The 115343-nt window shown below is 38.7% G+C and carries 92 protein-coding genes (2 of these 92 only partly in view); 62 read left to right on the forward strand and 30 right to left on the reverse strand.

The features are described from left to right. Positions 1 to 426: the 3' portion of a hypothetical protein gene (locus ACLCDV_RS05860; protein WP_411973120.1), read on the forward strand. The gene continues 129 nt to the left of window position 1, outside the view; 426 of the gene's 555 nt are visible here — the last part of the coding sequence; its start codon lies off the left edge, out of view; it ends in the stop codon at positions 424 to 426. A gap of 367 nt (positions 427 to 793) precedes the next feature. Continuing rightward, a complete protein-coding gene (locus tag ACLCDV_RS05865) occupies positions 794 to 1684 on the forward strand; it encodes a DUF6694 family lipoprotein (RefSeq protein WP_411973121.1) in 891 nt (296 codons plus the stop codon). Positions 1685 to 2040: 356 nt separating this feature from the next. On the opposite strand, the gene ACLCDV_RS05870 is transcribed toward ACLCDV_RS05865, so the two are convergent. The 4 genes from ACLCDV_RS05870 to ACLCDV_RS05885 are packed head-to-tail and all read right to left on the reverse strand — an operon-like array spanning position 2041 to position 8531. Then, a complete protein-coding gene (locus ACLCDV_RS05870) occupies positions 2041 to 3540 on the reverse strand; it encodes a SusD/RagB family nutrient-binding outer membrane lipoprotein (RefSeq protein ID WP_317668097.1) in 1500 nt (499 codons plus the stop codon). A 10-nt stretch (positions 3541 to 3550) separates the two neighbouring features. Next, positions 3551 to 6907 (reverse strand): SusC/RagA family TonB-linked outer membrane protein, encoded by a 3357-nt coding sequence (locus ACLCDV_RS05875; protein ID WP_411973122.1) that lies wholly within the window; start codon positions 6905 to 6907, stop codon positions 3551 to 3553. Positions 6908 to 6932: 25 nt separating this feature from the next. Then, positions 6933 to 7958 carry a FecR family protein gene (locus tag ACLCDV_RS05880; protein WP_411973123.1) on the reverse strand — a complete coding sequence of 342 codons (1026 nt, stop codon included), beginning with the start codon at positions 7956 to 7958 and terminating at the stop codon, positions 6933 to 6935. A 42-nt stretch (positions 7959 to 8000) separates the two neighbouring features. Continuing rightward, on the reverse strand, positions 8001 to 8531 hold the full coding sequence (locus ACLCDV_RS05885; protein WP_317668094.1) for a sigma-70 family RNA polymerase sigma factor: 531 nt from the start codon (positions 8529 to 8531) through the stop codon (positions 8001 to 8003). A gap of 303 nt (positions 8532 to 8834) precedes the next feature. On the opposite strand from ACLCDV_RS05885, the gene ACLCDV_RS05890 reads away from it, so the two are divergent. Further along, entirely contained in the window at positions 8835 to 9230 is a 396-nt protein-coding gene (locus tag ACLCDV_RS05890) for a hypothetical protein (RefSeq protein ID WP_317668092.1), read from the forward strand. Between the two features lie 128 nt (positions 9231 to 9358). Continuing rightward, positions 9359 to 9544 (forward strand): CsbD family protein, encoded by a 186-nt coding sequence (locus ACLCDV_RS05895; protein ID WP_046672091.1) that lies wholly within the window; start codon positions 9359 to 9361, stop codon positions 9542 to 9544. A gap of 172 nt (positions 9545 to 9716) precedes the next feature. Here the strand turns inward: ACLCDV_RS05895 and ACLCDV_RS05900 are convergent, their stop codons facing one another. Genes ACLCDV_RS05900 through ACLCDV_RS05915 form a run of 4 tightly spaced genes read right to left on the reverse strand, consistent with a single transcriptional unit; the run spans position 9717 to position 12528 of the window. Continuing rightward, positions 9717 to 10658 (reverse strand): DUF5777 family beta-barrel protein, encoded by a 942-nt coding sequence (locus tag ACLCDV_RS05900; RefSeq protein WP_411973124.1) that lies wholly within the window; start codon positions 10656 to 10658, stop codon positions 9717 to 9719. Positions 10659 to 10677: 19 nt separating this feature from the next. Then, complete coding sequence (locus ACLCDV_RS05905; protein ID WP_411973125.1) at positions 10678 to 11229, reverse strand: YceI family protein; 552 nt, start codon at positions 11227 to 11229, stop codon at positions 10678 to 10680. Between the two features lie 10 nt (positions 11230 to 11239). After that, the gene (locus ACLCDV_RS05910; protein ID WP_411973126.1) at positions 11240 to 11647 is read right to left on the reverse strand and encodes a c-type cytochrome; all 408 of its coding nucleotides are present in this window, start codon (positions 11645 to 11647) and stop codon (positions 11240 to 11242) included. A 23-nt stretch (positions 11648 to 11670) separates the two neighbouring features. Then, positions 11671 to 12528: a hypothetical protein gene (locus ACLCDV_RS05915; RefSeq protein ID WP_411973127.1), complete on the reverse strand. Its 858-nt coding sequence runs from the start codon at positions 12526 to 12528 to the stop codon at positions 11671 to 11673. A gap of 163 nt (positions 12529 to 12691) precedes the next feature. Between ACLCDV_RS05915 and ACLCDV_RS05920 the strand changes: the two genes are divergently transcribed. The 4 genes from ACLCDV_RS05920 (at position 12692) to ACLCDV_RS05935 (ending at position 16116) form a co-directional block, all read left to right on the forward strand. Beyond that, positions 12692 to 13270, forward strand: a complete 579-nt coding sequence (locus ACLCDV_RS05920) for an RNA polymerase sigma factor (RefSeq protein WP_120335478.1) — start codon at positions 12692 to 12694, stop codon at positions 13268 to 13270. After that, complete coding sequence (locus ACLCDV_RS05925) at positions 13267 to 14481, forward strand: hypothetical protein (RefSeq protein ID WP_411973128.1); 1215 nt, start codon at positions 13267 to 13269, stop codon at positions 14479 to 14481. The genes ACLCDV_RS05920 and ACLCDV_RS05925 overlap by 4 nt, the downstream gene beginning before the upstream one ends. Positions 14482 to 15022: 541 nt before the next feature. Further along, positions 15023 to 15469, forward strand: a complete 447-nt coding sequence (locus ACLCDV_RS05930) for a nuclear transport factor 2 family protein (RefSeq protein ID WP_411973129.1) — start codon at positions 15023 to 15025, stop codon at positions 15467 to 15469. A 236-nt stretch (positions 15470 to 15705) separates the two neighbouring features. Next, complete coding sequence (locus ACLCDV_RS05935) at positions 15706 to 16116, forward strand: nuclear transport factor 2 family protein (RefSeq protein ID WP_411973130.1); 411 nt, start codon at positions 15706 to 15708, stop codon at positions 16114 to 16116. 332 nt (positions 16117 to 16448) lie between these two features. Here ACLCDV_RS05935 and ACLCDV_RS05940 read toward each other — a convergent pair whose 3' ends face one another. Then, positions 16449 to 16805, reverse strand: coding sequence for an ABC transporter permease (locus tag ACLCDV_RS05940; protein WP_411973131.1), 357 nt, complete (start codon positions 16803 to 16805; stop codon positions 16449 to 16451). 591 nt (positions 16806 to 17396) lie between these two features. Between ACLCDV_RS05940 and ACLCDV_RS05945 the strand changes: the two genes are divergently transcribed. From ACLCDV_RS05945 to ACLCDV_RS06010, 14 genes are all read left to right on the forward strand, one after another. Then, positions 17397 to 17843 carry a nuclear transport factor 2 family protein gene (locus ACLCDV_RS05945; protein WP_333626736.1) on the forward strand — a complete coding sequence of 149 codons (447 nt, stop codon included), beginning with the start codon at positions 17397 to 17399 and terminating at the stop codon, positions 17841 to 17843. Positions 17844 to 18381: 538 nt separating this feature from the next. Continuing rightward, positions 18382 to 18816, forward strand: coding sequence for a nuclear transport factor 2 family protein (locus tag ACLCDV_RS05950; protein ID WP_411973132.1), 435 nt, complete (start codon positions 18382 to 18384; stop codon positions 18814 to 18816). A gap of 229 nt (positions 18817 to 19045) precedes the next feature. Beyond that, the gene (locus ACLCDV_RS05955; protein ID WP_411973133.1) at positions 19046 to 21598 is read left to right on the forward strand and encodes a tetratricopeptide repeat protein; all 2553 of its coding nucleotides are present in this window, start codon (positions 19046 to 19048) and stop codon (positions 21596 to 21598) included. Positions 21599 to 21800: 202 nt separating this feature from the next. Further along, entirely contained in the window at positions 21801 to 22805 is a 1005-nt protein-coding gene (locus tag ACLCDV_RS05960) for a S41 family peptidase (RefSeq protein ID WP_317668083.1), read from the forward strand. 786 nt (positions 22806 to 23591) lie between these two features. Next, on the forward strand, positions 23592 to 24980 hold the full coding sequence (locus tag ACLCDV_RS05965; protein ID WP_411973134.1) for a DUF4832 domain-containing protein: 1389 nt from the start codon (positions 23592 to 23594) through the stop codon (positions 24978 to 24980). A 28-nt stretch (positions 24981 to 25008) separates the two neighbouring features. Then, positions 25009 to 26796, forward strand: a complete 1788-nt coding sequence (locus tag ACLCDV_RS05970; protein ID WP_248933179.1) for a glycoside hydrolase family 2 protein — start codon at positions 25009 to 25011, stop codon at positions 26794 to 26796. A gap of 86 nt (positions 26797 to 26882) precedes the next feature. Then, positions 26883 to 29648: a sugar-binding domain-containing protein gene (locus tag ACLCDV_RS05975; protein ID WP_411973135.1), complete on the forward strand. Its 2766-nt coding sequence runs from the start codon at positions 26883 to 26885 to the stop codon at positions 29646 to 29648. Positions 29649 to 29686: 38 nt separating this feature from the next. After that, a complete protein-coding gene (locus ACLCDV_RS05980; RefSeq protein WP_248933182.1) occupies positions 29687 to 30433 on the forward strand; it encodes a hypothetical protein in 747 nt (248 codons plus the stop codon). Between the two features lie 290 nt (positions 30434 to 30723). Beyond that, positions 30724 to 34698 carry a response regulator gene (locus ACLCDV_RS05985; RefSeq protein ID WP_411973136.1) on the forward strand — a complete coding sequence of 1325 codons (3975 nt, stop codon included), beginning with the start codon at positions 30724 to 30726 and terminating at the stop codon, positions 34696 to 34698. 138 nt (positions 34699 to 34836) lie between these two features. Beyond that, a complete protein-coding gene (locus tag ACLCDV_RS05990) occupies positions 34837 to 36006 on the forward strand; it encodes a glycosyl hydrolase family 28 protein (protein ID WP_411973137.1) in 1170 nt (389 codons plus the stop codon). 434 nt (positions 36007 to 36440) lie between these two features. Further along, complete coding sequence (locus ACLCDV_RS05995) at positions 36441 to 39437, forward strand: SusC/RagA family TonB-linked outer membrane protein (RefSeq protein ID WP_411973138.1); 2997 nt, start codon at positions 36441 to 36443, stop codon at positions 39435 to 39437. 16 nt (positions 39438 to 39453) lie between these two features. Beyond that, a complete protein-coding gene (locus ACLCDV_RS06000) occupies positions 39454 to 41094 on the forward strand; it encodes a RagB/SusD family nutrient uptake outer membrane protein (protein ID WP_411973139.1) in 1641 nt (546 codons plus the stop codon). A 121-nt stretch (positions 41095 to 41215) separates the two neighbouring features. Beyond that, positions 41216 to 42430 carry a SusE domain-containing protein gene (locus ACLCDV_RS06005; RefSeq protein ID WP_411973140.1) on the forward strand — a complete coding sequence of 405 codons (1215 nt, stop codon included), beginning with the start codon at positions 41216 to 41218 and terminating at the stop codon, positions 42428 to 42430. A gap of 44 nt (positions 42431 to 42474) precedes the next feature. Continuing rightward, a complete protein-coding gene (locus ACLCDV_RS06010; RefSeq protein ID WP_317668073.1) occupies positions 42475 to 44040 on the forward strand; it encodes a DUF4832 domain-containing protein in 1566 nt (521 codons plus the stop codon). A gap of 215 nt (positions 44041 to 44255) precedes the next feature. Here ACLCDV_RS06010 and ACLCDV_RS06015 read toward each other — a convergent pair whose 3' ends face one another. Together ACLCDV_RS06015 and ACLCDV_RS06020 are read right to left on the reverse strand one after the other, a co-directional pair. Then, positions 44256 to 45074 carry a hypothetical protein gene (locus ACLCDV_RS06015; protein WP_112373557.1) on the reverse strand — a complete coding sequence of 273 codons (819 nt, stop codon included), beginning with the start codon at positions 45072 to 45074 and terminating at the stop codon, positions 44256 to 44258. A gap of 539 nt (positions 45075 to 45613) precedes the next feature. Next, on the reverse strand, positions 45614 to 45955 hold the full coding sequence (locus ACLCDV_RS06020; protein ID WP_333576463.1) for a hypothetical protein: 342 nt from the start codon (positions 45953 to 45955) through the stop codon (positions 45614 to 45616). A gap of 546 nt (positions 45956 to 46501) precedes the next feature. On the opposite strand from ACLCDV_RS06020, the gene ACLCDV_RS06025 reads away from it, so the two are divergent. Further along, a complete protein-coding gene (locus ACLCDV_RS06025) occupies positions 46502 to 50554 on the forward strand; it encodes a two-component regulator propeller domain-containing protein (protein ID WP_411973141.1) in 4053 nt (1350 codons plus the stop codon). A 95-nt stretch (positions 50555 to 50649) separates the two neighbouring features. Here the strand turns inward: ACLCDV_RS06025 and ACLCDV_RS06030 are convergent, their stop codons facing one another. From ACLCDV_RS06030 to ACLCDV_RS06055, 6 genes are all read right to left on the reverse strand, one after another. Further along, the gene (locus tag ACLCDV_RS06030; protein WP_411973142.1) at positions 50650 to 51873 is read right to left on the reverse strand and encodes a hypothetical protein; all 1224 of its coding nucleotides are present in this window, start codon (positions 51871 to 51873) and stop codon (positions 50650 to 50652) included. 9 nt (positions 51874 to 51882) lie between these two features. Continuing rightward, the gene (locus ACLCDV_RS06035) at positions 51883 to 53118 is read right to left on the reverse strand and encodes a DUF4998 domain-containing protein (RefSeq protein WP_333576459.1); all 1236 of its coding nucleotides are present in this window, start codon (positions 53116 to 53118) and stop codon (positions 51883 to 51885) included. 30 nt (positions 53119 to 53148) lie between these two features. Further along, positions 53149 to 54345, reverse strand: a complete 1197-nt coding sequence (locus ACLCDV_RS06040; protein WP_317668069.1) for a DUF5000 domain-containing lipoprotein — start codon at positions 54343 to 54345, stop codon at positions 53149 to 53151. A gap of 33 nt (positions 54346 to 54378) precedes the next feature. Continuing rightward, positions 54379 to 56292, reverse strand: a complete 1914-nt coding sequence (locus ACLCDV_RS06045) for a RagB/SusD family nutrient uptake outer membrane protein (RefSeq protein ID WP_333576458.1) — start codon at positions 56290 to 56292, stop codon at positions 54379 to 54381. Positions 56293 to 56329: 37 nt separating this feature from the next. Next, positions 56330 to 59539, reverse strand: a complete 3210-nt coding sequence (locus tag ACLCDV_RS06050; RefSeq protein ID WP_333576456.1) for a TonB-dependent receptor — start codon at positions 59537 to 59539, stop codon at positions 56330 to 56332. 288 nt (positions 59540 to 59827) lie between these two features. Continuing rightward, positions 59828 to 59992 (reverse strand): hypothetical protein, encoded by a 165-nt coding sequence (locus tag ACLCDV_RS06055; protein WP_317668066.1) that lies wholly within the window; start codon positions 59990 to 59992, stop codon positions 59828 to 59830. A gap of 84 nt (positions 59993 to 60076) precedes the next feature. Here ACLCDV_RS06055 and ACLCDV_RS06060 point away from each other — a divergent pair, with 84 nt between their 5' ends. From ACLCDV_RS06060 to ACLCDV_RS06115, 12 genes are all read left to right on the forward strand, one after another. Continuing rightward, positions 60077 to 60670, forward strand: a complete 594-nt coding sequence (locus ACLCDV_RS06060; RefSeq protein ID WP_411973143.1) for a hypothetical protein — start codon at positions 60077 to 60079, stop codon at positions 60668 to 60670. A 411-nt stretch (positions 60671 to 61081) separates the two neighbouring features. Beyond that, a complete protein-coding gene (locus ACLCDV_RS06065) occupies positions 61082 to 61894 on the forward strand; it encodes a hypothetical protein (protein ID WP_411973144.1) in 813 nt (270 codons plus the stop codon). A gap of 485 nt (positions 61895 to 62379) precedes the next feature. Then, positions 62380 to 62535 (forward strand): class I lanthipeptide, encoded by a 156-nt coding sequence (locus ACLCDV_RS06070; protein WP_333626769.1) that lies wholly within the window; start codon positions 62380 to 62382, stop codon positions 62533 to 62535. A gap of 98 nt (positions 62536 to 62633) precedes the next feature. Beyond that, positions 62634 to 62789, forward strand: coding sequence for a class I lanthipeptide (locus tag ACLCDV_RS06075; protein ID WP_317668062.1), 156 nt, complete (start codon positions 62634 to 62636; stop codon positions 62787 to 62789). Positions 62790 to 62987: 198 nt separating this feature from the next. Continuing rightward, on the forward strand, positions 62988 to 63143 hold the full coding sequence (locus ACLCDV_RS06080; protein WP_317668061.1) for a hypothetical protein: 156 nt from the start codon (positions 62988 to 62990) through the stop codon (positions 63141 to 63143). Between the two features lies 1 nt (position 63144). Further along, positions 63145 to 64251 carry a lanthionine synthetase LanC family protein gene (locus tag ACLCDV_RS06085; RefSeq protein WP_411973145.1) on the forward strand — a complete coding sequence of 369 codons (1107 nt, stop codon included), beginning with the start codon at positions 63145 to 63147 and terminating at the stop codon, positions 64249 to 64251. Next, on the forward strand, positions 64248 to 67223 hold the full coding sequence (locus ACLCDV_RS06090; protein WP_411973146.1) for a lantibiotic dehydratase: 2976 nt from the start codon (positions 64248 to 64250) through the stop codon (positions 67221 to 67223). The genes ACLCDV_RS06085 and ACLCDV_RS06090 overlap by 4 nt, the downstream gene beginning before the upstream one ends. Continuing rightward, the gene (locus ACLCDV_RS06095; RefSeq protein ID WP_317668058.1) at positions 67213 to 69390 is read left to right on the forward strand and encodes a peptidase domain-containing ABC transporter; all 2178 of its coding nucleotides are present in this window, start codon (positions 67213 to 67215) and stop codon (positions 69388 to 69390) included. Before ACLCDV_RS06090 ends, ACLCDV_RS06095 begins: the two co-directional genes overlap by 11 nt. Continuing rightward, on the forward strand, positions 69390 to 69752 hold the full coding sequence (locus ACLCDV_RS06100; protein WP_411973147.1) for a hypothetical protein: 363 nt from the start codon (positions 69390 to 69392) through the stop codon (positions 69750 to 69752). Before ACLCDV_RS06095 ends, ACLCDV_RS06100 begins: the two co-directional genes overlap by 1 nt. Then, positions 69742 to 70803, forward strand: coding sequence for a sensor histidine kinase (locus ACLCDV_RS06105; protein ID WP_411973148.1), 1062 nt, complete (start codon positions 69742 to 69744; stop codon positions 70801 to 70803). Before ACLCDV_RS06100 ends, ACLCDV_RS06105 begins: the two co-directional genes overlap by 11 nt. Before the next feature lie 2 nt (positions 70804 to 70805). Then, on the forward strand, positions 70806 to 71513 hold the full coding sequence (locus ACLCDV_RS06110) for a LytTR family DNA-binding domain-containing protein (RefSeq protein WP_317668055.1): 708 nt from the start codon (positions 70806 to 70808) through the stop codon (positions 71511 to 71513). An 89-nt stretch (positions 71514 to 71602) separates the two neighbouring features. Next, positions 71603 to 73957: a TonB-dependent receptor domain-containing protein gene (locus tag ACLCDV_RS06115; RefSeq protein ID WP_411973149.1), complete on the forward strand. Its 2355-nt coding sequence runs from the start codon at positions 71603 to 71605 to the stop codon at positions 73955 to 73957. A 197-nt stretch (positions 73958 to 74154) separates the two neighbouring features. Here ACLCDV_RS06115 and ACLCDV_RS06120 read toward each other — a convergent pair whose 3' ends face one another. Next, complete coding sequence (locus ACLCDV_RS06120) at positions 74155 to 75198, reverse strand: hypothetical protein (RefSeq protein ID WP_411973150.1); 1044 nt, start codon at positions 75196 to 75198, stop codon at positions 74155 to 74157. 567 nt (positions 75199 to 75765) lie between these two features. Here ACLCDV_RS06120 and ACLCDV_RS06125 point away from each other — a divergent pair. The 6 genes from ACLCDV_RS06125 (at position 75766) to ACLCDV_RS06150 (ending at position 85698) form a co-directional block, all read left to right on the forward strand. Beyond that, positions 75766 to 77379, forward strand: a complete 1614-nt coding sequence (locus ACLCDV_RS06125; RefSeq protein WP_411973151.1) for a family 43 glycosylhydrolase — start codon at positions 75766 to 75768, stop codon at positions 77377 to 77379. A gap of 371 nt (positions 77380 to 77750) precedes the next feature. Then, on the forward strand, positions 77751 to 78314 hold the full coding sequence (locus ACLCDV_RS06130; RefSeq protein WP_411973152.1) for a suppressor of fused domain protein: 564 nt from the start codon (positions 77751 to 77753) through the stop codon (positions 78312 to 78314). 608 nt (positions 78315 to 78922) lie between these two features. Further along, the gene (locus ACLCDV_RS06135; protein ID WP_075991443.1) at positions 78923 to 79633 is read left to right on the forward strand and encodes a hypothetical protein; all 711 of its coding nucleotides are present in this window, start codon (positions 78923 to 78925) and stop codon (positions 79631 to 79633) included. 1346 nt (positions 79634 to 80979) lie between these two features. Continuing rightward, positions 80980 to 81795, forward strand: a complete 816-nt coding sequence (locus ACLCDV_RS06140; protein ID WP_075991445.1) for a GLPGLI family protein — start codon at positions 80980 to 80982, stop codon at positions 81793 to 81795. Between the two features lie 21 nt (positions 81796 to 81816). Further along, the gene (locus ACLCDV_RS06145; RefSeq protein WP_411973153.1) at positions 81817 to 84465 is read left to right on the forward strand and encodes a hypothetical protein; all 2649 of its coding nucleotides are present in this window, start codon (positions 81817 to 81819) and stop codon (positions 84463 to 84465) included. 708 nt (positions 84466 to 85173) lie between these two features. Continuing rightward, positions 85174 to 85698, forward strand: a complete 525-nt coding sequence (locus ACLCDV_RS06150; RefSeq protein ID WP_146752980.1) for a hypothetical protein — start codon at positions 85174 to 85176, stop codon at positions 85696 to 85698. A gap of 73 nt (positions 85699 to 85771) precedes the next feature. Here the strand turns inward: ACLCDV_RS06150 and ACLCDV_RS06155 are convergent, their stop codons facing one another. Then, positions 85772 to 86575: a type 1 glutamine amidotransferase domain-containing protein gene (locus ACLCDV_RS06155; protein ID WP_411973154.1), complete on the reverse strand. Its 804-nt coding sequence runs from the start codon at positions 86573 to 86575 to the stop codon at positions 85772 to 85774. Between the two features lie 305 nt (positions 86576 to 86880). Here ACLCDV_RS06155 and ACLCDV_RS06160 point away from each other — a divergent pair, with 305 nt between their 5' ends. Beyond that, complete coding sequence (locus ACLCDV_RS06160; RefSeq protein ID WP_411973155.1) at positions 86881 to 87267, forward strand: nuclear transport factor 2 family protein; 387 nt, start codon at positions 86881 to 86883, stop codon at positions 87265 to 87267. Positions 87268 to 87546: 279 nt separating this feature from the next. Here the strand turns inward: ACLCDV_RS06160 and ACLCDV_RS06165 are convergent, their stop codons facing one another. Next, positions 87547 to 88473 (reverse strand): hypothetical protein, encoded by a 927-nt coding sequence (locus ACLCDV_RS06165; protein WP_411973156.1) that lies wholly within the window; start codon positions 88471 to 88473, stop codon positions 87547 to 87549. A gap of 295 nt (positions 88474 to 88768) precedes the next feature. Here ACLCDV_RS06165 and ACLCDV_RS06170 point away from each other — a divergent pair, with 295 nt between their 5' ends. From ACLCDV_RS06170 to ACLCDV_RS06220, 11 genes are all read left to right on the forward strand, one after another. Then, on the forward strand, positions 88769 to 89479 hold the full coding sequence (locus ACLCDV_RS06170; protein ID WP_411973157.1) for a hypothetical protein: 711 nt from the start codon (positions 88769 to 88771) through the stop codon (positions 89477 to 89479). A gap of 131 nt (positions 89480 to 89610) precedes the next feature. After that, the gene (locus ACLCDV_RS06175) at positions 89611 to 90300 is read left to right on the forward strand and encodes a response regulator transcription factor (protein ID WP_145327763.1); all 690 of its coding nucleotides are present in this window, start codon (positions 89611 to 89613) and stop codon (positions 90298 to 90300) included. Then, entirely contained in the window at positions 90297 to 91676 is a 1380-nt protein-coding gene (locus ACLCDV_RS06180) for a sensor histidine kinase (protein ID WP_411973158.1), read from the forward strand. Before ACLCDV_RS06175 ends, ACLCDV_RS06180 begins: the two co-directional genes overlap by 4 nt. An 87-nt stretch (positions 91677 to 91763) precedes the next feature. Beyond that, complete coding sequence (locus ACLCDV_RS06185) at positions 91764 to 93089, forward strand: hypothetical protein (protein ID WP_411973159.1); 1326 nt, start codon at positions 91764 to 91766, stop codon at positions 93087 to 93089. An 11-nt stretch (positions 93090 to 93100) separates the two neighbouring features. After that, on the forward strand, positions 93101 to 93511 hold the full coding sequence (locus ACLCDV_RS06190; protein WP_070565284.1) for a Dabb family protein: 411 nt from the start codon (positions 93101 to 93103) through the stop codon (positions 93509 to 93511). 38 nt (positions 93512 to 93549) lie between these two features. Then, the gene (locus ACLCDV_RS06195) at positions 93550 to 94029 is read left to right on the forward strand and encodes a hypothetical protein (protein WP_239468731.1); all 480 of its coding nucleotides are present in this window, start codon (positions 93550 to 93552) and stop codon (positions 94027 to 94029) included. A 320-nt stretch (positions 94030 to 94349) separates the two neighbouring features. Next, the gene (locus ACLCDV_RS06200) at positions 94350 to 94790 is read left to right on the forward strand and encodes a tetratricopeptide repeat protein (RefSeq protein WP_112373529.1); all 441 of its coding nucleotides are present in this window, start codon (positions 94350 to 94352) and stop codon (positions 94788 to 94790) included. A 109-nt stretch (positions 94791 to 94899) separates the two neighbouring features. Then, positions 94900 to 95121 carry a hypothetical protein gene (locus ACLCDV_RS06205; protein WP_112373528.1) on the forward strand — a complete coding sequence of 74 codons (222 nt, stop codon included), beginning with the start codon at positions 94900 to 94902 and terminating at the stop codon, positions 95119 to 95121. 376 nt (positions 95122 to 95497) lie between these two features. Further along, positions 95498 to 96016: a hypothetical protein gene (locus ACLCDV_RS06210; RefSeq protein ID WP_411973160.1), complete on the forward strand. Its 519-nt coding sequence runs from the start codon at positions 95498 to 95500 to the stop codon at positions 96014 to 96016. A gap of 23 nt (positions 96017 to 96039) precedes the next feature. Beyond that, the gene (locus ACLCDV_RS06215) at positions 96040 to 96282 is read left to right on the forward strand and encodes a colicin E3-like toxin immunity protein (RefSeq protein ID WP_112373526.1); all 243 of its coding nucleotides are present in this window, start codon (positions 96040 to 96042) and stop codon (positions 96280 to 96282) included. A 54-nt stretch (positions 96283 to 96336) separates the two neighbouring features. Next, the gene (locus tag ACLCDV_RS06220) at positions 96337 to 96684 is read left to right on the forward strand and encodes a hypothetical protein (protein ID WP_201665574.1); all 348 of its coding nucleotides are present in this window, start codon (positions 96337 to 96339) and stop codon (positions 96682 to 96684) included. A 507-nt stretch (positions 96685 to 97191) separates the two neighbouring features. Here the strand turns inward: ACLCDV_RS06220 and ACLCDV_RS06225 are convergent. Both ACLCDV_RS06225 and ACLCDV_RS06230 read right to left on the reverse strand, forming a co-directional pair. Next, a complete protein-coding gene (locus tag ACLCDV_RS06225) occupies positions 97192 to 97884 on the reverse strand; it encodes a hypothetical protein (RefSeq protein ID WP_411973161.1) in 693 nt (230 codons plus the stop codon). A 242-nt stretch (positions 97885 to 98126) separates the two neighbouring features. Continuing rightward, positions 98127 to 98633, reverse strand: coding sequence for a YfbM family protein (locus ACLCDV_RS06230; protein ID WP_075991455.1), 507 nt, complete (start codon positions 98631 to 98633; stop codon positions 98127 to 98129). Between the two features lie 493 nt (positions 98634 to 99126). Here ACLCDV_RS06230 and ACLCDV_RS06235 point away from each other — a divergent pair, with 493 nt between their 5' ends. Continuing rightward, the gene (locus ACLCDV_RS06235; RefSeq protein WP_291096149.1) at positions 99127 to 99879 is read left to right on the forward strand and encodes a carboxypeptidase-like regulatory domain-containing protein; all 753 of its coding nucleotides are present in this window, start codon (positions 99127 to 99129) and stop codon (positions 99877 to 99879) included. A gap of 48 nt (positions 99880 to 99927) precedes the next feature. Here the strand turns inward: ACLCDV_RS06235 and ACLCDV_RS06240 are convergent, their stop codons facing one another. After that, complete coding sequence (locus ACLCDV_RS06240) at positions 99928 to 100371, reverse strand: hypothetical protein (protein WP_411973162.1); 444 nt, start codon at positions 100369 to 100371, stop codon at positions 99928 to 99930. A 519-nt stretch (positions 100372 to 100890) separates the two neighbouring features. On the opposite strand from ACLCDV_RS06240, the gene ACLCDV_RS06245 reads away from it, so the two are divergent. Continuing rightward, entirely contained in the window at positions 100891 to 101277 is a 387-nt protein-coding gene (locus ACLCDV_RS06245) for a hypothetical protein (RefSeq protein WP_411973163.1), read from the forward strand. A 105-nt stretch (positions 101278 to 101382) separates the two neighbouring features. Here ACLCDV_RS06245 and ACLCDV_RS06250 read toward each other — a convergent pair whose 3' ends face one another. Next, positions 101383 to 102615, reverse strand: coding sequence for a hypothetical protein (locus ACLCDV_RS06250; protein ID WP_075991460.1), 1233 nt, complete (start codon positions 102613 to 102615; stop codon positions 101383 to 101385). 840 nt (positions 102616 to 103455) lie between these two features. Here ACLCDV_RS06250 and ACLCDV_RS06255 point away from each other — a divergent pair. Beyond that, complete coding sequence (locus ACLCDV_RS06255; RefSeq protein ID WP_411973164.1) at positions 103456 to 103752, forward strand: hypothetical protein; 297 nt, start codon at positions 103456 to 103458, stop codon at positions 103750 to 103752. Positions 103753 to 104286: 534 nt separating this feature from the next. Here ACLCDV_RS06255 and ACLCDV_RS06260 read toward each other — a convergent pair. Continuing rightward, entirely contained in the window at positions 104287 to 105237 is a 951-nt protein-coding gene (locus tag ACLCDV_RS06260) for a hypothetical protein (protein WP_411973165.1), read from the reverse strand. A gap of 102 nt (positions 105238 to 105339) precedes the next feature. Continuing rightward, on the reverse strand, positions 105340 to 106200 hold the full coding sequence (locus tag ACLCDV_RS06265) for a hypothetical protein (protein ID WP_411973166.1): 861 nt from the start codon (positions 106198 to 106200) through the stop codon (positions 105340 to 105342). A gap of 359 nt (positions 106201 to 106559) precedes the next feature. Between ACLCDV_RS06265 and ACLCDV_RS06270 the strand changes: the two genes are divergently transcribed. Then, positions 106560 to 107006 (forward strand): hypothetical protein, encoded by a 447-nt coding sequence (locus tag ACLCDV_RS06270; protein ID WP_411973167.1) that lies wholly within the window; start codon positions 106560 to 106562, stop codon positions 107004 to 107006. 461 nt (positions 107007 to 107467) lie between these two features. Here ACLCDV_RS06270 and ACLCDV_RS06275 read toward each other — a convergent pair whose 3' ends face one another. From ACLCDV_RS06275 to ACLCDV_RS06285, 3 genes are all read right to left on the reverse strand, one after another. After that, positions 107468 to 108382 (reverse strand): hypothetical protein, encoded by a 915-nt coding sequence (locus ACLCDV_RS06275; protein WP_411973168.1) that lies wholly within the window; start codon positions 108380 to 108382, stop codon positions 107468 to 107470. Positions 108383 to 108434: 52 nt separating this feature from the next. Continuing rightward, positions 108435 to 109292 carry a helix-turn-helix domain-containing protein gene (locus ACLCDV_RS06280; protein ID WP_411973169.1) on the reverse strand — a complete coding sequence of 286 codons (858 nt, stop codon included), beginning with the start codon at positions 109290 to 109292 and terminating at the stop codon, positions 108435 to 108437. Between the two features lie 90 nt (positions 109293 to 109382). Next, on the reverse strand, positions 109383 to 110288 hold the full coding sequence (locus tag ACLCDV_RS06285; RefSeq protein ID WP_120335520.1) for an alpha/beta fold hydrolase: 906 nt from the start codon (positions 110286 to 110288) through the stop codon (positions 109383 to 109385). Positions 110289 to 110348: 60 nt separating this feature from the next. Between ACLCDV_RS06285 and ACLCDV_RS06290 the strand changes: the two genes are divergently transcribed. From ACLCDV_RS06290 to ACLCDV_RS06310, 5 genes are all read left to right on the forward strand, one after another. After that, a complete protein-coding gene (locus ACLCDV_RS06290) occupies positions 110349 to 110513 on the forward strand; it encodes a hypothetical protein (protein WP_411973170.1) in 165 nt (54 codons plus the stop codon). Positions 110514 to 110870: 357 nt separating this feature from the next. Next, on the forward strand, positions 110871 to 111218 hold the full coding sequence (locus ACLCDV_RS06295) for a DUF3024 domain-containing protein (RefSeq protein ID WP_120335521.1): 348 nt from the start codon (positions 110871 to 110873) through the stop codon (positions 111216 to 111218). Positions 111219 to 111460: 242 nt separating this feature from the next. Then, positions 111461 to 112057: a DUF6088 family protein gene (locus tag ACLCDV_RS06300; RefSeq protein ID WP_153846962.1), complete on the forward strand. Its 597-nt coding sequence runs from the start codon at positions 111461 to 111463 to the stop codon at positions 112055 to 112057. 67 nt (positions 112058 to 112124) lie between these two features. Further along, a complete protein-coding gene (locus ACLCDV_RS06305; protein ID WP_245973032.1) occupies positions 112125 to 113072 on the forward strand; it encodes a nucleotidyl transferase AbiEii/AbiGii toxin family protein in 948 nt (315 codons plus the stop codon). Between the two features lie 203 nt (positions 113073 to 113275). Further along, on the forward strand, positions 113276 to 113722 hold the full coding sequence (locus tag ACLCDV_RS06310) for a nuclear transport factor 2 family protein (protein ID WP_259255082.1): 447 nt from the start codon (positions 113276 to 113278) through the stop codon (positions 113720 to 113722). Between the two features lie 137 nt (positions 113723 to 113859). Here ACLCDV_RS06310 and ACLCDV_RS06315 read toward each other — a convergent pair whose 3' ends face one another. Further along, positions 113860 to 115343, reverse strand: the 3' portion of a protein-coding gene (locus tag ACLCDV_RS06315; protein ID WP_411973171.1) for a S8 family peptidase. It continues 199 nt past the right edge of the window; the window shows 1484 of its 1683 coding nt (coding positions 200-1683); its start codon lies off the right edge, out of view; it ends in the stop codon at positions 113860 to 113862.

Here is a 115343-nt window from a genome sequence, read left to right on the forward strand (position 1 = left end):
TTTGATTCACTGGAGTATTATTCTATGGATATTGATTTATTTAAAATAGGTGAATTGGAGGACAAAAAGAATAAATCTGAGAAGGAGCGTCTTTTGTTATCAGTATTAGAAGATGATAAGTTGGATCTTTCCCTTTTATCTCATTTGAAGAATATAGGCTATGTTAGGAGCTCACTGGATCAATCTCTCTATCGTGCTGTCGACTCACTATTTTTCTTAAAAACAAGAACAGATCATCTCGACACCTCTTGTATTTATGAATTTCGAGATATCCTTGTGTTCTATAAAAATAAGCAATGCATTGGGATCGCTAAGATCTGTTTTGATTGTAAGGCTATGGTTTCATGGAGCGACAAACCAAATTTTGGAGGTTTCGGTGATTGGGAAGATTACGATAAATTGCATCTTTTACTCAGGAGAAAATAAAATTTCACCTTTCGAATTCCTTTATTTTCAGATTGTTCTAAGGTGTTGGACCAAAATACCTAGTACAAATTATCGCTGAGTCAGCGGGCTGTTATTAATAGCGACAGTTGGAAAGTGTCAGTTGGGGGCTATCTTGTGAAATGTAGCTTTTTGTGTTGAATTAATTTTTAAGATAACGTTTTTTGTATATTTTTAACAGCTCATAAAAAAACTGAATGTTAAATTCTGTGTTCTTATGTTCTGCTTGAACGATATTAAGGAATAAGCAGTAAGCGGACATTCAATTGATCTATAATAAAAACAGCATTATCTAAACATTAGCTCTATACAAACTTTGCCGATATCTTATATACTAAAACTATTTAAAATGAAACAATGCATAAAAATCGCACTGATCGGACTATTCTTGACATTATCTATAAGCTCCTGTAGCGAAAGACTAAGTGGAAAGGACGAGTCGTCTTTTGACAGTTCCCGTAAAAAGGTAGAAGCGAAGCTGAATGACAAAGAAAAAGCGAACTTGGAAAAGGCCTTGCGAGTGGCACTATCCGAAGCGATGTGGCTCAAAATGAACGAACCTCAAAAATATAATGAGGAATCAATAAATCGTATTTCGTTGGGTATGATCGATGGAAAATCTTATGGTGCAGTATTGGACCTGGCCGACGACATCCTTCAAAAACAACAGGAAAGGAAGATAGCTCATCTTCAAAATGAGATCGATAGTCTACAAAAACATAAAACTGAATTTGAACAGGTAAAGAAAGAGCTGGCTGTTTTTCAGTTGGAACCTATTGAACTTGGACTCGAAGATTTCTTTGGCGAACCTGTTCCCAGAATTATAGTGACTATGAAGTATATAGGTAAAAAGCCACTGAACGGAAGCCAGGGCTTTTCGTATGTGCTGAAAAAACGTTCTTCACAAACTATTATCAGCAATGAGCAGGCTGTTTTTGGCGAATCTGACAGTGTGCTCCAGCCAGGTGAGTCTCGTGTCAATACGATAGTCTTCAATCAGCAAAAAAAAGATTATCCTAAACTCTGGAGCTTTCCTCGCTATCCCGTCAAAGGAATCAATCTGACAGATTATGATCTGGAATTAGTTGTGACGACGCAATCGATCAAATCGAATGACCGGGAGACAGTTCTTCCTGAAGGTAGTATAGCATTGATTGATGAAAACTTAAAAAAATTAGAAAAGGAAATTACTGAACTAAAGAAAGAGAAAATTAGCCTTGACGATTTGGAATTGACGTAATTTTTGACTATTGTAGGTAAAGTCTTACTCTTTACTTCAGCGGACTCATTGTTGTTTTACCCTCCAAAGGGGAATGATGACTTGGGGAAAGACAGCTTAATTTATTACTCCGGAAAATTTTCCATCAGCGGTAATGAGTTGAAAATTATACAGCACAATAAAACGGAAATATTTAAGAGGATCCGATAGTATCGTTTGACTTATATTGTATTGGTAAGACCTGACAACCACGCGAATTGGAGATGAGAAGAAACAAGTAGGGCCCTGATATTAATATCAGGGCCCTACTTATTAGCACTTCTTTGAATGATTGTGAACAGCTTTGTCTGTCTATAATCTCGGCTAAAAAAGTGCAGTTACTTCTTGTCCCACCAGACTTTGGATAGGAACGAGTCACCATTTGTCATGCGTGCTGCAGCCTCTTTTAAATTTGCTGCGTTTAACTCAGTCTCTTCACTGGAATAAATAGCTCTACGCGGTATTTGTCCGTTGGTGGAGCCTGGGTTAGGACCGGGGGTTAATCGAGGATATCCTGTACGTCGCCATTCGGCAAAGGCTTCCATGTCCCGGCCAAATAGGTGAATCCATTTTTGTGTCGCTATTTTCTCCATTTTCTGTTCGTCAGTCAAGCCGCTTAGATTGAGCACTGGTTCGTATGCAGAGGGGATTGCTGTCATATTATATGGCGGAAGTGCCAGCGCAGCTTTGACCCCTTCTGTAAAGAACGTTTGGGCATTGGCAGGTGTAGCACCCCAGCCAAGAAGTGCAGCTTCAGCTTTGTAAAAACAGATATCCGAATACGTAAACGCATAGCTTGGGATCGGTGCAAATGAAAGGCTGAACCAAGTAGACTTATTCGCCGTTGAATAGTTGGCACGAATCAGTTGTGATAGCTGGTTATCGGTCAACGAAACCCCAATACCTTGATAGGTTGGAACTCCATTGCTAATGACCGGTTCGGCAAGTAAAGGAAGCCTTGGATCATTGTATTCTTTAAGCTTGTCAACCAGGGTATTAGCCAAATAACGTAGATCGGCACTTCCGGTAGTCATTTGACGTAAAATCGGGTTCTGGTTTTCAGCCTGAGCATCGTTGTAGGTCGGTACTGCGGCATTATCACTGTTGCTGGAGAACAGACCTATTGCAGAAGTCATGGCTTCGGTAACCGTTTTCTGGGCCAAAGAAGGATTGGCGTACCGCATGCGCATACCGAGCTTTAATTTGAGCGAATTGCCAAATTTTTTCCATTTATCGATACTGCCTTTGTAAAAGAAATCTGAAGAGCCGTAGGACAGGTCGCCGCTTGTAAGCTTTGCCATAGCTGCATCGACCTTTTGAACCAGTGCCGGATAGATCTCTTCTTGTTTGTCAAATTTTGGCGTACGGTTAATTTCCTTATTGGATTTTGTGATCTCAGAGTAGGGGATGTCACCAAACAAATCTGTAAGGCGCTGATAGAGGTACGCTTCATAAAGTTCGGCGATAGCCAGTTTACTTCTTCCTTCTGCATTGTCTTCCTTGCCGCTTAATTCCTGTTTGATCTGAACGATATTGCGGAGCAAGGTGTAGTGCTGCGACCAAATAAGATTTTCGGGTCCTTCAAAATATCGAGAAACAGGCACTACCGGTCCCCCGGCCCAATGTTGGATCCAAGAGCCAAACTTGTTGTTGGGTAGTTCCCCAGATTCCTGAAAAGTACCATCACGTAGAATGCGGGCTATAAGTAAGGAAGGGTCTACAGTGGTGACCGATGTCGGCGGTGTATTGATCCGTTCGAAATCTTTGGTACATGAACCTAATCCTGCCACAGAAATAAGTCCGACGATGAATGTATTTTTAAATAGTTTCTTTTTCATGATAAAGGGTTTACAGACCAACAGTGAGATTAATACCGAATGTGCGCATCATTGGAAGTGAAGTTGATTCAATACCAATCGAGCTATTGTTTACATTGAAAGCAGAAGCTTCTGGTGAAAATCCATCAGTTTTCCGTTGAAAATAAAATAGGTTACGTCCATAGACGCCCAATTTTAGGGAGTTAACAAGTTTATGTGGCATCAGCTTTTTAGGGAAAGAATAGGAGAGACTGATTTCGCGCATGGCAATATAACTCATATCATTGATCATTTCTTCGGATACCATGACTTCTTTGTCACTCGCTACCATGTTCCAGTAATCTTGTGCGGCAACCTGCTTGCTGTTTTTTGTTCCTGTACTTATCCAGTTCCCTGACCCATCTTTTTGTCCGACCATCCCTTCGGCAACGTAGGTGCCATCACGGCCTTCCAAGGTCTTTTTAGAAGTACCATAAATGATCTGTTCACGATTGGATTGGGAGAAGATCACGCCGCCCTGACGGATATCGACAAGTGCATAGAGGTTGAAACCTTTATATTTAAAGGTATTGGCAAAACCACCCAGCCAGTCGGGTTGCGCATTTCCAAGATCGGTTTCTACACGTCCTGCGGTACGTAAGGGGAGCCCAGTAGTCGGGTCGATCAACCTATTTCCCTGATCATCTTTGATCCATGCAAACTGAGTCCCAATGAGTTGGCCAAATGGTTTTCCGACCTCCGCAACCACATTTATCCCGCGGTCTGTAGCGAGTAAAAAGCTTTCTACACCGGGATAGAGTGATTCAACTTTATTTCTGTTGCGGTTGTAATTGAAGGTTGTATTCCATTCAAAACCCGATTCGCTTTTGATCGGTGTTGCTCCCAATACAAATTCAATACCTCTGTTGCTAATTTCTCCAGCGTTGATCCTGTTTTTTACATAGAGACTGGAAGGGGCGATTGGTACGTCCAAAATCTGATTCTTTGTCTTGGCCTGATAGTAGGTGAAGGAGAAAGAAAGTCTGTTTTTTAGGAATCTCAGATCTGCCCCAGCTTCGATCGACGTGGTTAACTCGTTTTTCAAATTCGGATCTGGAATAATTTCTGTATAGGAAGCCATCGGTACGCCACCATGGGTATACTGGTTGAGACTATATGCTCCTGTCAGCTGATATGGGTTTCCTGAACTACCGGCCTGGGCCCATGAAGCTCTGATTTTGGCGAAAGACAGTACGTCAGATTGCCATTTGAAAGCATCCGATAAGACCAAACTGGAACTTACACTCGGGTAGAAAAACGAATTGTTTTCCTTTGACAGGGTCGAAGACCAGTCGTTACGGGCAGAGAAATCAACAAACCAATAGTCTTTGTAACTGAACTGGCCCGATAGATAAGCCGAATTAATCTTGGACTCGATTAGGTCAAATATGTAACTATTTGTCGTGGTGTTATTGATTACAAAGAGATTCGGAACAATAAATTGATTACCTGAATTTCCTGTCATACGCAAATACCGGCTTTGATGGCTGGCTCCTAAGTTAGCACTGAGTTTAATGTAATCGGTCAATTTGAAGTTGGAGCTAGCGAGGACGTCAAAATTGTCTTCGCGGGCTCTGATGACCTCTTCGCGAATATCACCCTTTCGGTTCAAGCTTTGGTAGGTGTTTATTGGACGGTAACGAAACCGTTGATCGGTATAGAAGTCCGTACCCCCGGTCGCTGTGACCTTAAGCCAGGGAGCAAAGTCGTAACTCAGACGGAGTAACCCTATGATGCGGTCCCGACGATCTTCATTGTGGTTTTCATGAATGGTCCAAAAGGGGTTGGCTGTGGAACTATTGGTGGCATATGTTTTCTCCAATCCTTCCGTCAATCCCGAAAATCCAAGCTGTCTGCTTATCTCCTGCGCGGTCCATTTATACTGTGCCATGATGTCGTTGCCCAGGCTTCGCGGCTGGCTGATAAATAGGTAGGCAGGATTGTCTGCCGCATCGGCCAACGTAGGTCGGTTTTGTCCCTTTTGTGCAATATAGTTCGCCTTGATGTCGATATGAAATTTATCGGTTATTTTGGCTTGCGTGCGCAGACCGAAATTGTTTCTCTTCAGCGTATTGGTTGGGATATAACCCTTTACATCTGTATTGGCAAATGAAAAACGGTAGTTTACTCTGTCGGTTCCGCCATCGATACTAAGGTTGTTGACAAACTGTTTCTCCGTTTGAAAAAACGACGAGTAGGTATCTGGTTTTGGTGTTAACTGTAAGATGTTGCCATAAGCATCTTCATAAGTCTGGCCTTCCATTTTTGCACCCCAGCTTGCCCGTGTCGTACGGTCACGTCCGGCACTCATTTTAGGCATACCACTGTAACCATTTTTCAGCGCTTCACTCATGGAAACGATGGTGCCGTCATCTTTTCTGAAATGTGTAAATGTTCCGTTCAATCCTTGTCCATAGACATTTTGAAAATCTGGTAAGACCAGCCCGTTGCCCAATGAAAAATCTGTACCATAGCTAAAACGGGTCTTTCCAGCTTTACCAGCTTTAGTTGTGATCAAGATGACGCCGTTACTTCCTCTTTGTCCATAAAGTGCGGCTGCATTTGGGCCTTTTAATACCGACATCGTTTCGATGTCTTCGGGATTGATGTTTCCGATTCCGTCGCCATAATCGGTTCCCCCAGATTGGTTTGGAGATGAAATGTTTTGATTATCAATCGGTACTCCATCAACAACATAGAGCGGCTGGCTATTACCGATAAGTGAGTTGTTACCACGTATCACGACCTTGGATGAACCTCCGGCACCGGATGCAGCGCGGCTCACCTGCACGCCGGCAACTTTACCCGATAAGGCATTCGCCACATTGGTTTCCTTACCCTGCGTCAGTTCGTCGCCTTTGAGTTCAGCGACCGTATAACCGAGCGCTTTTTTTTCGCGTTTGATACCAAGCGCTGTAACGACGACCTCCTGTAGGTTTTGCGCACTCGATTCCAAACTGATATTGATCGCTAGCTTGTCTCTGTCGGTAATGGTGTAGTCCAATAGGTCTCTGCTTTTAAAACCGATAGACGATACGCTGATCTGGTAGCCCTGTCCAGCGGGAATCTGGTCGAGTGAAAAAGTTCCGTCAGGTCTGCTGGTTGTTGTTTTTTTCATTCCGCTCGTCGCATTACGTATGGTAACCGTCGCCGAGGGGATGGGCTTTCCTGTTTCATCTTTGATTACTCCGTTAATGGACGCATTTTGTTGGGCATTAGCAAGAAGATAGCTTGTTGACAAAAGCCCCATGAGGCCAAGACGCAGTGCCCAGTTTACGTCGGCTCGAATGTTGGATCTCAACAATAGCATAGTTAGGATACTATGCTTGGAAGGTAAATAATTGTGCATAATTTGTGGGTTATGTGAGTGAATTTTATTCGGTTTGTACATGAATGGTTATTTTATGGAGTGCTTGGATATCAGCGAGCATGTTGACGTATGCTAATGCTGTATTTTTATACGTTCCACTATAGTATTTATCTTGTATATCTTTAGGTTCAAAGCTTAGTTTAAGGCCATAATTATGACTGATGATGTGAAGTACATCTTGCAATGGGAGGTTTTTAAAGATCAGCTGTCCGCTAGTTTTTAAGTAAGACCCCCTTTTGCTGGATTGAGAAGTATTGACTCGGGTTTCGGCAATGATCTGTTGTAGCTTGCGATCAATGCTGATTTCTTCGTTGGGTTGAAACTGTAGATTTAAGGTCTGTTTATTTTCAGGATGCTGATTGCTTTTGACTTCAATACGGCCTTCATAGAGTTTTATTTTGGTAACCGCACTGCCACCTTCTTCCACACTGAAAACAGTGCCAAGTGCGGTTGTTGTCAAATCTGCCGTATGAACGCGAAAAGGCTTTGTTTTATCCTTTGCTACCGTAAATTTGGCTTTACCTTTTAATTGGATTTCTCGCGCGCTAATCGTTGTGAAATCTGAACTGAATTTTACTTCAGAATTGGGGTATAGGTCGATCGTAGAACCGTCTGGAACTGCAATTTGTTGAATGGTATTACCTGAATTGATATAATATAAATTACTTGGTTGCTCCTGCAGTGTTGGCTGGACTTTCTTAGGGTTACGATATGCGGTGGTATGTTTAGGAGAATCGATTTGGTTTAATCCCAGCCAGGCTCCTATTCCAATGAAGAAGATAATCGCCGCATATTTTAACCAGCTGAAACGATCTTTATTTTTTTGCCCTATTTGTTTGAAAATATGCGCTTTTATTTCCTTTTGGTTTTTAAAATCCGAATCCACCTCATATGCTTGCCATTCCGTTTCCGGCATAAAATCCTCCCAATAAAACTCGTTATTGGCCAGCGCATTTTCTACTGCGGCAATTTCTTCCGCACTGGCTTTACCGCTTAGGTATTTGTCGATGAGTGTTTTTGTAATCTTCATGTATAAAGATTACGATTGAAAATGAGGTACCCCCCAAAGAAATTAAAAAATAATTTGCACCAGCATACTGAACAGTAAAGCCTTTCGAATGGTTTTTAGTGCTAGTGTCAATTGGTTCTCCACAGTTTTCGTCGATATGGCCAGCTTGTCCGCAATCTCCTTATGTGAAAGATTAGAAAACCGGCTTAGCATAAAAATCTCCTTGCGTTTCTCCGGTAGTTTATCGACAATTTCATGAAGTGTGGATGTAAGTTGTTTGGCATAAAAATCATCCTGAGGACTATGGCGCAAGACAAATGTCTGATCGTGATCCAGAAGTTTCTTTCGATTATACTCCGCCTTGACCAGATCGATCACCACAGTTCGGGTGATACAGAAAATCTGGGATTCTACGGTGGCATCGATATTTTTGTCACGCATATTTTTCCAGAGTTTGATAAATACACGCTGTACAGTTTCTTCGGCTAGGTAAGAAGATTTGGTTTTATGGATTGCATATTGGTATACTTTGGAACTCCATAGGTCAAAATATTCCTCGAATCTTCGAACGATAAGCGCATAATTGATTTCCATAGTGTAGGCTTGGAATAAATGAATTTAGCGATAATGCGCTTTCACTCCAAGTTTTTTAAAAAATATTTTGCCTCCTTTCTTAGTGGATGAGATTTGTTTTCTGAATGATCTTCGACGTGTGGTTATAGACTCTCAATTTGATATTAGTTCCTTGATCGGATTGTATTTATACTATTATACTGTATTTATACCCCTTCTTGGGTGTTTGATACGGGTGTTTGTAAGACTGAATTTGGACTGGCATAAAGTTTGAATTTTACCCAGCTGTAATAAAATAGAGTTTTCACATTAACACATCGACGTATGAAAAAATTAATTCAAACACTGGGACTAGGTATGCTTATTTTAACGGTATTAGTAGGTTTTACATCATGTAGCAAAGACGATGATCCGGCCGACAACGATCTTTTTGTTGGTAAATATGAAGGCACGATCTCGTATGATGATATAAATAACAATGACAATGATGTTGCCGCTGCAGAAGGGACAGTTACCGTAACAAAAGTTGGCGATACCTATAATTTCGCTTTTGGTAATGGCATTCCAAATCTCAACGGCGTAGACTTTGAAAAAAAGGATAACGTCTTGGTCAACATTGGTTCGGCAGGTACAGGAGTTATCCGTATTGATGCCGGTAAATTGACAATTGGTTATACAAAAGACAGCAAGGTATGGACGGCCAATTGTAACCGGAAATAATACTACGAAGAATAGAAAGTGCCTGTTTATCAAGTGAATGTTATAGCATTAACATTTTATAACATTATTTTTTAAACGATTAGCTGTACGATACTGTTCTATTAATAAACAATAAAAGGAAAATAATTATGAGCGAATTAACATGGAAAGGCCGTTGGAACGAAATCAAAGGTAAGGTAAAACAACAATATGCAGATCTTACTGATGATGATTTATTGTATGCCGAGGGTAAAGAAGACGAGTTGGTTGGTAAACTTCAAAAGAAGACCGGTAAAACACAAGATGAGGTAAATAAGTGGTTAAATGATTTGTAGGTTTAGTATTGTGTGATAAGAAAGCGGATAACAGTATTGTTATCCGCTTTTTTTATTTAAGGCCATATCACTCTCGAGGCTTTTAAGCATTTTGAATTCCTATTGTTTTGGATAGATTCTTTTCTTTCCAAGTCCCCGATTGAGCATTTTATTTTTTGCTTTGAATAGCTTTTTATCCAATAGGTTTCTTTTTGTTAAAATTGAAACGGCGAGCAATGCTAAATCCCCAACGGAATTGTCCCTTACCCCAAGAGCTATTTGTTTCGCTAATAAACTGAGATTCTTGTATTGCGGTGGCATTGGTAAAGTTGAGATGGAAGATATGGCCTCCGGTATCCATTTCCAAACCGACACCTAATGCATTATAGTAATGCTGTCCGCTTACATCTTCACGGTATTTTTTGTTCGCCGACTTTCGGAAAGGTAATGTATAGTCTGCTACTAATGCGATCCTATTGCTGACCTTGGCCCGCCCACCAATACCAAGAGCGAATACATCATTCTGATCGCTATAAGCTGTATAGTTTCGGTGAAGATAGGTTGGGACTACAACAAGCGATAGATTTGAGCTAAATTTACGGGCAATGATGAGCTGCGTCACATAACTCAATCGGTCATTGAAGTCTTCAAAGCTTGCTGCCGAAGATTTATCCGGGCTGGCTTCCATGGCAGATAGGGTTGTACTTCCAAAAAAAGCAACGGAAACAGGTACATTATTGTCGACCGTCTGTTCGATAAATCGGTATTTCACATTCCCCTCAAAGAGTTGTCTGACCTCTGTTGCACCCTTCGCGCGAGCGATTCCAATGTTTAGATTATCTAATAGACCGTAATCAAAACCGATTCGGATGTCGGTCGAATTATCGAGACCGAAGAAATTCTTCCCTCCACCGGCGCTGCCTGCGATATCGCCAAAACGGTGATCTACTCTAAAGTCCATTTCACGTCGGTGAATTGTTTCTGTTGTTTTGAGGTTGATCAGGTTACCGGATTTAAAGGTTGCAGTGACTTTTTCATTTTTAACCCCATCGATATGGATTAATTTATCAAGGTCTTCCTGAGCAAATAACTTTGTGGAAATAAAGCACAGGAGTATAAATGGCGTTTTTCTCATTTGCAATGAATTCGAGTAATTATGGTTTGTAGGTCGCATCAACGGTTATTTTTACTACTTCAGCAATTTTTTTTCCGACAATGGAAGGAATAGAAATTTTGTGATCGGCGAGTTTTACCTGAAAACTTGCAACAGCTTTTAATGTCCCATCTTTAACAATAAATGCAGCCTTGGTGCTGTAAGGTTTGGTAACCCCATGGATCAGAAGTGTGCCCGTTACGTTCAGCGTATAGTTGCCGTCCTTTGTCAATTTCTCTGCATTTTCTACTTTACCTTTAAATTCTGATAGGGGGTATCGATCACTTTCCATGTAATTTTCATTGAAATGCTCTTGCATGAGCTTTTTGTCAAATTGAAAAGATGTATTTTTTACCCGAAAGATGATATCTCCGCTTTGGAGGTTCATAGCCGAAGCGCCCAAGATACTTTTGGCTTCGATATCCTCCAATGGTGCATTACTGAAAAAGCTGATGCTGGTCTCTTTTGAAACAAGAGAAGCCTTTTGTTGCGCAAATGTCTTCATATTAATAAGCAGCATAAAGAGCGCTATATAAATGTTGATTTTGTTCATAGGTATAACATTAATTTTCAGGTGAATTTCTCTTAATCCATGCATCCAGCAGTTCTATTTCTTTTGCTGTGAGTGAGCCGCCCAGTGGCATGGATTTGGCCACCAGTACTGCATTGTTGATCTGTGCAATATTATCTTTGACAGAGGTATAACCACTGAACGTCCATCGTCCACTGGCCGAACGTCCTGCTGCGTGGCATGAACTACATTTCGTTTCAAAGAGTGCTTTAGAAAAATTCGTATAGGACACATTCTGGACTGTCACCGTTTCAGTTCCGTTATCTGGATTGGTCGTAAGTTCTTGTGCTTGCTTTTTGGTACAGGCCGAGAACGAGAGAACCGTTAAGGTCAAAAGTGAAATAACAAAGTAACGATGTGCGCCGAGGCAAGGATCTGTCGTTTTTAGATTTTGTTCCATAAGTTTGAATAGTTAGTCTTGACTTAGTTAGCAGGAGCAACGGCTGTGTTCTCATTTACGATTGGCCAAACACCCACGCGTGGGAAACTTATTCCTTTGTTGTCTCCGCGTTGTATATCCTGGCCGAAGTAATATAAGGGCCATCCTTTGAAGGTTAATTGTTTCTTTCCATAGACGGTAATGACAGCAATGTCAGCTGTACGAACAAGGGAAGGCAGAGCTCCCGTCTCTTTTTGAAAGATAGGCCAGGTCGCATCATTACTGAAATCTGCAGCAGTATAATTGTTTTTGTTGTATTTGTCAGGTTTAAAGGCATACAAGGTTCTGCCCTTATCATCTGTCAGATAAATTGTTTTTCCGGTTCCTTCGGTGTAGTCACCTAAATAGTTTTTAGTATCGTGTCCAATAAGTTGTGCATTGGCCACCATGAGTAAATAATCTGGTTTGGCCACGTACCATATTTTATTGACAGCATCTCCTTTCACCTGACCAGATTGACTATCGCCTGCATAGTAGTAAAGAGGCCAGCCTTTATATGTGCTTTGTTTGGAACCATCTTCACGTGTTATTTCACCGAGCAGGCTTTTGTCAATTTTCAGGTCTGTACTTGTTTCGCTGCTGTAATAAACCGGCCAGGTGGCTATACAATTACCGCTGCAGGTTGAAGTTCCTTTTGTATCATTCGAAAAAAAATAGAGTGTTTTGCCGTTGGCATCGGTCAGAATATTGCCAAACTGTGTATTGGCAGACATTTGCACGCCCTTGTTTTTATGTTCGACATTGCCAGGCTCACCATCGCTTTTTGAACATGCAGAAAACATCGCTAAGGTCAATAGACCAGCTATAAAGGTTGATTTGACTTGTTTTTTGTTTGATTTCATAACTGTATGTTTTTAGAATATTGTCTTGATATTACGTTGACCTAAGAGGAATGGTTGCTTCAAAATCGCGTTGAAAAAATATATTTTTTGGAGGCAACCTTTCTGATTATCTACTCGTATTAGACTTAATACTATATTTATCAAAAGAAAGAAGCAATAGCGAGTGGCGATAACAGAAGTTGACGAAAAATCTATCCATATTATTAAAGGATGTATTGATGAGGACCGCAGGGCCCAGAAAGATCTTTATACCATCTACTACGCTATGTCTTTAGGGATATGTCTGCGCTACGCGAATCACAGAGAGGATGCCATAAGTATTTTAAATGAAGGCTTTTTCAAGGTTTTTAAAAATATCAGTAAATATGATTTCCAGAAACCTTTTTCCATATGGATCAAAAAAATCATGACAAATACCGCAATTGATTTTTATCGAGCAAAGATTAAACAGGGCATTTTGGTCGATGTATCCATGTATGAGCATACCATTGTTGAAGATGATAGCATCAGTCAAAAGTTAAACTATGAAGATTTATTGGCCATGGTACAGCAGCTTCCACCTGCCTACAGGACAGTATTCAATCTCTATGCGATCGATGGTTATGGACACGAAGAAATTAGTGGCATGTTGGGTATTGCCATTGGAACATCAAAATCTAATCTGCATAAGGCACGCGGCCGACTGGCAGAAATGGTGGAAGTTCAAGGTGTAAAATTTGGTAAAACTGAAGAGAAAAGATGATGGAAAAGGATAAGAACAAGATTGACGAGCTATTTAAGGAGGGCCTAAGTGATACTAACTTTGACTTTGATGAATCACATTGGCAAGATATAGAATCGCGGTTAGACAGTGAAAGACGTTCAAAGAGACACAAGATAGTCGTTTTAATGACCCTGGCAGCCACGCTCGCTGCGGTTTTAACTATCTTTTTTATTTGGAATAGCGCGTTATTTAAATCGAATAATTTACAAAGTGAAATAAATGAGGCCAGTATTTTGCCGAAAAAAGAGCTTCCGGAGAGCAAAACTGTTCAACCCGGGGAGAATTCGCTAGACGAAACCATACGGAATCATGGCGGGATTGTATTTGAACCGAGTAAACGCGCGGACAATCCACATCTGATACCGAATGCAACCGTGGTACTGCAGGATATTGGTTTAACAAAGATCGCTGAAGTAAATCCGATATGGGTGCAAGAAAGAAAGCTGAACACGCTAGTGACAATTCCACGCATGGACTATAACAATCAGAGATTGCCTCATTTCAACTTAAGAGAAGAACCGATTGAAGGGCTAGGGGAGCGTCTGGCAGCCATCTATCAGCCTAAAGAAGGTATCGGATCCCAAGGAAAGGAAAAAGAACGTTCGGTTGTAAGTTTCTTGGCGGGACCAGATCTCACAAGCGTGCGTGGAGCAGGCAAATCCTCACTTAGTGAGAATATCGGTTTGGCCTATTCTCATCCCCTTACAAAAGGATTAAGTGTGTCTGTGGGAGCCACCTATGCTAAAAAGAATTATAAGTCAGCTTATAAATTTTATGCGCCATCAAATCCACCCGAAATGACGCAATTGCCGAGCAATGTGAGTGCGGTATGTGATGTTATTGATGTACCATTGACTGCAAGTTATACGGTATTGAAAAGTAAAAAAGTAAAGTTTAATGTTAGCGCTGGACTTTCGAGCTATTTTATGCTAAAGGAAAAATACACTTTTGATTATGAAAACGGAGGTAGTTACGGCGGATCTCAGAAAAGTGCCGTCTATGAAGTGAATGGAGAGAACCAGCATATCTTCGGTGTTGCCGATTTTTCGATCTCTATTGAGAAGAAAATCAATGATAAAATTAACATCGGTGTAAAACCTTTTGTTAAAATGCCATTGACAGGGATAGGCTACGGAAATGTGGACCTGGAATCTAAAGGGGTGGCTTTTACCTTGGGAATGAGCTTGTAATTCCGATATATTCCATCGATGATGAACAGTTAAACCTATGTTTAGCGAGCTTGTACCCTGTTACTAGCCTGTTTGTCCCCCGCGAAAAAAATTGGTGCCTGATCTGTCTGATCAGGCAAATAAGTACGCTTTCTGATCAGGCAAATAAGTACGTTTCTTTTTTACCGTATATCGTCATTCACTTCAAAATGCACAGAAAATTAGACTTCTATTTCATTTTAATGTCCTGTACGTATGCGAACAATTCGGTTAATAACTGTTCGCATACGTACATTTCGTTTTTTTGAAGAAGAGCTTAGATCGCCCATAATGAGCTTTAAAAGGCATAAATGAACCTTGGGGCCAACTGGTATGGTCTTTGGCACGGAGCTATTAAAATTGATCGTATGTTCTTTATGCATTTTGAAGTTTACTTTTTCATTTCAGTCATTCAGCGATTTTTGCTGGTTATTGATCTAAAATCCGTGGGCAACAAGCATTTGAAACGATCGTTTTGAGTCAACAGATAAGCAAGGTAAAAAAAACACAAAAAAGAGATAGTATGAAAACTCTCGTAAAAACATTCACAGTAGCAGCTTTAATGGTCGTATCAACATTTGCTATGGCAGCTGAAGGACCAGGGGCAAAATCAAGCCCGGTCATCGTTAACCTATCAACCGCAGACTTTGCGCTAGAGCACTATGTTGCCGTGATCACGGAAGGTGAGTCGGCTGGAATAGAGCAGCTGTTTGCTGAGGATTTTAATCTAAAGGTCCAAACGGGAACCTTAAAGTCATATAGCCGCGAAGCTGTAGTTAAATCCTTGAAAAAGCAAAAAAATATCCACCTGAATTGTGCGGTTAGCACAGATGTAGTTGAACAGTCTACAGATTATATGGTGGCTAGGGTTACGTTGAAATTTGAAAATTTCACCAAAACCGATCTTGTTACCTTAGTGCGTGAAGGTAAAGATTGGAGAGTATCCAAATCGATCAATTCCTATAAATAGAAGCTGATAATTTGGGGCTAGCTTAGTGATGGCGAAAGCTGACCGCTAGTGAATCACATGTTTATAAATTTAGATTAGAAGCCACGTCGCGAGACGCGGCTTTTTTGTATGATCACAAATTTTTATGATCGTGCATTTGTTTTTTTAAGTTTTAACGCTAAATTGTCCTTAAAATGAATCAGGAATCGAATTGCCCTTGCTGGTTTGCAAAGGCCTAACCTATAATCTAAACAACAATGAGTAATAGCAATCATCCAAATTTAATATTGATACATCGTTTCTTTGATGCCTATGCAAATAATAATGTCGCGGAGCTTAGCGAAGTTTTTCATCCTGATGTAAAATGGCATATCCCGGGTGCACACCCGTTAAGTGGCACAAAGGTAGGAGTGACGGGAATCGTTGATTATTTGGCTAAATTGGGGAAATATAACTTTCAGGCTGAGGGCATCGTTATGGGCGTTAGTGAAGAGCATGTCATTGATTGCCACCGTAATTGGAGCAACGATGAAGATGGTGAGGGCTTAAACAATATGTCCTGCTTGCTTTGGAAAATTGAAGATAATAAGATAAAAGAAGTTTTTAATTTTCCGCAGGATCAACATGTAGTTGATGCTTACTTTAATCGTAAATTCAAAGAGCAATAATGTCTTTATTTAAAGAAATCAAGAAAACGAAAAGTTAGTCATTCTTACTTATCTTGTTTTTAATCGTTAAATCAAAGCCATTATTCCTTACCCTATCTTTAGTAGCGTAGTAAAATGGATAAATACTATGATAAAAGAGCAGTTACAGATACACTATCAAAAAGCTGCTGAGTTTGAGCTGCGCGTTCACTTATGGCAAGCACTAAGCTCACTAACTACCGGGTGTTCAAAGAAAAGCTCAATAATGTCCCGAAGGGAAAGTCGATAGACTTCAAAGGACAAACAAGCCAATCCCTTCAAAGGTCTAAGAACAAAGAATTTTAAATCCAAAGCTACTCTACTTTTAAGCTCTCGACCGGATTAGCTTTTGCAGCGGCGATTGCTCTGGTACATAGGGTTAGGATAGCAATAACCAGTGCGATGACCCCTGCGCTTACAAGTATCCACCAGCTGACCGAAATGCGATAAGCGAACTCTTGCAGCCACTGATTCATCAATAGCCATCCCAGTGGCAGTGCAATCAACAGAGCTATACCGACCAATTTAACCATATCAGAGCACAGCAGATAAACGAGGTTGCTTAATGTTGCGCCTAATGTTTTGCGTATACCAATTTCTTTTATCCGCAATTGAATAGCGAATGTGATTACACCGAACAGCCCTAAACAAGCAATAGCGATAGACAACAAGGCAAAAATTAAAAGAATTTGACCCTGTTTTATTTCTGAATTGTATTGATGTCCAAAGGTCTTATCTAAAAAGGTGTATTCTAAAGAATAATCGGGGACATAGTTATTATAAACTTTGTTTATATGCGAAAATCACTGTTCGATTGTGAACAATATTGTTCGCTAATGAACGGGAAGACGATTACATCGCTTACCTGTCACTTCTTATGACTTCAGTTCATCTTTTTGTCGGCATTTAATAGGGTGTACGCATGTGAACAATATCGCTATAAACTGTTCGCTTGCGTACAGCTACTTTTTCTGAAAAAGATATGGAATATCCTTTAAAAAGTCATAGAAGCCGTTATTGAACTCACAGGCCAACTGGTATGGTATTTGGCACGGAGCTAATAAAATTGATCTTAAGTTCTTTATGCATTTTGAAATTCACCTTTTCATTTCAGTCATTCACCGAGTTTTACCCGTTGTTGATCTAAAGTCTGTGAGCAAGAAGCATCTAGAGTAGTAATTTTGAATCAACAAATAAGAACAAAAACCATCATGAGTATCGATGGAAATGCTCATGAACTAAAACAATAAAATTAAGATATTATGAAAACGCTAGTAAAAACAATCGCAGCAGCAGCCTTAATCGCAGTTTCCACATTTACTATGGCAGCTGAAGGCCCCGGATCAAAATCAGCAAAAACAAACGTTAACTTATCAACAGCAGACTTTGCTTTAGCGCACTATGTTGCGGTAATGACTGAAGGTGAGTCGGCTGGTGTAGAGCAACTGTTTGCCGAAGATTTTAACCAAAAAATCCAAACGGCAAACTTGACGTCAAATAGCCGCAGTGAAGTGATTAAGTCCTTGAAAAAACAAAAAGGCGAGAAGCTAAACTGTACAGTGGGTACAGACGTCCTTGAAGAATCCGCAGATTATATGGTGGCTAGAGTGACCTTGAAATTTGAGGATTTTACAAAGACTGATCTAGTGACTTTTGTCCGTGAAGGAAACGACTGGAAAGTATCTAAATCGATCAATTCGTATAAATAGAAGTCATTCTAATTCAATATATAGGTTGTAGAGCCACATTGCAAGATGTGGTTTTTTTATGCTATTGCGAACAGTATATTTTTTTGGCTTTCACGTATGAAATGCGATCTAAAAAGCCGTCTAGTTATTCGTGAATATTTCGTGAATATACTAGTCAGTATTGCTTTTTTTGGGACATATGCTTACTTATGCTTGGAACCAAGTTATCTTATAATTACGTGTTTTCTTGCTGTTTCTTTGCTTTTTTACCAATGAAACAGCAACTAAACACCAAAGAATCACCAAAGAATCACCAAAGAATCGGCAAACAAAGCCCAAACCAAGTCCAAAGAAGGCCCGAACAAAGACCAATGAAACAGCAATTAATCACCAAAGAATCACCAAAGAAATAGCAAGCAAAAAACAACAAATAAGGGTTCTGCCAGTCACCGGGATTCGTAGATTGTTGGTCTAAATTCCATAGGCTAGCGGCATATTGACCGCCAGTTTTGCATCAACAAAGGGTATATAAACTAACACAATAGAACAAAAAGATAATATGAAAACAATTGTAAAAACATTCACAGCAGCAGCTTTAATCGCCTTTTCGTCAGTTGTCATAGCAGCTGAAAAACCAGAAAAAGTTAGTGTTAATCTTTCTACAGCAGATTTCGCTTTGCAGCATTATGTTGCTGTAACGACAGCTGGAGAAACTGTTGGTCTAGCGCAGTTGTTTGCGGAAGATTTTATCCAAAAAATCCAGGCTTTCAAGACGCAGACCTATGGACGCCAGACTTTGATTAAATCGTTGAAGAAACAACAGGGTGAAATTTTAAATTGTAAAACGCATATCAAGATCGTTGAAAAATCCGCAGATTATATGATTGCAAAGATTGTATTGAAATTTGATGGTTTCAGTATGACTGATCTGGTGACTTTAGTTTATGAGAATGGCGGTTGGCAGGTGTCCAAGTCAGTCCATTCTTATCAATAAGAGCTAGGTTTTTATTTTTTCTTCTTGGCTCCATTATTGTATAAATTCAGTTGCCGGTAGAGCAATGAAATAGTGTGTTTTGTTTTAAATAGTCGAAACGAAGCAAGTATGAGACGGAAATTACCGAATGTGCTTGGAATTCTTTAGTTTTGAATACACTAGTTAGGGATAACCCTATTGTCTCCTCGGCAAAGGAACGTTTGGAAAAATTCAGAAATACGGACGAATAATGATATTGAAAGAAAGAATCGGTCACAATTACCTGAAATACCTTTTTACTGGGACGCTTTCGGCTTTATTGGTAACAGGCTATGCACAGGAAGTGGGGAAACAGCAGAAAGAAAAGAAAGAGAAACAACAGCAACAGCAAAACAGTGTGCAAGGTGGCGGCGGAGAGGTTCAGACTATGGATTCCATTGATGTCGTACGCGACTACCGGCCTATGCTGGCCGATGCGGTTAAGGTGCGCCGCAGTCCGGATATGACGCATATCAACCGCGATGCTATCGAGACGGAGCTACGCCAGATTGCCACAGCTACCTATTTAGCACAACAAAAATACAAACAGGCCTATTATCACGAATTGATGAAACGGCACCCAGACGCTTCGCAAAGTAATATCGATAATTATCGCATCAGCTATCTGGCTTACGGCGCCGGCGAATACAAAAGAGCAAGTGGTATGTTGGAGGCCATAAAACCTTCGGATGCCTTTTATCAGGGGGCGATCATGACATTAGGCCATATCGCTCTGGAGACTGGCGACAAGCAAACGGCACGAAATGCTTTTGTCAAAGCGACAAAACTGGATTTAGACCAGCAAGTGAAAGCCGATGCGCTGTTTAACTATGCTAAAATCTTGCTTGCAATGGACTCCACCCAGGCTGCACAAAAAGTCCTCGAAAAATATATCGCCCAAGAAGTGAAACCTGTCGATCCGGGTTCAAAAAGAAAGGAAAGTGCCGAAACACTATCCGCTGAAATTCTACGTGGAACGACCAACTTCCATGCCGGCGTTAGTATGCTGGAATCGCTAAGGGAGCGGGGGCGGGAAGTCAATGCGATCTATCAAAAGGTAACTTACTACCGCGGTCTGGAGTTTTATAACGAACGCGCTTTCGAGAATAGCATATCCATGTTTATGCGATCGGAAAAGTTTCCTATCAATGCCGAAATGGCCGCTCTTGCAACCTATTGGAAAGCAGAGGCAATGTATGAGGTGCGCAAATTTGGCGAAGCGGTAGAAAACTTCTCTCAGTTCCTAAGCCTGCCCGATGCGCGGAATAGCAACCTGTATAATTATGCCAATTATGGATTGGCTTATGCGGCCTACCGAAACAACCGTTTTGAGCTGGCGGCCGATTATTTTGAACGCTTTCTGACCGCTGGCGGAACCACAGTGGATCAGAATATACGGTATGATGTCATTGCTCGCCTAGGTGATTCGTATCTGTGCCTTCGCAACTATGGGCGGGCCAACAGATACTATGATCAGCTGATCAACAGCAAAGCACCCAATCAGGATTATGCCTTATTCCAGCGCGGTATCTTATTTGGTCTGCAAGGTAACAACGAAACCAAGCTCAGTACGCTGCGGTCCGTTCTGAAGCAATTTCCATCTTCGAACTACGCGGATGATGCAGCCTTTGAAATTCCTTACACTTATTTCACGATGGGTGATTATGGCCGTGCGATCGAAGGACTACAGGCAATGGTTGAAAAGTACCCTCGCAGTAGTTATATTCCGCGTGCCTTAATGACGATTGGGCTCGTGCAGTACAATAACGATGAACCTGAAGCGGCGAAGGCCACCTTCCAAAAAGTAGTAGAGAAATACACCAGAACTGCTGAAGCCGAGCAGGCAATGCGTTTTATTGAAAATATCTACCTTGATCAGGGGGATGCTTCGAGTTATATACGTTACGCTGTCGGTACCAATGTCAGTAATCTGAGTCCTGCAGAGCTAGATAACATGGCTTTCCAGGCGGCTCAGTCGCTATTCGCCCGAGGCGAATACGGAGCGGCTGTAGAAGCGATTAATGCCTATTTTGATAAATTTCCAAAACCCAGACAAGAAAAATTTGCCCGTTATATCCGTGGGGTGAGTTCGTACCGTACGGGGCACCCACAGGAAGCATTACACGATCTAAATATTATTCTGAACGACTGGACGAGCAAGTATTCAGAGAATACCTTGCTGACAGTGGCTGCGCTCTATCTGGATCTTAAAGAATACAATGAGGCTATTGTGCATCTTAAAAAATTGGAACTCAATGAGGAATATAAAAAGAACTATGGCTACGCGGTAACGAACCTGATGGTGTGTTACTTCGAACTCGGCGATATGGAGCAAATGGCCAAGTATGCGAGCCTGATTAAGAATTATCCTGGTGCAACACAGGAGGAAATTGCTAAGGCACATTTATACAGTGGAAAAGCTTTATTGAAAGAAAAGAATGTAGCGTCTGCTACGAAAGAGTTCAGCCTGGCTGCGCTGAAAAGCCAATCGGCGATCGGCGCGGAGGCCCGTTACCGTGTGGGACAATTACAGTATGATAACAAGGAATACGATAAAGCGCTGGAAACAGCTTTTGATGTAATCAACAATAGGGCAGCACAAGAATACTGGGTAGCCAAGAGCTTCTTATTACTTGCCGATGCCTATGCGCGCAAAGGCAATGCCTTTCAGGCGAAGAGTACATTGAAAAGTATTATTGATAACTACGAAAAAAATGATGATATCGTCCCATCAGCGAAAGAACGCTTGCAGAAATTGAAGTAATACCCCGTCTTGAATTCGGGATCTTTATTATTTTGAGGATTTCTTTTTTTTCAATGCGGTTAAATAGTTTTATTTTAATCGATCTATAATGGCTGATATTTGTTAGTTTTAAAAACTAATTAATCTTTAATCCATGTACAGACTCATTTTCTTTTTTACCTGTTTTTTCGTTTTCAGTATTTGTCGTGCTCAAAATAAAGAAGTGAACAACTTGGTTGATCAATTTATCGATACCTTGGCAACCCATTCTTTTATGCGTAGCAAAGTTGATTTCGATAAATTACGTAGAGAGACGAAGTTAAAAGCAGTTGCTATTGATAAAATCGATTCGTTATTGCCGACATTTAAAAATGTAGTTTCCGAATTAGAAGATCATCACTCTCGAGCCATGCGCGTCGAAGATACGACCGATGAATTAGCATTGATCAAAATGATCGCTAATACAACATATGAACAAGAAGGTATGTCCCCGCTCAATTTTCAGCATCACATGATCGAAGGTAAGTATGCATACATTAATGTTCCTGGAGTACTACTAGAACACAGACGTTACCTCAATACCCTACAGAAACAAATGCGTGAACTGGATGATAAACAACCCAAGGCCTGGATTATTGATTTAACTGAAAATGACGGCGGTAGTTTTGTGCCCATGGTTATTCCTTTCCATAGTTTAATTGACACCAGCCAGACTTTTTCTTATTTTGATGGGACGCGGGATAAAGATGGTAATGAGATTCTGGTAGATAAATTTCAAATTCCTCAAAATGGTTTATATATAGACAATAGCATAGAAGCCAAATACTGTAAATTTGATACAGTGCAGGGGCAGCAGCTTAAAAATAATAAAATACCAATTATCGTTTTGGTTTCAGAACTTACAGCAAGTTCCGGTGAGATCACTGCGAGTCATTTCTTGGGGCAAAAGAACGTCACTGTCATCGGAACAAAAACCTGTGGTTTAACTTCAGCTAATGAGCTTTACTATATAAACAAAGGTTATTCTGTTAATTTAATGACAGCATTGCTTCATGATCGAAAAGGGAAATCTTATGCTGTTGGCGAAGGCATTGATCCGGATATCCTGATTGATGTAGTTTACCCTGAAAAAATCAACACTTTTAAAGAACGTTATCATTTTATAAAAGAACAAAAACCAGTATTTGTTAATAAGGCACTTGAGCTTTTAAAAGCCAAAGGTATTTAATTGTAATGGACAAATTTAAATTGGTTTTATGTAATATTTTTTTGTGAGTCTTATCGTAGGAGGTCTTTTTTGAATGGTCTATTAATCCTAATAATATACACGAAAGAGACTCTATATGGTTAAGGTATGCCGTTGACAATCCTAATTTATTTATCACTGAACTAGAAAGAGATTATTAAACGATCAGACGATTACAATAGCTTTTTTGCTAATCAGATTTTATAAAAGAGAAAAGTAATGTTTCTCATTTCTGCCATTTATCTTCGCTATTCAGCAAATTTTTCATTTTGCTAGTTTAAAGCTCCTAGAAGAGAAATTTAGTGTGACACAGTCCTTAGTCATCAAATAAGAACAGTTGCCATCATGAGCAAGGATGGAAGATCCAAAATCGCTCCATCAAATATAAAAAACTATGCTCCTGTCCCAATTTTGTACAAAAACGAACCTTTTTTGAACAAATCAATACCCTAGCGGAAATCTGCTGTGGCTATTTTTGTGTCGTCCCATTAGATCAATTTGATTTAAATAAGACCAATATAGTATAGAATACAATAACCAATAACCAATAGACTTGAAAATATGTTCAAAAACGAAATGATAAACAAACAGCTATTCTCAAATTGGATAATAAATTTTTTTTTAACGCTTTTATTGTGCACTTCTGGATTGCTTGGTTTTTCTCAAAAAAATAAAGGGAAAAGCGGTTCGGGCAACACCGGGTATATTTTATTAAAGCCAAAATACGATGGTCATTCAGTCTTGCGCAATCCTTTAAATGGTTGGGTAATGTATGCTCCCCGTAATGCCGATGATACGTATTGGGATATCGAATATTTTGTGCCAGCATTGGGTAAAAAGGTAAAGGTCATTGATTATGCTTCGGCATGTTATGTACGCACGAGCTGGTCTTCGCTGAATCCCAGTGACGGTGTTTATGCCTGGGAAGATCCAAACTCTAAAATAGGAAAGCTCCTTAAAGGCGCACAAACGAGAGGGTTGCCCATAGCGCTCCGTATTGTGGTAGATGGTCGCGACCAAGGTCAAAATACACCCAAATTTGTGTTCGACCTCGGAGCCAAATATTATTTGGAAAATGAAAATCATCCCGATAGGCAAACACCTTATCCTCAGGATGCGGTATTTAGAAAATACTATACCAAATTTATCACAGCTTTGGCCAAGGAATTTAATGATCCTGAAAAGACCTCTTTTATTGATGCCTATGGCTTGGGGAAATGGGGCGAAGCACATTATGTTGTTTATGAAGACCCCAAAATGGCGACACCCGAAAGTACTGAAAAAATAAAGGAAGAAACCCTGGACTGGGTGACCAGCTTATATGCTAACACATTTACAAAAGTTCCTTTGGTTATCAACTACCATCGTCTGGTCGGTCATCCCGAAAGTTGGGGCGCAGTCAACCCGAATAGTGAACGCTTATTGGATAAAGCTATTGATAAGGGGTATAGCCTTCGCCAAGATGCTTTTGGCATGACTGGCTATTACCAGAATTGGGAAAAGGATTTTGCCAAGAAATGGAATTTTAAGCGTCCTATCATTATGGAAGGAGGCTGGATTATTGCCCCAGGTAAGCACCGTTATTGGACAGACCCCAGTGGAAAATATAGAGAAGGTCATGACGAGGATGTGAGGAAAGGTGAGTTCGACCTGTCGGCCGAAGCCCATGTCAATATGATGGACTTTAGAGCGGGGGGAGAAACTGAATCCTGGTTTAAGTCCTTTGATTTGGTTCAACGGTTTATTACAGAAGGTGGCTACCGTGTATATCCAGACCAAATCAACCTCCCTCAAGATATCAAGTCGGGAAAGATAGCGCAAATCGCCCATCGTTGGCAGAATATGGGCTGGGGCTATTTACCTAATAATATTCCACAATGGAACTACAAATATAAAGTTGCTTTTGCACTGTTAGATGCCAATGGGAATGTTAAAAAGATTTTTGTAGATCGTCAGAGTGAACCGTCTGCTTGGTTGAAAGGTACTGCTGCGAGTTATAAATTAATTGCAAAAGTAGATCTACCTTCAGGGATATATAGCTGGGCAGTCGCCATTGTTGATACGACCAAGGAAAATAAGCCGGCAATTCAACTTGCCCTTGATGGAGATTTGACGGCTCAGGGTTGGACAAAGCTTTCGGCATTGCAGGTAAAATAGAAAATTTTATTAACAACTAACACCTATTATGATAAAGCTGATCAATCTATCTTTGATATTGTCCCTTTTTTTTAGCCTGATAACCTCCAACCTTGTTGCACAGCAAAATATGGCCAATGTGTATGGTAGGCGAGCTCAATCCTTAAATGGAAAGTGGGACGCTATTGTAGACTTATACGACCAGGGAAGAAAAAACCAAATCTATCTGAATAAAAAAGCCGAAAACAAGACTGATTTTTATGAATACGCTTTCGAGAATGGGCTCCGTTTAAATGTACCTTCAGATTGGAACAGTCAAATGCCTGAACTTAAATATTACGAAGGTACCATCTGGTATGGGCGTAAGTTCGATGTAGTGAAAGAAAATAACGAAAGGTTGTTCTTGTATTTCGCTGCGGTAAGTTACCGTTGTCGCATATATCTCAATGGACAAGAGATTGCACAACATGAAGGTGGTTTTACCCCCTTTCAGATTGAAATAACAGATGCAGCTAAAGAAAACGATAATTTTTTGGCAGTTGAGGTAAATAATAGCCGGCAGGTTGATGCCATTCCGGCAATGGCCTTTGATTGGTGGAACTATGGCGGTATTACCCGAGATGTCTTTTTGGTAAGCACGCCAAAAGTTTTTATCGATGATTATTTTGTGCAATTGGACAAAACCAAAGCCGATAAAATCAATGCGAAGGTCAAACTTTCGGAAACGATGGCCAATTCCTCGGTAACTATCGAAATACCGGAACTACAACTAAAACAAACGCTTAAAACAGATGCTCAGGGGGAAGTAAAAACTTCATTCCTATCGAGAAAAATCAAACGTTGGTCGCCTACTGCACCCAAACTGTATAACGTGAAGATTTCAACGCGCGACGATCAAATAGAAGAGGAAATAGGTTTTCGCAATATTTGGGTAAAAGGGGAAGATATCTTCCTGAATGGCGAAGCTATTTTTCTCAAGTCCATTTCATTTCATGAGGAAATACCTCAGCGCAAAGGTCGTGCTTTTTCACAGGCAGATGCAGTGATGCTGCTTTCAGAAGCGAAAGCTTTGGGCTGTAATATGATTCGTTTGGCGCATTATCCACAAAATGAATATATCGTGAGAATGGCCGAAAAAATGGGTTTCTTGTTGTGGGAAGAAATTCCCATTTGGCAAGGCATCGATTTTGAAAATGAATCGACCAAAGAGAAAGCCGGTAAAATGATGCGGGAAATGGTTGCTCGAGACAAAAATCGTTGCGCACTAGCTTTTTGGGGAGTAGCCAATGAAACCCAACCATCCGAGCCTAGAAATGCTTTTATCAGGCATTTGATTGCTACATGCAGAGGCATTGACACGACCAGGCTTATAACCGCTGCTTTTGATCTTGTTCGTTTCAATAAGGAGAAGGAAACCTTTGTTATGGATGATCCTTTTACGAAAGAATTGGACGTCGTAGCTGTTAACAAATATTTAGGCTGGTACCACTCCTGGCCAGTTTCTCCTGATAAAGCAGTATGGGATGTGGCAAAAGGCCAGCCTTTAATTATTTCTGAATTTGGAGGCGAGGCGCTGTATGGCAAAACGGGCGAAAAGGATGTCGTCAGTTCCTGGAGTGAAGATTACCAAGCGACTTTGTACAAAAACAACCTCGAAATGTTTAAGCATATTCCAAACCTGCGCGGAACTTCACCTTGGCTGCTATTTGATTTCCGTTCGCCGTTCCGTTTTCATCCGACCAACCAAGATGGCTGGAACCGCAAAGGATTGATCTCAGACCAAGGCTACCGAAAGAAAGCCTGGTTTCTGATGAAACATTATTATGATAATAAATAAGACTTCAATTACGAAACCGAGCTTAAAGAGGAGTACCACAGTGACACAATTTTTTCGATGCCTACAAAAATAATATACTGAAAAGAATGAAAGCACCTAAACTATCGAAACACAAAATGGATAAATACAGGATAAGCATTTATAAATACTTTAAAATGATGTGTCTAATGGGGCTTTTGCTGCAGGTAGCCTTGTTAAAGGCTCAAGATGCTATCGATTTATCAGGCACTTGGGGGTTCCAGACGGATGTGATGGATTTCCGTAGAGGCTCGCTGTCCCCCCGCTATAATCATCTTTTGCAAGAAACAATTAAGCTTCCCGGTATTACCGATGATTATCAGATAGGCTATAAAAATCCCTATAAATATATCGACCGTCTGACCCGAAAATACGAATACATGGGACCGGCATGGTACCAACGTGATATTGAAATCCCTGCCGAATGGAAAGGGAAAAAAATATTCCTATACTTTGAGCGTACCCACTGGTTGAGTTCAGTTTTTATAGATACCAAGGAAGTCAGCAGTATCGATTATGTAAGTGTACCCCACAACCACGATCTGAGCTCATTTGTAAAGCCCGGAAAGAAGCATCGCATGACCATTTGTATCGATAACCGGTTTCAATATAATACACACAAATGGGATCATGCGCATACTGAATTTACACAGATTAACTGGAACGGTATTCTAGGAGAAATAAAACTGCTGGCCATAGACCCAGTTTATCTGGAAGATCTTCAGGTATATCCAACTATAGCCGATCAGTCCATAAAAGTAAAATTACGGGTAAATAATGCGACCAAAAAACAGGTAAAGGGCAAAGTGTCTTTCGTCATCGAGGGAACAAACTACAGCCTTAAGGATGAAGTTGCACTGGTAAGTACCGATTCGGTGAACTTCGTAGAGACCACTATTCCATTAGGTAAGCATATCAAATTGTGGGATGAGTTTAACCCAAACCTCTATCGTATAAATTGTCAACTGAATACCTCTGACGGCAAAAACAGCTATCGGCATGAAAAGGCTACCACCTTTGGTATGCGTGAAGTAAAACAAGGAAAAAACCATGTACTGCTCAATAATCGTCCCATCCATCTAAGAGGCAATGTAGAAAATGCAGTGTTTCCAAAAACAGGCCATGCTCCGCTCGACGATGCCTCTTGGGAACGAATCATGGTGCTGATGAAGACGTATGGCATGAACCATTTACGATTCCATTCATGGTGCCCGCCGGCGGCGGCCTTTCGCATGGCAGACAAACATGGAATATATTTTGAAGTGGAAATGCCTATGTGGGGCAAAGATGCCGAACCCGACGAGTCTAGATATAACTTCTTCCGTAGGGAAATTAAAGCTATTTTAAAAGAATATGGCAACCATCCTTCTTTTGTTCTGTACTGCAACGGAAATGAAATTACCGGGAATTTCGACTTTATCGAGGAGCTGACTGCCGAAGGCAGAAAAGCTGATCCCCGCCATCTTTACAGCGGTTCTACGGCAAGAACACGGGTTAAATCAGATCAATATTACGTTTCCCAGCAAACCAATAAAGGGCCGGTGAAGGTGTACGAAGGTCTGCCCGGTACCGATTGGGACAAGAATTTGGAATCTGATGTCGATGTGCCCGTCATTTCACACGAGTCAGGGCAACGTTGTATTTATCCAAATTTTGATGAAATAAAGAAATATGCCAACAGTCCCGTAGAGGCCCGCAATTTTGAAGTATTTAGCGATCTATTACAAAAAAATGGCATGTTGGACCAAGCAAAGGATTTCTTCAGAGCATCTGGTGCGTTGACCGTGCTGGAGTACAAAGCCGTGATCGAAGCCCTGTTGCGATCAGGTAAATCGGCCGGTTTTCAGCTTTTGTCGATGAATGACTTTCCGGGACAAGGGTATGCGCCCGTGGGGATCTTCGATCCTTTCTGGGATTCGAAAGGATTGGTAACAGCAGAAAAATTCAGCGAGTTTTGTGCGCCAACGGTCGCTCTACTGCGCTACGATAAAAGCAGTTTTTTCAACACAGAAACATTTCGGGGTAAAGCCGAGGTATATAACTTTAGCAATTCTGCACTTGAAAATGCGAAAATTAAATGGTGGTTGACCGATACCGCTGGCAGCGTATTGAAAAAGGGAACGCTGAAAAGGCAAACCATTGCCAACGAAAATGTATCGCCGGTAGGTGAATTTGAGATTTCCCTAAAAAATATCAGCACCCAAAAAGTTACGGTTCATCTTGCGGTAAACGATAGCATTAAGAATAGCTGGGACATTTGGGTATATCCAAAGCATCAACATCTGATGCAGTCTACAGCTAATGTATTGTACACCGATGTCTACGATGATGCTGCAAAAAGGCAGTTGGCCCAGGGTAAAACCGTGGTTCTTTATCCTTCTCCAGACCAGATGAAAGGTCGAAAGTCACTGTTTCACAATCATTTTTGGAACCCCATTATGTTTGCATGGGCACCGATGACCATCGGCAACCTGGTTCATCATAAGCAGGCCATGTTTAATGATTTTCTTACTTCATACCATACCGATTGGCAGTGGTGGGATATCCTGAACCATGCAAAAGTAATTGAAATGCAACATGCACCACAACAACTGCGTCCCTTTATACAGGTCATCGACAGCTACGACAACAACCAGAAATTGGGTATTGGTTTTGAAGCCAAACTGCACGGCGGGAAATTGCTGGTACTGGCATTGGATACCAAAAATGATATGGATAACCGTCCCGCTACCCAACAATTGTTGTACAGTATCGATAATTATGTAAAAAGTGAGAAATTCTCGCCGCAAGTGGCTGTGGACGAAACTTTTATTCAATCATTTTTAGAGAAATAAGAAAGATTTACACAATGGTAAGAACAATGATATTATCTATGATGACTGTTTTTTTTGGTCAGCCCCTCATGGCACAGGAAATTAGGTTGGAAGAGAAAGCGTCTGTAAACCAGGTTTATAATAAGGCTATCGAGGCGGAAAATGTATTATCCTTTAATGATTTGGACATCGAATCGGGTTATGTACTTTATCAGACCGAGATAAACACTGATGCGGAAAGCGAAGAGCTGGAATTGGAAAACGTACGCGATTATGCCGTGGTCTATGTCGATGGTAAGGTACAGGGTAGCCTGACAGATAAGAGTAAAAAACTAGCCATCAAAGCAAATCCAGGCAAACACTTGCTTCAATTTTATGTCGAGAATATTGGTCGGATCACTTACGGACCAGAAATTACAGATAATTCAAAAGGGCTGTTTGGCACCATTACTTTAGACGGAAACGACCTTCAAGACTGGGAAATGATCCCCTTAACGGTGCGTAATTATCCACTGAAGGATTTGGTTTTTGAACAAAGATCAGCTAATGACAGCCCCGGTTTTTACAAAGGTCAGTTCGAACTCAATCTGTCCGGAAACAAGTATCTTAATATGACAGGATGGGGAATGGGCGAGGTCTGGTTAAATCAAAAATATTTGGGATCTTACTGGGAGGAAGAAAAACAGCAGTCGATGTTAATTCCTTCGGAGGATTTAATACCCGGAAAAAATGAACTTGTAATCTTCGAACTCAAAAATAATCAGCAAAAGAAGATAAGTTTGTCCCCAACGCCTGTTTTTAAGTAAATTGGTACTGTGGGCTTCAAATGGATCTGAACAGCTGAAAAAGCGCTAAGGCCAGAATTTCGACGAAGCTCATTGCCTAATAGTATGATAATCGAAGTTTATAGAACCACTGATCAACAATTAGTAGCAGGATATTTTGATCGTAACTGGCAAGCGTAAATCTTGGATAGAAATTTAAACAGCTTTAGTAGCATCGGTAAATGAATAAATACAGTCTGATAATTTGCTTCGTCTTTTTTTTGGGACAATGTGTTCTCGGCATCGATCTTTCGAGATATAGGTTTCATTTGATGCCCGAAACTTCCTATTATGGCGGTATACAAAGCATCGCAAAAGATAGTTTAGGGCGTATTTGGTACACAGGACCCGATGCGCTCTTCATGTACGATGGCAATAGTTTTTATCAGTTAAATGATATCGTCTCTTCGATCAAACCAGCGCAAAAATGGGGCTATGGTTCTTTAATTCGGGATAAAAATGGAAATCTGTTTCTAGCTTCGGGGCAAGGCTTATTAAAATTCGATTACGAACGGTTTTCTTTTCATGTCGTGGTTCCCGGAATGATCCGTTCGCTTTGTGTACATAGCGATGGTCAGGTTTACATGCTATCAAACAATAGCATACTACGCTATAATCCGCAAAATAAACAGACAGAAAGCTTTTTATTGCCGAAAAACAAGTATTTCCAAAATATATTGAGTGCTAAAGATCAGGTGTTTCTAAGCCAAGGCGCTGTCGTGTATCAAGTTGAAATGGCAAAAAAACGCCTAATACAGTTTGCGGATTTTGGTAGTACGACAAATCAGGTGAACGATGCGATCGCGTACAGGGGGGTATATTACTTTTTAACACAACGAGGGGGAATCCATGTAACAGATTTAACAGGTACCTTAAAACAGAAGATACCAGTAAGCGTTATGGGAAATTCATCCGTGTTAACCAAAAAATTATATTTGGACCAAACCGGGGTGATCTGGGTGGCTACGCAAGCTGGACTGTATCTTTATGATCCATCCAATGAAAGCAGCAGCACCTTGCAAATGAACTTGAACGATGCTTATTCATTACCGAATAACTCGATATGGACAATTTATCCAGACCCGGACCAAGGGGCCTGGATAGGTACTTACGGGGGTAAAATAGCTTATTGCTCGCTTTACGATTCCCGAGTACGTTACTTCAAGCCCAGTCCAGGGGGGCTCAATCACCCCATAGTCAGTAGTTTTCAGGAAGATCATCTGGAAAATATATGGATCGGTACCGAGGGGGGGAGCCTGAATTACTGGAATAGAAAAAGAGATCAGTTTAACCCTCCAGAAAATTCGCAGGGTAGTTCGTCGAGTCCCCATATGATTAAACGCCTGAAATTTGATCGAATGAGCAAAAAACTGTTGATTTCAGCCTATAACGGCGGTATCGGCAGTTATGATGTGGACAATCAGCATTTCAGCAGTTTCAATTTCCGCTCTCCGGAGAGCCAGCAACCACTCACCGTTTATGATTTTGTAAACGATAAGGAAGGCACCTGGTGGATGACAGACCCCGATAAATCATTTTTATATCGAAAGAAGCCCCTAGGTCCTATAGAGATGGTGAGCATACTTGATGCGCAGGGCAAAAAATTGAACCTCGAAGTCGAAGCATTGTATGTGAATAACCAAGATCAGCTCTGTTTAATTAGCCATCAAGGATTTTTTGTTGTAAATCCCCATACGTTAAAGATATTGAAGCACTACGTGCTCAAAGATGCTTCCTATTCAGCAAATTACCTGTGTAGTTATACAGTGACTTCAAATGGCGAAGTATGGTTGGGAACATTGGGTAAAGGCGTAAATGTACTCAAAAGAGATGGGACATATGTCAACTATAGTGTAAGAAACGGATTCCCGGCAAAAATGGTATTTGGCATATTAGAAGATGTTGCCACGAAAAATATCTGGTTAAGTACCAGTGATGGTCTTTTTTGTTTCAATTGGAAATCCAGTAAATTTGAGAAAGCGAGATTTTATCAGGAAAATAACATTGGTTCATTTTATATTCATGCCGCTTACAAAACTTCCAGGGGTGAAATGCTGTTTGGTGGTACCAATGGATTTCTACTTTTCGATCCAGCGTACCTCAATAAAAATCTTCAAAAACCGAAAGTTTTTTTTACAGGATTTCTGGTCAACAATAAACTCGTGAAACCAGCGGATGGCTCATCAGTTTTAACGAAAGACATTGGTAGTCTTTCCAATCGAAAAGAAGACAAGATAAGGCTCTCCAGTAGCCAGTCTAATGTAGAAATTAAGTTTTCTGCAAATAGTTATTTATCCGCAGAGAAGAACCAGTTCGCTTACCGGATGTTGGGGCTTGGTGAAGACTGGCAAATCAGTCATGCCAATCAGAAATCTGTACAGTTTCTCAACCTTCCGGGCGGAGATTATACCTTCGAAATCAAGGCTTCCAATAATGATGGGCTATGGGGCGATCAAATATCACGATTATATATCCATGTCGATCCACCATTTTTCTTGTCCTGGTGGGCATATTGCTGCTATGCAGCACTTTTTTCTGCTCTGCTCTTTTTCATAATGAGATATTACAGCAATAAAAGAGTGTTTAAAGAGCGATTAGCACTCGAGCGTTTAAAAGAACAGAATATGCAAGAGCTGAACCAGGCGCGTACCGACTTCTTTACCAATATCTCACACGATTTAAAAACACCGCTAACCTTGGTTTTACAGCCGCTTAAGCAACTCAAAGATACTATTGTATCCAACGATACTGCTTTGGTATACATGGATTTAATAGAGAAAAATGTATCCAGAATACAGCGGATGATTAGCCAATTGCTGCGCTTTCGCGAAATAGAAAGCCAAAAAATTACGCTCAATCCGCAGGTTGGTGATTTTATCAATTTTGTTAGGGATATATTTGGCCTGTTTGAGCTCTATGCCAATAAAAAAGGTGTTGAAACCAATATTTCCGCATACAAGGACAATTTATATGTTGCCTTTGATTACGATGTTATCGAAAAAATATTGACTAATCTGTTCTCCAATGCCCTAAAATATACACCAGATAATGGGTATGTGGGCGTACGTATCTATAGTGCAACAGCAGAAGAAAAAGAACGGTTTCTTTCGTTAAATCCGACGGAAGTCGAATACATCTCCATTGAAGTTATAAATACCGGTGATTGTTTTTCTGAAGAACAGATCGCGACGCTTTACACTTCTTTTAACCGCTTATCTTCTCATAGGCCAACTTTTGAAGAAAGTTCAGGACTTGGACTTGCTATTGTGAAAGAACTGGTAGATGTGCTTGAGGGTAAAATATGGATGGTCAATAAGACCGATAAAATTTCATTTACCATTTCACTACCGTTAAGGAAACAGGCCGGGGCAGGCGACATGCAGCCTAATGTGTATGATTACACCGTTTCTGAAATCGACGATATTATCACGCAGGATACTGCAGCCCCAGAAACAGGATCGATCCCTATAAAAAAGACAGATAATATCCTGCTCATTGAAGATGACCAACAGCTGCGAGTCTATCTGGAGCAGCGTCTGGCCGAAAAATATAATGTGTACACGGCGAGTGACGGGGAAGAGGGCTTAATTAAAGCCGAAAAAATTTATCCGCAACTTATTATTACCGATTTGATCATGCCAAATCGCAATGGCTTGGAAGTATGCCGTAGCCTTAGACAAAATTTTAAAACTAGCCATATTCCTATTATTATGATTTCGGGTACGGGAGATGACAACCAGCATAAAATAAAAGCATTGGAATATGGCGCCAATGTGTTTATTGATAAGCCGTTTCATGTCGACTATTTGTTGCAACAGACGGAAACCATTCTAAGAAATCAGCGGGAACTAAAAGAAAAATACAGCAAACACGTTCAGGTAGATCCCTCCAATGTAACCGTCACCTCCATGGACGAGGAACTGCTGATTAAGGCCATTCAGGTCATTGAAGAAAATATTGACAATGCCAGTTATTCCGTGGAAGATTTTGTGGCTGATATGAACGTCGGCAGAACCATCCTTTATCAAAAAATACATGATATTGTGGGAATGTCCATCAAAGAATTTATTTTGAATATGCGGCTGAAAAGAAGTGCTTATCTATTAGAAAAATCGGATTTGACGATAGCGGAAGTTGCTTACCAAACCGGGTTTAACAATGCCAAATACTTTAGCGTCTGTTTCAAAAAACAGTTTGAACTGAGCCCTTCAGAGTTTAAGAAAAAGGTTTCCAGTGGAAAGAAATAAGAATACAGCCAATAGTTGACCGATATACCCTTTCAGATAGGTGAAAGGCAATTCTATATTTTTGAAATCCTAATGATCATGAAAATGACAATTTTTATAAAAACGCTTCTGCTTACATATTGCTTTTGCTTGTTTAACGTGATTTTTCTGACAGCGGCTGTCGCCCAAAAGGTAGATGAGACTTCTATCAGCCCCAATAAATACAAAAGTGGTTCCCAGTCAGAACGTATACAAAAAGCCATAAATGAAGCAAAAAAGTCGACTGGGAAAGTTGTGATCCCTAAATACGATGCGGTAACGAAAAAAAGTGTCTGGCTCATTGATCAGGCCATTTTGCTTCCCGGCGATTTTGAACTTGAATTGAATAACTGTACCATTAAGCTATCGGATAAATGCCGGGATAATTTTATTCGTTCGGCAAATTCAGGGCTGGCAATTAAAGATATAGCACCCGCAAAGAATATCCGGATTATTGGAAAAGGAAATGTTTTTTTAGAAGGAGCTGATCATCCCAGAGCTACCGGTGACCATAATAAAATCTTGTCCTTAAATCCCCGCGGATTTGGACAATCTTATGGTACCGATGCAGGTAAGCCCGGAGAGAACCAGAAAGGTGGATGGCGTAACCACGCCATTATATTGGCTTACATTGATGTGTTTGAGGTTAGCGGCATAACATTAAAGGATTATCATGGACACGGCCTGGTATTGGAGCGCTGTACAAACGGTAAGGTAAGCGATATTACTTTTAACGTAAGGCAGGCAGTAACCGTTGATGGAGTAGACAAACAGATTTTGAACCAAGACGGCATGGGCATACGTTTTGGCTGTAAAAATATTATTATTGCGAATTGCAAAGGTAAAAGCGGTGACGACTTTATTAATATCGGGTTGACAGATACCGGAGTGGGAGCGGGTGAAGAAAATGTAAATGTGGTAAGTGGTTCGATTTATAGGGGCGAAATCGACAACATCTCAACTATTTATCTCCAGAACTGGCAGGACTTCTATTCAATTTCACACCGATCCATACGGATTATGCCTGTAGGTAAACTCCGTATAAGTCATGTTTTTATCGAGAATATGGTCATCAGTCCGCTAGCACAACAAGGTTTGGTGGTCGAGTATGGCGAGCATGTGCAGGGTTTATTTGTACGAAATTTAATCAGTCATCAACCTATAAAAGCCAAAGGTATCTCCCAGGCCAGTTTCCGCGATATCATTTATAAAGGTCGGGGTGAAGCTATCGATGTGCAACCAAGCGATACTGTTATCTTAGATCAAATAATGCGTATAAAAAACGAATAATAAAGCGCTCCTAACCTCCATTTTACAGCGAAAAACACATGTTTTTGCCTTTTGTACAAAATCAAACCATTTTCGTACAAAAACGAACCCTACGAATTGGTGATGATTATAGTTTTGTCTTAACCAATTTTAAAAAAGCAAAATATGTGTATGAAAATTCCTCCCGACCAGGTGATTAGGCTCACGCAGGGTAATCCGAACTTTACAAAAATCGATAGCAAGGCGCAACGGAATTTTAGGTTTCGTCAATAAGAACGAAAACGAAGTCTTGCCCTCGGCATTGCGCATGCATTTGCAGCAATGAGATATTATGTATCACAAAATTTAAATTAAAATCCAAGCCTATTGAAGCAGACCTATTTTAAACTCATATTCTTTACGAGAAAGGGAAAGTAAAGAACGCAAGTAAATTTTAAACTAACCATTATAAATCAATGATACAAAAGATACATATCTGGCTCAGGAGCTGGATAATGAGTGCTACCCTATCGGTAGTGGCGACTAATTATGCTTATTCGCAAGCAACAGATCAACTAAATGTCAAAGGTCAGGTCACCAATGATGCAGGAGAAGGACTTAAGGGTGTTTCAGTCATGATTAAAGGGGCGAAAACCGGTGTTCAGACAGATGCAAATGGCCGTTATACCATTCTGGCGCCACGCACGGCTACGCTACTTTTTACCTACATCGGTTTCAATAACCAGGAATTAAAAGTCAATCCATCAGGAATCATCAATGTGAAGATGTCAGGAAATAATGTACTGGATCAGGTTGTGGTTGTAGGGTATGGTACAGCCAAGAAGAAAGATTTAACGGGAGGTTTGGCCGTGGTTGGAAAAGAGCAGTTAAGCATGGTATCTACCTCAAACCTGATGGATCGCTTGGTGGGACAGGTTGCCGGTTTCTCTATTACGACCGGCGAGGCTGCGCCGGGAGCATCACAGACCCTGTTGATACGGGGTGAAAATTCGATATCGGCCAACAATAGTCCATTGATTATTTTGGATGGTATTCCCTACAGCGGATCCCTGGCAGATATCGATCCCAACAACGTCGAAAACCTTTCGATCTTAAAAGATGCTTCAGCTTCGGCCATCTACGGCTCGCGTGCGGCCAATGGGGTTATTCTGATACAAACCAAAAGGGGGGCGCTGGGTAGAGCTCAGGTAAACTATAAAGGTTTGATCGGTATGGCCGAGCCTATGCAACGCATCAATGTTATGGGACCAAATGAGTATATCCGCTTTCAACAAGATATTGCCCGAATTAGGCAGGGCTATACTGGAGCTCTATTAGATCCTATCGCCGGGGATATTATTAGCGTAACAGAGCGCGGTAATTATGCGAAAGGTATTACGAACAATTGGCAGGATTACGTCTTTCGAAAAGCCATGACCATGGATCATCAGCTGAGCATTTCCGGTGGTACAGAGAATACAAAATATATGGCTGCCCTTGCAGCTTTGGACCAAGAGGGTGTGGTATACAATTCTAAGTTGTCCCGTTTAAATATTACCACAAATGTGGATCAGACTTTTAATAAATGGTTAACCACGGGTGTTGGCCTGCAATATACCCGGAAAAGCGACGGTGGTATTACGCCAAATTTGGAACATGCCATAAAACAAAGTCCTTATGGGAGCTATAAAGACGAATCGGGGAAGTATGTGCCCGAGCCCATGGAGTATTCATTGATTGTCAATCCGATGCGTAACGTCAATGCGATTCAGGATAGGTATAATAACAACTTCTTTCTTTCTGGCTATGCCAATATTTTGCTGCCGGTAGAGGGTCTTTCCTTACGATCAAATTTTGGTTATAATTATCGGAACGGATTTACCGGAACCTATTACGGGCGCAATACTTTTGAAGGCAGGGATCAGGGTACGCAGGCCGGAGGTAGTGCTTCCATTAACAATTCCAATTATAACGATTATACCTGGGAGAACCTGCTCAAATACGAGCGGCAGATCGGCGATCATCGTTTTGATGTGACGGGTTTATTCAGTATGCAAAAAACGAAAAGCTGGTCAACAGCCCAGAGCGGTGCAGGTTTTGTAACCGACGATACCGAATACTTTATGATCGGTTCGGCCAGCCGTCTTGTTTCCAACAGCGCTTCCTTATCGGAATCTGCGATGCTGTCATACATGGGCAGAATAAATTATGCCTACAAAGGCAAGTATCTATTGACCCTGACAGGACGTACAGATGGAGCGTCTGTATTTGGTGTCAACAATAAATACGCATTTTTTCCTGTCGCAGCGGCGGCGTGGCAAATCGGGGAGGAAAGCTTCTTAAAAGATCATGTAACATGGCTGGATATGCTGAAAATCCGCCTTTCTTATGGTGCCAACGGTAACCAGGCGATTACACCATACCGCACGTTAGACCGCTTATACTCCAATGTAAAATATATCTGGGGCGATGATGGTACTGCCGTTACGACAGCCTATTTGGCCGGTGATGGTGTGGGGAACCCTAATCTGAAATGGGAAACCACCTATTCGACCAACCTGGGGCTGGACTTTCAGTTATTTAATAACAGATTGGGAGGAACTATCGATGCCTATCTCTCTAAAACGAAAGATTTACTGATGACCCGCACTGTACCTATCATGAACGGGTATAACCGGATTTGGGACAATATCGGCGCCACCCAAAATAAAGGTATTGAAGTCACCTTAAACTCGACGAACGTGAAAGGAGAAAATTTTCAATGGAATACGACCGCTGTGTTTTCCTTAAACCGAGACAAAATTGTCGAGTTGAGAGGGGACGGTATCGATGATATTGCCAACAACTGGTTTATTGGTAAGCCATTACGAGTATTCTACGATTATAAAATGATCGGTGTATGGCAAAATGGGGAAACCATTACTGTGGATGGGGCAGCACCCGGAGCTGCCAAGCTGTACGACCGCGATGATAACGGCAAGATAGAAGCGAGTGACAGGGTGGTCATCGGATCTAAAAATCCACGCTATACAGCATCTTTAGCCAATCGGTTTTCTTACAAAAATTTTTATGCATCTGCGTTGGTTACCGGGGTTTTTGATGTATGGCGCGATGATCATATGGCCAATCTTGGGGCCTGGACTTTCGGGATTACCAACTATGTACACGATGCCAATTATTGGACACCGGAGAATCCCAATGCGACGATTGTTTCACCCGGTTATCTCAATCCATTAGGGCACGGGTACTATAAAAAGGTGAGCTACGTGCAGGTGAAGAACATCACTTTTGGCTATAAATTACCACACAAAATTGCTAAAAAGGTAGGTGTAAATGGTATTGATATAAACGCTAGCGTGAACAATCTGAATACTATTTCTAATATCAGAGAGGTACTCAATTACGACAACACCTGGATGGCCTCCTATCCGACGGCACGTTCGTACATGTTTGGCTTAAATGTAAACTTCTAATCGAATGGACATGAAAATGAAAAATATTATCACAACAAGTTTGGGACTTATCGTATTGTTTACCTTAGGAGGCTGTAAGAAGTTTCTGGAGGAAGAACTGAAAACTGAGCTGGCCCCCTCAAATACCTATACCAGCACCTACGGTTTCGAGGTGGGGAGTGCTGGTTTGTATGCACTCACACGTTCAGAATACAATACTTATGGCGAAGGGGGCGCCTTCATCCATAATGGTGCCTGCCCATACGAAGCCTTACAGGTATCTACGGATATTGCCGATGCCATTAATAGCGATGGCTCATTGACTGCTTTTGCCAATCTGACATTGACTGCCTCCGAGCGTTTTGTAGGAACCTACTGGAACTGGGCTTATAATCTTATTTCATCGGCAAACCTCATGTTGGTTTATTCCGAAAAAAACACCAATTGGGACACGCCGGAAGATAAAGCACGCTTCCAGGCCGAAGCCCGTTTTTTTCGGGCTTATGCTTACCGTACTCTGGTTTATCTCTATGGCGATGTACCCTATGTGGAAACTATTCTGTATGATTTTCAGCTTAATTTTACCCGTACACCAAAGGCCGAAGTCATCGGCCACATGGTAGACGACCTGAAGTTTGCGGTGGATAACCTGCCTACAAATCCGGACGACGTCAAAGAAGGGAAGTTGACCAAATGGGCCGCAAGTCATTTGCTGAGCGAAATCTACCTGTTGCAGGGCAATCATGCCGAAGCAGAAAAGGCAGCATTGGCGGTCATCAATAGTGGTTATTATAACCTGATGAAAAACAGATACGGCGTAAATGGCAGCAAACCGGGCGATGTATTTAGCGATTTATTTCTGGAAAATAACCAAAATAGAAAAAGTGGCAATAAAGAAAGTATCTGGGTATTGCAGTTCCAGTTTAATACCATTGGCGGCGGTACCAATTCGGATGACTGGACCCGTAGGGCTTGGATACCGAACTATTCGACGATTACGGGATTTGTTTTGGCCGACACATTGGGTGGTCGTGGTATTGCCCAATTAGTGCCTATGAAGTGGTGGGTAGGTACCACAGGTACCAATGCTACAGGCAATGTCGCTGGTATTTTCGAAGTAAATGATATCCGTAATTCAGGATATAACATTAAACGCAACTGGTATTACAACAATGCGAACGAGGCTTCACTATATGGCAAAAAAGCTAATATTACCGAGCAGACCTGGTTTACGACAAAAAGCTTATTTCCGGCGATTACAAAATTCTTTTACGGGCGTACCGAAAATTTAAGTTTGACCGGTAGTTATAAAGACCGTATGAAATTCCGTTTAGCCGAAACTTATCTGTTGCTTGCGGAAGCCTATCTGGGACAAAATATGCCGGATAAAGCTGCCCAAGCCGTCAATGAGGTGCGGAAAAGGGCAGGAGCGTCCGAAATTACGGGCGCTCAGATGAATATGGATTTCCTGCTCGATGAGCGTATCCGCGAATTAGTTGGTGAAGAAAGCAGAAGGTTTACCCTCGTGCGTACCAATACTTTGGTGGAGCGGGTCAAAAAATATAATAATGCGATAAAGGATAAAATCACGGACAACAATATCCTGTGGCCTATTCCACAGGTAATCAGGGATGCCAATACAGGTGCACCGTTCCCGCAGAATCCGGGTTATAATTAATGTTTATGGGAGGCTGTCCGAATCCTGATCGTATTTTCGGCAGCTTTCCACCTGATGAAAAAAGTAGTTGTGCGAGTCAAACGTATGATTCTATCCAAAATATTAGCAAAAATATAAATCAATGAAAATTATCAATTATTTATACAAAACCTTATTTCTCTTATGCATGGTGCTTTGCCAGTTATCCTGCAAACAGGAAATTCAGGATATACCCAAAGTCAATGAAACGATGGAGCTTCAGCCTTCGTCGGAAAACATTACGCTGGACGAGATCAATTTGACCAAAGATATTGTCACATTTAACTGGAAGCCGGCTAGGGTACAATCAGATGATCATTTGGTCAGCTACAGTACGATGCTGGATGTGGTGGGAAACAATTTTGGTACTGGTACAGCGATATTCAACTATGAAGACGATAACGTATTTAGTAGAAGCTTTACCTCTGAGCAATTACAAAATTGGGCAAATGAAAAGTGGGGCATACCCGCAAATAAGAGCTTTACACTGGAATTTAGAGTCGTTGCACAATGGGAGGGGGGCGCTACTTTTGAGGCACCCGAAGTACGGACCGTAAGAATTACAGTAAACCCCATCAAAACGGTTGTTTTTGATGCCGATAGAGTGTTTTTAAGCGGAAGTGCCGTTGGCGGGAGCAAGGTGGAGATGCCAAAAACATTGGAAAATCTGGATCAGTATGCTTATGTATTGAATTTACAGCCTGGTGAACTCGAAATCCCGGTCGAATTTAACGGTGAAACCAATTATGTCGTAACCGCCGATGGAAGCGGTGAGCTAAACGATGGAAATGCCGTTGGCATTAAAATGAGAGAAAATGTGTTCTCCTGGAAAATAGCAACTGCGGGCGAGTATCGCGTTGTGGTTAATATGCAAAAAGCGACCGCAACCATTTATTCGCCAGCGAAAGCACTTGCTCCTAAAATCGTGACATGGACAGGAGACCAGCTTTATACGACTACCGTAACCGATTTATGGATGCACGGAAGCATTAATGGCTGGGGAACTCCGGTGAAGATGGATTGTCAGGTAAGTTTGGCGGATCCGCAGGTTTTAGTCTATACCGGCGGTAAAGTCGGGACCACGAAGTTTATCGTAACCGGAGATAACAGTAATAACAAAAATCTGGCTTATGCTTTTAGTGCTCCGCCTACAACTGCAGGTGTGGCTCAGACCCTGACGCTTACCTTAGGAAAAGTAGCAGAATTGGGCGGCGGTACCGTCGGCGCCAACCGCAATTCTTATTTCACCATTCCGGCGACGACCAATGTGCTGATTTTTGATTTAAGGAACATGACAATTCTGGCGTTAAAACGGTAAGCCGTCGTATAAAAGCGCATAAATTAACTTTAACATTTCTGAAAGTGAAAAACAATACAAACTATAAAAAAGCCTGCCTCAAAGCAATTGCTGTTATGCTTTGCTTTCTAGCAGTTTCATGTAAGAAAGATGGTGCCGATAGTGAAAGTGCACTATCTGGTACCTTGGTGAAACCCAGCTACAACCGCAGTTCCATGTTTCGTAACCCTTTAAACGGCTGGGTTATGTATGCTTCAGCTTCGGGGACTCCTTCCTATTGGGACACCCAATTCTATGTACCTGACTTAGGTAAAACGGTCAAAGCAATTGACTATGCATCTGCCTGTTATATCCGTACCAGCTGGCGGACTTTTAATCCTGTAGATGGCGTATATGCCTGGAGGGATCCCAGCACGGCAATCTATAAAATGATCAAAGGGGCACAAGATAAAGGATTGCCAATCGCCTTTCGTATCGTGGTCGATGGCCGCGATCAAGGGGCAAATACGCCGCAGTTTGTGTTCGATGCAGGCGCCAAGTATTATGTTGCCAATGCTTCTTTTCCGGATAGAAAAACACCTGTGCTGCAAGATCCTGTTTTTAGGAAATATTATAGCAAGCTGATCGAAGAGTTGGCGAAGGATTTTAATGATTTAAATAAAACCTCCTTTGTCGATGCCTACGGACTAGGCTTGTGGGGTGAAGGGCATAGTGTCATTTACGAAGATCCTAATAATCCATCCGGCCAAAACATTGAGGTGATCAAAGAAGAAGTCGTTGATTGGATTTCGGACGTGTATTCGAAAAACTTTACAAAAGTGCCCTTGCTGATCAATTATCATCGCGTAGTTGGCGACCCAGCGGGCAATGGAGCTCCCAATCCTAATTCAGAGAAGCTGTTGAATAAGATGATCAACAAAGGGTACAGCCTGCGTCAGGATGCCTTTGGAATGACCGATTATTATCAAAGCTGGGAGAAGAATTTTGCCAAGGTCTGGAATTTTAAACGTCCGATTATTATGGAAGGTGGTTGGATTACGACTGGTACACATCGTTACTGGACTGATCCAAGCGGTAAATATAGGCAAAACCATCCCGAAGATGTTCGGCAGGGCGAATTTGACAGCTCCTTGGAAGCTGCTGTAAACATGATGGATTTCCGTATCGGTGAAATTGAAAGCTGGTTCACCAAATCTTTTACCTTATGCCAGCGTTTTATTTCTGAAGGTGGCTATCGTTTATATCCCGATCGTGTTTATTTACCGGAGAAAGTCAATTCGGGGACAGAAACGACAATTAACCACCGCTGGCGGAACATGGGCTGGGGATATTTTCCGAACAATATTCCCCAGTGGAATTATAAATATAAAGTAGCTTTTGCACTCCTGGATGAAGAAAACAGAGTGAAAAAAGTATTTGTTGATGACAAAGGAGAGCCCTCCACCTGGCTTAAGAATAATCCAGTCGCATACGAGTTGAAAGCTAATGTTGATGTACCTGCCGGAAACTATACCTGGGCCGTTGCCATCGTAGATACAACAAATGAAAATCAGCCGGGAATAAGGCTTGCCGTAAATGGCGATATAACTGATTCTGGATGGTTAAAACTATTGAAAGTACAAGTACAATAAATTTCTTGATGACTCTCGATCAAAAGCGAAATCATCGGATGTTTTTTATGTCAAAAGGGCCTGATAATTGATCAGGCCCTTTGTTTTTGCGTTAACTAGCACAGTAATTTTTATGATCCTTTTCGTCATCTTTTAGTTTTATGATCCAATTTTAAATGCTGACAAAAACAATAGCGATTAAACTTTGATCTAGTTTGCGAGATGATTTAGACCGGCTATCGTATCAGTGAAGAGGCGGTTGTGATATCAGAGTTATTTGACGAAATTATACAGGACATGACATATCCATCCTGTTTGACTTTGAGGTACAGATTAGCGCTTGTTACTTTTTTGCTTACGTAAGTGTGTTTGATATTAAATTCGACTTTTCCTGAACCATTGCTGTTGGGTAGGACTTCGATCTGCTCATTTGGACTTTTTAATTGAAATGTTTGCGTAGCATCTAAATAGCCAGTCCCATTTTCAATTTTTTGTAGGGTGTATTTGGTTTTTACCAAAAATTCCTGTTGATCTGCTCCTAAGACTGGAAATGCCACTGTTTCTGTTTTTTCAACTGAATCACCAACTTTCATTGGTTTATTTGGCGTTTTATCTTCAAACTGATTCTGTTCCATTTCGGTTTTTAAATGTTGTTTTTCCAGGGAATCTAGCGTGTTGTTTACGATCGAATCAATCTTTGTTTTGCCATTTTCATCGTAATAGCCATATATCGTAGAGCCACTTAGCGGAGCCTTTAATGGAGTTATTTGCTCGTTAAATTTCATGCTAGTCTCTACAAAAAGTATTTCTGTCTTATAGGGAATTATCTGCTTGACTTCTGCGCCTGTAGAGGTGGTCGATTGGACCTTATTATTTCCTTCCAGATTCATTGTAAAGGGGAATAGTCCCTCCAATTTGCCTGCTGCTTTGGTTTGATATATACCCGTTGTCTCGTACTTTAATTGTGGTTGAGGAAGGTATTTAAAGACAAAGGATTCCTGTGCGTTAACGTACTGCAAAGCAACTAAAAATAATAATGTAAAATAGTAATTCATTTTTGAATTTGTTAATATTCACTAAAGTTAATCAATGGCAATAGTATTTTTATTGCTTAGTACGGTATTATTTTTAACGCTCGTTTTCGCTGTTCTTCGAGCTTTAGTCATCCTGGCTTAAGTCTTGGTTGCTTTTTTACGTCAAAAGGGCCTGATGTTCAACCAAACCCTTTGTTTTAGTGTTTATCTGCATAGTAATTTTTATGTTTCTTATCGTTTCCTCTTTTTTGTTTCATCATCCGATGTTTTTAAAGACTATTGGATTTTCACTGTACGGCGCCAATTTTTATGTTGATCCTTTCTTTATAAAAGAAAGGTAGCTTGCAGCCATTGTGTATAGTAAGAACAACAGCCGATTTGAAGTCGTTTTGGTCCTCAATGAAGCAAAATAAAACAATGTAATTGGCTGGAACCTTTAACAATATTCATGCGGGGCAACTTTTGAATTTGTAGGAAATGATTTAGGTATTATGCAAAGCGGGGCCTAAGCCCCACTAAAATTTTTGTAATTATAATTCGAATGAAATATAATTTGCAGACTATATTCCCAATTCACCATGGGCAAGCATATGTCTGTAAATCGTTCTGCAGTTGTCGAAGAAGCCTGAACAGGAATTTTCAACATAGGTTTGCGAAGTGAAGGTATCAATCACTTCGCCACTACTATTGTAGACTGTTAGCGTGTAAACACACTTTCTTAGAAACTTTGCATTGCTTTCTTTTGTTGATTCGGCAACTTCCACTTTGTTGGTGTTTTCGGCTACTGCCGAAGTACTTGTTTTTACTTCTGCATTTTCTTTGGATACTTTTGTGTCAGTTCCTGCAAAAGCCGCTGTCGATAGCGCAGCTACGGCTACCAAACTCATCAATAACTTTTTCATTGTTTTTAAGTTTTATTTGTTAAATAATGCATGCCTTTTGGACATGTTTTAATTCTCTAATACTAAAATAATCACAAGAAATTTGACTGGGCTCAGCGATTCGTATTCGTTAGAGTTGAACTAATATTCGCGCTTACTTGGTTGATATTTAGTTTACTTACACCAGCTGTCAGCCTATAGCAATCAATGGATCGCTGATTTCCCCTCGTCGTTCCATCCATTTGCCGAATTTTTCTATTCTGTTATTTTAGAGCTCATAGTTCTGCCGCATAAAATAATTTTTATATAATACGCCGAAAATACATTTGTAGTCTCCATGGAGTAAACGGTTTGATGTACACTTTTTTTCCTTTTGGCTTACCTATTTATGATATTAAATTCTCTTCGGTTAATGCTCCCTGAAATGTAGTAATAACACTTCTAAAGCAAATAACTGCAATAATCACGGGAAGGATACTTTCGTTGGATAATAAATATTGCATTTCAGTTTGTTGATCAAGAGGCTTTTCGTAATTTAAGTGTCACAAACACAGTTATAAACTATTTATGAAAAATCTCTACTTGATTCTTTTGGGATTATTTTGGCCTATTCATGTCGTATGGTGTCAGTCGTCTATCGTCTATTTAGGCCTTGATAAAGGGCTTTCCAATGATTTTGTTACTGCGATCTTTCAGGATGGGGAAGGATTTATGTGGTTTGGAACATCAAATGGCTTGAACCGTTACGATGGGTACGAATTTAAAGTTTTTAAAAACGATCCACTGTCTAAAAATACACTGCCTGACAACCGGGTGACAGCTGTCGCCGAAAGTCCTTCGGCACAGTTATATGTTGCGACCAAAGGTGGACTAGCAGTGATAGATCCCAATCGCACACAGTGTGAGCAAGTTTTGGTGACCTCACCTAAAGGAAATAGGCCCCTAAATTTTCCGATTCATCAGATAGAGAAAGATATTCTCGGCCAATTGTTTGTACATGGTGGATCTGAAGGACTGTTTAAAATTGAAGAAACAAAAACGGGAAGTGTCGCCCAAAAGATACCCTTACACTACGCTGGCCAACAGCTGCCCTATTATCGCGTTTCTGCAATTTGCAAAGCAGTGGATGCGGGAGTATGGGCATTCATAGACCATGTTGGTTTGGCTTATTACGATAGCAAAAAACACCTTTTTTCAATCGTAAAAACAGTTGATTTCCAGTCGACAACGATGGCTGTAGCACCTACAGGAGATATTTGGTTTGCCAGCAACCAAAAAATTATCTGTTATCATATAAAAACAGGCACTTTTACGAACTATAATTACGATACCTATAGAAAAGCGGTCGTTAACCTTTATTTTGGAAAGGACAAAAAGCTATGGATATGTACAGACGGCAGCGGCATACAGAAATTTAATAGCATGACGCGAACGTTTGAGCATGATATCGGATTTGACCAACAGCAGTTAACCAGTCGATCTGTTTTTGCCGTACTGGAAGATGCGGACGACCGGCTATGGATCGGTACATTGAGAGGTGGGGTTAATATTGTGGATCCTGCAAAAAGAAGGTTCCATACATTTAAAATTAATCCCAATAGCCAACAGGTAAATACTGCCGACTTTATTTTATCGTTCGAGCAAGCCGATCAAAATCATATATGGATCGGAACTGATGGGGATGGATTATACAAATGGAGTATATCAAAAGGTAGCTTGGTCCATTATCCCTATTCAGCGCATAAGGATGTTAAACCCGCTTTTATAACCTCATTAATCCAACATCAAAATGACCAGTTGTGGATTGGAAGTTATGATATGGGAATCGTCAAATTAAGTCCCAAAACTGGGCAGGTAAAACATTATACCTGCTATTATCCTAATTCTCAATATGTCAATAATGCTGTATGGCGTTTATTTAAAGACAGTAGGGGTACGCTTTGGGCTTCAACACTCGCCAGTGGAAATGTCTATTACTTGGATACCATCGCAGATCAGTTTAAACACCTCAATTTGCCGATAAACGATGTGTTAACTTTTTTTGAAGACAAGGATACTGTTTTGTGGATGGGATCGTGGAGTGCCTTATTCCGACTAGACTTGCGTACGATGAAATACAATAGCTATCACATTGGAAGCCCAATTCGTTTTATCCAACAAACAGAAAGCGGTTTTCTTTGGCTTGGCACAGAGGGTGGTGGACTTTTACATCTGAATCTAAGCTCGATGAACTATAGACGCTATACCGAAAGGGATGGCCTTGTTAGCAATACGTTGTTGAATGGCTTACAGGATGCACAGGGTAATATGTGGATGTCCTCACTTGATGGACTCTCCAAAATGGATGTACAAAAAAAAACATTTCAAAACTTCTATCAGTCAGACGGTCTCCAGAGCAATCAATTTAATTACAACGCTGCCATTAAATTACGGGACGATCTGTTGATTTTTGGTGGTATCCGTGGGTTCAATTTATTCAGACCGCAGGATATATTTTTTAAGACCAGGTTTCCCGCATTAAAATTGACCCAATTGAGCATTGGTAATGTGCCATATGGGCAAAGTGAAGCGTATAAGCAAATCTCTTTGAACGCTGTTCAAAGCTTAAAAATACCATATGATAAGGCCATTTTATCCTTTTCTTTTGCAGCATTGGATTATAGTTTTTCGGATAGGATCGACTACGCCTATTATTTAGAAGGTTGGGACAAAGATTGGAATTACGTCAATAAACAGCGGACTGCTTATTATTCGAATCTCAGGGAAGGCAAGTATAAATTGCATATCCGATCGAGTAACGCAAATGGCCAATGGAATCAAGCAGAACGTGTTATTGACGTGGAAGTTTTACCCCCTTGGTATCGAAGTATATGGGCATATATCGGGTATCTTTTGCTGCTTGTTGCGGTCATCTATCTTTACAATAGGTATCGGGAGAATAAGGATCTATTGCTTTTTAAATTAAAGACGGCCGAATTTGAACGGGAAAAAGAGCACGAGTTAATCGAAGATAAGCTGACATTTTTTACCCATATCGTCCATGAAATTAGGACACCACTGACACTCATTGTAAATCCCATCAAAGACATTGTCAACAAATCAAAAAAAAATATGGGCGAGTCAGAGGAACTGCTGTCTGTTTACAATCATTCCAAGCGATTGTTAAATCTTGCAGATAAACTTCTTTTGTTTAGAAAATCCGATGGAAATTTTGATGAGCTTGCTTATACAGTATTTGATATCATACAGGTTTTGCGGGAGACGTTTGATTCTTTTAGGCAATTGGCCAATTCTCGAAATATCAGTTACGCACTTGAGACTGATATTGAAAGACTAATCTTAAATGCAGATTATGAAAAATTGGAGATTTGTTTTATCAATCTACTTCAAAATGCACTTAAATATACGAAAAATGGCGGATCTGTCTGTATTAAAGTGAGTCGTATAAACCAGGAACTAAGGTGTGATATCATTGATTCGGGACAGGGCTATCCAACTCAGCTAACGGAAGAAATCTTTAAACCTTTTAAACGCAATTTTAGTTTATTTAATCACAGTGCTGATGGTTTTGGAATCGGACTGTTTTTTGTAAAAAAATTCATTAGTCTACATCAAGGTAGATTGGAATATTTTGCGAATCCGCATGCTGGAGCAACTTTTTCAATTACATTACCGATTACCCAGGCCAGTTCATCAGCTGTTGTGGGCCGCGTCGAATTACAACAAACAGCGACTGGATATCGTAGTGCCGTAGCAGGAGAGCAGCCCGAACCTTCAGCTTCAACTTATCCCGTGAAAAGCCAGGCACTTGATGAATTGTATGAAAATGATTTGCAGGAGAAAATATTGATCGTCGACGACAGTGAAGATATGCTAAATTATATTGCTCGTATTTTTTCCGACAAATATCAGGTTGTCAAAGCAAATAGTGCTGAAACGGCATCAGCCATTTTAGAAAAATTAGACCCAAGTATTGTCATTAGTGATGTAATGATGAGCGGAACTTCTGGCATTGATCTCTGCAAACAGATGAAGAGTAGCATAAAGCTAAGTCATATACCTATTATCTTGTTAACAGCAAGTGCGTCTTTTGATGTCAAATTAAAAGGCATAGAAGTTGGTGCAGATGACTATATCGTCAAACCTTTTGACAGGGAGCTACTCGTGGCACGTGTAGAAAGTCTAATTGAAAATAAAAATAGATTACATACCTATTTTTATAGTGAAATTACCTTGCAGTCCAAAGACCATAAAGTTCCGGCAGCTTTTAAAGATTTTTTGCAACGGGCAATAGCCGTGGTTGAAAAGCACTTGTTGAATGAAAATTTTACGGTAAAGATGCTTGCCGAAGAGCTCGGGATGAGTCATTCCAATATGTATAGGCGGATAAAATCTATCTCAGGCAAATCTGCCAACGAATTTATCCGATCTATTCGGATGCGTCGGGCTGCGCAATTACTTATAGAAAACAAGACTAACATTAATGAAACCGCTTATCAAGTTGGTTTCAAAGATATCAAACATTTTAGGCAGCATTTTTCCAAAATTTTTGGTTGTTCGCCCTCAGAATACCGCAAGCGCTACAGCCATCTGGGAAGCTTACCTACTAGTATCGGTTAATCACCTGAGGCACTTAAAATGCAAAAGAGAAGAAGAACGGTAGCTATTTAACATACTGCTGTTTTTCTTCTCTTTTTTTGTGGCTCAGTTATCCGCTAGTAAGCGCCACTGTGACTGGTCATGCCGTCTTTCCGCATAGCTTCTATGATCAGGCAATTGTATACGTAATCCCAGCTTGAACCGACTTCTGAATTTTGATTTAAACCATAGGGCCACCAGTGCATGCTATCGCCATTTATAGCGGCTGATTCGTCCGAGTTGATCATTTTTAACATATTGTTGGCATTTGCCAGACTATATTTGCCATTGATAATCGCTTGTGACCACCAGCTTGTCGTCCCGGTACCGAGGGTATGGTTCATCTCATGCAACATGGTACGGATATTTTGGTAGCCCTCGCTGGCACCAAATCGCATCCAGCCTTCGTTATTCGCGTCGGCTGTCGGAACCCCGGGGTCATAGTTGAGGTAAACATGTTTGGTGGCCGAAGTATAATTATTGGCATACCAGACCGCACTGTCCAGAGCCACTTGCAATCGTTGGTATGCAGCAAGTTGTTGCGCTGTTGGATTGTCGACTTTATTGAATGTATAGGTTACTTTGCCCTTGGCGATTGTATGGAAGGAAATGTCGGGTCCGTAGCTTACGCCTGTTTCATTGATCGCATAAGCGCGTAAATGATAATTTGTACTCGGGGTAAGATTGAGCATGCCGATTCGAAATTTGCCCGTGCCTGTTGCAGCATTCATAACCTTATGATCAGTGACCGTCGGTTTTTCCTGTAGGCCCCAGCATAGCCCTCGTTCAGTCACAGCGCCACCACCACTGCTGATAATATTGACATCGTAGTAAGCAATTGATGATCCTACAATAAAGATGGGATTAGTACCGAATGTAACCGATTGGATATCGGCAGTGGTCAATACCTGTTGTTCGCCATAAGCAATTCCGCCCTTATTTTTGGCGTAAGGTCTAATGTAATAGGTTTGTGAGGGGGCAAGGGCTGTTAGTGCCACAGTAAATTCACCAGAACCTTTACTGGAAGTTGCTTCCATCGGATTGTTGTCGATTGTCGGATTCGGGTCTTTGTTCCAGCAGATGCCACGACTGGTAACAAGTGCACCACCTTTGTTTAGCACTTTTCCTGTAATCATAGCACCTGTAGTCGTGATATTGGAAAAAGCTAATTTACCAAGCGTAGCAAGTGCGATATCATCTGTTTTTTCTGTAGGCGTTACTATACTGCTTTCGGGAGTAGCCTTTTTACAGCCTGCTAAAGTGCAGGCTGTAAAAAAGACATAAAAAACTAATCTATTCATCTATTTTGGTTATAATTTTTCAAAGATCATATTGCCAGAGACTTTAAAATAAGAGCCGTCTGATGCCGTTCCATTCATGTTTCCGAGAAAACCCAAGGTTACAGGACCCGCTTCTGTTACGGTAAATTCGAATATTGCACTGCTTCCAGATAGGGTTTGAAAGCCTAAGGCTGTATTCAAGGCTGATTGATCGGGCAAGGCATTGCCTTTTGCGGCGATGAGGTGAACGACACCGGCGCTGCCTTTGTCAATCTTTGAGACTGTAAAACGATATTTTCCGGGCTGTAGGTTGGTTGTTTGATAAATCTTACCATTTACAATTGGCGCTAAGTTGGGTGAGGGTGAGGCCCATTGCCACCAACCTGCTTCCAAAGATAAACAGGCTTTTTTATCCCGAATCTCAATTCCGCCATAATATTTTCCGTCTGCTGTCTTGAAGTTCTTTGCCGCATCATTGACAAGCCACACCGCCGGAGTGCCCCAGCGATCACCGCCCATGGCAGAAGTCTCGAAAGGAAAGTTCATGTTTTTTAGATAAACCTCCTTGGGCGATATATTTGCGGAATAGTTCGTGTAGAATGTATCTATACTTAAAGAATCCGGGACAAATAATGTACGATAGCGGAGTGGTTTGCCAGGGAGAAAATCCGATAGAATACTTTTACCTAACTTGATAGAGTCTCTTTGAACAACTAATTTACCTGACGTATTGGTATACTCAACTTCTGTAAACTGAGCACCACTTGTCAGATCGATTCCCCCCCAATTGACGGTGGTTTTTTGATCGCCAGCAAAGTAGTCAACAGCATACATTGGTCTGTTGATAAGTCCCGAGCTGAACCGTTCGCCATAAGATACGCCAGTTTTAAAAACGCTTAGCGACTTATTGCCTTGGGCATCGTAGGTGATAAGTTCAAAATTATGTACTCCTTCACTTATTTTCAGCGAAATTTTTAAGGTGTCTACGCCAGCCGTACGATTGATTTTTAACTCAGTCGAATCTTGCCGATTATCCCAGTATATTTTGAGGCGATCTACCTTGGGGTCGGCCATAAATAATCCAGTAATATAGACGCGCTCTTTACCCGAGAAGACCTTGACGGAATCAATTTTTCCGGTGTAGGAAATTTCACCGCCTTCCAGGTACTTTTTATAATCATCACTTTTTGAACAGCAAAGGAAAGAAAGCATGGCCATGCTAAGCAAAGACATGATAAAGAATGTTTTAATAGGTGCTACTTTCATAATAGTCTAATTGATAATAAACAAGTTGTATTAACGTGGATCGCCATAAACCTGTAATTCGGCGATGGACATAAAGGACGATCCCTGCCAATTTTTAATGGTTTTGATGCGTAGATAGCGGACCTTCGGTGCACTGATATCAAAGTCAAAGCTTAAACCCGAATTGGCAAGTTGATAGTCCTCATCTGTTTGCTGCCCCATGGGTAGTCCAGAAGGCTTTTTGCTTTCGAAGGTACCTAAGCGTGTCCAGTTGTTCCAGCTCCCGTCTGAAGGCGGGTTGTCCGAACCCCATATTTCAAAAAATCGCACGTTCCCACCATAATAATACATACGGCCACTGTTGGTGTATTCTGGATAGTCCCAGATCACAATCCGGCTCATTTTGGCCAACTTACCGGTATCAAAGGTGACCCATTGTGGGCCATTGACAGTGACGTCAGTCAAAGATATATTGGGCCAGTTCCAATTGTCTCCGTCCCACATCTTGGATAACCCGGTAGAAGTATATTGTTGTTTGGCGTCGGTGGGTAATGTAACCGCAGTATACCTTGATTTGGGAAGTGCCTGTTCAAACAGCGGGGTCAAAGTCGTCACAAGCGTATCGGTAAAATTCATGTATTTGTCTCTCACGGTAATCGCAAACTGTTTGGGATTTGGTGCAAACCCACGGATGGTACGTGAAATCTGTTTAGCGGAAGTATAGATGTTGTCTACAGAAGGTACCCATTCACCCAACGAATCGACCATCACCATCACGGTGAGATTTTTCTCAGTCTCGTTTTCGGCAGTGATCCGAATGCCACCAAAAGCTGGAATGGCCTCCAGACTCCGAAAGGTATTCCAGATGGGATTTTCTAAAGGCGTTACGGAGACTTCGATAGGCGCCGAACTGATTTCACTTCTATTTACGGCATAGAGCTTGATCGAATGCGGATTTGTATCTGCAAAACCTTCCACGAGAAGTGTGTTGTTATAGTAGGAGGATTTCACCTCCATTTCTTTACCTGATTTTAATTGATAGACGGCTTTGACATACAATAGATCCTGATCTTTTGGTAAGGTATAGGTAATACGTGCGGCCCCGGCCAGGTTTTCTACCTTCACATTACTAACTTGCCCCGGTGCAGTACTGTTGACAACAGGAGCAACTTGAATTTCTTCTTTGCAGTTTTGGAATAAGATGCAGAACAAAAATATGGTCTGTATCAATTTTCTGTTTATGTTCATTTCTTTATGACTTTAAGGATAAAATTGAAAGGACTACCAGCCTAAATTTTGTGTCAACGAAGGATTTACCGTTAATTCACCTTGGGCAATTGGCCAGAAATAATCTCTAGGGGCCACAAATGTCTGCTGAAACAATGTTCTTATCTGGTAATAATCTGCACTGATCTCCTGATTTACGCTCCATCCGGTAATGTTCTGATTGAAATATTTAACGGCCAGTTTCCAGCGCCTAAGATCCCAATAGCGTTTTCCTTCAAAGGCCAATTCGATCATTCGTTCACGTTGAATAATTTCGCGAAGACCTTCTTTGGTGGTAGGTTTGTCTGGGTTTGACGAATACTGGCTCCAAGACGTTAGGACACCGGGGATTCCAGCACGTTCGCGTATGCGGTCTAAATACGCGTAAACATCAGCTGAAGGACCATTGGCTTCATTCAACGCCTCAGCATACATCAGATAAATATCGCTTAGGCGCATATCTGGCCAAGGGTAGGATTTATAACTGACACCATTGCTACTGAAAGCTTGTTCCCAATTCACTAATTTTTTAAGGAAGTATCCAGTTTCATTGATCCACCCATGGTTATTGGCACCAGCAGGCTGATTTAGCTTCGCCTGTACATAATACGTATCCTCATCCGATAGGCTTTTGGTATCAAACTTGAACCAGATGCCGCCGTCAAAACCCAGGTCAGCATAAAATCGGGGCTCGCGGTCGAAGTTTAGACGCGCTGTAGTATACCCTTCTTTGATATAATACCGATCTGCAGCGGTAGCCGCGCGTAGACTCGACTTGTCGTTAAAATCGAGGGTTTTATCCTCATTGATGGGGACACCATTTTTTGTGTAAAACATTTCTGCAATTTTCAGCGGTGCGCTGAGGTGTTGTCTTGCCGTACCGACCACTGCTTCCGGGGTTAAGAGGGGCATCGCATCCCGCTGTATATTCCATGCCTGGTAATTGGGGTTTGCCCAGATGTGTTCAGCAGACCAACGCTCATTGAAGCCCAGGTTGATGCCCAGCACCTGTGCGGTTGCATCGCTCATTTTAAACTGTCCATATTCGGCCTTATTGAAAGGGAAGAAGCGGATGCCCGCAGCATCGGCAGATTCAATTGCCGCTTTTGCAGCCTCCGCGGCCTTCGTCCATTTTGAGGCCTCATAAGTTGGATTAAACAGCTGTTCGCCTTTGCTATTGCGCATGGCCTGATAATCTGTATTTCCATTGAATAGGGGACTTGCGGCAGTCAGCAATACCTCAGCCTTTACGGCCTGAATGATGGGTTTGGTCACCCGTCCAAGTTCCGCGGCCTTATTGGGGATAATTAAAGGAACAGATTTTTGTGCAGCAGAGTCCAGCAAAGAAACAATGTAATTGACCACCTCATCGACAGGACGCTGTTCTACCCGTACAGCAGACTGATCTGCGTCAAGTGAGATGTTTTTTTCGACAACGGGAATTGGTCCATATTGGCGAAATAACAAATAGTGGTAATAAGCTTTTAGAAACAATACTTCTCCAATCCATCGTGAACGATCATCGATTGAGAGATCAGGTACCTTGGACAGATCAGAAACATTTTCTAAAAAGATATTGCAATCTCGGATAGCGATCCATAAACCACTTCTCCAGGAGTCTACAAGTGGTTGATTGACATTCTGTCCGCCGCGGGCGATACGCCAGTTATTCGCCGGATAGATTTCCCGCTGGGCAACAGGTAGCCATACCTCATCGCCGGCAAGAAATCCAATATTGCTTTGGGCATCCGAATTATTTGGTAACCACGAGTAGCAGGTGAAGAGAAATTTCTCAGCTTCATTTCGTAAGGAAAAGGCATTGTCAATTGTCGCCACGTTGTCCGGAACGACATCGATATAATCTTTACAGGCAGAAACTCCAAAAGCACTAAACAAGAGGCATGCGATATAGGTTGCTGTCTTTTTCATATTTTTATTTTTCATGATTTCTTAATTGTAGTTCACATTAAAAGCTCAGTTGTAAGCCTATGTTATATACGGCCTGAATCGGATAGCCTATTCCTTTTCCACCCATCTCGACATCCCACATTTTAAAAGAGCTTAAGGCAAATAAATTCATTCCATTGGCGTATACCCGAAGGTTTTTTGCTTTGAGGCGTTTCATCAAACTTTCCTTAAACGTGTAACCTACTTCCACTGTTTTCAATCGAAGGAAAGCACCACTACGCATCCACCAGGTACTTCTTTGGTTATTATTCGCTATAATGTTTTCACTTAGACGGGGCCAAAAGGCGTATAGATTTCGATTTTCTTCACTCCAATAACTATCGGCTATGACCTGTAGAAGGCCGTTTTGCGAACCACCATTTAAATAGAAGGGCGAAATATTTTCGGGATTAATGAAAAAGGAAGAGCGTGCAGATCCCTGAAAGTAAAAGCTAAAATCTAAGCCTTTTCCACCCACAGTACCGCCAAAGCCATAGATCATTTCTGGCGTGGTGGGGTATCCGATCGCGACGCGGTCTAAATCTGTAATCTGTCCATCGCCATTTACGTCACGGTATTTGATGTCTCCACCCAGATAATCTAAGCCCGGTTTTCCGAATTGAACCGGAGAATTCAGTACCTCCTGATCGTCCACAAAGAGTCGTTCAGCGATATAACCAAACTCTTGGGACGCCGAAGTACCTACTGTATAGCGACTGGCTTCTTTGTATGCGGGTTCATCTACAATCAGTTTCTTGCTCACGGCATAAGTCATCGTTCCACGTCCCTGAATGTACCAGCTGTCGCCAAAGTTTTTGTTATAATTTAGCGTCACATCTACCCCTTTACTTTCGGCTTTATTCGTATTGGCGACGATCGCGGCGCGAAGGCCCATTGTACTCGGTATATATGATCGGCCGGTGAGAATATTGCTCCGGATCTGTTTGTATACATCTACATTTAACTCGAGGTCTTTAAAGAGGCCGAGTTCGAGCCCAAAGTTTGTCTGGCGCGATCGCTCCCATGTGATATCCTCATTGGCATAACGACGTATGGCGATGGTTGGTCTGGTATATCCCGAAAGCTCACCAAATCCAATCTGAAAGGCATTCATGTCTACATCAGATAAATAGAAAAAGCGATCTTGCGAACGGCCGATCTGATCGTTCCCGGCAAAACCATGGGTGGCACGGATTTTTAGTTTTGAAATGACATCTTTGACAGGTTCGAAAAATGATTCATTGGAAATATTGTAGCTAAGCCCAAAAGAAGGAAAAAAACCTAAGCGACGATTTTTGGCAAAGCGTTCCGAACCATTGTAACCAAAGTTAAACTCGGCGATATAACGGTCATCAAAATTGTACGAAAAGCGACCAGAAAGACCGATATTGCGCGAAGGCAGCGACAATTGCAAGTTTCCGGCATTCCCACTCAATGAATTCTGAACTAAACCGATCACTGTGGCTCCTACATTATGCTTACCAAAAGCATGATTATAGCTGGCAATCGCATGTGCATAAAACATCGAATTCACTTCTTTTGCAGACTCCGAATAATCGAGGTATTCGGTACCAACAGTTCCGATCGATCCCAGTGAACCATCGTTCATGACCCGGAGGCTTAGATCGCCAGAAGCATCAGCAGATGCCGTGTAATAGAAAGGATTATATTTGCGGCTTACTTCAAAATAAGCATAACGTTTTAGATAGGTCATTGCCGTAAGGCTCAGCCCAGGGATCAATGCATTCAGATTTTGGTTAATCTGAATCTGTGGCATGATCGTCGAGGTATTAAATTCTTGGTAACCACGTACCATTTCGGCGTAAGGGTTTACAAATAAACCACCATTCCTATTTAGTGCATTACCAAATAAAGGGTGATTCATGTATGGCATATACGAAGACGGATAGATCGCCGGGAACATCACAGGATTCGACCAGATGGCGCGTCTGAAGGTCGCAGCTCCACCATTGATACGGCTTCCATTTTCGTCTGTGCTGCCGATCGGTCCATTGTAATCGTCAAACTGGGCATATACACGTACGATACCCGTCGTTGTAGGGGTAAAGTTGATATCAACATTTGAACGGACGGAGTAATTTTTTAACTTGATATTGTTATTGAAATTGTTGATTCCGTTCATCTTCAAAATACCATTGTCGATGTTATATGTACCGGATAGGTAGTACTTTGCTTTTGCTCCACCGCCGCTGATATTTAGGTTATTGCGTTGGTTTATGGTATAGTCTTTTATAAGCTGGTCAATCCAATTATTATTCGGGTAGAGCAGCGGATTGTCTCCGGCTCTTGTATGGTCAATTTTGGTCTGCCAATACGGAAGCCCCTGTCCACTGGCCGCGTCAGCAGGTCTTGTCAGGTAGGCCTCGTTGGCCATTTCCATGTAGCGGATGTTGTCTGCAAATTTAAAATTTCGGGTATTGGTAGAAACATTACTTTCTGTACGGAATTCAAATTTTGTAGCCCCTTCTTTACCCAGTTTTGTGGTGATCAGAACGACGCCGTTTGCACCCCGGGCACCATACATGGCGGCCGCATTGGCATCGCGAAGGACAGAAAAGCTCGCAATATCATCGGGCTGTAAGCGGGCCATATCGGTCGGTGAAGATTCGATGTTATCGATGAGAATCAATGGGTCCTGTTTTCCGGTACCAAAACTTCCAAGTCCCCGAATAAAGAAATTCGCATTATCAGATCCAGGTTCACCACTGCGTTGAAAGGCAATCATACCGGCAACCCTTCCAGCGAGCATAGTGGTTAGGTTGCTCGTCGGGCCTTTTAATTCTTTCGGATTAATCGTGGTTACGGAGCCAACTACGGAAGCTCTTTTTTCGCGTTGACCAAAACCCGTGACAACGACATCGTCGATAACATTTTCGTTTAGTTTAATTTGGATGTCTAAGGTGATGGTATTGTTGGCATCTGTTTTTTTTCCGGTCAGGGAAATTTCCTGACGTGCGTAGCCGACACTACTAAATACTAATGTCGCAGTTTTGTTGGTATTAAGTACATAGTTTCCATTTCCATCCGTAGATACGCGCATAGTGCCCCCCAAGACACTTACTGTGACGCCTGATACCGCTGTGCCGTCATTTTCCGAGGAGACTTTTCCTTGTACACGAACCTGTTGCGCCATAGCTGCACAACAAGTTGCCGTCATTAGAAATATAAAAATTCCTAGACGAGATTTAATCTTCTTCCATCTTTTCATTAATAAGAATTTTGGTTATAAATTGAGTTATGTTAGGTACAATTATCGTTACAATGAATTGGATAATTCGAGGGGATTTACAGCAAAAAAAGGGGGTGAAATGGTCAATATGCCAATCAATTCTTGGCGTTATCACTATGGGGTGACGTTTGGGAAGTTGCTGTTGAATACATGTTATTTACCGCCGACTTTGTGCGAATTTTGGGAATGGTCTGCCCGGTAATGGGGAGGGCAGACCACTACTGGGCTATATGTCTATTAAAGCCACATCGGGAGATGTGCTTTTTTTTACGTCATTCTTCCGGCCAGAAATGTTAATCTAATGATGGCTATCTCAGATTTTTCATCGATCTCAACAGGATCTGTAAGCTGCTTGATTTCGGTACCATTGACAAATACAACGTATAGTCCATCTTTATGCGCTAATAAGGCAGTAGAAATGGCTTTATCCACATCTATAAATGTAAAGTTTTGAATTTCTCCAAAGGTTAGTACGATCTGAGGAATAGGAAAACTGAGTTAAAGCAGAAGTATAGAGTGATCGGATATAAGAATACAGATAAGGAGTTTGAAGCTGATGTGTTATCGGTAGGCGATATAAATGACATTGATAAAATCGAATTTATTGTTCAGACCCTGATGGCTATGCAGGCAAAGCAACGACAGGATAGCATTATTGAAAGCCAAAAAGAACTTGAGTTCAATCGAGCTATTGCTAGTCTTCCGTCAAAGACAGCTGTTAAAGCCAAATTTAGGTCGTACAAACATCGATTGGGGTATACATTTGAGCTGTTTCCTGCCGGATTTACACCCAAGGCAAATAAACCGGTAGTTGATCGTGTATTTGGCCGTAAGGCTAGATATCGAGAAGTTGATCCGAATGGGGGAAATACGTTGATTATTGAGTATTATGATTCCGGTAATATTTTAAATGTCACTGTTTATAAAGGATATGAAGGAATTTATTCAGCTGCCTATAGAGATCATGCAACAAAACCCTATGAAATACGGGCGACTTCGTCTGATGGGAAATTTTATATTGTTCATCAGCGTATTTACGATATGTACAACAATAAGACAACGGTGAAGACTAAATATCAATATGTACCACTCGATTATTGGTATGAGTAAGTATCCAAATCGATCAATTTGTATAAATAAGTATCTCTATAACGCGTGATCTGCCTAGATGAGTATAAAGGCAGATCACGAGTAAACCATTCAAATTTAGTTTAAAAGCCACATCATACCATGTGGCTTTTTTTACGTTTCCTCTTTTGTTTCGTCATTCAATGTTTTAAAAGACAATTGGATTTTCATTGTAAGACGCCAGCCAATTTTTATGTTGAGCATTTCTTCTAAAAAGGCTAGCTTGATGCATTTATATCAGTAGAACAATGGCAAATCTGAAATAGTATTATGAAAAATCTTTTTTGATATATCGATGAAATCGGTTCAAATGGATAAGAATTTTCGCCTAACTACTGATTTTCTTATATTTGGAAGTATCACTTTTAACAATACCTAAATATCAATTTTATAATGAAATACCTTTTTGTAAGTCTATCAGTTTTATTTTTAAACTTGACGCAAGCTCAGACCTCGATTAAGACAGAGCTCTATATCATTGGCACGGTGCATGACTCCTCAGCCATATTGAGTCCAGATATGCTATTTGAAATTTTAGATAAGATCGGACCAGATATACTCTTGCAAGAAAATGATAGCGAACAGATTAAAGATTATGCGAAGGAAATCCGTCTAACGTCAAACGAGCAGACTGCTACATTAAGATATCTTAAAAAATATCCTGAAACACTCAATTTACCATTCGAATTTGAGGGTAGAAATCAGTATAGAAAAGATAGGGGTATGGTACCGGCGGATTACCTTACAGTACAGCTTATTGATAGCTTGTATCAAGTCGGTAAGTTAAGTGAATCTAATAAAGCGATCTATGAGAAATATAAAGAAGCGAATAAAGCGCTGTTTAACTTTTCAAAAACAGATATAAAAACATTGAATTCCGTCGCTTTTGAAACTTTGAACAGATATAGACAAACTCTTCAGCATCATGAGATGCCCAAAATAGCTCATTCCGAAGTAATTTTTGGAGAGAAATATATTGTGAAACCAAATGGTGAAAAGATCTCTTACCGGGATGGCTATCAGCTTTGGTGTAATTTTTGGGATCTAAGAAATAATACAATGGCTATTAATATCATCAGACACGCTAACAAGCATAGTGGGAAAAAAATAGTTGTCTTGACCGGAGTACAACACAAATATTATTTAAAAGAACTACTCGATAAATATCAAGATGGTACTTATCATGTCATTGAATACTTTCAATAACAATTAGCCATCTTCCCATTTCCACCATTTATCGCGTTTTCCTGATCGTTGGACTACAGCCGATAGTTTAAATTTAGTTTAAAAGCCACATCATACCATGTGGCTTTTTTTTACGTTTCCTCTTTTGTGTTTCGTCATCCAATGTTTTAAAAGACAATTGAATTTTCATTGTAAGACGCCAACCAATTTTTATGTTGAGCCTTTCTTTCGAAAGTAAGCTTGTTGTCGTTTTATATAATGAGAACAGCTACCGATTGAACTTTTCAGATCGTTGGTCTAAAGGAGCTTATTGTGTTCCCAAATACGACTAATGAATTCTTTCTTAAAGATTTTAATTTCTTCAAACGCTGGTTTTATCAGTGGATATTCGGGTTTAGTGTAAAAAATAATGTGCAATTTTTTTTAGCTGCTACATTCGTATATCAAAATTATTGCGGGACCCGAAAAGCAGTTAGAGTAGGGACAAATTTATAAATCAAATTATTATGAACTCAAAAAAATTAAAAATCAACAAGAAAAATGTAGCGAAGCTGAACGAAAATGTTTTAGACCAAATTCAGGGCGGAAAAGCTGCGGCAGGTGATGTCTGTGTATTCAAAACATCATCATGCACAATTAAAGAAGAAGAAACTCTTTCCTAGTATAAAAAAACGTCAGGAAACTGATTCAAAAAAGGAAGAAAAATAGGCGGGACCCGAAAAGCAGTTAGAGTAGGGACAAATTTATAAATCAAATTATCATGAATTCAAAAAAATTAAAAATCAACAAGAAAAATGTAGCGAAGTTGAACGAAAGTATCTTAGACCAAATTCAGGGCGGAAAAGCTGCGGCAGGTGATGTCTGTGTATTCAAATCGTCATCGTGTACAATTAAGGAAAAAGAAACTCTTTCCTAGTATTGTACTAAAAAATGCAAAGACACTGATTTCTTAAATCACAGTTTAAAACGAAGTGCAATGGACCAATCCTTGAACACTAAGAGGAGTAACAGGAGCGGAATACTTCATCAAAATTTCTCCAACTCCAGGGAATGCAATCGTTTAATAGACCAATAAAGCACCTCATACCGAGGTGCTTTACCAAAGTAAAAAATTATGAAAAAAATCCAACTTCTTATCAGAAAATACCCAATACTTCGTGAAAACGAATCTCAATTTGTAGCGGCAGGGAATTCAAAAATGAATGACTTTGGTACTATTCCAACAATGTTGACTACAGCACTAGAGCAGGACATGACAAAAAACTACTAATATGTTGTTAGAGAAATTGTTTAGAGGATTAGATAGAAGGCAATCAGAAAATATTGGACTGGATGGCGAAGGAGGATACTTTCTATTATGCTGTATTCTATACTTGAAAAGTTATTCTTTTATCAAAAAGGAAGATCTAATTTCTCTGAACAACTCTCTGATCGACAGTATACAAGAAAAAAATCCCTTAGTTCTGAATTATATAGATGGTCTGGCTGGAGTATATGCAATTTATGGGTATTTGTCAAGTAAAAAAGAACTCTCATTTCTTCAATTTCCTGATTTTGACGATGCAAATGATGCACTGGGCGAAGAGCTGTTATATTTAGTAAATAAAAATATTTGGGATAATTTATATGGTGCAGGAGGAATCCTTGCAGCTTTTTCTGTGGGTCCGGTAGATACCAAAGTGCTCGAAAGCGTATTGATTGAATTAAACGAAAGAACCAAAAAGCAAGAAACAAATGATTTCATTGTAAATCCATTGATAGGCAAGCATACGGTTGATTTTGGTATTGCTCACGGATATGCCGGTTTGGGTAATATTTTATTCAATTTACTAGAAAAAGGGGTATTAACCGACTTGATTACTACTAGTTTAGTTAATATTTTAAAGGTTTTTGAGGATCAGCCATTAAATCTTGCAGAGGAGGGGGCAAATATTTTTCCAATAAAGTATGATATGGAAACAGGAAGCTATGCTTATTCAGCAATCAGTGGCTGGTGTTATGGGGACCTTGGCATCGTGAATTTTGTTTTAAAATGTTCAACCTTGACAGCTCTAAACCCTATTTATCCGAATTTGAAAAATACGATTCAATCAATTGCAGAAAGACCACTGGTTAAGGACCAAAAAGATATTTTCCTATGTCATGGTTTATCGTCCAAATTCCTTCTCCGTCAAGCCCTGAAGAACGTCAATTCAAATATTCATACAGTTAGTCTGGGGCAATCTTATAGCATTCCAGTGGAAGATTTTTTAGGTAGCAACAACAATGCAGAACTGAATCAAAAATCTCTTCTCAATGGGGGCACAGGCGTTTGTCTTACTTTAGCTATGATAGAGAGAGAACCCCATAATGATTTTTTAAAATTATTTTTTTTATGAAAGATTATCAAGTACAAAAAGATAGCCTGTTAGTCAGAACTCCTTCTTTTACATACATCAATTCATTAACCGAAGATGATTTATCTACATTCATAAATGACAGACAGTTTCTTGAAAGCCTTTATCTAGCCTCTGCAGATCTATATAGCGAGCTAGAAAAACTAGAGTTTGACCCTGAAGCTATTAAGCGAAATAAAAGATTAGTACAAAAATTAGCTAAATATATACTTAGGGCATCCACCAGATCAACGCCATTCGGAAAATTCTCTTCGGTAACGTTAGGGCCAAATTTGCCAAATGAATCAGAAAAAATAGTTTTAGGCGAGTTAAAACAGAAAACGAGACTGGATATGGATGTTCTTTGTGAACTAAAAGAACTGATATTATCGAAGGATGGCGTCAGAGAAAATCTAAGGTTCACTTTAAATTCGACATCTTATATATTAAGAGGTAGTTTACGATACTATGAAGGAAAGATAGCTGGGTTTAGGAAGAAATTTAATATTTCATCTGTCGAACTCGACGAATATCTGAAAGCGGTATATAATCTTTGTAAAAATACTTTTGTTGACTATGTTGAAATTAGGGCAACTATCCAAAATTTTGGGTTTTCAGTCGAGGAAACTGATGAATATATAAATAGTCTAATTTCTTCACAAATTATTGTAAGTGAACTTGAGCCAAGAATAATTGGAGGAAATTTTCTGTACGATCTGCTAGACATCCTCAGCAAGAAGGAGGCATTAAAATCCACATTAACGATTATTAATTCCTCTCTGACCCGAATCATTCGGATAATAGAAGATATAGATCGTGAAAACAGACCGGATAATATTTCAAAATATAAGGAAGTAGAAACAATTCTTATCGAACTTGGACTTGATCTGACCAAAAAGAAATTGTTTCAGGTCGATAGCTACCGTGAGTTGGAATCCGGTGGATTGGCCGCAAAGACTATCGAAGAAATAGAAAAGATTCTACCTCTTTTCTGTCGATTATCTAAGCCTATCTATCGGGGAAAAATGCAATTATTTGCCAGAAAGTTTTTCCAAAAATTTGAAACAAGAGAGGTGCCTCTATTGGAAGTGTTGGACCCAGAACTCGGAATTGGATATCATTTTGAAAATAGCATTTCCGATGAAACAGAATGTTTGATCGAAGATTTTCTATTAAAAAAGTTAGTTGATGCTCATATAAATAACACGTATGAAATAGCGCTAAAGGAAAGTGATATCAACGATTTTCCACTTCATAAGTATGCATATCCATCTACCTCAACTTTAGTAGTTAAGACATTAAACCATGACGGTAAAGATCTTCTTATTGAGAGTTTTGGAGGGATGAGTTCAGGGAACATCCTAGGACGGTTTTCGCATTTAGGAAGTCAATTCAAAGAGGAACTTAAAAATATTGCAGATTATGAAAAAGAGAGAAATCCTGACCTACTGTTTTGCGATCTTTCACATCTTCCTGACAATCGGGTCGCTAACATTTTAAATAGAGATTTTTCCTTGGATTATGAGATTCCATTTTTATCAAACTCCTATAAGAACCCGGAGCATACGATTCCATTAGATGATATTATGGTTTCTGTTATTGATGATTTTGTTTATTTAAGGAGTAAAAAAATAGGTCGATTTCTAAGTCCTAAAATTATTTCTGCCCACAACACCAGTTATAATACACTTAAATTATATGAATTTCTAGTTGATGTACAGACGCAACACAATAATTTGGGAGCATACTTCTACTGGGGGAAATTTTCAAAGAACTTCGAGTTTCTTCCGAGGGTGGTTTTAAAAAATGTAATTATTTTCCCAGCTACCTGGAATTTATCTACTCGGGAGATTTTGGGATTGTCAAACGATCAGGATGTCCATTTCCTACGGGAGAAATACCTATTGCCCCGGTTCATCGAATTGAAAGAGAATGACAATGACCTTGTTATTGACTTAAATAATGAAATTTCCATTGCGATCCTTAAAGAATCGATAAAGAAAATGGAAAAAGTAATACTAAGGGAGCATCTGTTGCCTGAACTGAATGTAATTTCTCAATCAAATAATGGAATACTCGTCCCTGCATCAAATCAATATGTACTGAAAGTTGAAAATTCAAAGATTAGAAAAATACCAAGAAACGAAAGGTTCAGTGAAAACGGAAATGTAAAAAGAAAGTTTGAGCTAAGTTCGGAGTGGCTATATTATAAAATTTACATGTCTGAAAGTAATTTTGATACTTATTTGGTGAAAATAGTGAAGCCTATCATCTCTGAACTACGAAAAAACGGAATGTTAGAGAAATTCTTCTTCATTAAATATGAAGATTCAGATACCCATATCAGGTTACGAATTTGCCTAAAAAGCTTAGATGAAGCATGGAAATGTCGTTACATGATTGCTGAGAAACTTTCCAGTGAAGAAATTCTGCGCCTGTCTATCGAAGAATATGACCGTGAAATAGAAAGGTATGGTGAGCACAATATCGAATCAATAGAGAATATCTTTTATGAAGACAGTCTTCATTTTTTAGATCATAAGAATAAAGATTACAGTGATGAATTAAATGATGAGCTAAAAGCCGTCGCTATTCGTGTTAACACCATTATGGATTCTTTTGCTTATGCTTGGGAAGAAAAATTTGAATTTTTTGAGCGGTTGATACATGACATTGGATATTTTGGTAAAAAGGAAAATCGTGTTAATGGGGATTTGATCTTTAGGGACTTAGGTAAGGATCTAATTCGTTCATTACACTTAAATTCGGAGGAAGACAGGATGTTTTCCATCCATTCCAGGATGCTAAAAGAAAGTAATGCTCCTACTGTATTTGAAAACTTAATGCGTTCGATTATTCATATGACGGTAAACAGGTATCTTGCTAAGTTCGATAGGACTAAAGAATATATGATTTACTATTTGTTGAAAAAAGGCTATACATCCTTAATAAAAATAAATAATTATGTTGTTTAGGCAGTTCCCCCATTTTATTCAGAAAGATGTGATGGATTGTGGTCCAACATGTCTAAAAATCATCGCTTGTTTCTATGGAAAGAAGATGGACATCAATTACTTGAGAGATGTCTCCGGGACCAATCGTATGGGGAGTACAATCGGTGGATTAAGGAATGCTGCCATTAAAATCGGTTTTGAGTCTGATGCCATTAAAATCAGCTTCCAGGATCTAATAACAGAAGATTTAGGACCCTGTATTATATATTGGCAACAAAAGCATTTTGTCGTGCTATATAAGATCACTTCAAAATATATGTATATATCAGATCCTGCAGCGGGCCTGATCAGGTATAAACATGCCGAATTTAAAAGATATTTCAGCGATGAAGGCGAAGGAATCTTACTCTTATTAGAACCGAATGAGAACTTTAAAGATTTTATCGAAGGGATTGAAACCAGAAGTTCTGTAAGTTTCGACCATGTATTTGATACCCTTTTTCAGTATAAGAAAACAATATTTGTATTGATTTTGGCGCTGGTACTTACAAGTTTGATGCAAATGACCTTGCCTTTTATCAATCAAAAAATAATCGATATTGGGATCATTGGGAAGTCTTTTTCTTTTATTTACTTGATGCTTCTGGGACAGATTTTTCTATTCTTCGGCAAGACCCTCATTGAAGTCATACGAACCAGGGTACTTATTCATCTCAGTACACGAGTCAATCTAAATCTTATTTCGGCCTTTTTTTACAAATTGACGAAATTACCGCTCAAGTTTTTCGATTCGAAATTAGCGGGTGATATTCTTCAACGAATATTGGATCATCAAAGGGTTGATAGTTTTATTACGAGTGGATTACTAAATATTGTATTTACATTTTTAGCCTTTTTTATTTTTGGAGGAGTTCTGTTTTACTATAATCCTTTTATATTTCTAATTTTTCTTGTTGGAAGCATCTTGCATTTTTCATGGATCAGTCTTTTTATTAAAAAACGCGCATTAATAGATTATAAAAGATTTAACCAGCTATCAACAAATCAGGATAAAAATATTGAGCTGATTTATGGAATGCAGGAAATTAAGCTTCACAATGCCGAAAACTGCAAGATTTCTCAGTGGCAGAAATTGCAGGTTGAATTATTCAAAATTAATTTGACTAGCATAGAGCTCAAACAGCATCAGATTACCGGCGCCGCCCTGATCAATGAGCTTAAAAATATCTTTATTACGTTTATGGCTGCCCGATTGGTTTTGAATCAGGAATTGACCTTGGGAATGATGCTTTCAATTTCTTTTATTATAGGTCAATTAAATGGGGCGGTTGTACAGATCGTAGAGTTTATCCAAACGTATCAGGAAGCGAAAATGAGTATGGATAGGATTAATGATATACATCATTACGAGGATGAAAGCCAATTGGAATCCGATAATGTCGACATAGCAAAAGCGAATGATATCATCCTTAAAGATGTCTCATTCTCTTATGATGGCAAAAAAAACGTATTGAATAAGATAAATCTAACCATACCTTCAAATAAGATTACTGCGATCGTTGGTACCAGTGGGAGTGGGAAAACAACGCTGTTAAAACTGCTGTTGAAATTCTATAAGCCCACGATGGGCACAATCATGATTGAAGACCTAAATATCAATTCTATTTCAAATCATTCATGGCGGAAAATATGTGGAACTGTGATGCAGGAAGGGTTTATTTTTACAGATAGCATTAGAAATAATATCGTGGTCCATGAAGCGGAGATAGATTACCAAAGATTGGAAGATGCTGTGAAAATTGCTAATATCCATGATTTTATCCATTCATTACCAATGGGGTACGAGACAATATTGGGGACAAATGGAATCGGGATCAGCACAGGACAGAAACAGCGTATTCTAATTGCGAGAGCTGTTTATAAAAACCCGGACTATCTTTTTTTTGATGAGGCAACAAGTGCTCTTGATGCTAATAATGAGAAAAAGATCACCGAAAACTTGGATAATTATTTCGAAGGGAAGACAGTTCTTGTTATTGCACATAGGTTAAGTACAGTAAAAAACGCTGATCAGATTATTGTGATGAAGGACGGCCAGATCGTAGAAACTGGCACCCACCAGGAACTTACAAAACAAAAGACTGAATATTTTCAATTAGTAAAAAATCAATTAGAACTAGGTGCATAATGGAAAAAAAAGAATTAGATAAAAGTCTAGGTAGGGTCCCCTTAGTTCCTTTAATTATCGTACTTATTGTCGTATTTGTTATGAGTGGTCTGGTGTACGGCATGCTATATAATAGAAAGGATAGCGTATCCAAAATGGATAGGTTCAAAATTGAATATGTTAATCGGGAATTTGGATTTATAATTATCAGTCATGCAAATGGGAAGAATATATCAGAGAGCCGACTCCCCGATCGTGCCCACATCAAAGGATACCCCGTGAAAATTCTGCAGCTTAATGATAGTGTCCTATGCATAATTCCGCAAAACAACAATCTTACTCAATTCTCAAATAAAAAAACGATTATATTTGATGAGTATTGATAAATTTCTAATGAAAAAACAATTTGAACCGATCAAAGTCCAACTTATTCTTTGGACTTTATATTTTTTATTGAAATTAGTGTTATTATATATTCTTGCGAGTGATTTTTATTTTATTGATTTTTTTCTATCTCATGTACTGCTGGCATTGTTTTTCTATATAAATTCTGCTTATGTACTTAAATATTGTAAAGTAAATTTATTCAAAACTGTTTATCTATCTATTGCCTGTTTAGCGTTATATCTCATCTTGCGTTATCTAATTAAAATCCCTTTTATTAATTTTTTATATGGTATAAAACAGGGATTTCAATTAAAACTATTTATTATCGAATCAGGATATCTGTATTTTCAGTTATATCTCGTCTCATTTGGGTACTGGACTATTAAAAGAAGTGCCAGCATACTACAAAAAGTAGAAAAAGAAAAAAGTGAAATTCTCATTGAAAAGCAGAGTAAAGAGATTCTAACGGCAAGGATGGAACTGGATTTTCTTAAAGCCCAAATTAATCCACATTTTCTTTATAATACGTTAAGCTTCCTATATGGTAAATCGGTCAACAACTCGCCTGAGCTTGCTGAGGCAATTTATTTGCTTTCTAATATCATGCGTTATTCGTTATCAACAACTGAAGGGGAAAATCATTATGTACGGTTATCAAAGGAACTTGAACATATCGAAAATTTAATTAAAATTTATAAAATCAGATTCAACAACCAGATTTATGTAAAATTGAGTTATGACCCATTATTAAAAGATGTTGAAGTTATTCCTTTAATTTTCATTACTGTAATAGAAAATGCTTTTAAGTATGGTATACTGCATGATCCAAACAAACCTATTGCTATATCTTTTAAAATAGAAGAAAATTATTTATATTTCACTTGCATTAACCATGTTCCGGTTACACCTAGAAAATATAATGAAAGTTCGGGAATAGGATTAAAGAATACAATTCGAAGACTTACTATATATTACAAAGACAGGTTTGAGCATAAAAATTATGTAGAGGGGGACAGGTATATTTTTGAAGTATTATTAAGGATTTGATAATGAATACTTGTATTATAATTGATGATGAACATCATATTGTTGAATTACTAGCTGGTTATGTCAATAAGACGGCCCATCTTGAACTGAAGAAAACCTTTAATAATCCTTTGCAGGCTCTGGAATATCTGGATAAAAATGAAGATATAGATTTGGTCTTTATAGATATCAATATGGAGGAGCTCTCGGGGCTCGAGTTTGTCAGGATAAAGAATGGACAGCATAAATTTATTATGGTCACTGCATTTGAAGAGTATGCGGTTCAAGGATTTGAAAATGATATCGTGGATTACTTGCTGAAGCCGGTTACCTTTGAAAGATTTATGACTGCTGTGGGTAAATTCAATAGAAGGAATAATGTCGGCAGTACAAGTACGCCAAAACTCGTTAAGGACTTTTTGTTTGTCAAAGGCGATCAGAAGGGCAAGTATCTAAAAGTAAAGCTCAATGAGGTGCTTTATATAGAGGGATTAAAAAATTATGTGTCAATATCCTTTTTGAATAACAAATTGACAACATTAATGAATATGAAAGATCTCGAGCTTACTTTAATGAATTCAGGTTTTATCAGAATTCATCGTTCCTTTATTGTTTCAATCTCAAAGATAGCAACATTCAATGGCGGGCATCTGAAATTGGAAGGATCAGATCGCCTGTTCCCTATCGGGGAATCCTATAAAGAACACCTGATGAAAGTTCTCGAAATTTAGTATTCGTCCTCCAAAAATAGGGTTTGGTGTAAAAAAAGACTTGATTTAAATTTCAAGTCTTTTTTTTGTTGAAATTAACACGTATAACAATGAGGACACTGTTGCTGCTAACTATTTTCTTTATATCACTACATGCTAAAAGCCAAAACCTATATTCTGGTACTATTGTAGATCAACAATCATTACAAGGTTTAGAAGGGGTATCTATAAAGATTATCGGCCCTGTCGACGATCAGTCAAGTAAAGTGTTGATGTCTGCTCGTGATGGTTCATTTGTGCTCAAAGATATTCATGCTGGAGGGTATAAAATGATACTAACTGCGATCGGGTACAAAAGTTCTGTGCGTGAAATTGTTATTCCCAACATCTCCTCTAAAGTTGACACGACTTTTCTAGTTAAAAATGAGCTCATCCTTGATGAGGTCCAGGTGACTGGGACAAAAAAATTATTAAATTATAAAACGGATCGTGTGGTACTGAATCTGGACGGGGCTGATATAGCTCAGGGCAATGATGTTATGGCTATATTAGGCATGAGCCCCTATGTACAGGTTGCCAATAATCAAATTAAAGTTCAAGGTAAAACCAATATCGCTGTTTTTCTTGATAAGCAACGTATACCAGAAACTTCTTTGCAAATGGTATTGTCTACGTTGTCAGGTGACAAAATTGAGCGAATAGAAATTATCACGGCACCTTCATCTAAATATGATGGAAATACTTCGGCTGTTATTGAAATCTATACCAAAAAGAAAAAAACGAAAGGTATTATTGGTTCAATAGAAGGAAGTTTATTTAAAGGTATAAAAGCTGGGGGAAGTGGTGGTTTAACGGCCAGTATAAATCTTGGGAAAATTTATTTTGAAGCCGATGCAAATCATAATACCAAAAAAATGATCGAAAAAGGTTATCAAAATAGATCACTTATAAAGGATTCGAAAGAAATCGGAGTGTTAAATCAAGATATAGACTTTTCAGATAATAACTATAATTCCGGATCATATTCAGCTGGTATGGGATATCAGCCAACTGATAATGATAAATTGGCGCTTACTTTTAGAAGAAATTACAATAAATACGATGGTCTAGGGAATGTTTTCATTACTAAAAGCGAAAATGGTAATTTGTCAAAAATAGATAGCAAAAATGATATCAGATATGATATCAACAATTATACGTTTGGTACCAATTATAGTCGAACGCTAGATACCTTGGATTCACGGATTCAGTTTTCTGGAGATGTCTTAATATATGAAAATGAAAAAAATCAAAAACTGAAAGAAATTATCGAAGGCGAGACTCAATATACCTTTAATAATACATATTCCAAGTTTAATGCAAAGACATTTGCCATAGATTTTGACAAGAACTATAAAAAACTTAAGTATAGTGTCGGAACCAAATATGTTCACACGCAGAGTGATAATACACAGTTGTTTAATCAGGTAAGTAAAACTGATAGCTTGGAAAGTCGTTTTAATGAATCCATTTTTGCCCTTTATCTTTCTGGTGAATATAAATTTTCAGACAAGGTCAATCTTAGTTTAGGATTAAGGGGTGAAAATACAGACTATCAGCTTTCTCTTCAGCAGGAACTCAAAAGAAACTACTTCCATCTTTTACCTAAAGTAAGATTTGATTATTTGCTCAATGAAAGTTATACTTTCTCTGCGGGTTATGCAAGAAATATAAATAGACCTTCATACGCCAAATTGATACCATATGAATTTATCATAGACAATTATACGGTTAGTCGTGGAAATTCAAAATTAATTCCGGAAGTTAATCATGAGCTTTTTATAAATGCCAGTATAAAGGAAACTAATCTTACATTAAACTATATCATTACAAATAATAGTTTGAACGATTATTATCTATATAATCCTGAAACCTATAAATATACCCTTACCACAGACAATTTCTATAATAAATATCAATGGACATTGAGTCTCTCTCGTTCTTTCAATTTTGTGAAATTTTGGAATTCCAATCTCTATTTAGAAGGTAATCATCTAAAGTTCAATTACCCTGGACTGCAGAGCGGGGAAATCAAAAGTAAGTCGAAGTATTATGGGAATTTAAGTTTCTATAATAGTTTTGCGGTAGCTAAAGGGTGGAATGTTGAGGCTGTATTTTTTGGAAGTACTGCTTTCTTGGATGGACTTTATACCATAGGTGCTTTTTCAAACACGACTTTGGGGGTTCGAAAATCTCTTTTTGGCAAAAAGGCATTTATTAAATTATCTGTGTCAGACCTTTTCTATGATGCTAATGTAAAAGTAAAGACAGAAGACCTGCCAGCGATATCTCAGAGTTATCTCAAAAGAGATACGAGAAAAGTTACCCTTAGTTTTAAATACAATTTTTCTGCGGGGGCTAAGTCAAAAAGTAAAAGTTTAGAAAACGATGGGAACAAAACGTTAAAAGAAAGACTCGGAATGTAAAGGTAAGCGCATCAAGGAAAATTACTATGTGATTCTCTTTTGATTTCGTCAAAAGGAGCCTGTAATTTGTATATTTTAAAGCCACGTCGTGAGATGTGGCTTTTTTACGTTTCCACTTTTATATTCCGTTATGCAATGTTTTAAAGTACAATTGAATTTCCAAGGTGTAACGTCAATGAAATAATGGGTATTGCTAGCTATATTATCGATTTCAAATTTGTGTTGTCCAAACCTTTGTTCTTAAAAAAATCTTTGAGTGGTATTCCATTTATTTTCTTTGTTTTATACCAAAGGTTCAGTTTTCTATTGAGCTGTTTATCGGGCATATAGTTTAATTTGGCTTTTTTGAAATAGTCCAAAAAATTACCGTTTACTATACCATTGTCCCAATAGAACTCAAAATCTCCAATTCCTTCTACTGCATACCAATCGTTACCTTTATTTAAACCTGCACTTTTTGTAAAAGGAATGTATGGTTCATTTGTCCAAAATCTATCGATTACTATCGTTCGGCCCTGATTATTTAAATTTATGGTAGTATCTTTTATTATTCCCCCTTTTAGCATATTTGACTTTTCAGGGGCGAGATAATTTTGTTTTGAAAAATTCTTACTCTGCGGATATATTCCTGCTGCATTGGTTCTATAAGGCTCCATATAACCATGACCAATAAAATAGGACTCCGTTAAGGTCTCGTTGTCGACTAGAAAATATTCATTTTTTCGTTTTACCACGATTTTATAATCGGTCCTTTTCAAATTGAGTGATGGCGTGTCTGAAAAAACACCTAAAGGTGCATACCTGGCATAAAATATATCTTTTGCTGAGGTTCGCAACAGGCTATCCAAAGAAATTACGTTAATCTCCCTGTTAGCAACGGCTTTCGAGATGTTTTTTAACTCAAATTTAGTTCTTGTCAGCGGCGTTATTGTAACTAAGATATCAACGGGCAAATTTTTTCCATCACGCTCAAAGCTTATAAAATTCTGAAATACTTTTTGATTTGAATCATCAGTAAGGATGCTTTTTTTGAACAGAAAATTATAAATAGTCAAATCTGGAAAATCGGTACTGTCAGATTCGATTTCTGCATATGTTCTTTTGCAGAATAAATGGCCATTCAATGAATCGGTTAGTTTGTCTTGATCAAAGATAACATACTTGGTTTGAGCAAAGCAGCTACCGATAAGTTGGAAGACTGATACGGCTAAGAAAGTAAATAAGATTGTTATGTTGCGCATGCTATTTTTTATGATTTAACATATCTTTAAAAGTACCTAAATTTTCATGATTCTTTGGAGAATTTACCCTACAACTATTATTTTCAGTTTTATCGTAAACCGCGTTTGGCGAATCGTTAGGTATGAATATTACAGTGAGCAGCTTAGGTTTGTCAATGTTGTAAAATATAAAATTCTGATTTTATCACGTCTGAAAATCTGTTATTCGGGGATGAATTTAAAACTTTTATAGGGGTTGTGTTCGTACCTGCTTCGTACCACCTTCGGATCGTAACAGATACGGATCGAATATTGTACAGTCTTTATCCAGATATTTTCTGTTCAGGGACTGGTTAATGTCTGGTGAATAGCTGTAGATTATCTGTTGTTGATCCGAACAGGGGGCGAATCTGGTACGAATCAGACGCAGCTTTCTCTACCTTCCATTCACCGGATTTTCTTGATCATCGGTCTAAAGCCGATAAGCCGGGGGGTATTGTGTAAAATAAATTAGGGAAGTACAGGTTGGCGCATGATGGCTTTTAAGAATTATTGCTTTATCTTGGATTTTTCCATTGGACCAAAACTATGATCACCTTATCTAAACACATCTTATTTTCTTTTATACTTTGCCTGTTATTTTCACAGTTGCAAGGCCAGTCAGATCCTACAACAGGATTTTTGAAAATTAAAAATGATATTTTTTGGGATACCCAAGATGGACAGCCTATATATAGCCAAGGAGGAGGTATTTTTTCTTTCAGAGATCCTGAAGATGGGCAGACTAAATATTTTTGGTATGGAGCAAAATATCAAGAATCTGAAAAATACCGAAATGATCCCAGTGTTACTCCTGAACGCGACAATTTTGTTTCTGTAACGTGTTATGTGTCTAAGGATCTCGTAAACTGGACCTCTCAGGGAGATGTACTGACTCTTGATGAACTTAATAAAAATTCTATCCAGACGCGCTGGGCAGGACGTCTAGGTGTTGCATACATCAAGGAAATAGCCAAGTATGCGTTGTTCATCCAGCACAATGATCAATTATTGGTTACCTTATCAGACCGTCCCAATGGCCCATTTAAATGGCACCAGCGTATCAATATGACGGGTATGATAGGCACAAGCAACACCGGAGATCAAACGGTATTCACCGATGAGGATACCGGAAAGTCTTACCTGGTGTATTCCTATGGAAGAGGAAGAAACAAGATTTACATCTCAGAAATTGGTGTCAAGGACGGTAAGGTAGGGCTATTGGATTGTAATATGATATTTAAAGGGGAGGGAAGAGAGGGGAATTGTATGTTCAAATATAATGGAAAATACTATTTATTTGCCTCCAACTTATATGGCTGGGATTCCTCTTTTGCCTATTACTCCGTTTCAGATCATATTTATGGTCCATATACGCCAACGAATGAAATGCTGATCATGGAAGGTTCAGAGGCAGATTATGCCCATGTTACGCAAACCGGATTTTTTGTGACGCTAAAAGGGGCCAAAAAGCAGACGGTTATCTATTGTGGCGACAGATGGGCTAATTTTGCGGGCAATGGTCTAGGATATAACCAGTGGTGTCCCCTTTCCTTTGATGGCCAAAAGCCTATTTTTAATTCGTTAAGTTCATGGAGTCTTCATCCAACAACAGGAGAATGGCAGGTGAACGGTGACAATAATTATGTTAAGAACGGGAGTTTCGAGGCCGATAGAAGACATATACCAAGTCCGGTAAAGCCTGTTCAGGAACAGTTATTAGGATGGCAAACCACGATCATTAAAGGAAATATACTCTCTGTAAGCGATTCTTTATCGCCTGTGCTTAATTATTTCAATACTGCCGAGGATAGAAAGCAGGTAATTGGAGAAAAGAGTTTGCAGATTAACGATAAAATAGATTTTAAGCGTAAGGTCTCTCAGATTATTCAGTCTAGCCAGCATGTGAAACTAGCGGATGGAAAATATACTTTATCTGCAAAATTTAAACGTGGCAGCGGATTTGAGGATTTATATATGTATGCCTTAAGTAATGGTAAAACGTATAAACAGAAACTGAGCAAAGCGGATCAGCATTGGGGTAATATTACTTTAGCGAATATATCCATAAAAAATGGGCGCGTTGAAATAGGTTTTATGGCTAGTGGAAAGGCGAATGCTTATTGCCATATTGATGATGTAACACTTATTCGATCTAAATAACAAAGCTAGCCTTTTGGCAACATTGTTTGCATTGGTATTTTTAGGATTTTCATTTATCCCTAATGTTGCGCCTACTTGTTGAGGCTATGTTGTGAGATTGGCCGTTTTATGTCAAAAGGGCCTGATTCTCATCAGACCCTTTCTCTTAGCGTTTATTTGTACAGTAATTTTTGTGTTTCCTATCGTTTCCTCTTTTTTGTTTCGTCATCCAATGTTTTTAAAGACTATTGGATTTTCACTGTACGACGCCAATTTTTATGTTGAACCTTCCATTTGAAAGGTAGCTTGTAGCCGTCTTGTATAGTAAGAACAATAGTCGTTTCCAAATAGTTTTATTGAAGTAAATTATTTTTTGATAAATTGAAAAAAAAATGGATACAGTCTTATATCATCAAAAGCTTTTAGAACACTATACCTGTAATTGGGGGCAGGAATATAACGTCTTGACTTGGTCAAAAGGCCCCTATAAGGATCTAGGCGATCACTTTAGGGTGCTGGAATTTCCGCCTACAACCGAACGGAACATGTGGGCTTATGCTACTATAGGTATGTCTGGCTTGCATGATGAATTTGCCCTCGAACTGCACATTTTTTCTGGTGAGCAAGATGAAACATTAGTTGAATCATTAATAGTCGTAGCACATTATCATAGATTTGGCGCAAGTTTGGGACATTGGCATACCATAAACTGGGGAAGAGGATGGCGCATGGATTCTCCCTGTTCTTATGGCCTTATTGCGCTGCCTTATCTCGACGGACCCAAACTTGAAATTCTTACCTTTGATAACAATAAATCAGTCCATTTCTATTGGTTACTGCCTATCACCGAGGAGGAAGTAGCTTTTAAAAAGGGAAATGGTGCCGAAAAGCTTGAGGAAATATTTGAAGAACGAGGATTAAATTATTTAGATCCATTCAGGGACACGTTGGTTTGAATGAAATAATATCTCGGGATTTAGTAGTCAAAAATACCAATTTTTCTAAAAAATAGATAGCTATGAAACTACTACGAAATTTTGAATTAAACGATATACTGTTTGATTTAGAATCTGGCAAAGAGTTTGAAAATTCAACTATCCTGCGCCATTTGACCATCTAAATGATTTGGAACAGGACTGGGGATTATTCATTCAGGAAATCATTAATAATCCATTACGGAGGAGGAATATGATTTCAAATCTCATGGAATGAGTTAATAATAGGTAATACTGTCCTGCTATTAAAACAGCTTCCACTTCTAGCGACATAAAGATTGCTGCAAGAACATTTAGAATAGTTTAGTGATGAAATTTATCTACAAAAAGTAATTAAACCTAGCGATTTTTCAGCAGAAAACGGGTAAAAGGATTTTCATTATATAAATGCATAAATAGCTAGTCCGAGCATATATTTTAAACTTTTTTTAACCAACAAGTGATATAAAGGTAGCGAGATTGTTATCTTTCAATTAAATTCGTAAATATGAGTCCTCGTAAGGAAGATCATATGGTCCAAGATCTTATTAGTCGGGGGCAAAATATTATCAGTAATAACTTTATACCAAATGAATCAGAGATATTTTTTAGTACTACTTTTTCTCACAGTATGCCAGTTGGCCTCGGCCCAATTTGCAAAAATCATTGACAAAGACGGCTATGTAAATGTGAGGAAACAAGCTACAGTGAATAGTGCGGTTGTTTCAAAAATTGCTGCTGATAAAATTGTTTATGCATTTCCTGATGAAAAGTTCGGCGATTGGGTAATTGTTGATTATACCGACAACCATAACAAGAGCTTCACTGGGTATGTACACCATTCAAGAATTAAATATATCGAATCCTATAAGCAGATCCCTATAGTATTTGCTGATGAAGGCAGCGCAAAATTTATGGCAAAAGATATAACCGTGCAAATAAATTCCGATCGTTTCGATTATGAAAAAAATAAAGGTGATTTTTCATCGACTCAATATGATGGCTATAGCGTTGTAGACAAATTTAGAGGGCAGCAGGTTTGGGGAACAGATGGCGAAATCCCTACAAACCATTACACCTCTATTCAAGCTACTATAAAGGGAAGATTTATTCAGATCCCAGCAAAGGAAATCGAAAACTTATTTAATGTAAACAACGAGTTTGCAACATGCTACTATGATGACTCGAATGATATTTTATACATTACTGCTGTTAATGGCGATGGAGCTGGTGGGTATGCAGTTTTATTTGAGATTAAAAAAGGTAAATATAAAGCACGCGTGGTAACAATGCCATTTTAGCAATAGCAATAATCGTAAAATTACTCTTGTTTGGCTTTTACCTCCCAAAATCGTATTTCATAGAGCAACCGTTATATGAAGATTTTAAAGTTTTTTTGAAGAATCTATTCCTTTTCGTTTTGATTTTACATTATTTGAATATTGCGTGGGTTTCCTATCAGTGAATGTAGATCGTTATAAAAAAGATTATTACTGTACAATGCCATCGATGCTAACGTTAAGCGATCCATCAAGTAGTTCATCACAGAAGAACTCGTTCTATGGCAATTCGACATATGGGAAAGTAGAGGGAACTAAAAAACTTCTACAACCTAATGTTCTATTAGGTTGTAGAAGCTATAACAATTAGATATATTTCTTTGTCTTAGCCTTAGATACTTCTTCGATACGAGACAGTTGTTGTGCAAAAAACACCCATAAAAAAGGAAATAAAAACATTAGTATAATACTCAAAAAAGGTATTCTCCCTTTTGATTTAGCTATTTGAACGACCACTACTATATAACTAATAAGCCAAAATAAAGCTATTAATATCAAAGAAAATTTCATTTTTAAAATTTTTTATAATTAAAAGTAATCAAAAATTTAATTATAAGCAAGTGTATGTAGCCGCTGCTAACATACTCGTGTGGCATTCAGGTGTCAAATCGAAAAGAGTATCACATGTTGGATCTGATTCACAAGCTTTTTATGTCATCTGCTAGACTCTATTTACACAGTCGGTATAACCTTCTTCTGGAGAGGTCTTTGCTATTTTGCTGGAAGCAACTTTTTTAGCAATACTCCTGTTATCTTCTCCATCAACAATAGTGCATCTAAGTGTAGCATAATAACTGGTGGTTTGCCTGTCGTAAATGGACAAACCACTCGTGAATTATCTATTAAGGCCACTTTGGGAAATGTGGCTTTTTTTCTTTTGTCATATCGAAACGATGCATCGTAAAAGATATGGAGACTATTGCAACATCGAAAAGAAAGAAGATCACTAAAATAGCTCGCCAGGAATGGGTTTTCGTAAATTATTTTCCGTTTAAAATAACGCAATCGATTGATTTGATTTAATATTTTAATATTCGGTAATGTATATATAACTTGAAGTGTAAATGTGCATTCTGGTGACGCTAGTTAGTATGATTTGTAATTTTTTAACCAAACGAAACGCTTAATTTATGGGTAAATCTGCTCTTTTTAAAGGTAAAAATAGTGATCTAAATTATACTTCTGCATTTTTGCTAGATCCTATTAAGGTAACGTATGCTAAATTAAATGTTAACCCTACATCGGACCAAATAAGAACGGCCTATCAAAACTGTTATAATCCTCTTCAAGTGAATCCGTTTTTAATTATGAAAATACTATTTTACCCACTGTTTTTTTTAATATTTCAATTTACCGTTCATGCTCAGGTCAAACCGGTGGCATTCGATATGAAGATCATGTATAAGTTTACTTATCAGAACGATAGTACGTCCAGTGCTTCGCGGAAAAGTATTTTTACACAATTGACGATCGGTGAGCAAGAAAGTCATTTTCAGACCCTATCAAAATTTAGAGCTGATTCAGCATTGGCACTCGAACATGGCAGTAATATGCTTTTCTACAGTTATGGTCGTATAGTACCCAATAACTTTTTAATTGTAAAACGGGGAGATGTCATTTCCACTTACGATCCTATAAACGGCGTGGGGTTTAGTGGAAATAATGAGTTGTCCTACTATGAGGAAAATAAGGCGGATATGCAATGGGAAATACGCCCTGACACTGCTCATATTAACCATTTTGTTTGTCAAAAAGCGACGACGGACTGGGGCGGGCGAAAATGGATCGCGTGGTTTACCATGGATATACCGATTTCAGATGGTCCGTATAAATTTTGTGGACTACCCGGTTTAGTGTTGTCCATATCAGATCAGGATAAATATTTCACATTCGATATGGCCTCCATAAGCAAAGTAAACAGTGTATCGGCCACTTTCGATCAATTACGTCCAGACCTTATTATCCAAAAGACAACAAAAGCTAATTTTTATAAGGAAAGGCAAAAATTAAGGGATAATATGATTGAATATGCGCTGTTGACCGGAGCTATATTATCTGACGAAAGTAAAATAAATATCCGTGCAGAAATGAAAACAGATAATAACCCTATCGAGCGGCATTAATGAGATGTGCAAATAGACGCTATGCTAGCTAAACTTTTTTTCACCATCATATTTATCTGGATAGGTGGCCATTCCTTTGCGCAAACCATTATTACAGGCAAATTACTCGACGAAAATCAAAAACCGATCGCCAATGTCACTGTGTCTTATAAAAAAATCGGTTCTGCAGCCTTGTTGAACTTTTCAAAAAGTGACGCTAGTGGAGCCTTCAGACTTACTGTTAAAGTTAGCGATGTAGATTCACTACAGTTGGATTTTAATCATCTCAGTTATGCCAAACGTAGCGTACATGTTGCCAATGCGACTGCAAACTATGCTTATATTTTAAAAAGTGAGGTGCGGAAAATACAAGAGGTAAAGGTGTCGGATGTGCCAGTGTACAAGCAAAAAGATACGATCAATTATAATGTAGCTTCTTTTACAGGAGCGCAAGATCGTGTAATAGGTGATATCATCAAGAAGCTTCCGGGCGTAGAGATGCGTAACGGTCAGATCTTTTACCAAGGCGAACCTATTCAACAGTATCGGGTCAATGGATTGGACATGATGGGCGGACGTTACGGGCTTATCAATCAAAATCTTCCAGCAGATGCGGTTATGAAAGTCCAGATCCTTGAAAATCATCAACCCATCAAAATGTTGGATAAGTTGGTCTTTTCCAACCGCGCCACCCTTAATTTACAGCTTAAGAAATTTACCACAACAGGTACCGGTAAACTAGGTCTTGGAGCAGCTCCTGCGCTTTGGGATGCTAATATTACGCCAATGACATTTGCCAAGACCTTTCAAATGCTCAATTCATTTCAGACGAACAATGTAGGCGATGACGTGTCACAGCAGTTAAAACCATTCTATTCAGGTACTGGTTATTTTACAGCGCGATCTCGCTTTTCAGATGGATCGTCCTATCTCTCCATTCGGGAGGTAGCCACTCCGGGTTTCGATCAGAAAAAATGGTTGAACAACCAGATCTTTTTAATGAGTAGCAATATGATTCAAAAGTTAAAGAACGGTTTGGAAGTCAAAGGTAATTTTTCTTATTTCCACGATAATCGAAAACTGCAAGGAACAACGTCGACACAATATTTTACAAACAACGAAGTGATCCACAACCAGGAGGTGGTGGACAATCGCTATGGTATCGATGAGTTGAATATTGGGATGCTGGTCGAAAAGAACGAGTCAAACGTTTTTTTTAGTAACAGTACCAATTATCGTAAACATTGGAACAACAGTGCCGGTAATATTCTTTTTAATGAAGACATCCCTATACAGCAGGACAAAAAGTTCTCAGACGAAGCCTTTCTCAATTCCTTTTCACTCGGCCGTTTTATAGGCAAGCAGTTGGTCAAGATCACGTCTACTTTAGAGTGGCACAGTACACCTCAACGTCTTACGGTCAATCCCGGTCAGTTTGAATCGTTGCTCAACGGCGGGATGCCCTATGATCAGATGGGACAGATCGTTCGTTTTAAGAGCTTTAATTTTGAAAATGGCCTGAGTTTATCGCGCAAGATCAAAACATGGACTTTTTCACCTAGCATCAACCTGAATTACAACAGCGGTACGTTAAACAGCTATATCGAGCTGCATGATCAGCATGATATTCGCGTCCTGGATACTGGTTATTTCAATGCTATGAATAGCGCGCAGATGCAGCTGCGGATGGCGCTCCAAATTGGGAAAGAAGTGCGCAAGTTTAAATACAGTTTCAATCTACCGTTCAGTCAATATTACTATAATGTCAAACAGCAAGGCAAACAGCGTCTGAAAAATGAATTGCGGAGCAGTTGGAATCCCTCTGCTTCGATGAGCTATCTGTTTAACGGGAAAAATACGATCAGTACAAATCTGAGTGTAGGTCGAAATTTTGGTGGACTCGACAATTTCTACAATGGTTACATCATTAGTCAGTATCGCAGTATCCAAAAGTATGATGCACGCTTACTCAAGAATGAAGAGCTGCGTACAGGAATACATTATGCGTATAAAAACACCTTGAAGGCAAGCTTTGCCAATCTGAGTTATAATTTTAGAAAAAGTTGGCGCGACTATATGTTCAGTACAGTATTGGACAGTATGGGACGTAGCTCGACCAGTATTATTAATCAAAATGCACAGAGTTTATCGCATGGGATCAGTGGTGGACTTTCCAAACTATTTGTCCGTATCAAAACTGTAGCAAAGTTAAACGGTAATTTCAGTTGGAGTAATTCAGATTATTTGCTGAATGAGCAGTTGGTGAAGCAACATGTAAACAGTCAGTCGTTCACACTTGAGCTTATCAATTCGTCTTCAGCGTTAATTTCTGGAGATTACCGGGTTGCCATGGGGCGGACCCACAATAGATTGGCTGCTGGGCAGCGCAATGAGCTGTTATATAACAATCATTTTTTTAATCTGGTAATTTCGCCCCATGATCGACATTTGATCACCTTGTCCAATTCATTATATGCAAATAATGTCAAGGCACAAAAAAGTCAGTATTTTATGGACGCAACTTATCGGTTCAGGCTAAGCCATTGGCGTACCGATTTAGAGCTGACAGCAACCAATATCTTGGATAATAAAAACTATCTGCAGCAATTTTCCTCAGATTATGAGCTTATACAGAGTTATTTCGAACTCAGGCCAAGACAGTTTCTGATTGCAATGCGATTTAAAATCTAGTTTTTAACTCCCAAAGAATTTGTTAACTTAAGGCTCTCAAATGACCTTTGATAATTTAGCTAATTCATATCTTCCAGTGAGGTGGTAGATGGATCTGTTTTTAAGTTATACAACGTACAAATCAATAAATGTTTAAGAAGTGAAAATTAATAAAAAAGTTGTTCCAACTATTTATATTCTGACCTATGTTTGTTTGATCGTGATGAATTTTATTGCGATAGAGCACCAGGCAATTAAAGGATGTTTTAGTCAGTTATTGGCTGATTTTTTTCATTTAGGGCAAAAATTTGATGGCTTTCAAATTTTTAGAATATATCTTTTTGGGAATCCATGGATATTGGGATTATTCTATTATGGCTTTAAAATTAAGTGGTTAGTATATTGTTTTATTGCCAGTAATATCTTAATTTTTGTATCGCTATTGCAATGTTATATGAAATTAACTTAATACACCTGTCAGTTATTTTACTTCTTTGATGAAATTACTGCTACAATGGAATATTAGATCTAAACTGCGAGATGATTAGGAAACATTTGTTTTCAGATAATAATATTTTAGTACCCTTATTTTAAAAGTGTGATAACTGTAATTGGTAGTTTGGTTATATTAGGTTTATGGTAAAAAGATCAGTCTTAGAAAAACTATCCAATAAGGACCTGTTGCGGTATACTTCAGAAGATACCCGATCAGTCCCTGAAGCTATAGAAATGGCTTTCGACATTCTCAAAAAAAGGGGCTATTTTTTTTCCGAAACAGAAATTGTTAAGATAAATCAACTTATAGCATCAAGGAAAAAAGAGGAACCTGATTACAAATCCCTTAACACATGGGATATTGATGAAGATGCTGAAAAAGCTTCCGTCAGTTTCTATTCTCAAAAAGCAATATGGTATTTTAGTATACTATTCGGATTATTTACAGGCGCTATATTGTTAGCGATTAACTTATTCACATTATCCAAGAAAAAAGAAGCATGGGCAACACTCCTATTTGGATTTGGTTATACCCTAGCGTTAATTTTAGTATACAATGAATTTAAAGATTATTTTGATCAGAGTAGATTCACTGGTATTTTGTTGTATGGAATAGGTGCCGCCATATTGCAGTTTGGGTTTTGGGATCAATATTTGAAAGGAATAAAATATAAGAAGAGAAGCATCATTGCTCCACTTATGATCTGTTTAGTTGTTGTTGGTTTAATTATATTACGTATCATAATATTCTTGAGTTGATTCTCCGCAATAATATTGAAAGACCCTATGGTTTTTCAAAGGCCAATGTTGTTATCTTGAGAAGTATACCTTACTACTTACTTAATGCCTTGACGATGGCCATGCCTATGGCCTTGGCTGATTGAGGATTTTGGCCAGTGATCAATCTGCCGTCAATGGTGACATGCGACTGCCAAGGCTCTGATTTTTCATAAATCCCACCTATAGCTTTTAGTTTATCTTCTAGTAGAAAGGGAACAACATTGCTGAGCTTTACAAGCTCTTCTTCTTCATTGCTAAAGCCATTGACTTTTTTTCCTTTTATCAAATATTCACCGGATTTCAGTTTGATATTGATCAAGCCAGCAGGACCATGACACACAGCTGCGACAACGCCGTTTGCTTCGTATATCTTGCTTGCAATCTTTGCGATTGTCGAATCGAAGGATAGATCCCACATCGCACCATGTCCTCCGGCATAGAAAATGGCTTTATAATCTTCCGGTTTTACCTGAGAAGGTTTAAGGGAATGGGTGATTTTACTGTGGTAGTATTTATCCTCCCAGAATTTTTTGTTAACAGGATCAGTCAGGTCAAATCCATCCACAGGTGGATTCCCTCCCTGTGGACTAAGGAAATCAATCTCATATCCAGCCGCTGTTAAAACCTCCCAGGGATGTGAGACTTCCCCGAGATAATAACCTGTTTTCTCGCCTGTATTACCTTTTGTATCGTGACTAGTTACTACAAATAGAATTTTCGGTTTTCGATTTGTTGCATAGCAATGGGGTACTATTAGGGTGAATAAAGCCAAAAATAGTCCTATTTGTATAAAGAGTTGTTTTGCTTTCATATCGTTGAGATTTTCTTTTTGTTGGAACAAATCTCTCGATTTCATATCGTAATTTAACGTGACCTACATCACATAATTAAAATTCACCTTCCCATTTCCGCTATTCACCGAGTTTTCCTAATCGTTAGTCTAAAGCCGATAGGCTAGGGGCCTATTGTGTCGTAGTTTTGAGTCAACAAATAAGAACAACAGAACTAACACTATAAAAAAAGACATTATGAACCATCATGAGTGTATTCAAAGGACACTCATGATAGCTTTATCATCAAATAAAAAACAAATAATTTCGATAAAAAACGCTAGTAAAAACATTCGCAGCAGCAGCTTTAATCGCAGTATCTACTTTCGCTATGGCAGCTGAAGGACCTGGAGCAAAAGTAACAAAAGCAAACGTTAACCTTTCCACCGCTGATTTCGCTTTAGAGCACTATGTTGCAGTAACGACTGCGGGCGAATCAGCAGGCGTAGAGCAGTTATTTGCAGCTGATTTTAATCAAAAGATCCAAACTACCAATGCGTTGTCTAACAGCCGTAGCGAAGTGGTTAAATCCTTCAAAAAACAAAAAGGCGAAAAGCTGAACTGTACCGTAAGCACAGATATTTTAGAAGAATCCGCAGATTATATGATTGCTAAAGTGACTTTGAAATTTGAGGATTTCACCAAGACTGATCTTGTCACTTTGGAGCGTGTGGGTAATGACTGGAAAGTAACCAAATCAATCAATTCGTATAAATAAGAGCCATCCCTAACAAATATATAAGTTGTGAAGTCACATCGAGAGATGTGGCTTCAATTTTTTGCGTATCATTGTATGTCGATGGATAATAGGCGATCAATTTTGAATTGAGCATATGGTAAAATATACTATCAAGTGGCTAACCGATAGATTTGAAAATGGAGATAGCTTCAAATTTCTCTTCTTTTGGGGGCATACAGCTAAGCATAATCAGGAAGTTGGAAAATTTGTTTTCAGTCAAATCGAACAATTTCTTGTCACCGCTTCAGCATGCCACACCTACCTTCCACCTGAATAAGCTATAAAGTAGCGAAACACTTCAAATGAATCAGATCCATGAGGTTTGTGGAAAATTATATAATTAGAATTTTGCTCGTCATTCTTTTTGTTTTCTCCAGATGACAGTGTGAGGTTTTGCTCAAGTGCAACGGCTTTTCCGTGCCCGAATAATTTTATTGCAGATTCCTTAAGGTCGGGAAGTAGATCGCTATGCGCAGACAGGTACTTTTTAAGTTTGTCATTGTATGCTTCCTGCTCGGCCTCCGAAAAACCTTCGGATATAAAGAGATTACTTTTCGCGTTTGCGATTTCTCTCAGAAACTCATCCGCATGTCCTGACAGCAAAAATTTACGTAGTTGATCATATTTTGCTAATACTTCCACCTGTAGCTTATTTTGATTCATTTCTGAAAGATCCTGGGAATTGTTCAGACTTGTGACCGAAGTTGGCGCTTCTGCTTCAAAATCCCAGGTATGCGTATAAGCATCTAGCGGTTTTTCAAGCGCTGGAAATTCAAGTTTTTTGATCTCCTTGATATTACCATAATCTTTATTTTCAAGCAGGTAGATCCCTGTGTTTCTACTTATTTCATTGAGCATATCAGAAGTTATCGATTTTTGGCTCTTATTTGACGAGATCCTGATTTTCACCTCCTGTATTCCACTGGAAAAAATGTACTGATTCAACTTGTAAGGGCCAGGGATACCATTGTTCTCCTGTGAATGGGCAATAAGAAAATCATTTAAATATATTTCATAGTCTATATTTCTTATTTCGTGATTGAGCATATAAGATTTCATAGGAAGTTTTCCCTCCGTGTCGGTTTGGTCATTTTTTTTAATGTCACTTTTACCATTTTTTTCATTACTGCAGCATACAAACACGAATGCACAAAAAGCGATTGTCAATATAAAGTATCTCATCATTCTAATTCAACATTATTATTTTAAAATGAATTTACGGTTATTTCAAAACTTTTTGAAATCAATTCTTCTGCCAGTGAAATAATATGTAATGCTGCGCTGGGTTTTGAATGTAATAAGTTTAGGGAAATTTATCGCTATGAGCTGAGTAATTAAAAAGTAGCAAATGAAATAAAAGTAACGAAATTATCAGCTTTCAGTTTAAATTTGTATACAGTACCTCAATTAAAGAAGATAAAATGATCGAAGACCTTATTAAGCTGAGGGCAAAATATTATTAGTAATAACTTTATACCAAATGAATCACAGATATCTTTTAGTACTACTTTTTCTCACAGTATGCCAATTGGCCTCGGCCCAATTTGCAAAAATCATTGATAAAGACGGCTATGTAAATGTGAGGAAACAAGCTACAGTGAATAGTGCGGTTGTTTCAAAAATTGCTGCTGATGAAATTGTTTATGCATTTCCTGATGAAAAGTTCGGCGATTGGGTAATTGTAGATTATACAGACAAAAGCAACAAGAGTATCACTGGCTATGTACACCATTCAAGAATTAAATATATCGAATCCTATAAGCAAATCCCTACTGTATTTTCTGATGAAGGCACAGCAAAATTTATGGCAAAAGATATAACCGTGCAAATAAATTCAGATAGTTTCGATTATGAAAAAAATAAAGGTGATTTTTCATCGACTCAATATGATGGCTATACCGTTGTAGACAAATTTAGAGAGCAGCAGGTCTGGGGAACAGATGGCGAAATCCCTACAAGCCATTATACCTCCATTGAAGCAACTATAAAGGGAAGATTTATCCAGATCCCGGAAAAGGAAATTGAAAGCCTATTTAATGTAAACAACGAGTTTGCAACATGCTACTATGATGACTCAAATGATAGTTTATACATTACTGCTGTTAATGGCGATGGAGCTGGTGGGTATGCAGTTTTATTTGAGATTAAAAAAGGTACATATCATGCAAAGGTGGTAACAATGCCATTTTAGCAATAGCGATAACGGTAAATTTACTGAGTTTTCCTGACCGTTGTCTAAAGTTCATGGAGGCTGCGCCAGCCTTTTTGAAAAATAACTAACTTTGTCCTGCAGTATTAGTAGATACATACAAGCATGCTAGAATGGTGAAAATAATGGTCGTAGAAGACAATGAACGCGTTGCTTCGAGTGTGAAAAAAGGATTAGCAAGTCAGGGCTACCTGGTCAATGTTTTTGGTGATGCGGAATCAGCGATCAAAGAAGCCAAATCTGTTGACTATGATTTACTTCTCATAGACATCATGTTACCAAGAATGAATGGGATTGAGCTCAGTAAACAGATGCGTGCGGCTTACCCCAGGATTCCAATCATCATGCTCACAGCATTGGGCAGTATCGATGAAAAAATATCTGGTTTTGATGCGGGAGCCGATGATTATATGGTGAAACCTTTTGAAATACGCGAACTTTTTGCACGTATCGCTGTCTTGCTCAAGCGGCACAGGGAAATCAGTGAAGAAGAGATTCAGGGGCTGCTGACTTATGATCGTATCAGTATTGATCTCCGGAGTAAGCAGGTTCATAGTCAGGGACAACTTATTAAGTTGACTCCCAAAGAGTTTGATCTCCTTCACTTCTTTTTGAAGCATAGGGAGACCATGCTCAGCAAGGATGAAATCGCACGTAATGTATGGAGCAAAAACTTTGATACCGGAACAAACTATATTGATGTATATATCAATTATTTGCGTAAAAAAATAGACCGGGATTTTTCACCTAAATTGATTCATACGAAATCCGGACATGGATTTATTTTATCCAATAAAGAATGAAGATTGTCAATAGAACTTCCTGGGTATTTACGCTCTCTTCGGCTATCATCTTGTTTCTATTCGCCTATGCGGTTTATTTCTTTTCGGAATTAAATCGGCAGGAAGAATTTGTGGATCGGCTGCGCTATAAGATCATCTGGCGCGCAGAATTTATTTTTGATGCACAGGTGCAGGAACATCAGATAAGAAGAATTCATGAACAAAATAAAAAGCTGATCAACGAAGCCCAGATTACTGTTTTCGATCAGCAGAATAGGGTTGTTTTTTCCGATATAGGCGAACCGACGTATCCCGATGTTAAATTGGAATCTTTCAAAACGTCTAATTTTTTTACATGGGAGCAAGGCAAAGAACTGTATATGGGCTTAAACTATCAATTTGAGGGTAAGCCTTTTTTCTTGATCGGACATGCGTACGATGTAACGGGTTTTGCACATATGGAACGGCTGAAAAATATTTTGATAACGATTTATATCGTTGCCCTATTTTTTATTTTTTTCTCTTCATTTCTATTTGCACGTTATATTCTTAAGCCAATCAATTACATTATACATCAGATAAAGGATGTGTCCGAACATAACTTGAGCACACGTGTCTCCTATAGTAATGCAAAAGATGAGCTCTCAGAACTTATCGAAACATTCAACAATACGTTCAATCGGTTGGAAAAATCTTTCAACAACCAGCGCCATTTTGTATCCATTATTTCACACGAGTTTAGAACACCTTTGGCAGCTATGATCGCCGAACTGGAATTGGCGCAGCAGCTGAATACCAATGTGGATGAGTATTTTAACTCTATTGATAGGGCATTGCTCGATGCGAAGGAGGCTACGGTACTTTCGACAGCCTTGCTGGATTTTGCCCGAGCAAACTACGATAGTTCGCAGGTAAATTTTGAAGAAATCAGACTGGATGAAATACTGCTTGAAGCAAAGTTGGTGGTCTTAGAGAAAAATAAAGACTATCGGGTAAGCATCTCTTTTGATGCTAATGCTGCAATCGACGAAGAGGAAATCTTGGTATCTGCAAATGCCTACCTCTTGAAAGTAGCCTTTGCTAATCTGATCGAGAATGCCTGTAAATATAGTGCAGATCGGCATGCCCAGGTACTGCTCTCCAGAAATAAAACCGTAGCGCAGGTGCAGGTAAAAGATCATGGTATCGGAATAGACAGCAAGGATATTCCGCATATCTTTGACTTGTTTTACCGTGTGGCGGGTACGCCTTCAAAAGAGGGACATGGCATCGGTCTCTCAATTGTTCAGCGGATTATTGAGATGCATCAGGGTACCGTAGCGGTTAATTCAACTCTCCATGTAGGGACTGTGTTTTCAGTCAAACTTAAACTGGCCTATCCAAAAGGGCTTGAATAAGCTAAAAATTCTAATGGTTTTCTAATAATATCACCTCCATATTCAGCCTAATTTTGACTTATCAAAAAAACAAAATTAGGTTGAATCATGAATAAAAAACAGCTTACCTTGGCGTTGTTCCTCAGTTTGGGACTAGGTAGCGCAGAGCTCGCCGAGGCGCAAACCAATGATTTTGGAAATCCAAAACTTACTCATTTCTTAAATAAGGAGCATACACGTTATATCAGCTTCAGCGGGTACGCTGAGCTGTGGGCGAGATATAGCCAGCTCAATCCGGGGAGTTTGGTAAACAACGAGTCCGTTTCGAATGTATCTGATCTTTCTTTGCGGCGTATTAGGGCAAAGATGACTTACAAGCCTACCGAAAATTTACTGTTTGTATTACAGATGGGGCCTACCAACGTAAACGTCAACAGCAAAACTAATACGTATATGGATCTCTTGGATGCCTATGCAGAATATAGTTTCAGTCCCAAAATTGCGATCGGTGGCGGCCGTTCGACTTGGCGCGGTCTTTCCCGTTTTACAACAGGACCGCTCAATACGCTGCTTTACGACTTGCCTCTGTATGCGACATCCAATACTGGGGCGACTGATATGGTCGTACGTGAAATGAGCATCTATGCAAAAGGGCAGTTTGGAAAATTTGACTATCGGGTGGTACTGGCTGATCCATATTCAGCCGCCAGTGCTGATCCAAAATTAAATAAAGCCACCTTCAGCAAAAATGAAGCACAAAAAGATGTGTCAGGCTACTTCCGCTACGCATTTCACGATAAAGAGAGTAACGAAACGCCATTCAATTCGGGTACATACCTCGGTAAAAAAGATGTGCTCAGCATAGGGGCTGGATTTGAGTATATGCACAATGCCCTTTGGCATCTGGATGAACGGCAGATGACCCAAAATGACGATATGCGCAATTTTGCAGCGGATATCATCTATGACGCGCCCATCGACAAAGAGAAAGGAACTTCGATTAGTGCCTATGGTATGGCCATGCACAGCGATTATGGTCCTAACTATCTCCGCTTTGCAGGGACAAACAACCCCGCGACAGGTATCGATGCGGCCAATGCAAGCCTGAATGGTGCGGGAAATAGCTTGCCAAATACTGGCACGGGAAATACATTTTACGCACAGGTCGGCGGTACACTCCCTTATTTCAATCCATCCAAACATAATTTACAGCTGCAGCCAGCGGTTTCTGTACAAGTAGGGGACTACAAGGCATTGAAAGACAAAAGTCTAATTTATGATGCAGGTATCTCGCTACTGATGCACGGTAATAGCAGCCGGCTGACTTTTGATGCGCAAAATCGTCCGATCTATAATTTAAATGCTGCGGATCAAGCTGTGGTAACAGATCACAAGTGGGCATTTGTGCTTAAATATAGAATTGATTTTAATTAAATAGCAATAACATGAAAAGAAAAGATTTTATCCTTACACTAGGTACTGCTGGCGTAATGAGCTTTGCGGCCACCTCACTGATGGCAAAAGAGAAAAAAGCGAAAACAAAAAAAGTGTATTTCCACTATTTGCTTTTTTGGCTAAAACCTGATTTGTCTGCTGAACAGGTAGAAGAGTTTAAACAGTTTTTTGAAGGTCTTAAAAAGCTTCCCTATGTCAAAAATGTACGTTATGGCAAGCCAGCTGCTTCTTCCCCAAGAGCGGTATTGGACAACTCGTTTACCTACAATGCGTCCATGGAATTTGCGACATTGGAGGAACTAGAGGCTTATGGTAAACTGCCGGGGCACCTCGCCCTTGTCGCTAAATACAAACCTTATTTTGAACGGATGATGGTGCACGATACGGTTTATGAATTCTAAAATTAAAACAACAAAATAATAATTTCAAACATTACAAAATGAAAATGATATCCAAACTAACTATTGCTTGCGTATTGGCAGCATCAAGCTTAACCGCTGTGAAAGCGCAAGAAGGTCATGGAAAAATTAAGGAGGTCAACGTGGAAGCCGAAGGTAAAATGCCTGCAGTGCGATTGATCAACAATCCGGATGGAACCTGCTCGTTTCAAAAAGGCTTTATTCCAACATTGAAACACGCCAATACGAGTACATTTTGGACAAGCAATAAAACAGAAGAATGGGAGAAAAACGCTCATCCAGCTCCAAGAAGACAATACGTGGTTACGCTGAAAGGTAAAATCAAATTTAAAGTCAGCGATGGTTCAACTTTTTTAATTGAACCTGGAACGATTCTTTTGGCTGAAGATTTGAAAGGTACTGGGCATAGCTGGGAAATGGTTCATTCAAAAAGCTGGGAAAGATTGTATATCCCTATCAATGAGGGGGCTGATGATCTTTTCGTAACAAAAAATAACTAACATTTATGTTGTGCCGCAGTCTGACCTGTGGCACAACATTGCCAGTAATTTTTCTTTTTTCCTATCGTTTCCTCTTTTTTGTTTCGTCATCCAATGTTTTTAAAGACTATTGGATTTTCACTGTACGACGCCAATTTTTATGTTGAACCTTTCATTTGAAAGGTAGCTTGTAGCCGTTTTGTATTGTAAGAACGATAGCCAATTTGAAATAGTTTTATCAAAGTGATTTTTTTTATAAATTGTGTTGGCCTAAAATTAGGAATCCCCTTATTGATAATCCAGAGGGAGCCCATTGGGAAATAAGAAATAAACCATAGATTTTGAGAAAGGACAAGAACTTTGAAATTGCGAAGGAAATTAGTCGGAAGATACAAGAATATCCTTCTTCTCTCTCTTCCGAAGAAAAGTACAAATTATATTGGCTGGCATTTGATCACATAAAAAAAAGTGCTTATAGCGGTAATCCGGAAGGTCAATATGATTATGCGCAACAGTTTGATTCAATTAATTTTTTAGGTGTTAATAATCCATTATACAATCCAAAGAAATGTATCTATTGGTATACAAAGGCGGCCAATGGTGGTTATGCAGAGGCTTATAATAACCTAGCGGATTTTTATGAAAGAGGCGAAGGGATTCAGCAAGATTTAAAGATGAGTTACGCATTATATAAAAGAGGGGCTGAACTCGGGTCAATTATTGCAAAAGCAAATTTGAAAATATTTGAAAGGGAAATAAAACAAGGGAAGTACAGGCTATAATTTCTATAGTAAAGATTTTCTTTTTGATATTGTAAGTAATCTAGAGGATTGTTGCCAAAATGAGCATTGGAGTTAATAAAAATGATGATGAAAATAAATAATCAATGATATGGAGAATGTATTTTTGCTATGGCACACCCACTTTGACGAATCATTAGATGGAGGAGAAGACGTGAAATTGATAGGAGTTTACAGTACCAAGGAACTTGCTGAAAATGCGTTAGTAAGAATGTCCAAAGTAGAAGGTTTCCGGGATCATACAGCGGGTTTTGAGATATCAGAATATAAAATAGATAAGGATAACTGGACTTCTGGCTTTATAACCGAATGAACTTAATAACTTTTGTATAAATAAAAACCCGTCCCCAGCATAAGTTTTAATGTTATGCTGCATTGCCTTCCGTAATTTCCTATTTAAATATAGCTTCCATTTCAGTAATTTTAAGAGTATCTTGTTCAATATTTACTGTCCCAAACAGGTTCCGAAAAATGGAAGGCCTATTTCTTATTGCAAAAAAATGTGTTTCCTTGAGCTTTCCCTTATTGTTGAAATATAGGAAATATTAATATCCAGAAAAGTCAAAATAGTATTTCAAATTCTGTCATTTTTGCAATAAATTGAGGAGTTTATTCTAAAGCAATGAGCAGATATTTTCCACGAACCATTTTAAAATTATTCAGAGTTTATAACCAAGTTTATGCGCAATATGATAAAGATAAAATATACCCTTAAAATCCACATCTTAGTTTTGCTTTGCTTTTCATGCTTTATGGTGAAATCTCAATCCAATGTTATTTTTCCAGTAATTGAGCACAACAATGATCAACTTGACAAAGTTTTTTTTAAAGAAATAACTGAAGTAAATTCGAGTATCTTCAATTTGGATGCGGTTGTCTCTTTTGAGAAAGCTGATTCTACTTTAAATATCTTCTACATGGGAAGGGATTTATTATACGATTATCTGTTGGGCAATTCAAAAGAGATCCTCGGAATTCAAATAAAAGGTAGGATTATTGGAATACATAAAAGTGCTGAGAAATTATTAGATATAAAACCGGAAGTAGCTTTAGCTTCGAAGATATTTATAAAGCGGAGGAAGTTAAACAAAAATAAAGAGCTAATAGATTTTCCATCACCAACGGATTATAAACACTCCATATACAAGCTAGATAATTCAAAATTTAGACTTATAGAGCGAGATTTTACTCATGTACAAGAACTTTGAAATTGCGAAATAATTGATTTTTTATGAAAATAGGGCGTATTATTAGTTGGTTTGATAGAAGAGATGAGAGGCTTATTGGTGAATTTAATATAGACTTTATACCTTTAGATCTTTTGAAGGAGACTTTTAGACCTCCGATTGAAGATCCTTTAATGTACAATCCTTATGATATTAATATAGCGGAATCTGAAATTCTAAAAAAATATGTAGACATTGAATTCGAATTTGATAAATATATATATCAAATTGATTGTTTTCAGGCTTGATAATTAGGAGACTTTACACATAGAAATATCAGCTTTTAGTAAAAAAGGATTGTAATGAACAAATTGACAGTTTTTGAAATGGCTCTGCTTTTTGCCTTAGCAGAGAAATACCCGGTTTTGTATACTCATATTGATAAAATATATGTAGGTGAAAGAGAATGTACCGGTATGGGGCAATACGTATTCTTAAAATATTATGATGAAAATGATGTTCTCCCAATTTCCGAAGATATTCTCTCAGTCGATAAAATCATAATAACAGAAGGATTGGAAATCGGGATTGGGTTCATTGGAAATATTGAAAATTTTAAATTAGTTAATTTGGAACTATTCGTTTATGGTTCTAACGATTGGGATTGTGTTTTTCAAAATTTCTCCTTAAAAGACTTAAAGGACCTATGATCAAGGTCTTTTTTTGTTTTGAAGATTTTACCAAAACAGATTTAGTTACCTTGGAGCGTGTGGGTAATGACTGGAAAGTATCCAAATCGATTAATTCTTATAAATAGGAGCGATTTCAAATAAATATATATATTGTAGAGCCACGTCGGGAGATGTGGCTTTTTTACGTCAAAAGGGCCTGATGTTAAATCAGACCCTTTCTCTTAGCGTTTATTTGTACAGTAATCTTTATGTTTCCTATCGTTTCCTCTTTTTTGTTTCGTCATCCAATGTTTTTAAAGACTATTGGATTTTCACTGTACGACGCCAATTTTTATGTTGAACCTTTCTTTCGAAAGGTAGCTTGTAGCCGTTTTGTATTGTAAGAACAACTGCCATTTCCAAATAGTTTTATCGGAGTGATTTTTTTTTATAAATTGGGTTGACTTATTTAAACTGTATGAACATCTTGGTTATTCTAATGTCATTCTTGTTCGCCCATATTCCGCAAGTTAACGCTTATAATGGCTAGCGGGTTCCTATCGCTGACAGATTGTCGATTGTACGTTGAATAAAAGCATCAGACGCTAAATTTTTAACCGTATTCTTATTGAGTATACCATTCTGTTCTTTTAAGATATATTCACTAGCTTTAAACCACTGCATCGGTATTCCATCTATTTCTTTGTCTGGTAAATAAGAATAAGTGAAATTCAGTTTTTCGATGTCGGAGACCAATTTCTTTACTTCATCGGCGTAATTTCTCAGTTGTGACACGCTGAGGCTATCTTCAATCCTTTTTGTCAACAATCGGTCCTCATACAATCTCAATTCGGTGAGCTTGATGACTTCAATAAAAGAAGCGACCGACGAATCATCAGAACCATCCCACCAATAATCACAGAATTGTTCATTTTCAGTGTCAAAATAAATCCTCCGTTCTTCTGTTGACATTAAGAAGCCTGGACGTTCATAACTTTCTGTTGGAATATCACCCCAAACGGAAGCCCATCGGGTTGTTTTGGAATAATAAAAAGATCCAGTAAACTCACTTTCCATATACCTGTCAATTGTTAGTCCTAAGGATAAATAAAAGCCGTTTTCTAGCTTTTTTGAAAAAAAACCTTGTGCGCTAGATATAGAGTCTTTAAAATAGAGGTACCCCAATGTCGCTAAAGGAGCCTTGACTTTAGTGATTAATTTTGCTTTTGTTAACTTCATTTTTTCAAGAATATTTCTCACCTCAAAAACTTCTCAAACAGTTCTCTTTCTTATCTGTACGCTATCAACATAATAGGTGTTCCTTTTGATGTCTTTGAGAGCTGCACTGTAGTCTGGGCATAACCTAACGAAAATAATGATGCGAAAAGGACAGTAAATATTAATTGTTTCATGTTGATTAATTCACATGAGTTGTTGTCAATATAAGTTATTTCTAAGTTTTGAATAAAACCTAATTATTTTTAACTCAAATACATCACCATAGCATCTCCATTCTCCGCAGCTTTTTTATAGAAGATTTTGAGATCATCGAAGTAATCGAGAAGATATTCCAAGGCATTTTCATCATCTTTCCAGATGTCAGGGTAGATACCTTCTTCTATCATCTTATTCGGATTATAGTTTGCTGAAAGCTCTTCCTTTGTAAGATCTTTTATCGCGCTATATATTTCTTTGGTTTGTTCAGCTGTACTATATGTTGCCGGGCCATAACCCATATCTTGATCGGGGTCAATTTCTGTAGGCCCCATAAGTATACCTAAAAGCGGTGCTTCTTCTTCAACTGCTTCTGCCAAGCTTTGTCCAGTAATTAGGAAAAAAATACCTTCCCAAGCTTTATCTAAATACAGAAAGTTTTCGCTATCAATATTATTTTGTTTGAATGCAATATCTTCTAAACGTCTACTATCTGCGATAAAGTTATTAAGTGTTTCGTTATCTACACGTAGATAGCTTTGTGTCATTCCCATGGTATAATTTAAAGGTTAAAGTGTTTTTCTGATACCCATGTCTTGATATCTCATTTATATGGCCTTTGTTAAATTTTGTATCTCCATAAAAATAATGAACTACGCTATTTAAAACAATACGATAAATTCAATTATTTGAAATTTTCTTGATGGGCGTGTTATTATTCGACGTCTTCCTTTGTATCAGCAACCACTCATAAATCCAGGGCTCAGTTTCATAAAGGTATTGGGTGCCGTGACCTTCACCTGCGATGCGGTGAAAGATCATATTTACATTGCACTTCTTTAGAGATTCGGCTATACGTTCTGTTTCGTGTATGGCGATTTCGTTATCCGTTCCATGATACGTCAGGATAGGGATGTCTTTAAGTGTACAAATCCGAGTGGTGTCGCTATCGTTTACTCCTTCCTCTAAGCGTCGCGCGTTAAAAAGAGTTAATAACATTGCTAGATGTTTGGTTTTATAATATTTTTATTGTAAAACTAATTGAAAATGAGTAGACTGCAGTTGTTGTTGCTATTGCTCTTTATCGCAAACTTATCTTCTGCACAAGATCTGAAAGGCACGATTAAAGATAAGTATTCGGGTGATATTCTTATAGGTGTTTCGATCAAAGTAGCTTCACGCAGCACCTATTCCGATAGCTATGGCAAATTTATATTGCCAGGCATTAAGCTTGGAGATACAATTACCTTTTCTTCAATAGGATATCGCGAGGAAAAATATATAGTTGATAATAGCAATCTTGATAATTTGGTCATATATATGAAGCAAACAACGATATTGTTGGATGAAGTCAAGATCAATTCTTTAGGAAATTATAAGGCTGATTCCTTAAAGTTTCGGGAAGAATTTGCCAAGACTTTCAATTATAGCAAACCCAAATTTAAAGACATTTTCATCAGCAAAAATTATTCTTCAAATGTCCCGAGACACCCTAATCAAGCTAGCAATAGTACCGCCTCGCTGATTAGTATTGATGTGCTTTCTGTTATTTCTATGTTAGGGAAAAATAGGACCCCTCAATCCAAGCTCCAACAGAAATTGATAAAGGAAGAAGAAGAACAGTATCTTGATAATACCTTTTCGAAGCGTAAGGTTCAAAATTTGACGGGCCTTAAAGGTGATTCTCTACAAACTTTCATGCAGTTGTACCGTCCGAATATTGACGCCGCTAAATACATGTCCGACTATGATATTATCCTGTACATCAAAAAATGCTACCATGAATATATCGAGCCTTAAACTTCGCCCCATTAAGTCAATTTGTTAGAAGATATGGCACTTATTATTTTAAGATAAATAGAATAGCGCAATAGAAATTCCTAGTGATGCAATTAATGGTACAATGGAAGATTTGGCTCTATACTGTAGATCATTAGGAAACATTTGTTGTCTGATAAAAAATAGACCAGTTGCACCTATGCCCGAGAGGATGAAGTTAACATAAAATATATTCTGGCTCATTTCAGGATAATTATTTCGAATATAATTTATAATAATTAGTTGAATGCCTATATAAATAATACTATAAAAAGTAGTAATAACAGCTCCTTTTATATTTTTTATTTTTATGAAATTTAGCACTTGAAGTACACCACCAAAAAAGACACCAAATATTACGGAAAGCATCCAAATAAGTGTATTTGTATATAGTTCAATAGCGTTTACGTCCTCTGTGAGCCCTTTGTCCCATCCTTTGTCCACTACTTTTTCACTATCGTTTTTTTTTGGCAATTAAAGCTTCGATTCGTGCTGTTTCGGAAGGAGTAAAAGTTCGCCCACGTTCCTGTAGAATCTCGTAGGCATATTTTACAGCATCTGAAACAGATCGACTATCTGGTTCTATATATTTTTCGAGTTCTCTATCTGATAGTTTACTAATAACATTTTTATTAACCATATTTTGAGAAGAATTTAAGATTGAATGCTTTATCAGTAAAGATCTAAATTTAATATTATTTTTAAATAAAAACCTACTGCTAACCTTCACCTCACCATTTCCGCCATTTACCGAGTTTTCCGGATTGTTGGTCTAAAGCAAGTAGGCTAGAGGCGTATTGTGTCGTAGTTTTGAGTCAACAAATAAGAACAACAGAACTAACACAATAAAAAAAGACATTATGAACCATCATGAGTGTATTCAAAGGACACTCATGATAGCTTTATCATCAAATAAAAAACAAATAATTTCGAGAAAAAACTTTAGTAAAAACATTCGCAGCAGCAGCTCTAATCGCAGTATCTACTTTCGCTATGGCAACTGAAGGACCTGGAGCAAAAGCAACAAAAGCAAACGTTAACCTTTCCACAGCAGACTTGGCACTCGATCACTATGTTGCGGTAACTACAAAGGGCGAATCAGCAGGAGTAGAGGAGTTATTCGCAGAAGATTTCAATCAAAAGATCCAGGCCTCCAATGCACAGTCTAACAACCGTAGTGCCGTAGTTAAACTATTGAAAAAGCAAAAAGGAGGGAAGCTGAACTGTACAGTAAGCACAGACATTTTAGAAGAATCGGCAGACTATATGGTCGCTAAAGTGACCTTGAAATTTGAGAACTTCACCAAAACAGATTTAGTTACCTTGGAGCGTATGGGTAATGACTGGACAGTGTCCAAATCAATCAATTCGTATAAATAGAACTTTACAACTTGTGGTTTGCCAGTAACAAAAGACAAACCACTAGTGGATCATCTATTTAATTTTAGTTTAGAAGCCAGGTCGTGAAATCTGGCTTTTTGATTGTTATTTACGAACACTTAATCTTTTTGTATTTACAATCTGATCATTTGTGTTTTTAAATTCAAGAATATAGTTGCCAGGCCTTAAATATAGAAATTCCTTTGTGTTTTTGATGAAAAGCTGGTCTGCTGGTATTCGATGTCCTTGTTTTTCGTCTGCATAATAAGCTTGAACAAAAATCCCTTTTTGTCCGTGCGTATCTAGCTGTATTGACTTTGTAAGGTTATTATCTGACAAGTATTCAGGGCGACTATTTGTAGTTAGATAGCGAGGGTAAAAAAGTGAAATATCCACGAAGTCATCATGCCAGGCTGTACCGTCTTTTAAAGCGACGACAGGTTTGCTAAAGCTAAACGAAACAAACTTGTTTACGGTAAGGAATTCGTCCGTTTCAAATTGGGAATAATATCGTTCAATATGTCGAGTTTGTGATATTGTTAAGGGGTCGATATTGGTCATTTCTTTAAAGAACTGAGCCATTTTTTTCCAGTTGGTTCGTGTATTTTCATGGATATGGTCATATCCTGCATACACAAGCAGTTTCGCATCAGGATCAGTTTTTAGCAATTTTGCTAGGTTGACGGCTTGTAATGAGTCGCGCATGCGATTACTATTTGTATTGTTGGCGTCATAATTTATCAATACAAAATTTTGTCGCAATGCTTCCCTGATCATTTCTGCGAAAAGGGGCTCATGGCTATAATAGCCTGTTGTATCTGTAACGGTTCGTGTCGTGTTAATGTTTTGATCAGCAAGGTCTTCAATAGCTAAATATTTAAAACCTAATTTGCGAAACCCATTTAATAATTGAGCTGCAAATGTGCGATGATAGGGAATATTATGAGCTTCGTTGATCATGACTACTTTTTCATTTTTGGCCTTTTTTAGGATGAACTTTCTGGCATCGACAAAGTCGTGCTGCTTATAAAATTTGCTATCATATTTTATTTCATCGTTTTTGAGCGCGTGGACATATTGCTGATCCCAATAAAATCTGGAGCTATCATAGTTGCCGATAAAAGAATGATAGGTAGATTGGAGTTGATAAAAAAGAGATTTCGTTCTTGCATCCATGCTATCCACTGTTAGCTTGTTGAATTCCTGGATAGCTATCTGGTAGTTTTCTGGATGCTTTTTAAAAAGTTGGTCATTGAGATCAAATAATTTTTGCGTTGTGATTTGTCCTGAGACCAAGTCGCTAATTATAAGTAGGAATAGCGTGAAAAATATCTTCATAACTAGTTTTTTAGTTTTATAACTAATATATTAGTTTGAATCCTGCTTTCAAAATTAATCTGTTAGAAATTGGTTTCCACCGCTGAATTTGCCTTCGAACACCATGTTGCGGTAAAGACCGAGGGAGAATCAGCAGGCGTAGCGCATAGTTACCTTGGAGCGCGAAGGTAATGACTGGAAAGTCTCCAAATCGATCAGTTCGTATAAATTAGGAGCCATCCCTTACAAATAGATAAGTTGTGAAGCCATGTCGTGAGGTGTGGCTTTTTCTATTTTATGTTGTTTTCAAGTCTGAGGTAAGTAGAAGACTTCTCTGCAAAATTGGAGGCTGAAATAGTTTAGAAAATTATGTATTATTGCTAGCGTACATATTATGCAAAGTAGTTTTACGATGAGACTAAAATTTCTCCTTGTTATTTTGGGGCCAAGCTTTTTGCTTTTTTCTTGCAAAAACAAGAGTTTAACAAATTCCATTTGGAAAAATTGTGGCGATAATAGTGACCTACAGGATATCCTTGTGTTTAATGATACGAGTAATTTCGTACGGAATGATACCATCTATAGCAGGCTGGTTATTGACTCCCCAATCGCTGTGATTAACCGGATTGATAGCTATTATGGCGAAAGAAGGTTATATCTAAATAGGCTTTCTGATCAAAAAACCTATAGGTACTGTGAGCAATAATCGACCATATTAACATGTTTTAATTTATACAACTCAATAATGATCATCAGTATAATGTCGGTTTAAGAGTGAAAAAGACTAAAAATTGGCCGTTCTTATTTATTGTATTTTTATTGGTTTTGGCAATTGTATATTCACGGTTAATTACTCATTCGATGATTATAGGGAAATATTATTTTAAATATCACGAATGTACTGCTATGGGGGATTTACCGAATAGGGATGATATGCTTACTTTGCTTGATGAAAATAAATATAGAAGTTCTTACTGGGGAAATGGGGAATATCGTATAGAATATGAGTTTTTTAGAACAGTATTAGTTTTAAGCAATTCAGGTGGGACTGTCTCAAATGAGCTAGAAATAAAAAAAGTTGGAAATAAGATCAATATTGTTTTGGATGATACCTGTGATTTTTTTTATGAAAAGGCTGATTGGAAGATATCGGATTAAAGAAGATATCGGATTAAATAGGAGAAATTATATTACCATCAAAATCTAGTTAAAGCATATTAAGTTAATCTTTTTTTCAATATTTTATTCTTCAGGGAGCTACGTTTTTTATCATGATATCGTTTGTCTTTTTATTTAACAGGCTGGCACGCTCGCTGAAAGAATATGTTAGCTATATACTATCTTTTCTGATTGCCTATATCTTTTTAATGCTCCTGCTTGGGCAGATAAATGGCGGGGATCTGTTTGTATTTGTTCAGAAGTATCATAATAATAGAGATTTTTGGGCAATGGTTTTCCCTTTTGCTTTTTCCAATATTTGCATGATGATAAAATCGATGCTAAAAAAATGACGAATTATTTTTTGTGAAAAATATTAAGATTTTATGAATCTGGCTTTTTTATGTCAAAAGGACCTGATTCTCATCAGACCCTTTCTCTTAGCGTTTATCTGTACAGTAATTTTTATGTTTCCTATCGTTTCCTCTTTTTTGTTTTGTTATCCAATGTGTGTCAATAGTTGATGAACGATTATCAAACTTTAAATTCTGGCGCAATCATTACTTTTTCCTCTTTCACATTATTCAGGAAACCGCTATACTTTATGGGCAATTTCTTACGATGAAAATAAAAGTAGAAGTCAAATGAACCGCCCACGATCCCTTTTCCTGGTACGTATACAAATCTGTCTATACCTCTATCTACCTCCAACTCATGGTCATGCGTATGCCAGTCTGTATAAGTCCAAAATTGATAACCCATTTTACCATTTTTAAACTTGACGACCTTAGATAAATATTCTCTTCGGTCTCTTAGATAATCGAAAGTGGGATAGTCGTAAGGGGTATTGCCGATAGTGTAAACAGGAAATTCTTCATGCGGATATCTCTTTTTAAAAATAGCTTCCATTTCAGTAATTTTAAGGGGCTCTTGCTCAATATTTATTGTTCCAAACATATTTTGAAAAATGGAAGGCCTATTTCTTATCGCAAAAAATTGTATTAGACAGTGTTTGGACGAATAGTATTTGTTGCCAATTTTCCGGATAATTTGATATTCGTCGAAATATTTAGTTTTTGCACCGTATGTTTTATCAAAATCAGCGTATGTATGGGCTCCTAATAGCCTTTTAAGGTATTGGTGGGGTATCGTATCATTTTTGATACTATCCAGATGAATTTCAGTCCAATCACGGTTCCCTTCCAAATCTGGAAGAACGGCAATAAGAATTAGATTAAGGTCTTTTTGCTGGTCCAATTTATTTCGATCTATAGCTATACCATCGATGAACGTCAGTGAAAATAGCTCAACGCTCTTCTTGATACCATACAAGTTATCTGTAGATAATTTGTAATTATCTAAGATACAGCCCTGTGGCTGATCGGCTAATAAGATATATTTGACGTTGGCAGATAAACTGAGCGAAACAATTAATAGTGGCATCAAAAGCCATAATCTGAACCGTTTAATTACATGTTTTTCCATCTTTTCCTTCGCTATGTTTAATAACATTATTCTTCTCACTCCCGCTAAAATCATTTAATGAACCGACTTTGGTGAATAGCATTTTTTAATGATGAGCGATCATCAAACTTTAAATTCTGGCGCAATCATCACTTTTTCCTCTTTTACGTTATTCAGGAAATCGCTGAATTTTATAGGTAATTTTTTACGATAAAAATAAAAGTAGAAGTCAAATGAACCACCCACGATCCCTTTTCCTGGTACGTATACAAATCTGTCTATACCTCTATCTACCTCCAACTCATGATCATGCGTATGCCAGTTGGTATAGGTCCAAAACTGATAACCAATTTCGTTATTTTGGAACTTGATAGTTTTTGACAAATATTCTTTTCGATCTCTTAAATAATCAATAGCGCTACTGTAGGAATAAGGTGTGTCGCCGATCGTATATGGTGGAAAGTTAGTGCCGGGGTATCTCTTTTTAAAAATAGTTTCCATTTCTGTAATCTTGAGCGGTTCTTGCTCAATATTTATTGTCCCAAACACATGCTGAAAAATGGAAGGCCTATTTCTGACGGCAAAAAATTGAATTAAACAATGTTTAGAGGCAAAGTATTTGTTGCCAATTTTCCGGATAATTTGATATTCGTCAAAATATTTAGTTTTTGGACCATAAGGGTCATCTAAACCTGAAAGAGTATTTATTCGGAATAATCTATTTAATACCGAAGTAGTAATAATGTCGTCTTTAATAGTATCGAGATTAATTTCTTTCCAATCTGTGCTCCCTAACAAATCGGGGAGGACAGCAATAAGTATTATATTAAGCTGCGTGTTGGCATTAATTTTATCTTTACTTATTGGGTCTGGTCCATTATGGAATGTGAGTGTAAATAACTCTACATTCTTTTCTATACCGTATAATTTTTCTGTTGATAATTTGTACTGATCAATTGAATAGTTCTCCGGCTTATCCGGCATAACAAAATATTTTGGTCGGCTAAATAAACTAACATTGACAAATATAAATGACAATAAAAGTAAAAATCTGAATAGTTTAATTAGATGTTGTTCCATCTTTTCTTTCGCTATGGTTAATAACTTTTTTTTCTCCGCTTCGCTAAAATCAATTACAACATCGACCTTGGCGAATCGTATTTTTTAATTGTTGTTAAAAGATAGTAAAAATAATTTCACTTTCCTCGCCGTTCCATTCCCGCCATTCACCGAGTTTTCCCAATCGTTGGTCTAAAGCCCATAGGCTAGGGGCCTATTGTGTCGTAGTTTTGAGTCAACAAATAAGAACAGATAAAAAACTAACACAATAAAATAAAGACATTATGAAAACGCTAGTAAAAACATTCACAGCAGCAGCTTTAATCGCCGTATCAACATTTGCTATGGCAGCTGAAGGACCTGGAGCCAAAGCAACAAAAACAAACGTTAACCTTTCCACAGCAGATTTCGCTTTAGAACACTATGTTGCGGTAACCACGGCGGGAGAATCAGCAGGTGTAGAGCAGTTATTCGCCGAAGATTTTAATCAAAAGATCCAAGCTACCAATGCGCAGTCTAACAGCCGTAGTGCCGTAGTTAAACTATTGAAAAAGCAAAAAGGAGAGAAACTGAACTGCACAGTTAGCACTGATATTTTAGAAGAATCTGCAGATTATATGGTCGCTAAAGTGACTCTAAAATTTGAAAATTTCACCAAAACGGACTTAGTTACCTTGGAGCGTGTGGCTAATGACTGGAAAGTATCCAAATCAATTAATTCATATAAATAAATCTCAAGAACTAGTGCTCTGCGAAGCTATAGGTAGAGCACTAGTGAATCATATGTTTAAGTTTAGTTTAAAGGCCAGGTCGCGAGATCTGGCTTTTTTACGTCAAAAGGGCCTGATTCTCATCAGACCCTTTCTCTTAGCGTTTATTTGTACAGTAATTTTTATGTTTCCTATCGTTTCCTCTTTTTTGTTTCGTCATCCAATGTTTTTAAAGACTATTGGATTTTCACTGTACGACGCCAATTTTTATGTTGAACCTTTCTTTCGAAAGGTAGCTTGTAGCCGTTTTGTATTATAAGAACAGCTGTCGATATAAAATAGTTTTATAATTTTTTACTAACTGCAGTTTTAATTCAAAAAGCTTACGCTCTTAGTGAAGTACTGGTTGTACTAGTAAACATTTGCAACATCCTTTGATTATCAACCAGAGCTTACAACTCGCGATTAATCATGAAGGACCGCTAATCATAAAATACCTTCAGCTGCTCCAGCCTCTTTTTTACCAGCTTACTTTTCATCGGTTCAAAACTCATGATTTCTTTGCTGTTCTGTTTTACGGATACCCGAAACGGCTGGTTTAGCTTTGCTGTCAAATGATAGATAGCCACTAGCTCAGCGAGGTCTTCAAACCATGCAGCTGTACTGTAAAGTGACGCGAAGGGTGTTTTTTGAAGCTCTTTGTAAATTTTAGTTGCATCAGAAACTGACACCTGCTTTCCGCTCCGGAAGCGTGTGGTTGCCAGCAAAGGGCTAATGAACGCTTTCTCGGGCACATTCGCGGCATGCCAGATACCCCGGGTAAATGCTGTAGGTGCCGCAACTGTATCACTTTCGAAGGAGTGAGGTGTAAGAGCCAGCACCGCATCCACTACATGCGTTGCCTCGTGAAGCAATACGTACACCATAGCGTCCAGCTCGCCGGCATCTATCGTTACCTTCAGTCCGCTGTCTTCAGGAAATGTGTAGTACGAATTCTCCTTCCATGTGGCCCATTGGGAAACAGTTTCATTAATAATCTCTGCGCGAAAAGTGATGTTGAATTTTTGGGTTGAATCGGCTGTTTCAACCGGGGATGTAAGTGCTGTATTGGGCATATTATCCATGAAACTTATACTGTGCAGATGTTGTTTCAGAATTTTACTATGTAGCGGCGACAGCATGTTAAAAGCCTTTGCGACCTTGTCTTTTTCTTTGGCTGTCAGTACATGATCCACTGGCTGCAAACCTGCTTCGCGAAATTTGTTGAAAACTTCGTCCGGTGCCGGTTTTATTCGTTCCGCCAATGCTGATAAGGACCGGCTTTCTGGACTTTGTGCGCGTAGAGCCATCGGGATAATAAGAGAAAAAAATAAGTAAGTAAAAAATCTGCTTATCATATTGAATTTTGTTTTGGAGCAAAAAAGACTGAATTTACAAAAAAGACTGAATTTAATTTATGGCAAGAAATTTTGCCCGGAATGCTGATGGCGTTTCACCTGATTTCTGCACAAATAGCCTGCTGAAGTATGCTGGATCTTCATATCCCAGTTCATAGCCAACCTCTTTTGCCGTCAGATTGGTATGTACCAGCAGCCGTTTTGCTTCTAACAGAATTCTGTTCTTTATCACATCATTAGGCTGTGGCAGATTGAGCCTTTTAAATTTATGGCTAATCGTTTTTGGAGCCATAAACAGCAGCTCGGCATAATCGGCAACATGGTGCTTTTCTTTATAATGTTCGTCAACCAACAAGGTAAACTTCCTGAAAAACTCCAGGTCGTTGTTCTGTTCAGTAAGTTCTTTATCGAGATTTTGCTTTTTCCACAATCGTGCAGATTTGATGAACAATTGTTTGAGATAGGTACGAAGCATCTCTTCCAGCGAGGTATCGTTCAATCCGAACTCATCCGTCATCTGTCCGAAAATATAGCTAAAGAAAGGGATTTCGCCATTGTCCAATTCCACCATCGGCATATTGTAGATGTTGCTGAACAGCAATCCGTTACAGGCTACTTCCTCATCATGTATCTGGATACAATAAAAGTTGCGGTTGTAAAAGATGAAGTGTCCCTCTTCTTTTCCGAGCTTCTTTATATGCAGATGCTGATTGGGGCTTACAAAGAACAGGGAAAGCTGTTTTACGGAATATTCAGCAAGATCAACCTGTAACTCAGTTCCCTTTGAAAGAAGCAGTACTTTTATGTATTGTTTATAACCCGCGCTATTAATGGAGTCGACATTTTCTTCATGCAACGATATAAGTCCTATGGTTTTTAGGTCGTTTCGAAATACTTTTTCACTTGCCATATTGGTAAACTAATGGAGTTAAAAATACAAATCTCAGTTCAAATAGAAACAGGAGAACATAATATTCTTGCTCTCCTGTTTTGCAATTCATCATGATTTTGCAAATTTCTCCAGCTCAGTATTGAATTTTTCCATTTCTTCGACGAACAAGGCATGACCGCTGTTTTCAAAGCGGATAAGCGTTGCATTTTTTATGCCTTTCTGTAATTGTTCGGCCCAAACAAGCGGACAGTTTTTATCATACACTCCCTGAAAGATGGTCACAGGAATATTGATTTTTGAAAGCTGGGGGCGTAGGTCCAAATCGCGGAGTGCGGTGATCGATTCTGTCATGGCATAAGGAGAGGCCTGCAAATTGATATTCTCCAACCATTTTTCTACGTTTTTAGAGATATTGCCCTCTTTCGCCACGAAGCCTGCACCGAAACTTGCGATTAGATCCTCTCTTTGTGTTTTGGTTGCGTTTATCAATCCTTGTACCACTTCATTCGGCAATCCGTCAGGAAAACCTTCCCGCTGTTTCCACGATGGTGCTGCCGCCCCAAACAGCGCTAGCTTGCTTATATGGGCGGAGTTATATTTTGTTACATAATGCAGCACCACTGCGCCACCGAGCGAAAACCCTCCAAGCGTAGCATTTTGTATGTCCAGTTTTTCCAGAACCACTTTTATATCATCGGAAAAAACATCAAAATCATATTTTCCGTAAGGTTTATCTGATTTTCCAAAACCACGAAGTGTAATTCCAATCACTCTGAATCCTCTGCGGGATAGATATTGGTATTGGTATTCGTACATTTCATCGCTCAATGGCCAACCGTGAATCAATACGATAGGTTTACCTTCGCCAAGGTCGGTTACATGGAGCTTTACTCCCTTTTCTACTTCGATGTATTCTGCTCTTCCGGCAGAAGCTGGTACTCTTTTCCCTTGAGCAAAAATAGAAGTGCTCAATAAAGTCATCACTAAGCTGATTGTTGCAATAATTGTTTTCATTTTTTTAATGTTTAAATTGTTTAAAAGTTATGATACAAAGGTATAATCAGCTTGGTTTGAATGGAATGGATAATGGTGGATATGTATTGTACTTTTTTCCCTAATAAAGAATTTGAGGATAATAACCTCGAATCAAAAGTAATGTTGAAATTTGAAGTTTTTACCAAGGCTGATCTCGTGAAACATCTATATATTAAGGCGATGCGGGGCGATCTGGCTTTTTAGGTATCATTGTATTTCGATTCGGCGATAATGATAACTTTGAAAATGGTTGTATACTGCAGGAGACCAGATGAAGTAAAGTATGTAATGAAAGGGCTGGTTTCAGTATGGGAATAGTTAAAGAAAACAAGTGTGCCGAAGATTATCAAAAAATTTTAGGGAAACGCTATGCTAATTTTGATCTCATCAATCCATCGTGTACTGATGAGTTAATCGATAAAATTGTATCGGAGTATCAGCCGTTTGTTTACAAAAAAGAACTATAAATAAGCGCAAATAAAAATTTTAGTTCAGCAAAGTGTGTTAGATCATTGGTATGAGATGGAAAAATAAGCCGATAAATTTAAATTTGTAATTATTATGGATAAAAAAGAACTTATTTCAATGATTGAAATTCAGTTGAAAAGCTTTATAGATTCCAAAAGACCAAAAGATGCAGAAGTGCGCAAAAAATTGGATTTTGGTTATTCGTGGGATGGGAAAACGGCTTTACTGTTTGAAATTAGACCACAATGGAATGACCCAACGAATATTGTAGAATTACCGTTTGCAAAGCTTCGCTTTGTGAAAGCAGCTAAAATTTGGAAACTCTATTGGATGCGAGGATCGGGCAAATGGGAGGCTTATGAACCGAAACCCGAGTGTACTAATCTGCAATTATTGTTGGATGAAATCGATCATGATGGATATGGATGTTTTTTCGGATGATATCCGGTCGAAAAAGCCAAAGGTATTGCTAGAAAGTATAATGAATTGTAATTAATAGCGTATGTCAGAATTAGATATTAATGAAGTCCATATTGTTCCCGTCGGGAATACAGATGAGGTTAAGGATACAGATAGCAAGCTAGATTTTTCTCTTACCTAAGTCAATCTATATGATGCCTTTTGATAATAAATCTTTTTGTCACAAATTTTGACTAAATTTGTGACAAATTAAATTCTTTATAGTGTTGGAAAGTGTTGTTAATCAAATTAGAACGAAGGTTTTAAAGTCATATAGAGGAGCTTTTTTTTTCGCTGAAGATTTTTCTCAATTTGGTTCATCGGATAATGTCCGTAAAGTACTGTCGCGATTGGAGAAAGATAATCTATTAGTTCGATTAGCGCAGGGTATTTATTTAAAACCTAACCGGGACCCTTTGTTAGGAATTATTTATCCCAATATCGAAGAAATTGCTAAGGAAATCGCAAAACGGGACAAAGCTCGCATCTCTGCTACAGGTGTGATGGCCTCTTATTTATTAGGACTGACTACTCAAGTACCATTAAAAGCAGTTTATCTTACCGATGGTTCACAGCGTGAAGTCAAGATTGGTAATCGCAGTATAAAATTTAAAAGGACAGTTCCAAAAAGCTTTGCCATAAAAGATGAATTATTACATCTGATTGTGCAGGCATTTAAGGAAAAGGGGCAAAGAAATATTACCAAAGAATTCTTAGATACCATAAAAACTTCCGTTAAAAAAGTTGATAAGCAAGTCATTGATTCCCAATTGAAATATGCGCCAGTATGGATTCAAAAAGCAATCGAAAATCTTCACTGATCTTAAAATTATGTGGCTAAATCTTAACACGAAACAAAAGAATCTTGTCCTAGACCAACTAAGCAGTATGATGGGATTACCAGCTTTTGTTATTGAAAAAGACTGGTGGGTTTGTATTGTTCTGAGGGCTGTGTTTGCAACGAAATATGCTGCGTCTATTATTTTTAAAGGCGGTACATCACTAAGCAAGGCATATCAACTGATAGACCGCTTTTCAGAAGACATTGATTTAATAATCGACCGACACCTATTAGGTTTCGACGAATTAGATTCAAAATCCCAGATTAAAAAACTGAGAAAGGCCTCCGGAGGTTTTATTATCAATGAGTTTAGAGAGGAATTGATTCTTCAATTGGAAAAATTGGGAGTTCCTAAGGATTTCTATGAAATTCGTTATAATACTTATGTTGACGATACTAGCGATCCTAATACGCTGGAAATTTATTACCAACCGATAGCGCCAGTCGGTCACGCATATATCAAGCAAAGAGTACTGTTGGAAATGGGGGCCAGATCGCTAACTGAACCGTTCGAGACACAACCGGTCCTTTCTTTTATAGATGATAATTATAAAGATTCCGGGTTTGCTCAAGCAGCTTTTAATGTTAAAGTTGTAATTCCTACACGGACTTTTATAGAAAAGGTTCTCTTATTACATGAAGAGTTCTCTAAGCCGATTGACAAAATCAGGACAGATAGGCTAACTAGGCATTTCTATGATATAGATAAGATTATGAATACTGATTTTGGAACAGAGGCCATTAAAGACGAAGAATTATTTAACACAATAGTCCAGCATCGAAAAACAGTCACATCACTTCGGGGGATTGACTATTCCAACCATCGAAAAGGGAGTTTAAGTATCCTTCCGCCTGAAGAGATAATAAAAGAGTGGGAGGCGGATTATAAAACCATGCGTGAAAATATGATAGTAGGAGAAAGTCTAACATGGGCGGATCTTCTTAAAAGCATCAAAGGAATTGAAGATAGCATGAACAATTACATGAAGAAATAAAGCGATTTAATTTGAAATATACCTTCTTTGAATAATAATAGAGTCAAAGTTCATAAGCATAGTAATTTCTTACCTGCCCATTCCCGCCATTCACCGAGTTTTCCCGATCGTTAGTCTAAAGCCGATAGGCTAGGGGGCTATTGTGTTGTAGTTTTGAGTCAACAAATAAGAACTAAAAACTAACACAATAAAATAAAGACATTATGAAAACGCTAGTAAAAACATTCGCCGCAGCAGCTTTAATCGCAGTATCTACTTTCGCTATGGCAGCTGAAGGACCTGAAGCAAAAGCAGCAAAAGCTAACATTAACCTTTCCACAGCGGACTTCGCTTTAGAGCACTATGTTGCGGTAACGACTGAAGGAGAATCAGCAGGAGTTGAGCAGTTATTTGCAGCTGATTTTAATCAAAAGATCCAAGCTGCCAATGTACAGTCTAATAGCCGTAGCGAAGTGGTTAAATCCCTGAAAAAACAAAAAGGCGAAAAGCTAAACTGCACAGTAAGCACAGCTATCATCGAGGAATCGGCAGACTATATGGTGGCTAAAGTGACTTTGAAATTTGAGAATTTCACCAAAACGGACCTAGTTACCTTGGAACGTGTAGGTAATGATTGGAAAGTATCCAAATCAATTAATTCATATAAATAGAATTTAACAACTAGTGGTCTGTCAGCTCAGGCAGGCTACAGACCACTAGTGAATCATATGTTTAAGTTTAGTTTAGAAGCCAGGTCTTGAGACCTGGCTTTTTTGAGCCATTCCTGCGCGTAGCTTTAATATCTCTATTAAAGCTTTCTTGATTTTTTGATCTCTTTTGCTATTTCCATTGCTTTCTTCATGTCAGGAATACCATAACCATAAGGGATAACCGGAGTATTCATTCGATCTCCTGATTTGCGTATTACATCCATTAGCTCTTTATTGCTCAATTGCGGATAAGCTTGCCATAAACAGGCGGCTAAGCCACAAAGTATAGGACTCGAATAGGAGGTTCCGCTACGTGTTTCACCTACGCCTGATTCCCCGATTACCCATGCTCCTCCACCTAGGGCCATAACATCCGGTTTCATTCTGCCATCTACTGTCACTCCCCAAGATGTAAAATATGCTACCCTACGATTATCATATACTGCACCTACTGTAAGTACATGAGGAGAGTCGGCCGGACTCCCTACCCAGCTTCTGTCATTGCCCGCACAATTGACAATTAAGATACCTTTACTGGCTGCAATGTTAGCAGCCCTTGTGGCAAATGTGGTCTTTCCATCCATCTCTTCAAATTTATAAGCAGGATTGTAGAAACTTTCTGGACCATAATAAAGTGACGAATTAATGATATCTACACCAACACTGTCCGCAAATTCAGCAGCGCTGGCCCAGTAGTCCTCTTCAACATGCTGTTCAGATGATTGATCTTCAGAGCGCAGCAGCCAGTAGTTTGCCTCCGGTGCGGTACCCACATATGTTCCAGGTTGGTTGACAGCCATACAGGAACTTACCCAAACTCCGTGCATATCGACCGCATATGGATCATCGTTTTCATAGACAAAAGATTTAGCACCTTTGATATTCACATTTTTAAAAGCTGGGTTATTCTTAAGATTCAAAAAACCGGCATCGATGACAGCAATATCGATGCCTGCTCCTTTAAAACCATTCTCATGAAGCACCTGGCCATTATTGATGTTTATATTGGAGGCAGCTCCGCCATAGTCCAATTTATTATTGGAGGTATTGTTGGATACCCTTTGCGGGATATCTTTATACTTTCCTTTCTCGGTCAAGTTTTCCCTAGGCCCTTCCCATACTTTTTCTGCGGAGTGCACAAAGGGGAGATTTTTATAGTTGTCAATAAGGAAATAATCTACACAATGTACCGTGACGGTATTTAGCCATTTACTTTTAGAGACAATTTTACATCCTATCTTTTCAATTTGATTTAAATAGTCCTCCGAAATCGGAAGATCGGAATTGTCGATTGCGATGTTTCGTTTCTGCCGCCGCTGGATAGCCTTCTCTGATAAGAATGTTTCAGGATTATTCAACGTATGAGAAGATGTCCCTTTGTCCTTTAGTACTAACCTAAACTTGTAGTCATTGGCATCTGTTACAATGATTTTTACTTTTGCTGTTGCCTTGCCATTCGCGAGGGTTGCTATTGCATATGTTTCGCCAGCTCCTTCAGGCCATACTGAAGCTTCTTTTGTTTCTGGATTTTGTGTTAAACTTGCAATTCTTGTGTTCTCGACTGTCCAGTTTATTTCATCTG

Origin of the sequence: Sphingobacterium sp. Lzh-3, from assembly GCF_046764375.1 — a bacterium.
In the GTDB taxonomy this organism is placed as follows: domain Bacteria; phylum Bacteroidota; class Bacteroidia; order Sphingobacteriales; family Sphingobacteriaceae; genus Sphingobacterium.

Bases quoted from the DNA above. Each gene is read 5' to 3' on its own strand.
- ACLCDV_RS05865 (WP_411973121.1), top strand. From the start codon at position 794: ATGAAACAATGCATAAAAATCGCACTGATCGGACTATTCTTGACATTA.
- ACLCDV_RS05870 (WP_317668097.1), bottom strand. From the start codon at position 3,540: ATGAAAAAGAAACTATTTAAAAATACATTCATCGTCGGACTTATTTCT.
- ACLCDV_RS05875 (WP_411973122.1), bottom strand. From the start codon at position 6,907: ATGCACAATTATTTACCTTCCAAGCATAGTATCCTAACTATGCTATTG.
- ACLCDV_RS05880 (WP_411973123.1), bottom strand. From the start codon at position 7,958: ATGAAGATTACAAAAACACTCATCGACAAATACCTAAGCGGTAAAGCC.
- ACLCDV_RS05885 (WP_317668094.1), bottom strand. From the start codon at position 8,531: ATGGAAATCAATTATGCGCTTATCGTTCGAAGATTCGAGGAATATTTT.
- ACLCDV_RS05890 (WP_317668092.1), top strand. From the start codon at position 8,835: ATGAAAAAATTAATTCAAACACTGGGACTAGGTATGCTTATTTTAACG.
- ACLCDV_RS05895 (WP_046672091.1), top strand. From the start codon at position 9,359: ATGAGCGAATTAACATGGAAAGGCCGTTGGAACGAAATCAAAGGTAAG.
- ACLCDV_RS05900 (WP_411973124.1), bottom strand. From the start codon at position 10,658: ATGAGAAAAACGCCATTTATACTCCTGTGCTTTATTTCCACAAAGTTA.
- ACLCDV_RS05905 (WP_411973125.1), bottom strand. From the start codon at position 11,229: ATGAACAAAATCAACATTTATATAGCGCTCTTTATGCTGCTTATTAAT.
- ACLCDV_RS05910 (WP_411973126.1), bottom strand. From the start codon at position 11,647: ATGGAACAAAATCTAAAAACGACAGATCCTTGCCTCGGCGCACATCGT.
- ACLCDV_RS05915 (WP_411973127.1), bottom strand. From the start codon at position 12,528: ATGAAATCAAACAAAAAACAAGTCAAATCAACCTTTATAGCTGGTCTA.
- ACLCDV_RS05925 (WP_411973128.1), top strand. From the start codon at position 13,267: ATGATGGAAAAGGATAAGAACAAGATTGACGAGCTATTTAAGGAGGGC.
- ACLCDV_RS05930 (WP_411973129.1), top strand. From the start codon at position 15,023: ATGAAAACTCTCGTAAAAACATTCACAGTAGCAGCTTTAATGGTCGTA.
- ACLCDV_RS05935 (WP_411973130.1), top strand. From the start codon at position 15,706: ATGAGTAATAGCAATCATCCAAATTTAATATTGATACATCGTTTCTTT.
- ACLCDV_RS05945 (WP_333626736.1), top strand. From the start codon at position 17,397: ATGAAAACGCTAGTAAAAACAATCGCAGCAGCAGCCTTAATCGCAGTT.
- ACLCDV_RS05950 (WP_411973132.1), top strand. From the start codon at position 18,382: ATGAAAACAATTGTAAAAACATTCACAGCAGCAGCTTTAATCGCCTTT.
- ACLCDV_RS05955 (WP_411973133.1), top strand. From the start codon at position 19,046: ATGATATTGAAAGAAAGAATCGGTCACAATTACCTGAAATACCTTTTT.
- ACLCDV_RS05965 (WP_411973134.1), top strand. From the start codon at position 23,592: ATGTATGCTCCCCGTAATGCCGATGATACGTATTGGGATATCGAATAT.
- ACLCDV_RS05970 (WP_248933179.1), top strand. From the start codon at position 25,009: ATGATAAAGCTGATCAATCTATCTTTGATATTGTCCCTTTTTTTTAGC.
- ACLCDV_RS05975 (WP_411973135.1), top strand. From the start codon at position 26,883: ATGAAAGCACCTAAACTATCGAAACACAAAATGGATAAATACAGGATA.
- ACLCDV_RS05980 (WP_248933182.1), top strand. From the start codon at position 29,687: ATGATGACTGTTTTTTTTGGTCAGCCCCTCATGGCACAGGAAATTAGG.
- ACLCDV_RS05985 (WP_411973136.1), top strand. From the start codon at position 30,724: ATGCCCGAAACTTCCTATTATGGCGGTATACAAAGCATCGCAAAAGAT.
- ACLCDV_RS05995 (WP_411973138.1), top strand. From the start codon at position 36,441: ATGATACAAAAGATACATATCTGGCTCAGGAGCTGGATAATGAGTGCT.
- ACLCDV_RS06000 (WP_411973139.1), top strand. From the start codon at position 39,454: ATGAAAAATATTATCACAACAAGTTTGGGACTTATCGTATTGTTTACC.
- ACLCDV_RS06005 (WP_411973140.1), top strand. From the start codon at position 41,216: ATGAAAATTATCAATTATTTATACAAAACCTTATTTCTCTTATGCATG.
- ACLCDV_RS06015 (WP_112373557.1), bottom strand. From the start codon at position 45,074: ATGAATTACTATTTTACATTATTATTTTTAGTTGCTTTGCAGTACGTT.
- ACLCDV_RS06020 (WP_333576463.1), bottom strand. From the start codon at position 45,955: ATGAAAAAGTTATTGATGAGTTTGGTAGCCGTAGCTGCGCTATCGACA.
- ACLCDV_RS06025 (WP_411973141.1), top strand. From the start codon at position 46,502: ATGAAAAATCTCTACTTGATTCTTTTGGGATTATTTTGGCCTATTCAT.
- ACLCDV_RS06030 (WP_411973142.1), bottom strand. From the start codon at position 51,873: ATGAATAGATTAGTTTTTTATGTCTTTTTTACAGCCTGCACTTTAGCA.
- ACLCDV_RS06035 (WP_333576459.1), bottom strand. From the start codon at position 53,118: ATGAAAGTAGCACCTATTAAAACATTCTTTATCATGTCTTTGCTTAGC.
- ACLCDV_RS06040 (WP_317668069.1), bottom strand. From the start codon at position 54,345: ATGAACATAAACAGAAAATTGATACAGACCATATTTTTGTTCTGCATC.
- ACLCDV_RS06045 (WP_333576458.1), bottom strand. From the start codon at position 56,292: ATGAAAAAGACAGCAACCTATATCGCATGCCTCTTGTTTAGTGCTTTT.
- ACLCDV_RS06050 (WP_333576456.1), bottom strand. From the start codon at position 59,539: ATGAAAAGATGGAAGAAGATTAAATCTCGTCTAGGAATTTTTATATTT.
- ACLCDV_RS06065 (WP_411973144.1), top strand. From the start codon at position 61,082: ATGAAATACCTTTTTGTAAGTCTATCAGTTTTATTTTTAAACTTGACG.
- ACLCDV_RS06070 (WP_333626769.1), top strand. From the start codon at position 62,380: ATGAACTCAAAAAAATTAAAAATCAACAAGAAAAATGTAGCGAAGCTG.
- ACLCDV_RS06075 (WP_317668062.1), top strand. From the start codon at position 62,634: ATGAATTCAAAAAAATTAAAAATCAACAAGAAAAATGTAGCGAAGTTG.
- ACLCDV_RS06080 (WP_317668061.1), top strand. From the start codon at position 62,988: ATGAAAAAAATCCAACTTCTTATCAGAAAATACCCAATACTTCGTGAA.
- ACLCDV_RS06085 (WP_411973145.1), top strand. From the start codon at position 63,145: ATGTTGTTAGAGAAATTGTTTAGAGGATTAGATAGAAGGCAATCAGAA.
- ACLCDV_RS06090 (WP_411973146.1), top strand. From the start codon at position 64,248: ATGAAAGATTATCAAGTACAAAAAGATAGCCTGTTAGTCAGAACTCCT.
- ACLCDV_RS06095 (WP_317668058.1), top strand. From the start codon at position 67,213: ATGTTGTTTAGGCAGTTCCCCCATTTTATTCAGAAAGATGTGATGGAT.
- ACLCDV_RS06100 (WP_411973147.1), top strand. From the start codon at position 69,390: ATGGAAAAAAAAGAATTAGATAAAAGTCTAGGTAGGGTCCCCTTAGTT.
- ACLCDV_RS06105 (WP_411973148.1), top strand. From the start codon at position 69,742: ATGAGTATTGATAAATTTCTAATGAAAAAACAATTTGAACCGATCAAA.
- ACLCDV_RS06110 (WP_317668055.1), top strand. From the start codon at position 70,806: ATGAATACTTGTATTATAATTGATGATGAACATCATATTGTTGAATTA.
- ACLCDV_RS06115 (WP_411973149.1), top strand. From the start codon at position 71,603: ATGAGGACACTGTTGCTGCTAACTATTTTCTTTATATCACTACATGCT.
- ACLCDV_RS06120 (WP_411973150.1), bottom strand. From the start codon at position 75,198: ATGCGCAACATAACAATCTTATTTACTTTCTTAGCCGTATCAGTCTTC.
- ACLCDV_RS06125 (WP_411973151.1), top strand. From the start codon at position 75,766: ATGATCACCTTATCTAAACACATCTTATTTTCTTTTATACTTTGCCTG.
- ACLCDV_RS06130 (WP_411973152.1), top strand. From the start codon at position 77,751: ATGGATACAGTCTTATATCATCAAAAGCTTTTAGAACACTATACCTGT.
- ACLCDV_RS06135 (WP_075991443.1), top strand. From the start codon at position 78,923: ATGAATCAGAGATATTTTTTAGTACTACTTTTTCTCACAGTATGCCAG.
- ACLCDV_RS06140 (WP_075991445.1), top strand. From the start codon at position 80,980: ATGAAAATACTATTTTACCCACTGTTTTTTTTAATATTTCAATTTACC.
- ACLCDV_RS06145 (WP_411973153.1), top strand. From the start codon at position 81,817: ATGCTAGCTAAACTTTTTTTCACCATCATATTTATCTGGATAGGTGGC.
- ACLCDV_RS06150 (WP_146752980.1), top strand. From the start codon at position 85,174: ATGGCTTTCGACATTCTCAAAAAAAGGGGCTATTTTTTTTCCGAAACA.
- ACLCDV_RS06155 (WP_411973154.1), bottom strand. From the start codon at position 86,575: ATGAAATCGAGAGATTTGTTCCAACAAAAAGAAAATCTCAACGATATG.
- ACLCDV_RS06160 (WP_411973155.1), top strand. From the start codon at position 86,881: ATGGCAGCTGAAGGACCTGGAGCAAAAGTAACAAAAGCAAACGTTAAC.
- ACLCDV_RS06165 (WP_411973156.1), bottom strand. From the start codon at position 88,473: ATGATGAGATACTTTATATTGACAATCGCTTTTTGTGCATTCGTGTTT.
- ACLCDV_RS06170 (WP_411973157.1), top strand. From the start codon at position 88,769: ATGAATCACAGATATCTTTTAGTACTACTTTTTCTCACAGTATGCCAA.
- ACLCDV_RS06175 (WP_145327763.1), top strand. From the start codon at position 89,611: ATGGTGAAAATAATGGTCGTAGAAGACAATGAACGCGTTGCTTCGAGT.
- ACLCDV_RS06180 (WP_411973158.1), top strand. From the start codon at position 90,297: ATGAAGATTGTCAATAGAACTTCCTGGGTATTTACGCTCTCTTCGGCT.
- ACLCDV_RS06185 (WP_411973159.1), top strand. From the start codon at position 91,764: ATGAATAAAAAACAGCTTACCTTGGCGTTGTTCCTCAGTTTGGGACTA.
- ACLCDV_RS06190 (WP_070565284.1), top strand. From the start codon at position 93,101: ATGAAAAGAAAAGATTTTATCCTTACACTAGGTACTGCTGGCGTAATG.
- ACLCDV_RS06195 (WP_239468731.1), top strand. From the start codon at position 93,550: ATGAAAATGATATCCAAACTAACTATTGCTTGCGTATTGGCAGCATCA.
- ACLCDV_RS06205 (WP_112373528.1), top strand. From the start codon at position 94,900: ATGGAGAATGTATTTTTGCTATGGCACACCCACTTTGACGAATCATTA.
- ACLCDV_RS06210 (WP_411973160.1), top strand. From the start codon at position 95,498: ATGATAAAGATAAAATATACCCTTAAAATCCACATCTTAGTTTTGCTT.
- ACLCDV_RS06215 (WP_112373526.1), top strand. From the start codon at position 96,040: ATGAAAATAGGGCGTATTATTAGTTGGTTTGATAGAAGAGATGAGAGG.
- ACLCDV_RS06220 (WP_201665574.1), top strand. From the start codon at position 96,337: ATGAACAAATTGACAGTTTTTGAAATGGCTCTGCTTTTTGCCTTAGCA.
- ACLCDV_RS06225 (WP_411973161.1), bottom strand. From the start codon at position 97,884: ATGAAGTTAACAAAAGCAAAATTAATCACTAAAGTCAAGGCTCCTTTA.
- ACLCDV_RS06230 (WP_075991455.1), bottom strand. From the start codon at position 98,633: ATGGGAATGACACAAAGCTATCTACGTGTAGATAACGAAACACTTAAT.
- ACLCDV_RS06235 (WP_291096149.1), top strand. From the start codon at position 99,127: ATGAGTAGACTGCAGTTGTTGTTGCTATTGCTCTTTATCGCAAACTTA.
- ACLCDV_RS06245 (WP_411973163.1), top strand. From the start codon at position 100,891: ATGGCAACTGAAGGACCTGGAGCAAAAGCAACAAAAGCAAACGTTAAC.
- ACLCDV_RS06250 (WP_075991460.1), bottom strand. From the start codon at position 102,615: ATGAAGATATTTTTCACGCTATTCCTACTTATAATTAGCGACTTGGTC.
- ACLCDV_RS06255 (WP_411973164.1), top strand. From the start codon at position 103,456: ATGATTATAGGGAAATATTATTTTAAATATCACGAATGTACTGCTATG.
- ACLCDV_RS06260 (WP_411973165.1), bottom strand. From the start codon at position 105,237: ATGGAAAAACATGTAATTAAACGGTTCAGATTATGGCTTTTGATGCCA.
- ACLCDV_RS06265 (WP_411973166.1), bottom strand. From the start codon at position 106,200: ATGCCGGATAAGCCGGAGAACTATTCAATTGATCAGTACAAATTATCA.
- ACLCDV_RS06270 (WP_411973167.1), top strand. From the start codon at position 106,560: ATGAAAACGCTAGTAAAAACATTCACAGCAGCAGCTTTAATCGCCGTA.
- ACLCDV_RS06275 (WP_411973168.1), bottom strand. From the start codon at position 108,382: ATGATAAGCAGATTTTTTACTTACTTATTTTTTTCTCTTATTATCCCG.
- ACLCDV_RS06280 (WP_411973169.1), bottom strand. From the start codon at position 109,292: ATGGCAAGTGAAAAAGTATTTCGAAACGACCTAAAAACCATAGGACTT.
- ACLCDV_RS06285 (WP_120335520.1), bottom strand. From the start codon at position 110,288: ATGAAAACAATTATTGCAACAATCAGCTTAGTGATGACTTTATTGAGC.
- ACLCDV_RS06290 (WP_411973170.1), top strand. From the start codon at position 110,349: ATGGAATGGATAATGGTGGATATGTATTGTACTTTTTTCCCTAATAAA.
- ACLCDV_RS06295 (WP_120335521.1), top strand. From the start codon at position 110,871: ATGGATAAAAAAGAACTTATTTCAATGATTGAAATTCAGTTGAAAAGC.
- ACLCDV_RS06305 (WP_245973032.1), top strand. From the start codon at position 112,125: ATGATGGGATTACCAGCTTTTGTTATTGAAAAAGACTGGTGGGTTTGT.
- ACLCDV_RS06310 (WP_259255082.1), top strand. From the start codon at position 113,276: ATGAAAACGCTAGTAAAAACATTCGCCGCAGCAGCTTTAATCGCAGTA.